This window comes from Phytoactinopolyspora limicola, assembly GCF_011320225.1.
Classification (GTDB): domain Bacteria; phylum Actinomycetota; class Actinomycetes; order Jiangellales; family Jiangellaceae; genus Phytoactinopolyspora; species Phytoactinopolyspora limicola.
This window is the reverse complement of sequence record NZ_JAAOEN010000003.1, coordinates 57,672-173,014: the sequence shown is the minus strand read 5'-3', so window position 1 is coordinate 173,014 and position 115,343 is coordinate 57,672. Positions and strand designations below refer to the sequence as shown.

Here is a 115,343-nt window from a genome sequence, read left to right as displayed (position 1 = left end):
ACGACGGCACCCCCGGTGACAGGGCCCGTCGCTCCCCCGCCCACGCCGGACCCCAGTTTGTCTTTCAGCTCGATCACGATGCGTTGCGCGCCCTTCTTGCCGATGCCTGGCACCTTGGTGAGCGCGGCGAGGTCTTCGGTGGCTACGGCACGGCGGAGATCGTCCGGGCTGTGCACCGACAACATGGCTTGGGCCAACCTAGGGCCCACCCCACTGGCGGTCTGCAACAACTCGAAGACCACCCGCTCGTCGTCGCTGGCAAAGCCATACAGCGTGAGCGAGTCTTCCCGGACCACCAGGCTGGCGGCCAACTGGGCCTGTTGGCCCGTACGCAGCTCCGCGGTAGTGGCCGGCGTGCAATGTAGTTGCAGGCCGATACCGCCGACGTCGAGCACCGCTTCGGTGGGCCGCACCGTCGACACCTGGCCGCGGACGAACGAGATCATCGGCTGGCTCCTTCGGTGGTCATCGACGGACTCCATTCGTTCGGTTGGCGCTGTTCAAGGCCGTGCGCAGCCGGAGATCGGCGCCACCGCGCCAGACCTGGCAGATAGCCAGGGCCAGGGCGTCAGAGGCGTCGGCCGGGGATGGTTTGCCGTCCAGCCGGAGTAGCCGCATGACCATAAACGCGACCTGGTTCTTGTCGGCTCGGCCATTGCCGCTGACGGCGGCTTTGACCTCACTAGGGGTGTGAGTGGCCACCGGCAGGCCACGCCGGGCCGCCACGAGTGTAGCGACGCCGCTGGCCTGGGCGGTGCCCATCACCGTGCGGACGTTGTGCTGGCTGAACACCCGTTCGACGGCGACGGCGTCCGGCCGGTACTCGGTGATCCACTGCTCGATCCGGGTTTCGATGGCCAGCAGCCGCTCACCGAGCTCGTCGCTGGCGGGAGTGCGCACGACGTCGACGTCGACCAACCGCAACGGCTTACCCGGTGCGCCATCGACCACACCCAGCCCACACCGGGTTAATCCCGGGTCGACCCCCAGCACACGCATGCCGTTCTCCTCACCCGAGCCCGCTGCCGAACACCAGTTCGGGACTCACTGTAGTCGCCGCCACGGCGGGCCAGGGTCCGACGCGCCGCGCGATCCGTCGAAGCGGGGCGAGTTGCGTTTCTCACGCCGGACACCGGGGGCTGAGGTTTGGCAGACGCCCGCCATCACCGTTATGGTGAGGCTCACCTAATTTAGCCTACGCTTGCCTTCCATGTCGCCGGGTGCGACAAGAGGCTGCCCACCATAGAGGGAGGTCCCGGCTCAATGAAGCTGCGTGTCGCACTCGGCGTGATCGCCGTTCCGATGCTCATCGTCGCCGGATGTGGCTCGGACGACGACACCGACGCCACCAACGACGACACTACCGCGGCCGCCGACGAGGATACCGACGCCGACGAGAATGCCGACGGTGACGAGTCCGGCGACGACGACACCGGCGACGCTCCCGAGCCGGGCAGCCTGACGGTGTACTCGGGGCGCAGTGAAGAACTCGTCGGCCCGATCATCGATCAGTTCGAGGCCGACACCGGCATCGAGGTCGTGGCCAGCTACGGCGACACCGCCGAGAAGGCCGCGCAAATCCTCGACGAGGGCGCCAACTCCCCCGCCGACGTGTTCTTCGGCCAGGATGCCGGTGCGCTTGGTGCGCTGTCCGCCGCCGGCGTGTTGGCCCCGCTCCCCCAGGACCAGCTGGACCTCGTCGACCCCGCGTACCGATCCGATGCCGGCGACTGGGTCGGGGTGTCCGGCCGGGCCCGCGTCGTCGTGTACAACACCGACCGGCTCGACGAAGCCGATCTGCCGGACACCATCGCCGGCCTCACCGACCCCGAGTGGGAGGGCCGGATCGGCTGGGCGCCAACCAACGGCAGCTTCCAGGCCTTCGTCACCGCGATGCGGGTGATCGACGGTGACGACGCCACCGCGGCCTGGCTGGAAGCGATGCGCGACAACAACACCCAGGTGTACGAGCGCAACGGGCCGATCGTCGACGCGGTCGCCGCCGGAGAGGTCGACGCCGGCCTGGTGAATCACTACTACCTCTACCCGCGGCTGGTCGACGAACCCGACCTCGCCGCCGCCAACAAGTTCTACGGCGACGGCGACCCCGGCGCCCTGGTGAACGTCGCCGGAGCCGGGATCCTGCAGACGTCGGAGGAGCAAGCGGCAGCCGCGGAGTTCGTCGAATACCTTCTGAGCGAGACCGGCCAGACCTACTTCGTCGAGGAAACCTGGGAGTTTCCCCTGGTGAAGGAGATGGATGGACCGGAAGGGCTGCCGTCGATCGACGAACTCACCCCACCTGCCATCGACCTCGGCCAGCTTGAAGATCTCGAAGGCACCCTCGACATGCTGACTCAAACCGGAGTCTTGTAGGAGCCAACGCTCGTGCCAGCGACGCGCCGCCTATCCAGCCGGGCCCTGACCATCGCCGCCGCGGTGGTCGCGGCCTTGGCCTTGCTGCCCGTGGTCTACCTGCTGATCCGGGCCGGAGAAGGCGGCGCGTCGCACGCCTGGGACGTGTTGTCCCAGCCTCGCACTCTCGAGGTGATCGTCAACACGGTTGGCCTCACCGCAGCCGTGACCGTCGGCTCGATGGTGCTTGGCGCCCCGCTGGCATGGCTGACCATCCGAACCGACATCCCGGGCCGGCGGCTCCTGACGGTGCTGCTGGCCCTACCGCTGGCGCTGCCTTCATACGTCGCCGCCTACGCGTACGTCTCGTTCCTCGGCCCCCGCGGGCTGCTCCAAAGCTGGCTGGAGCCGCTGGGTGTCGAGCGGCTGCCGTCGATCTACGGCTTCTGGGGTGCCTGGTTCGTCCTCACGATCATTTCGTACCCGTACGTGTTCCTCACCGTGCGGGCCGCGCTACGGCGCATGGACCCCAGCGCCGAAGAAGCCAGCCGGACCCTGGGACAGTCCGCCCTCGGCACCTTCCGCCGAGTTCTTATCCCAGCGTTGCGCCCAGCCCTGGCCTCCGGTGCGCTGCTAGTGGCTTTGTACACACTCAGCGACTTCGGCGCGGTGTCCATGCTCCGCTTCGATGCCTTCACCAGGGTCATCTACATCCGATACGGACTGATCGACCGGTCCGGAGCCGCAGTGCTGGCGCTGCTGCTGGTTGCCTTGGCCATCGTCGTCCTCGTGGCTGAACTGCGTTCACGCCGGGCCGGGGCCGCGGCGCTGCACGCCGGCGCCCGGCGGGTGTGCCTGCACTCCCTTGGCCGGTGGCGGTGGCCGGCTTTCACCGCCGCGATGACGGTCTTCACCGTTGGTGCCGCGTTGCCGGTCGGCGTCATCGGCCTGTGGCTCGTCCGGGGTATCAGTGCGGGTGAGCCTCTGAGGCTCACCGGGGAACTCGTCGGCAACAGCCTTCAGGCCGCCACGCTGGCGGCGGTCGCCGTCGTCGTCGCGGCATGGCCGATCGCCCTGCTGGCGGCGCGGCACCAGAGCCGCACCACCAGAATGTTGGAGTCGGCGAGCTGGATCGGCTATGCCTTACCCGGCGTCGTCGTCGCGTTAGGGCTGGTGACCTTCGGCGCCCGGCAGGCACCCGTCGTCTACCAGACGATGACCATGCTGGTGATCGCCTATCTTGTGATGTTCCTCCCGCTGGCCCTCGGACCGATGAAAGCGTCCGTCCAGCAGGTCAACCCGGCCTGGGAGGAAGCCTCCCGGACGTTGGGGCACGGGCCCGTGCGGACCTTCACCGGCGTCGTGCTGCCACTGTCCCGTCCTGGTGTGCTCACCGCCGGTGCGCTGGTGTTCCTGACCGTCATGAAAGAACTGCCGGCCACACTCATGCTGGCACCACCTGGCTTCTCCACCTTGGCCACCCAGGTGTGGAGTGCGACGTCGGAGAACTTCTACGGCCGGGCGGCGGCCCCGGCGCTCGCGCTCGTCGTGCTGGCCAGCCTGCCGACGGCGTTACTCGCCCTACGAGACGAAATCCGTCCGTCGCGCCCCGGCCGTCCGGGCGGGCCGCCGCAGCAGCCGCCCGGTCCGTCTCAACCGGCAGATCGAGAACCGGGCCGAGAACTCGCCGCCGTGGCGTCGCGCTGACCCCTGCCGCCACACTCGACACCGGAAAGCCACAGTATTCTGACCTTAGAGCTTCCGCCGAGGTGAGGGATGGAGACGTGAGCGATACCACCGGAGGCCCGGCAGCGGGTCAGGGCGCGGCTGGGGCACCTGGATCCGGACCGGACGCGGGCGGCACCGCCCCGCCGATCTCCGACGAAGACACCCGTCAGTACCTGGCACAGCTGCGCTCGGCGCCGGCTGAGCAGGTGCTCGGCGATGTCCTGTCCAGCCTGCTGATGGCCGCCCAGGCCAAACTCGGCCGCAAAGACGCCCGCCTGCTCATCGACACCAGCGGGGTCATCGTCGACCACACCCGGCCATTCGTGTCCGATCAACTTGCCGCACAGGTCGCGCAGATCCTCGACCAGCTCAGGTTCGCCCAGGTCGAGGCGGAACGCCAGGCCGGCGCGCAGGGCGAGAACGAGGCGAATGATCTCCAGCAAGCGCCGGCGCCGCCCACGGCCGGTCAGGCCGCTGCCAGCCCGGCCCCTCCGCAGCAGCCCCAGCAGCCCTCACCTGCCAGCAAACTCTGGATCCCCGGCCGCCGCTGAGCTCCCAGCCGAGCTGGTGTGCCGCACGGATGCCCACGTTGTCATCGTGGGTAGGCGACGGCGCCGTCGCCGGCGAACGTCAGCTCCACACGTTCATCCCGGGCCGCGACGGGTGCTCCCGGTGTCCGTACCCTCAGCAACGTCCCCTCGGCCAATCGAACCAGGCTGACGGTGTCGTGACCGTAGAACTCCACAAGCTCCACCTGGGCGCCGCCGGCCACATCGGCGACGATGCGCAACTCCTCGGGCCGCACCAACACGTCCACCGGACCATGGTGCTCCGCCTCCAAGGTTATGGGGCCGATGACGGTGCTCGCCGAGCCACCCTGGGCCTGACCGGGTAGCAGGTTGGCGTCACCGACGAATTCCGCCACCCACCGGTCGGCCGGGCGGGCGTAGACCGCCGTCGGCGCTGCCTGCTGCACGATGCGTCCACCACGCACCACGGCGACATCGTCGCCGAGCACGAATGCCTCTTCTTGGTCGTGGGTGACGAAGATGGTGGTGATACCCAGCGCCGCGAGCAGATGGTGCACCTCGGTGCGTACCTGCCCGCGCAGTGCGGCATCCAGGTTGGAGAACGGCTCGTCGAGCAACAACACCGAAGGGCGCGGCGCGATGGCGCGGGCCAGCGCGATCCGCTGCTGCTGCCCGCCCGAGAGGGTCTCCGGGGAACGGTCAGCAAGTTCGGCTAGGCCGACCATCGCCAGGGCGTCCGCCACCCGTTCCTTGGTCTCGGCGGCCGGGAGTTTGCGTAGTCCGTAAGCCACGTTGGCCGCCACGCTCAGGTGCGGGAAGAGCGCCCAGTCCTGAAACACCATGCCGACGTGGCGGCGCTCCGGCGGAACCACCTGCCTGCCGTCGGTCAGGACGTGTTCACCGACGACGACGGTACCGGCGTCAGGGCGCTCCAGACCAGCGATGATGCGTAACAGGGTGGTTTTGCCACATCCACTGGGACCGAGCAGGGCAAGCATCCGGCCCGCCTGAACGGACAGGGAAACGCCGTGCAGCACTTCGACATCACCGAAGGACTTGGTCACGCCGGCGACGTGTACGCCGGCGGTTGTCAGCCTGCCCATGGCCACCTGTTCATCACCCGCACCGCCGAGGGGATCACGCGCCCGTCAGCCGACCGCTTCCATCACCTCGTCGGAGACGTCGAAGTTGGCGAAGACGTTCTGGACGTCGTCGCTGTCTTCGAGGGTTTCGATCAGCCGGAAGATCTTCTTCGCGCCGTCTTCGTCGAGCGGCACGGTGACCGACGGGACAAACGACGACTCCGCGGACTCGTAGTCGAGTCCGGCGGTCTGGATGGCGCTACGCACCTGGACCAGCTCGCTGGCCTCGCTGCGGATCTCATAGGACTCGCCGAGGTCTTCGACCTCCTCGGCGCCGGCGTCCAGGACCACCTCTAGCAGCTCGTCTTCGCTGAGCTGGCGCTCACCTTGCTGCCGAGGGACGACGACCACTCCCTTGCGGTCGAACAGATACGACACCGACCCCGGGTCGGCCATGGAGCCGCCGTTGCGGGTCATCGCGATGCGCACCTCGGAGGCGGCCCGGTTGCGGTTGTCCGTCAGGCATTCCACGAGCACCGCCACGCCATTGGGGCCGTAACCCTCGTACATGATGGTCTGGTAGTCGGCGCCGCCGTCTTCGGCACCGGAGCCTCGTTTGACGGCACGGTCGATGTTGTCATTGGGCACCGACGACTTCTTCGCCTTCTGAATGGCGTCGTACAGCGTCGGGTTGGCCGCCGGGTCTCCCCCACCGACACGAGCCGCCACCTCGACGTTCTTGATCAGTTTGGCGAACAGCTTGCCGCGCCGCGCATCGACGACGGCTTTCTTGTGTTTGGTGGTGGCCCACTTGGAGTGGCCGGACATGCGGCTATGCCTCCTTGACGATCTCGAGGAAGTACCCGTGGACGCGGGTGTCCGCGGTGAGCTCGGGGTGAAACGCCGTGGCGAGTAACCGGCCGGCTCGTACCCCGACGATTCTACCGGCAGTTGGCCCGGCGGCCACCCGGGCGAGGACCTCGACGTCCGGGCCGACCCGCTCGACCCACGGTGCGCGGATGAACACCGCGTGCAGCGCCGGCTGACCGATGGCGGGGAACTCGAGGGCAGCCTCGAACGAGTCGAGCTGGCGGCCGAAAGCGTTGCGGCGCACCGTCACGTCCATGCCGCCGATGGTCTCCTGACCGTCGACACCATCCTCGACGTGGTCGGCGAGCATGATCATGCCGGCACATGAACCGTAGGCCGGCAGGCCGGCGCGGATCTTCTTTCGCAGCGGATCGAGGAGGTCGAAGGCGCGGGCCAAGCGCCACATGGTGGTGGACTCCCCGCCGGGAATGACCAAACCGTCGATCCGTTCTAACTCATCCGCGGTGCGGACAGCGACCGTGTGGGCGCCCAACGCCGCCAAGATGCGCCGGTGCTCGCGTACGTCGCCCTGCAGGGCGAGGACGCCGACCGTGGGCCGGTGAGACATATGTGTTCCTACTCTGACGAGGCTGGCCGATGCCGTCCCGGCTGGCCAGGTCCGTTGTGTCTGACGCGTCAACCGTACCCGGTGCCCGTACCGGCGGGCCGCGGCGCGGCCACGGACCGTTGAGATGTTTTTGTCTATGAACTAGACTCTCCACTAATCGAAAAGAGTTCTTTCATTAACGTCATTATTCCTCATTACACCGTCGCCATTCCTCACTGCACCGTCGCCATTCCTCAGAACACCGTCACCGGACGTGGGCGCCACCGCAGGCAGCCAGCGCACCGGCCCGTCGGACACCCCGCCGTCGCCCACCGCACGGGAGGCCGAACGATGGACTTGATCGGGCAACGCAACGTTCGCGATCTGTGGCGCGAGCGGGCCTATCTTTACCGCGAACGGACGTTTCTTACCGTCGACGACGGCGTGCGGCCGATCAGCCACTACACCTACGGCCAGAGCCTGGACGAGATCCGGCGCGTGGCGGCCGGATTCACCGACCTCGAAGTGGTAGCTGGCGACCCCGTCCTGCTCCACCTCGGCGACGGCCCCGAACTCACCTTCTCCTGGTTCGCTCTCATGTGGCTCGGCGCCGTCGCCGTACCCGTCGCCACCACCATCACCCGCGACGACCTCGACGACGTCGTCCAGGGCACCGAGCCCGTCGCGGCCGTCACCAACACCGAAACGGATGACCCGTCCGTCGAGCCGGGCGACCCGTGGACGCTGATCCGCGCCGTCACCTACGAGCAGGTGCGCGCCGCCCAGCCCGTCAGCCACTCGCGGGTGCCGAAGCCGGAGGATCCCGCACAAGTCGTCGTCAGCCCAGGGGCACGGCCCACCCGGCGCGTCATCACCCTCACCCATGCCAACTGCCTACATGCCGGTGAGCACACCGCCCGCGCACTGGCCCTCGACCACTCGGACACGTTGCTCACCACCTTCCCTCTGCACCACGTCAACGCCCAGGCCGCCACCGTGCTGCCCGCACTCACCATCGGGGCCCACGCTGTGCTCGTCGCCGGCTTCCACCCGGCCCGCTACCTCGAACAGGTCCGCCGGCACGAGGCCACCGTCGTCAATCTCAGTGGGTCACACCTGCGTGCGCTGCTCGCCCAGCCCCCGGACCCGTCCGACCGCGACCATCACGTCCGGCGCTGCCTCCTGTCGACCGTCAACGTGTCCGACGGCGAGCGCCTGGCCTTCGAGCGCCGTTTCGGCATCGACCTCGTGCCCGCCTATGGTGTGGCCGAAGCAATGATGTTGATCACCGCCGCACCCGTGTTCGGAGAACGCCGCTGGCCGTCGGTGGGCCTACCAGTGGCTGGGCGCGAGGTACGCATCGTCGACGACTCCGGTGTCGACGTCGCGCCCGGACAGATGGGCGAGCTGATCTGCTCCGGCGAAGCTGGGCGGACGCTGATGCAGGGATATCACGGTCGCCCACGGGTCACCGAACAAGCCATCCGGGATGGTTGGCTGCACACCGACCACTACGCGTACACCGACGAGTACGGATACGTGTACGTCGTCGACCGGAAGACGGACATGATCCGCCGGTCGGGAACGCTGATTTCGCCCACCGAGGTCGAGCGGGTGCTGATCGGCCACGACCTCGTCGCCGACGTCGCCGTCGTCGGTATCCCCGATCCGGTGATCGACGAGGCCGTCCACGCGTGGATCGTGCCGGCCCCCGGCGCTCAGCTGACCAAGACAGCCGTCATCGACTATTGCCACGGACGACTCACCCCGGTGCAGACACCCACATCGGTGAAGTTCTTGGACCACATCCCCCGATCCACCTGCGGCGAAGCCAACACATCCCAGCTTCGGCACCGCGCAGCGCGCTCCGCCTAGTGCCCATAAGCGTGGGTGGGCCGGGAGGGTTCGTTAATCGATGGTGCGGGTGGTGCCGTCCCAACCATCCGCCACAAGAGTGCGAACCAGCGCCGGCAGTTCCGGCGGGTAGACCGTCTGCTGTGTCGCGGCCAGTTCGTCGAGCGGCCACCAGGCCAGCTCGGTGACAGACACCTGCTCTACCGCCGTCCATCCCGTTGTGGTGACCGACTCCGCGGCACCGACGCAGGCGTAGTACAGCAGCTCCTCCTGGCGGCACGGCCGACCGAAATACGGGAACGACGCGCACCGCCGCGCCACCGGGCCAACCAGGTCGGCGGGATCGAGCCGGAGGCCGCTCTCCTCGAACACTTCTCTGGCCGCCGCGGCCCGGGGAGACTCGTCGGCATCGATCCCACCACCAGGAGTGAACCACCAGCTCCGACCTGGGTTGCTCACATCGAAGCCACGCAACAGCAGCACATGCTGGTGAGCGACGACGATCACCCGGGCCGCTCGGCGAGTCCACACACCATCGGCATCCTGCTCCCACTCCAGGAAAACGTCGTCGGCGTCGACATCATTGCTGACAGGTTCGGCCATGATGAAATACTCTAACCCGACGATCTCGGCCAGCCGATCGGCCTGCACGTCGACCGCTTTGAGGGCCACCCCTGCCGAAGGCATGAACGTGCTGGCTCAGAATTGCGAATAGACACCTTCAGAGGCGGTCCATCCGCAATTCTGAGCCAGCAGGTCCCACACTCGCCTCGTTTGCGGGCCGTTACCAGCCGCGCTCGGCCAGACGATGCGGCTCGGGAACGTCCTCGACGTTGATACCAACCATGGGCTCACCCAGGCCACGCGATACCTTCGCGATGACGTCGGGGTCGTCGTAGAACGTGGTGGCCTTGACGATGGCCTCGGCGCGTTTCGCCGGGTCTCCAGACTTGAAGATGCCGGATCCGACGAACACACCCTCGGCACCCAGCTGCATCATCATCGCGGCATCGGCGGGAGTGGCGATACCACCGGCGGTGAACAGCACCACCGGCAGTTTCCCGGCCTCGGCGACCTCACGGACGAGCTCGTACGGCGCCTGCAACTCCTTGGCCGCCACGAACAGCTCGTCCTTCGGCAGCGATTGCAGCCGCCGCAGCTCGTCGCGGATCTGGCGCATGTGGGTGGTGGCGTTGGAGACGTCACCGGTGCCCGCCTCACCCTTGGAGCGGATCATGGCCGCCCCCTCGGTGATCCGCCGCAACGCCTCGCCAAGGTTGGTGGCCCCACAGACGAAAGGCACCGTGAACTGCCACTTGTCGACGTGGTTCGTGTAGTCGGCCGGGGTGAGCACCTCGGACTCGTCGACATAGTCGACCCCCAGGCTCTGCAACACCTGGGCCTCCACGAAGTGCCCGATGCGGGCCTTGGCCATCACCGGGACGGAGACGGAGTTGATGATGCCGTCGATGAGATCGGGGTCGCTCATCCGAGCCACGCCGCCTTGCGCACGGATATCGGCGGGGACACGCTCAAGGGCCATCACGGCCACCGCGCCGGCGTCTTCGGCGATCTTCGCCTGCTCGGGCGTGACCACGTCCATGATCACGCCGCCCTTAAGCATCTCGGCCATGCCGCGCTTAACTCGGGCGGTTCCGGTCTCGGGGACCTGCGCGGCCGAGCTGGACGGTGCCGAGTGCGTCGACGGAGTGTGGTCGGACACGGGCTATCGAACCTCTTTAGGTCAAGGGAACGGTATTCTTCCGGTCCAATCCTACGCCTCGCCCCACCCGCTGCCCTGGGCCAGGCGCCGGTCGTTGCAGTAGGCCAGACGTCACTGCCGTAGGCCGATGCCGAGCAAGGTGTCGACCACGTCGGCCATCAGCGCCGGAGCCGCGGGGTCGGGCCCGCCGTCGGCGAGCGTACGCCGCATCCATGTGTCGACGGCGGCGACCGCACCTGGCACGTCGAGATCATTAGCCAGGCAGCGGCGCACCTCGTCGAGCACGGGGGCGGCGTCGGGACCGGCCGGGGCGGCCACCGCCGCACGCCACCGGTCCAGCGTGGCCGAGGCCTCGTCCAGCATGGTGTCCGTCCACTCCCAGCACGAACGGTAGTGGTGTCCGTACAGCGCCAACCGCACCACACCCGGGTCGTGACCGGCGGTGCGCAACGTGGCCGCGAAAACCAGGTTGCCCAGCGACTTCGACATCTTGGCGCCCTGATAGGCCACCATGCCGGCATGGGTGTAGGTGTGAGCGAACGGCCAGCGGCCGGTGGCGACGTGTGCCTCCGACGCGCACATCTCGTGGTGCGGGAAGATGAGATCGTTGCCGCCGCCCTGAACGTCGATACCGCCGCCGGTGTCGAGATGGTCGAGCACGATCGCCGTGCACTCGATGTGCCACCCTGGGCGCCCCGCACCGTACGGGCTCGGCCACGACGGCTCCCCCGGCCGTTCCAGCCGCCACACCAAGCAGTCCAGCGGATCCTGTTTGCCAGGCCGGTCCGGATCGCCGCCGCGTTCGGCGAACAACGTGCGCATGGTGGCCGCGTCGAGGTGCGAGATCTCACCGAAACGCGGATCGGACCGCACCGAGAAGTAGAGGTCGCCATCCACGTCGTACACCGCCGAGCGGTCCTTGAGCCGGCCGATCAGTTCGGTGATCCGCGGGATGGTATCGACGGCCGACACGTACTTATCCGGCGGGATCACGCCAAGCCACGCCATATCGTCCCGGAACAGCTGGACCTGAGTGGCCGCTAGCTCCGCCCAGTCGATGCCGACACTGGCGGCCCGCTCCAGGAGGGGGTCGTCGATGTCGGTGACGTTTTGTACGTAGCGCACCTCCTGGCCGGCATCCCGCCAGGCCCGCACCAACACGTCGAAGGCGACGTAGGTAGCGGCATGGCCCAGGTGCGTGGCGTCGTACGGGGTGATCCCGCACACGTACAGCGAGGCCGTAGGTCCCTTGGCCGCCAGCCGGACCGAGTCCGATGCGGTGTCGTGGAGCCGGACGGGGAGACCGCGCCCCGGCAGGGGCCGGTGGAAAGGAGCTGCCCAGGCACGCATACCTGTGACTCTAAAGGCCGGCGGCGTCGACTAGAACACCGGCCACGGCACCGGCATCCGCCCCTCAGGCTCCGGAAATCGGTTGACCTGCAGCAATGTCGCGATTCGGGCATCGATCGCGGCCAACTCCGGTTCGGCCAGCAACTCGGCGAGCTGCTCCCCCGTCTCCCCTGCCAGCCGGGTACCCAGCCGCTGCAGGTCGTCGCGCTCGTCGGCGCGGAGAGGTTGGCCGGCCCACCCCCACAACACTGTGCGCAGCTTCGGCTCGAGGTGAAACGTGACACCGTGATCGACCCCCACGATGTCCGCCATCTCGGGATGGAGATCGGCGTCGCCGGCGAGCACGTGGCCACCCTTGCGGTCGGCGTTGTTCACCACCACGTCGAATAGGGCCAACCGTCGTAAACCGGCGTCGGCGGCGTGCACCAAAACCACGGGTTCGCCGTCACCGTCGACCGCCTCGAGGATCGGCAGGGCGGCCGTCGGGACCTCGTCGGGGGCCACCACGTCCACCCACGCAGGAGGTTGCTGCGGCTGCTCCACCCACAGCTGGCACATACCCGGCCCCAGAGGTCCGTCGGTGCGCATCGCCGTCGGCGGCACCACGTGCCATCCCGTAGCCTCGGACACCAGGTACGCGGCTACCTCCCGGGCCGCCAGCGTGCCGTCGGGAAAATCCCACAACGGCCGCTCCCCCGCCACCGGCTTGTACACGCAGCGGACCCGCTGATCTCCATGAGTCACCTCACCGAGCAGCGTGACATTCGAGGCCACCACCAGCCGGCCTTCCACACTGAGCTCACCGCGGGCCAACAGGCCGAGCACGTCCACGTGATCAGTCCCGACGCCGGTAGCCGTTCTGCCGCGGGCAGATATGCCCGTCGGGGTCCAACGCCAAACCACACAGCGGACACGGTGGACGCCCAGCCGCCACCAGCGCCTGCGCCCGCTTGGCGAACGAACGTGCCTCGGCCCCGGTGAGCTTGACCATGAACACGTCGCGGGCGGACTCGTCCGGATTCTCCGGAGGTTCCTCCTCGTCGTCCTCGGAGCCCTCGCCGACGGCATACGCGGTGATGACCACCCGCTCGCTCTCGCCCTCCCACGCCAGCGTGAGAGTGCCCACCCGGAACTCTTCGACGATCGGCTGCTCCAGCGGCTCCAAGTCCTCGTCGTCGACCGACGCCGTGACCGGCACCGACGCCTGCCCATCGGTGCGGCGCAAGATCTCGTCCAGCATCGCGTCCACCCGCTCGGCCAGGATCGAAACCTGTTCCTTCTCCAACACCACACTCGTGAGCTGACGTTCGTCCCGCGCTTGCAGGAAAAACGTGCGATCGCCCGGTTGGCCGACAGTGCCGGCGACGAACCGGTCCGGGGCGTCGAAACGGAACACCTGAGCAGCCACGTCACACACCTTAACCCGCGCCGCCACCAACGATTCCATCACTCGACGGCGCACGCCGAGAACGCCGGGGCCACAACCCCCGCAGATCGTCACCGGTGTCGTTGAGCCTGAGCAGAAACGGGCGTCGTTCGGTATACGACACGGCGGTGATCGACGCCGGATTGATCACTAGGCGTTGGAACTGATCCAGGTGTAGGCCCAACGCATCGGCGACGATCGACTTGATGACGTCACCATGGGAAACCGCCACCCACACCGCGTTCGGTCCAGCGCCGGTGGCCACCTGTGCGTCATGATCCCGGATCGCCTCGACCGCACGCCCCTGCATCGACCGCATCGACTCACCACCCGGGAAGGTAGCCCCCGACGGATGCTCCTGCACCACCTTCCACAAGGCCATCCGGCGCAGCTCACCCAGGCGCCGACCGGTCCACGCGCCGTAGTCGCACTCCAGTAGGCGCTCGTCGGTGTGGACGTCGTCGGCGATGGCCTTCGCGGTGCCGACGCAGCGCTCAAGCGGGCTGCTCACCACTCGAGCCGGCGTGAGGCCCGCGAACCGCTCACCGAGCCGGCGCACCTGGGCCTCGCCCGTCTCGTCCAACTCCACCCCCGGCGCGCGGCCGGCGAGCGTGGCCGAGGCGTTCGCGGCAGTACGGCCGTGACGGATCAACAACACAACAGGCACGCCCTGAGCCTAGACCGTGCCCCACCCTCCCGCGTTGTGCACCTGATCTCCGTTTTGACGCCTGATCGTTTCTATGGCGACGATCAGATGCGTCGGTGGTGACGACAGCCAGTGCCGACGGGCGGTAGCGGCGTCTGATCGTCTCCACGATGTGGGACGCTGGGCGATCAGATGCGCCAACCGTCGTATGGCGTCCGGTAGCACATCTGATCCTTTCGAGGCGGCACCGTGCTACGCGGATGCGGCGTTCGCCCACGGGGCGGATGTGGCGGTGGCGTGCGAGGCGGATGCGGCGGTGGCGTGCGGAGCGCCGGTGCCGCCGACTTCCCCAGGGGATTTGTCCGGGGCTCACCGGGGTAGCCCGGTGTGCCAGGACCTGGGTTGGTGCGTTGACCGCCTCCACAACTGCGACATTTCACCCACACCAACAAGCGGTCAGCGCATCAAGCGTCATCCGACGGCACTACCCTCGTCCGTTGACGGGCACCCGCGCGCCCAGCACGTCCACCTTGCGCCCATCGCAACACGATCAGATGCACTACCCGGCGCCAGGCGACGGTTCATGCACCTGATCGCCGAGGGTCCCCTTCCGGCGCCGACACTCGGCGCCGCCAACTGAACGTCGAATGATCAAATGTGCGAATACGTCAATGTTTACTGTCGTGCGCTGGCGCATATCTGATCATTTCGATGTTGGCGCCTTAACGATCAGATGCGGTGTTGGCGCGGCCGCGCCCAGTTGTGGCGCCTGATCGTTCCAACCCCGCATGGGTCGGCTGCGATCAGATGCAGCTCACGGTGCCGTGGCCCGCGCGGTAGGCCTCACCGCCGCATCTGATCGTCGCCATAAAGATGATCAGATGACAAAACGGAGATCAGGTGCACAACCGGGGTTGGGTGGCGGAAATGAACAAAGGGGTGCACGTTTTGTACTATTACGTCGGCTTGTGTCGGAGGAATCCGTGAGGTCCCGCTCGCGAATTCCGCCGGAATGAGCTATGCAAGATAAGGACAACTTAACGTCCGCCACCGGCGCCGGCGGCCCACAAGGCTTGAGGCACGGGGATGGAAGGAGTAGTACCACGCTGATGCGGCGCCCTCGACGTGACGTCTTCGCGGCCGTGACCGCCTGTGCCGGTCTCACCCTCGCTGCCCTTGGCCTGCCTGCCTACGCCGGGCCCGAAACACCCGGGCCACTCGCCACTGCCACGGCGACAGCAACGGATGAACCGACGGCCGAGCCTACCGACGAGCCCACCAACGAGCCCACTGACCCGCCGGACGACGACCCGGAGGACTCGGACGATCCGGCGGACTCCGACGATCCGGCGGACTCCGACGACGAAGACAACGGCGACGAGAACAACGGCGACGAAGAGGACGAATTCGCAGGTGAGCCCACGGCGCCGCCCACCGACACCCCGCACGACCCCACGGATCGGGACCGTCAGGACCCGGCCGAGGTGTACGAGGCCGCACTGCGTGATGCTCAGACGGTCGCCGTCGCCGAGGCCCATCAGCTGCTCCAGCAGGCACTGGCCGGCATCGACGAGGCTGAACTCGACCTCGCCGCGGCCCAAGCCGACGTCGAGTCCGCCCAGGAGGCCGAAGAGGCCGCGCAGCGTGACGCGAAGGTTGCCGCCGAGGTTGTCGAGCGCACCCAACGCGAGATCGACGCCATTCAGGACAGCACCACCGGAGCTAGGGCCGCGCTGGGCACCGTGATCCAGGAGGCTTACCAGAACAACGGCCTGTCCACGGTGGGTGTGTTGCTCGGCGCCGACACCCCGGAAGAGCTGAGCGACCGTTACCTCGGGATGCGCACCCTCCTCCGGGCCAGCGACTCCGCCCTCGGCCAGTTGGCCACTGACGAGGCCAATCTCCGCAACGCTCTGGCCACCCTGCAGGGCCAACGTCGAGAGAAGGAGCGGCTGGCCGAGGAGGCCGCCCGCACCCTGAACGAGCTGGAGGAGGCCGAAGCCGTCGCCGTGGCAGCCCAAGCCGCGCAGGAGGAGAGGCTCGAGGAATACGAGCATGCCCTCGCACTGGCGGAGGAGGCCGCTCTCGAGGACTACCAGCTCTACATGGAGCAGCTCGACGAGGCCACCGCCGTCGGCGACTACCTCGACGGGCTCAGTGACGACGATTTCGGCCCCGGGCACGGCAGCGGCACCTTCGTCCGGCCTGCCACCGGCCGAGTGACCTCACAGTACGGGCAGCGGCTGCACCCCATCCTCGGCTACGTCAAGATGCACACCGGCATCGACTTCGGCCGGGGCAACGGAAACATCTATGCCGCCGACGCCGGCACCGTCGTAGAGGCAACGTTCAACCGCGCGTACGGCAATATGGTGATCGTTGATCATGGCGTGTTCGACGGTCGACGGGTCAGCACTCTCTACGCCCACCAGTCGGGCCTGAGCGTGCGGGTGGGCCAGCAGGTCGACAAGGGCCAGGTGATCGGCCGGATCGGCTCCACGGGTTACTCCACTGGGCCGCACCTGCACTTCGAGGTGCGGCTGGACGGCCAGCACACCGACCCCGGCCCGTGGCTTCAGGGCGCGCCCAACCCGTCGTAAGGCCGCTCCGTCCCTGAAACGCGGCCCCTCCCCTGGGGCCCGCCCGCTCCCGTTCGAATGCTCTAAGCGAAGGGGCTCAACGTGCCGGTGCCGAGCAGAATCAGGGTGAGCGCGCCCAAGACGATCCGGTAGGCGACGAACGGCGCGAATGACCGCCGCTCGAGCCACCGGAAGAGCCAGGCGATGACGGCGTATCCGACGACGAACGCGATGGCGGTGGCCAGCAAGGTCGGGCCGATGCCGAACACTGAACCCTCGGCGATCGCCGACGGCCACTCGTAGATCCCGGCGCCGAGCACCGCGGGAATGGCCAGCAGGAACGCGAACCGGGCCGCGGTGGCGCGGTCGAGACCCAGCAGCAGCCCCATACTGATGGACGCACCCGACCTGGACACACCTGGGATCAGGGCCAGGGCCTGGGCCGCACCGACCAGGCACGCGTCGCGCAGCCCGATTCCACGGACGTCTCGTTCGCGCCGGCCCAGCCGGTCGGCTACGCCCAGGATCACCCCGAAGACGACGAGGGTGGTGCCGACGATCCACAACGACCGGAAGTCGTGTTCGATGACGTTCTTGAACGTGATCCCGGCCACCACGATCGGGATCGTGCCGATGATGACGTACCAGCCGAGCCGGACGTCGGCTGGGTCGTAAGGGAGTTGCCGGGGCAACGTTCCGGGTCCGTCGGAGCCGTTACGCATCCCCGCGGTGCCGGCGCGCGAGCGCACCCATGCACTGATGATGCGCGCGATGTCTTTGATGAAGTAGAGGATCACCGCTGTTTCGGTGCCGATCTGGGTGACCGCGGTGAACGCCGCACCCGGGTCCGGCCAGCCGAACAGTTGCGGATAGATGCGCAGGTGTGCGCTCGACGAGATCGGCAGGAATTCGGTTAACCCTTGCAGGACGCCGAGTACAGCTGCCTGGAACCACTCCACCCCGTTGCCTCAACCTTCCGTACGGCCGGCCGTTCCGGGCTCGGAAGGGTCGGCGATTCAACCAGCCAGTCCCGCCGCGTCGACGGCGTGGACCACCGATCGCAGGATATGCCTGCGATCGTCGAGCGTGCCGGTCAGGGCCAGCACCGACACGGTGGTGACCCCGCCGGCGGCGTAGGCGTGCAAGCGTTCGGCGATGCGTTCTACCGGTCCGATGAGCGACGTGCGGTCGATGAACTCCATCGGTACGGCTGCCGCGGCGGCCCGGTACTGGCGGTCCAGGAACAGGGCCTGGACCTCGGCGGCGGCCGCCTCGAAGCCCATACGTACGGCTAGCTGGTTGTAGAAATTCGTGGTCCGGCTGCCCATCCCCCCGAGGTACAACGCGGCGTAGGAGCGGATCGGGTCCGCGCAGGCCGCGACGTCGGCGCCCACGACCACCGGCACGGTGGGCATGACGTCGAACCCGTCGAGGGTGGCTTCGGCGCGGCGGCGGCCGGTGGTGAGGTGTCCGAGCGCGACGGGGTCTTCGGGGTCGTGGAACACACCCAGCCAGCCGTCGGCGATCTCACCGGTCAGCTGGAGGTTCTTCGGACCGATCGACGCCAGGTACACCGGGATGTGTTCGCGGTGCGGCCGCACGGTGAGCTGGAGGGCCTTGCCCGGCCCGTCGGGCAACGGCAACTGCCAGTGCCGGCCGTTGTACGTCAGTTTCTGCCGCGCCAGTGCCGCGCGGACGACGTCGACGTACTCGCGGGTGCGGCCGAGCGGGTCGGCGAACCGTACACCGTGCCACCCTTCGGACACCTGCGGCCCGGACACGCCGAGGCCGAGCCGGAACCGTCCCTGCGACAACGTGTCCAGCGTCGCGGCGGTCATGGCGGTCGCGGCCGGTGTCCGGGCGGGGATCTGCATCACGGCGCTGCCGACGTCGATGCTGGTGGTCTGGGCCGCGATCCAGGTGAGCACCGTGGGCGCGTCGGAGCCGTACGCCTCGGCGGCCCACACTGAGGAATATCCGAGCTGCTCGGCCTCCCGTGCCAGCTCGACGTGGTCGCGAGTGTCGTCGCTCCCCCAGTACCCGAGGTTCAATGCCAGCCGCATCCGCCGACTCTATCGGTCCTCCGCGGTCTTGGCTGGTCCGTACCCGTCACCCGCCGAGTGGTACGGTCCAGGGCGCGTCGGCCCCGCCTGATCGTTGACCACCGGTAATGTCGCTGATGTGGAACAACGACGACTCGGACGAAGCGGGCTCCTCGTCTCCCGCATGGCCCTCGGCACGCTCAGTTGGGGCCGCGACACCGACGAACACGAGGCCCGCGTCCAGCTAGAGGAATTCGTCGAGCACGGCGGCACCCTCGTCGACACCGCCGCATCGTACGGCGAGGGCGCCAGCGAACGTGTCCTCGGGGCATTGATCGGCACCACCATTCCGCGAACCGAGCTCGTCATCGCCACCAAAGCCGGCCGGCGCGGACCGTTCGGCCAGGACGTCACGGACGTATCCCGTAAGGCCCTGCTGGACCAGCTCGACGAGTCGCTCGACCGGCTCGACGTCGACTACGTCGATCTCTGGCAGGTGCACACGTGGGACGACGGCACCCCACTCGACGAGACCCTCGGTGCACTCGACTACGCCGTGGCGTCCGGACGCGCGCGCTACGCAGGGGTCTCCAACTACGCCGGGTGGCAGACCGCCTGGGCCGCGGTGCACCAGACCCGGGCGGGTGAACACACCCGGCTGGTGTCTACTCAGATGGAGTACTCCCTGGTGCAGCGGGACATCGAGGACGAAGTGGTGCCGGCGGCGCGGCAGTTCGGCTTGGGTATCCTTCCGTGGTCGCCGCTCGGCCGGGGTGTGCTCACCGGCAAGTACCGCGGCGGCACCCCGGCCGACTCTCGGGCTGCCACCCCCCATTTGGCCGGATTCGTCGATCGTTATCTCGACGTCCGTTCCCGCCAGATCGTCGAGGCTGTGTGTACCGCCGCCGACGGCCTCGGCGTGCAGCCGCTGCAGGTGGCGCTGGCGTGGGTGCGCGACCGCCCGGGGGTGGCCGCGCCTATCCTCGGCGCCCGCACCGCCCGGCAGCTGACCACTCAGCTCGCGGCGGAAGACCTGGAGCTGCCGGACGAGATCCGCGCCGCCCTCGACGACGTCTCCGCACCCGACGCTCCGCCCCCCAGCTGACCGACGCCGGGGCGTCCGGTCAGCTGGTCAGCTGGTGCGGACGACGCCCGTCAGGTGCTCCGGACGACCCCGTCAGCGCCTACCTCGACCACGATCTCGTCGCCGTACTCCCGGCGTTCGGTACGCACCAGTTCGTAGTCCGCGTCGAAGATCGGGAACACGTACACCGGGGTGAACGTCACGCGGGCGCCGTCGCGCAGCCGCTGCACGTTGACCTCGAGGTGCCCGTAGTGTTTGCCGCCGTCGACGAGGGTCAGGGTGCCGTCGACGTACTCCCACCGCTCCGGGGCGTCCTGATCGGCCGTCCACTGCCGGTATGGGTTGTACCTCAACAGGGGGTCGGTCAGCGACGGTCCGGCTCGCCGTTCCCCCCGTAGGCCGTCGCCGGCCACTCCGACGTCGTAGTAGTGCACCCCGGAGCCGGCTCCGTCGTCGACGAAACTCCGCTCGAACATTTCGCTGTGCCCGGATAGCACCGCCACCACCCCGTACTCGGCGAACATGTCGTGGTACTGGCGCATCGGAGTGCCACCTTGACCGCTGGTGAGTTCGTGATACATCGGCAGCCCGTGCTCTCCGCTGCTGAACGGCGCATGGTGGAACTGCACGAAGACGATCTGCCCTTCGTCGCGGGCGGCGGCGAGCTGTTCCTCGGCCCAGTTCCACTGCACGCTGCCGGGGTTGAGGTCGGCGAGGTCGGTCCCGCCGGCGGCCTCGTACTCCGCACGGGTGTAGTTGTTCTGGGTGTCGGTTCCCGGGCCGCGGTACTCCTGGCCGGTGGCCTTCTCCCCCGCCGGGTAGTTGCTCGGATGATCGTCCGGTTCACCGTTGGAGCTGTCCAGGGTGATGACGGTGACCGGGCCGTAGTCGACGCGATAGTAGTTGTCCCGGTGTGCCTCGGTGCCGTTGTCCGGCGAGTCGAAGTAGGCGTGGTACTTGGCGCGGGAGCGCACCACCGGGCTGCGATCGGCCGCGGTCCCGTACCCGCCGTTGAGCGCGCCGAAGTTCTCCCAGTTGCCGATGGCCGGGAGGATCGGCCGATAGGACAGGCCGCTGGCGTGCTCGCCGGCGTTGTGCCGGAAGAACTCGTCCCAGCCCGGCTGATACCCACCGCCTTGCACCAGGTCGCCGGGCATGACGACGAAGTCCGGCCGGCGCTCGTCGATGACGCGCAGGTTCTCCCGGTATCCCGCGTCTTCGGTCAGCATGTACCGCAGAGTGCGCACCTGCGACAGGATGGTGGTGCCGAACGTCTGGTCCCAGGTGCCGCCGGCGTCGGCACTGGGCCGCGGCTGCCCGTCGTCGGCAAGAGAGCCGGGCGCCCACTCTCGGCGCTGGACGCGACCCAGAGGTTCGGTCTCGGAGTCGGCGAGCGCCACGAACCGGATCCGGCTCCACCGGTCGGGCGACGGCGCTGTGGTGAAGTGGGCATGGAAACGGTCCGCACCGGAGCGGACCGTGTACACGTAGTGTCGGCCGGGTTGCAGCCCGGTGACGTCGACGGAGTGTTTGTAATTGCCGCCTTGATGCAGCCACGAACCGGGCTCCAGGCCCTCGATGTGCTGCTCCAGCTCGGCCGGCGTGTAGTCGAGGGCCGGCAGATGTTCGGGCTCGGTGACGTAGCGGGCCGCACCCCGTAGGCCGGGGCCACGCACGACGAGGTCACCGGGTTCGCCGGTACTGGTGAACCAGGTGATGGTCATGCTGGTGGTGGACGGGTTCTGGAGGTACGGGTTGACGCGGAACTCGGTATCCGCGGCTGGTCGCGCCTGGGCCGGCACCGTGGTGGCCAGCACGGCCAGGACGGCGCCGGCGGCGAGCAGCCGCCATTTGCGGGATCTGGGCATGGACTCGGGTACTCCCCAACACTCGGCGGCACGACGTCGCGCCGTGCCTGCGGTGGCCGGCTGTGGCCACGGTCGCAGGGTTGTCCCAGCGGCGGGGCAACGGTCGACGACGTACCGGTGAATGCCAGACGTTCTACCGGCGACATGGCGTGCCGTCAATGCTGTTCATGACCAGTGGTCACGTCAGCCCTGGGCATCGTCCTCGTCCGGCCCGATGACCTCGTCGAGCCGGTAGATGAGCATCTCGTCGTCTACCACCGCGAACGGCTCGTCGACCAGGGTGTCGCCGTCGCCGTCGGTCAGCTCCTGAACCCACACCGTACCTCCGCGAGGTAGCAGCCCGGACGGTTCGGCGCGCTGGTCCAGGCCGTCCACTCCGAAGGCATGCAGCAGCTGGTACAACGCCCGCCCAGCGTGGTTGACGTCGGCATCGGCGGCCTGCCGAGGATGGGCCGGGTACAGCTCGCCGTAGGCCTCGCGACCGGCCCGGAGAAGTTCGTCGCCGTCGACGATGTCATAGTCCCGACGGACGAACACCCCCACCGACGCGGGCTCGGCGTCGGGGTCTTCGTATTCGATGTCGACGTGTGGACCCTCGGGGAACTCCCACGGGGTGACCTCCTCACGCAGCTCGAACAGGAGGTCGTCATAACGTTCGGCGGCATGCCGGAGTGCGGTGTACGCGGCCTGGACGGCCATGTCACCTTCACCGGAACGGGCGACGCAGGCCTCGAGGTGGTTCTCGAGAGCGTCGGTGAGATCGTCGAGCGCGGTCTGGAGGCGGGCGCGATCGTCCGGAGCTGTGGTCACAATGTCCGACCGTACCTGTTCCGACACGTCCGCCGCTCATAAATACCCGGCACCACACCCCGTGGTCACCATGGCAAGATAGTTCAATGGAACACGTGGTGGCGTCGAGCATCCGCTCCGCTGCCGCCCGTGCCACCGAGTACGAGTTCCGCCACCTGTTGTTGTCCCGCGACACCTCCCGCAGCGCGGCCCGCAAGCTGCTGACCGAACATGCCGAGTACGGCCGGTGGGAGTTGGCCAGATTGCGTCGGTTTCCGGACGGCACCCGACGGGTGACGCTGCGGCGCAAGATCCTCCGGGTGCGCCGGTCGTTGTCACCCGTCGACACCTAGCGTTGTTGTCCCGGTGCAGTCGAGCCCGTCAGGCGAGGTCGAGGAAGCGATCCAGCACCCGCGCACCGAAGCGCAGGCTCTCGGTGGGCACTCGCTCGTCGACGCCGTGGAACATGCCGGCGAAGTCGAGGTCCGGTGGCAGCCGCAGCGGCGCGAACCCGAAGCATCGCGCGCCCAGCGTGCTGAACGCCTTGGCGTCGGTGCCGCCGGACAACGTGTACGGCACGGTGCGCGCCGCGGGGTCGTGTTCCAGCAGCGCCGCCGTCATCGCGTCTACCAGTGACCCGTCGAACTCCGTCTGCACGGCGATGTCGTGCACCATGTAGTCGCGGCGCACCTTGGGTCCGAGCACCTCGTCGAGGGTGGACTCGAACTCGTCCTCATAGCCCGGCAGGAAACGTCCGTCCACGTACGCTTCGGCCCGGCCCGGGATCACGTTGTGTTTGTACCCGGCCTTGAGCATGGTGGGGTTGGTGGTGTTGCGGACCGTCGCGCCGACGATCCGGCCGATGTTGCCTAACGTCTCCAACAGCTGTTGCGGATCCGCCGGATCCAGCTCGACGCCGAAGGCTTCGCTCGCCGCATCGAGGAACGCCTGCGTAGCCGGGGTGATCCGCACCGGCCATTCGTGCCGGCCCAGCCGGGCGACCGCCTCGGCCAGCTCGGTCACGGCGTTGTCGTCGCTGAGCATCGACCCGTGCCCGGCCCGGCCGTCGACTGTCAACCGCATCCAGGCGATCCCCTTCTGCGCCGTCTCGATCAAGTAGAGCCGGAGGTCGTCGCGGACGGTCAGGCTGAAGCCGCCGACCTCGCCGATCGCCTCGGTGACGCCGTCGAACAGCTCCCTGTGGTGCTGCACGGCCCAGTGCGCTCCTAGGGCTCCCCCGGCCTCCTCGTCAGCCAGGAACGCCAGCACTACCGGGCGAGCCGGGCGACGTCCGGTGCGCAGCCGGTCACGGACCACCGACAGGATCATCGCGTCCATGTCCTTCATGTCCACCGCGCCACGGCCCCAGACGCAGCCGTCGGCGATTTCACCGGAGAACGGGTGGTGGGTCCAGTCCGGCGCATGGGCCGGGACGACGTCGAGGTGTCCGTGGATGAGCAATGCGTCGGTGCGGGCCGGGTCGGCGCCGTCGATGCGGGCGACCACACTGGTGCGGCCGGGTTCGGAGTCGAAGACCGTGGTGGCCAACCCGGCGTCGTCGAGTTGAGCCGCCACGTATTCCGCGGCTTTACGTTCACCCGGCCCCGTACTGTCACCGAAGTTCGACGTATCGATGCGGATCAGGTCGCGGCAGAGGTCGACGACCTCGGCGTCGGGTGCGGGCGAAACGGTCATGCCCTCAGCCTAATGGGCGTCGTCCTCCGGCCCGGAGGCCCGTCCTCGGTCCTTCTTCCAGGCCCAATACAGCAGGAACGCCACGATCACCACGGTGCCGCCGAAGAATACGATCGTCCAGATCCAGGTTTCCGTGTCCATATGTCACCTCCACCCCGTCGTCACGGCTCAGCTTCCCGCTGAACCGTTCGGGCCGGGATCGTCGCTGGTAGCCACGGTGGTCATCGGGCCGGGCCGGATCCGCCGCGCCAGCACGTTGTTGAGCAGCAGCAGAATCGCCGCCACCGCCGCCCACTGCACCACCATCGTGGCCAGGCTGAACGTGTCCAGCGGGTTCCACCAGTCTTTGCCCGGGCTGTCGACCGACTGATAGATGAACCAGCCGAACAGCACCGCGAACATCACCGGGAACAGCCGGATCAGCACCGTCCACCAGGCCCGCACCCCGAAGTCGCTGTCCACATCCATGTCGCGGCGGGCCTGCTCGAGGCCGTACTTCATCATCGCGATGGCCGCGAACAGCCCGCTGATCAGCAGCGCGATACCCCACACGTTGTCCTGGTTGCTGAGGTAGTCGAGGTTGAGCGCCGCCGGTAGCCCGACCAGGAAGGTGACGACGACGATCCCGGGCACCGCGACCCGGCGCCGCACACCGAGATCGACGACGTTGCGGGTGGCCAACTCGACCATGGCGATCAGGCTGGAGATCCCGGCCAGGGCAAGAACCAGGAAGAACAGCGGTGCGAACACCCACGTGCCGCCAGGCATCTCACCGAAGAGTGCGGCCAGGTAGACGAAGGTGAGGCCTTCGTTGCCGGCGCCCGTCGCCTGCTCACCCAAGGCCGTGCCGCCCAACGCGAAGACGGTGCAGATCACCGCGATGCCCGCCAGCAGAGACGCCAGGTGGTTGCCGGCCACGATGGTGGTGGCGTTGAGCGCGAAGTCTTCCCGGCGGCGCATGTACACGCAGTAGGTGAGGTACAGGCCCCAGCCGGCCCCGGTGGAGAACGCCATCTGCGCGAACGCCTGCAACCACAGCTCCGCGTCCCGGAGCTGACCCCACTCCGGCACGAACAGATATCGCAGCCCCTCGGCCGACCCGGACAACATCATGGCGCGTACCGCAAGGATGGCCAGCAGGACGAACAGCGCCGGAACGACGATCTTCAGCACAGCTTCCAGGCCGCCCTTGAGCCCCCGGATCACCACCAGCCCCACCAGCACGATGGCGATGGCGTGGAAGGTGATGGTCTGGGCCGGACTGTCGACGAAACCCTCCCAGATGGTGCGGGTCTCGTCGACGGTGATGCCGGACTCGAACTTGCCGGTGATGCCGTACACGAAGTAGCGGATGGCCCAGCCACACACGACCGAGTAGTAGAACATGATCGCGATGGTCGCGAACCCCATGAATCCACCCATCCAGGTGAATCTGCGGCCCATGACGTCGCGGAAGGCGCCCACCGTGCCGAGGCGGCTCTTGGAGCCCATGTACGACTCCGCCATCAGCAACGGGATGGCCCACACGAGGTTGGCGACCACCACGGCGAGCAGGAATGCACCACCGCCCCAGTCGTGGACGTCGCGCGGGAATCGCCAGATGTTGCCCGTGCCGACGGCCATGCCGATGGCGGCGGCCACGAAGGCGAACCGGCTGGTGAACATCTCCCGAGCCGGGCTGCGGGTGTCTTCGGATGCCATAGCGAACCTCGCTTCGTCGCGCTGTCCGGTGACCAAGATCATGCACCCGAAACCCACCGTTGGCAATCACCTTGTCCCCATGATCATGAACACTTTGCCGTGCGATCGCACGGCAAAGTGTTCATGATCATGGGGACAAGGGCTAGTCTGAGCGGCGTGAGCGATGGGCCGATCTTGCACACCGCGTCGTTCGCCGATCTGGACACCCACACGCTCTACGCGCTCTTGCGGTTGCGGGTGGACGTGTTCGTCGTCGAGCAGCAGTGTGTGTACCCGGAGCTGGACGGCCGCGACCTGGAACCCGATACCCTGCACATCTGGTACGAGCAGGCCGGCGCTCCCGTGGCATACCTGCGGGTGCTCGCCGAACCCGGCGGTGTCGCCCGGATCGGCCGGGTAGCGGTGGCCACCGAAGCCCGAGGTGCCGGTCTGGCGCGACGGTTGATGCGGGTCGCCCTCGACCGGATCGGGGACCGGCCGTGTGAACTACACGCCCAGGCCTACCTGGCTGACTTCTACCAACAGCTCGGCTTCAGCCCGACCGGGCCGGAGTTCCTCGACGACGGCATCCCGCACGTGCCTATGGTGCGGCCCGCGCCGTAGCCTCGCCCGTGGATCGGTTGCTCGGCCGAACCCCGTCGGGCTCAACCCGCCGTCACGGCAGCGAAGTGATCAGCTCTTCGACCGGGACCCGCCGCCCGGTGTAGAAAGGCACCTCCTCGCGGACGTGCCGGCGGGCCGTCGACCCCCTCAAGTGACGCATGAGGTCGACGATCCGGTGCAGCTCGTCCGCCTCGAAGGCGAGGATCCACTCGTAGTCGCCGAGCGCGAACGACGGCACCGTGTTGGCCCGCACATCCGGGTAGCCGCGGGCCATCTGACCGTGTTCGGCGAGCATCGCCCGTCGTTCCTCGTCCGGCAGCAGATACCACTCGTATGAACGGACGAACGGATACACACACACGTAAGCACGTGCGTCCTCGCCGGCCAGGAACGCCGGGATGTGGCTCTTGTTGAACTCCGCGGGCCGGTGCAGGGCTGCCTGCGACCACACCGGCTCCAGGTAGCCGCCGAACGCCGTGCCACGCAGCCGCCGGTAGGCCGCCTGGAGGTCCTCGATGGCCGGAGCATGCCACCAGACCATGATGTCGGCGTCAGCGCGCAACCCGCCGACGTCATAGGTGCCGCGGACCACGACGTCCTTCCCCGCCAGCTCGTCGATCAGCCCGGTGACCCCGGCCACCAGCGGCCCCCGATCGGTGTCGGCCAGCGCCGCCCGAACCCGGAACACCGACCACATGGTGTAACGGATGACCTGGTTGAGTTCACGCGCTTTGGGCCGTGGCGGCTGCTCGCTCATGCCTCGATCCTGACATAGCCGGACCGTAGGTCCGCAGCCACCCTCTCAGCTGCCTCCTCCGCCGTCGCGACACACGCGGCAACGCCTACACCTGCGTAGACGGCGCCGCAGACGGCCAGCCCGGGGACCTGCTTCACCGCATCCAGCACCCGCGCCACCCGGTCGAGGTGACCAACCGCATATTGCGGCAGCGCGCCGCCCCAGCGGGTGACCCGGGTGTCGACGGGTGCTCCGTTGACGCCGACGGCGGCCCGTAACTCGTGCCGGACCACCTCGACGAGGTCGGCGTCGTCGCGCTGGAGGACCTGCGATTCTCCCTGGCGCCCCAACGACGCGCGTACCAGCACCAGGTCTGCCGCCTCGGCAGCCAGCCACGGCCATTTCACCGACGAGAACGTGACCGCCTTGATCCGATGGCCATCAACCGGTGGCACCAGGAATCCCGACGACGCTGGTGGTCGAGGAAAGGCCGACGCCGGCAACGCCATGGTCACGATGGCCATGCTGGCGGTCTCCACCGCACCGAGGTCGGCAGCCGCACCGGCCGCCACCTCCTTCAACAGCCGCGCGGCGGGTGCGGTCGGTACCGCCAGCACCACTGCGTCGGCCGAGATCATCTCGGGTGCGGGCACCGGGCCGGTGTCGAGCTCCCAGCCGCTGGCCACCCGCCGCAACCCACGCACGGTGACGCCGGTGCGCACCGTCGCCCCGGCTGCCCGGGCCACAGCGGCCGGGAGCCGGCCGACGCCGCCGCGGAGTCCGGCGAACACTGCCCCGGCCGCGGCGGCTGGCACCGGAGTGGCCGGGGCCGGAGCGCCACCAGCCGGCGCCGGCCCACCGGTGGCTGGCGTCGCCTCGCGGACGTCGCGGACCGCGGCGGCCAGGCTGGTGTGCCGACGCGCCGCGGCACCCAGCGCCGGAATGGTGGCGTCCAACGACAGTTGATCGGCTCGGCCAGCGTAAACACCACCGAGCAGAGGTTCCACCAGCCGGTCGGCTACCGCGCGGCCCATCCGTGCGCCGACCAGCCGGCCAATGGCGACGTCGGCGTCGAGCGGCAGCCGAATGGCATCGGTGCCGCCCGCGAACGCCTCCGATGCAGGCACGCCATCCCGGCGGACGGCCGCGGCGATCTCGTCCGCGGTGAGCAGCGCGCTCAACGTGGCTGGGTCAGCCGGCACACCCATCACGGTGCCCGCCGGCAGTGCGTGTAATGCACCCCGGCTCCACAACCCGGCACCCACCGCGGCCGGGTACACGATGTCGGCGTCCAGGCCGGCGGCGCGCGCCAGCTCCACCGCTTCCGGCCGGCGGGCCAGCAAAGACTCGGCTCCCTCGTCGACGGGTACGCCGGCCACCTCGGACACCCGCAGGTGACCGCCGATCACGTCCCGCTGCTCCAGGACGGTGATCTCGGCGTGTTCACCCAGCTCACGACGGAGGAACCAGGCCGCGGCCAGGCCGCTGATCCCGCCGCCGACGACGGCGACCCGCACCGGCCCGCGCGCGGGTGCACTTCCGCTTGCCATCGGTCTATTTCACCTCCGTATGTCCGCCCACTCCGGATGTCCGCCCTCGGCGCTCACGCGCCGTCCAGCTACCCCGGGCACCTGCCGTAGCCGGATCGTGACCTGCCATTCCGAAACCAGACCGGCTGACTCGCCGTCCGATCGAACGACCGCGCACCGGGCCCGGCGGCGTACGTCACACCGTGATCTCACCGCTGGAGGAGAACGATGAAACGACGAACGGTAGTAGCTTACGTCGCCGCCGGAGCCGCCCTTGCGCTGGTCGGCTGCTCCGGGGGCAACGACGATCGCGACGCCGGCGCGGGTGCGACGTCGCAGGCCGCCAACGGATCGGAGGACGTTGCTTCCGACGCCGCAGCGATGGACGACGACGCCGACGATACAGACGGCGACACCGAGGCTGCCGAGGACGACACCGACGCGGCGCGGCGGGGTGCCGCCGCCGGCTCCTCGGGCGGCGTGATCACCCGGACCACCACCGATGCGGTCGGCCGCGACATCATCTACCAGGTGGAGCTGGAGATCGTCACCGACGACATTCCCGACGCCACCTGGCGGGCCGGGACCATCGCGAGTCAAGCCGGTGGGTTCGTCGCCAACGAGACGACCTCCGACGACGCCGCCACGATCACCCTGCGCATCCCGGCCGAGGCCCATGCCGACGCCATCGGTGAGCTGAGCGCGCTCGGCACCGTCACCGATCGCAGCCGATCCACCCAGGACGCGACGCAGGACATGGTGGACACGAAGTCCCGGATCTCCTCGCAACGGCAGAGCATCGCCCGCATCCGGGAGCTCCTGGATGACGCCTCCGACCTCAGCGACGTCATCGCGCTCGAAGCCGAGCTGGCCAGCCGGGAGTCCGACCTGGACGCACTGCTCAGCCGCCAGGAGCGGCTGGCGGACCTGACCTCGTTGGCCACCGTCACGGTGCACTTCTCCCTGCCGGACGAGGAAGTGATCGACGACGAGCCCGACGACGAGGACGATGCCGGTTTCCTCGCCGGCCTGGCCAACGGCTGGGGTGCGTTCACCGACGTGTTCGGCGCGGCGTCGACCGGCCTCGGGGCGGCGTTGCCGTTCTTGCTGTTCGGTGCGGCGTTGGGTGCCCCGGTGGTTGTCTGGCTCCGGCGCCGGCAGGTACCGACACATTGAGAGGCGACTAGCCCTGAATGTGCTCGACCACCCGGGCGAGAACGTCGGGGTTGGTGGTGGGAAGCACCCCGTGGCCGAGGTTGAACACGTGTCCCGGTGCGGCCCGTCCTTCCGCGACGATCCGGTCGACCTCGGCCTCGACCACCGACCAATCGGCCAGCAGCAGGGCGGGGTCGAGGTTGCCCTGCACCGCTCGGCCCGGCACCCGGCGGGCGGCTTCGTCGAGTGGGAGGCGCCAGTCGACGCCGACGACGTCCGCACCGGCTTCGGCCAGCAGTGGCAGGAACTCCGACGTTCCGACGCCGAAGTGGATCTTTGGCACCGTGGTGACACCGGCGAGGGTGGCCGCGCTATGTGGGAGGACGAACCGCTGATATTCCGCCTTGGACAACGCACCGGCCCAGGAGTCGAACAACTGCACGGCGCTAGCCCCGGCGGCCACTTGCACCTGGAGGAACGTGCCGGAGATCTGCGCCACCCGGGCCAGGAGGTCGTGCCACAAATCGGGGTCGCTGTGCATCAGGGCCTTGGTGCGTTCGTGGTGCCGGGATGGCCCGCCCTCGACCAGGTACGAGGCTACGGTGAATGGGGCTCCGGCGAACCCGATCAGCGGTGTGTCGCCGAGTTCGCGGGTGAGGGTCTGGACCGATTCGGTGATGAAGCCGACGTCGTCCGGTTCCAGCGGCCGGATCCGTTCGAGGTCGGCCCGGGTTCGTACCGGTTCGGCGACGACGGGTCCGACGCCGGGCTGGATCTCCACGTCGACACCGGTGGCTTTGATCGGTACCACGATGTCGGAGAAGAAGATCGCGGCGTCGACGCCGTAGCGCCGGACGGGCTGGAGAGTGATCTCGACGACCATGTCGGGGCGGCGGCACGACTCCAGCATCGGCACGCCCTCGCGTAGTTTGCGGTACTCGGGCAGGGACCGGCCGGCCTGCCGCATGAACCACACGGGTGGACGCTCGGTCGGTTCGCCACGGCACGCACGGACCAGGAGGCTGCTGTTCACGCATCAATCGTGTCATGTTGGGCGTGGCTGACTGACAGCGGCCGTAATCCGGCCTAACCTGCGTTGTGTGGCCAGGAGCAGCGAACATCTCCAGCCGGAGGCACCGGCCGCCTTCGTGCGGGCGGTAGAGACGCTGCGCGCCGCGCAGTACCGGTCCGAAGTCCAGCTCGATGAGCCGTCGCCACCCAAGCGGTTGGCCACGTATACGTTCGCGCTGAGCGCCGAGGTCATGGTCGACGCCGACGAGCCCGATCCCGACCCGATCGCCACCGGCCGCCTGGTCCTGTTGCACGAACCCGGCGGGCACGAGGCATGGCACGGAGACTTCCGCCTGGTCACCTACATTCGGGCCAGTCTGGAGCCGGACATCGGCAGCGACCCGCTCTTGCTGGCGGTGGCTTGGACGTGGCTGACCGACGCGTTGGCTGCTCGGTCGGCCCCTTATACCGCCGCCAGCGGCACCGTGACCCGGGTGACCTCCGAAGGGTTCGGTGGTATGGCCGGCCAACCCGCCACCGCCGATGTCGAGATTCGGGCGTCGTGGACACCACTCGAACCAGATCTCCAGCCACACGCACTGGCCTGGGGTGACGGCCTGACCTCCGCCGCTGGCCTGTTGCCGCTACCGGCCGGCGTCGTGGCGATGCCCAGTCTTCGACCAAGGCAGCAGCGCAGGTGACTCCCCAGCAACCAGTCCCTCTCACCGAACCGCGTGATGGACTCCCAGACGTCGTCAACAGCCCCGAGGGCCTGGATCTGGCCGTCGCGGCGGTCGCCGCGGGCCACGGGCCGGTGGCCATCGACGCTGAGCGCGCCTCCGGCTACCGATACGGGCACCGCGCTTACCTGGTCCAGCTGCGGCGGGCTGGCACCGGCACCATCCTCATCGATCCGCTGGGTAGCCCCGATCTTTCCGCATTGGGTACCGTCCTGACCGACGTCGAGTGGGTTCTGCACGCGGCCAGCCAGGATCTGCCGTGCCTGGCTGAGGTGGGTATGCGTCCGTCGCGGCTATTCGACACCGAGTTGGCGGCGCGGCTGCTGAGCCTGCCCCGGGTGGGGCTGGCGCCGCTGGTGGAAAACATTCTCGGCTTCCAGCTGGAGAAGGGCCATTCGGCGGCGGACTGGTCCAGCCGGCCGCTGCCGGAGTCGTGGATCCGTTACGCCGCACTCGACGTGGAGCTGTTGCTGGAACTACGCGAAATACTCGAACGGCAGCTGCGCGACACCGGCAAGCTCGAGTGGGCACACGAAGAGTTCGCCGCGCTCGCCGCGATGCCGCCTCCCGAGCCGCGGTCGGATCCGTGGCGGCGCACGTCGGGTCTGCATCGTATCCGGGACCGCCGCAGCCTGGCCGCGGTGCGCCAGTTGTGGTTGGCCCGTGACGACCTTGCCCAACGTCGCGACCTGTCCCCCGGCCGGGTGTTGCCCGACGCGGCCATCATCGACGCCGCGATCACCCTGCCGTCCAGTGCCGAGGAACTGGCCGGCATGCCGGTCTTCCGGGGCCGCGCACAGCGGCGTGAGGTCAAACGCTGGTTCGGGGCTATCGACGTGGCCCGGCAGCTACCCGACGACCAACTGCCGCCGCAGACGGCTCGCTACGACGGTCCACCACCGGCGCGTACCTGGGTGTCGCGGGAGCCGGAGGCGGCCGCCCGGTTGGCCGCCGCCCGGACCGCGGTCGCCGAGGTCGCCGAGGCGCACACGTTGCCGGTGGAGAACTTGCTCGCGCCGGAGACGTTGCGCCGAGTCACCTGGGATCCACCCGAGCCGATCAGCGAAGACGGGATCGCCGAGGCGTTCCGCGCCCGCGGCGCACGCGACTGGCAGGTCCGGCTGACCGCGGGCCCGGTCGCCAAGGCGCTGACCGCCCCCTGATCCGCTGGGTGCCGGGTTACGGGTGGGTGGCGCTCTTCGCGAAACGTTCCCGGGCGACGGTCCAGGCGTAGCGGTCGAAGCGTCCGTCGTCGCGAACCGCCCCCACGGCGTCGTAGGCCATGAGCAACGCCTGGTGGATGTTGTCGAAGATGAACAAACCCTGCCGGCCCAACGTGACCACCCGGCGGATCATCCGCGCCCACGCGTCGACCTCGGTGAAGTCGTCTTCATAACCCAACCGGTAGATCGGGTACACCTGGCCCAGCCGGCGGGTTTCCACGTGGACGCGGTTGACGGCCGGCAGGCCGGTCAACCCCAGCGTCTCGTCGACCAAGTCCGCCAGCGACTCGTCGTCGAGCCCCCATACCTCGTCGGTCATGCTGCACGGGATCTCCGCACACAACACGGAGTGATCGGCGGGGTCGGCGGGATTGTCGCGGTAGTTGGTGGGTTCGGAGATCCGCAGCACAGGGGTGCGTGGGTCGGGGATGTCGTGGGAATCGAACGAGCTCCAGCGCCCACCTTCGTGCACGACGTAGACCAGAAGCATCGCCCGGTAACGCAGCCGCGCGGCCGACTCGATGGAGGTCAGCGACGGTGCGGGGCGGGAGATGCGGGCCAGCACTGGTAGTGGGAGGGTGGAGAACACCAGCCCCCCGGTGACGACGTCGCCGTCCTGGGTGCCGACCTCGACCTCGTCTTCGTAGACCCGGACGCGGTCGACTTCGGCTTCGAGTTTGATGTCGACGCCCGAGGTGGCCGCGGCGTCGGCGAGGGTGTCGACCAGTTGGCCGAAGCCGGCCCTCGGGTAGTAGTAGCCGCCGGCCGTGGCCTGCTTCTTGCGTCGTACCTGGCTCACCGCACGTCCGGCTACCCGCCAGGCGCTCAGCCGAGCGGCCTGCCGGTGGGCTTGCATGGCGCTGAGCGCGTCACCGGACACCCCCCACTGCTTACCCGCCAGTGGTCCGTACACGGTGTCATAGAGGGCGGGGCCGACTCGGCCCCGGACCACCGCACCGTAGCTGTCGTCGGCGCCCCGCCGAAACGACATCGCCGCGGAGTCTTTGGCGATCCGGGCGAGGAGGGACGGCGGGAGTCGGCGAGTAACCTCGTCGGCCCGCAACGGAAGGCTCAACCATTGGTCACCGACGCGGATCCGGCTGGTGCGGCGGCGTAGCTGGAGATCGTCACCGAGTAACCCGTGTAGGTCGGCGAGCAAGGCGTCCGGGGTGGCGCGGTCGAGGCGGTGGGATCCTTGATCGACCCGGATGCCGGCGACGTCGACGGAGGCGGCCATCCCCCCGGTGTGGTCGGCGCGCTCCAACAACGCGACCTTGAACCCCCGCTGGGCGGCGCGCCAGGCTGCCGCCAGACCGGCGGGCCCGGCGCCGATGACGATCAAGTCGTACGAGGTGCTCATCAGGGCTGCCAGCCTATCGTCCACCGACATCGGCTGGAACACAGACACACCAGCGCCGCGGGTTCACCTATCGAACCGACGGCTACACCGACGGACATACCGGCCGTTGGGCCGACATTCCGACCCGGGCCGTTCATGATCGCATCGGGTGTCGCCGGCACGCTCGGGCGATGGTGGCGGCGACGTCGTCGTGATCGTCGGCCACGGCGGCCGCGTTGACGTGCACGTGGGGGTGGCGGTCCAGCTCCGCCTGAAAGAACTGACCCGGGTGGACGACGATGCCGTCCTTGCTCAACCGGGCGCAGGCCGAGTGCTCGTCCGGCACGGGTACCCACAGGCTTGGTCCGGCCACCGAGTCGAGGGTGAAGCCGTGCCTGGCCAGCGATTGACTCAGCAACGTGTGCCGCCGCCACGCCTCGGCCACGAACCGCTGCATCCGCCCGATCGCCGGCTCGGCCGTGAGGAGGTAGGCCAGTGCCGACTGGAGGATGCGGCTGACGAAGCGCGACGAGTAGGTCAGCCGCATCCACAACGTATTGATGAGTTCGGGGTCGCCGCCGACGACGGCTTGCCGCATGTCGGTGCCGAAGAAGAAGTTGTAGCTGCGGGCATGGATGACCTGGGCCGGCAGGTGTGCGCCGATGGAGTGCTGCACGTCGTACATGTGGGAGACCTGTGACATCTCGATCACGGGGACCGTGCCAGCGACGATCTCGGCGGCACCGGCGGCCCACTCGGCGGTGACCGAGCGGCCGCGGGGCACGTTGCCAACGGGTTGGTAGACGAAGGCGGCCGGCTTGCTGATCATCGCTCGGCGCAACTCGTCGAGATCCGGCCCGTCGGGACCGATCCGGACCGGTAGCGGGGTGGCCCCGATCGCGTCCAGGATGTCGAGGACCCGCCCCATCGTCGGCGAATCGACCACCACCTTGTCACCTGGGCTGACGATCGCCGACAGGGTCATCTCTAGACAGTCCACGAGGCCGTGGGTGGCGAGGAACTGGGTGGTCGGGAACGGCCAGGTCGGCTGCACCGCGGCGGCCAACTCGTCGTCGATCGGCTGCGCGAACGGCCGGTTGAGCGACGGTTGGCTCAGGGCGTGCTCGAAGGCGGGGCCGAGGTGTGGTGCCGGCAGGGAGTCGCCGCGGAGGTTGGCGAGGTCTCGGGGCATGTCCATCGAGCTGCGGATCATGCTCTCGTAGCGTTTCGCGTGTGGTGGTGCGGCTTTGCCCAGCACGAACGTCCCGCCTCGCCGGCGGCTCTCGATGAGTCCGCGGGCAGCCAGCGCCCGCCATGCCTGCCCGACGGCCGAGCGGCTCATCCCGACCGCTGCGGACAGATCTCGGATGGTGGGCAGTTGGGTTCCGGGCGGCAGCTCGCCGGCGGAGATCAACTCCAGCACGGTCCGCGTGAGTGCGGAGGTGGTGCGCAGCGTCAGACGCTTTTTGATCACGGACAGGCTGTCGGGGTGCGGGGTATCGAGCGCGGTCATCTCAGCCATCACAAGTCGTCGAGACATATGTCTATGGACATATAGTTATTGTGTTACACATATTGCCATCCTATGGTCAGGGCGTCCAGGGCTACCGCCAACCGGCGAACAAGCCGTCAACACATGGGGAACAACGGGGAACCGGAAACGGAGGACTTGTGTCCACGAGATCTGGGTTGATCGTCGCGTCGCTCGGCCTGCTGGCCGTCGTCGGCGTCAGCGCCTGTAGCGCGATGGCCGACGACGACGACGCCAACGGCTCCACCGGCACCACTGACTCCACCGGCGACGAAGCCGGCACCACCAACCCGGCCGAGGTGGCCGAGGTCGTCGACGGCGGCACCCTCACCATCGCCGCCACCAGCCCCATCGTCGACTGGAACCCGCTGTCGGCCGCCGGTGACACCACCGGCCAGCGCCAGCAGCAGTGGCCCCTGTACCCGCATCCGTTCCTCACCAACCCCGACACCACGGTGGTCGTCAACGAAGCGCTCCTAGTGTCGGCGGAAGTCATCGCCGACGACCCAATGACGGTTGAGTATCGGATCCAGCCCGACGCCGTATGGTCCGACGGCACCCCGATCACCGTCGACGACTTCGCCTACACCCAGGCGGTCCAGGACCCGGCACAGTGCCCGGAGTGCAGCGCCGCGTTCACCGAGGGCTACTCGCTGATCAACACCGTCGACGGCAGCGACGACGGCAGAACCGTGACCATGGTGTTCGACGAGCCGTTCGCGCCGTGGCAGAGCCTGTTCAACTACATCCTGCCGGCCCACGTCGCCGACTCCTACGGTGATCTGGCCACGTCGTTCAACGAAGGTTTCAGCACCAACGTGCCCGCCGTGTCGGGTGGGCCGTATGTCGTCGAGGACTACACCGACGGGGTCTCGATGACGATGGTGAAGAACCCCGAGTGGTACGGCGAGCCGGCCCATCTGGACACCATCATCACCCGATACATCACCGGCCAGGGCGAACAAGTGACAGCGCTACAGAACGGCGAGGTCCAGCTGGTGTACCAGACACCAACGCTGGACACCCTCGAACAGGTCCGGACCATGTCGGGGATGACGGTGACCATGGGCTCCACGCTCACCTACTACCACCTGGGCATGAAGACCACCGGGGACGTCATGAGCGACCCCGCCCTGCGTACGGCCATCGCTACCGCACTCGACTTCGAGGACATGCGTACCCGGACCATCGGCCAGTTCGCTCCGGACCAGCCGTTGATGAAGAGCAGCGTCCATATCCCCGGACAGGTGGTTGGCGACATCGACGCCTACCGGGAGAACACCGACGTGGTCGGGATGGGCATCGGCGACATCGAAGCCGCCATCAGCGTCCTCGAAGACGCCGGGTACACCCTCGACGGCGACCAGCTCGTCCTCCCCGACGGAAGCCCGCTGCGTGAGCTCACCTTCCTCACCCTGGCCACGGACGACCTACGGATGGAACTGGCGCAGATCGCCCAGCAGCAGCTACGGCCGCTGGGGATCACCATCGTCATCGACCCCGCCGACGGCAGCCGCTACTCCCCCGCCCTGCGCGACGGCAGCTTCGACATCATGGCTACCGGCACCGCGTTGGACCTCGGTCCGCTGTCGATGCAGCAGTGGTACGGGACCGACGCACCACGCTCCTTCGGCTATTCCTCGGCCGAGGCCGACCGGCTGCTCGCCGAGGCCAGCTCCGAGCTCGACCCGGCCCGGCAGGTGGAGCTCATGAACGAGCTCGACCTCACCCTGCTCGGCGACGGTGTGGTGATGCCGCTGTTCGCCTCGCCATGGATGGCGGTGCACCCGGACGAGTACCGCAACATCTTCGTTAATCCCAGCAAGTACGGCACGACGATGAACGTCGAGCAGTGGGGCCGAGTCGAGTAGGACCCCGCTTTTATCCCCTCGGTCTCCCCCGCACTCGTGTGCTCTCCGAAAGGACCTCACCTCCGTGACTGTCGACTTCATCGTCGCGACCCCGCATGACGCCCTCGAGTTCAACGACGTCTACCGCAACACCACCGGCAGCGCCGGCTACCTGGCCTGCAACAACATCTACAACCGCGTCATCCTCAACGAGTGGAACGAGATCAACGCCTTCCCCGACCTCGCCACCCACTGGGAGCGCCTGGACGGCGCCCGCCGCTGGCGCTTCCACCTCAACCACGCCGCCCGCTGGCACGATGGCGAACCCCTCACCGCACACGATGTCGTGTACACCCACCTGCACGCGAAGGAGATGGGTTACACCGGCGGCCGGTTCCTCCGCGACGTAGTAGATATCGTCGCGGTGGACGACCACACCGTCGACTATCACCTGAGCTCGCCGAACTCCGGCTTCCTGGTCCTGCTCGGCAACTTCATCTTCACCCACATCCTGCCGCGACACCTCTACGAAGGCACCAACTGGGCGACCAATCCGCACAACCTCGCCCCGGTCGGCTCCGGCCCGTTCCGGCTGGCCGAGTGGGTGCCGGGCGAACACGTCATCATGGAAGCGGTCAAAAACCACTGGGGGCCTCAACCACAGATCGACCGGCTCATCCTCAAAATCGTCCCCGACCGCGACGAATGTGTCCGGATGGTCACCCGCGGCGAGGCACACTACTTCCCGCAAGACACTCTCACCCGGGATCGCCTGCACCTCCTCGACGGTGCGACGGCGAACATCGAGCTGATGCAGGACCCTGGCCCGGGTATGGCCCTGCTCGACTTCAACCACACCCAACCCCGGTGGCAGGACGGACGGGCCCGGCGGGCCATCGCCCACGCCATCAACCGCGCCGACATCGCCGCTTTGGGCGACCCCGGTGTCTCCCAGGCGTGGGACCACTACCTGCTCGCCACCTCCGAGTGGGCGTTCAACCCCGACGCCATCGCACCCGCCCACGATCTCGACCAGGCGCGTGCGTTGCTGGCCGAGGCCGGGATCACCGGCGGGTCGAGCACCGCCCCGCTGCGCCTGTACTACATGGATCTTTTCCACGGCCACCGCCCGCTCGCCGAGATCATCACCAGCCAGCTCGCCGCGGCCGGGCTCGACGTCGAGTTCCGGGGGCTCACCTCCGTGGAGTGGGCCGACCAGGTGACGGCCCGCCGTGACTTCGACCTGATCATCGTCGGCGGGTCCATGACCCCGGACCCGGAGATCATGTCGCCCAAATACACCAGTGATGGCCAAGGCAACATGGCCGGGCACCACAACCCCGACGTCGACGCCGCCTTCGTCGCCGCCCGGGAGGCCACCACCCTGGCCGAACGAGGCGATCACTACCGACGGTTGCAGGCGATCTGGGCCCGCGACACCGAATGGGTCCCGCTCTTCTGGTACGGCACCTACTTCGCCCGCAGCACCAACTTCTTCGGGTGGTCTGACCAGGTGGGATATTCCGTGCCATGGTGGCACTGGGGTCGCATCCGGCCGGTCGGGACCAGCCCGGCCTGACGTCACTCACCACCAAAGAGAGCAGCGTCCATGGGCAGACTCATAGTGCGGAGGCTGGCCAGCGCCGTCGGCGTACTTGTCTTGTCGTCGATGGTCATCTTCCTCGTGATCTCCGTGTCCGGGGACCCGCTGGCCGAACTGCGCGACCGCCAACCACCAGTGCCGGACTCGGTGATCGAGGCCGAGGAACACCGGCTCGGACTCGACCAGCCCCTGGTCCAGCGATACATCACCTGGATCACCGGGCTGTTCCAGGGCGACTTCGGACCGTCCACCACCGCCACCCGCGACATCGGCGCCGAGTTGACCAGCCGGCTCGGTGTCACCCTCCGGCTGGTCGTGGTCGCCATCGTCCTGGCACTCGTACTCGCCATGCTGGCCGGCACCGTGTCCGCGCTGCGGCAGCGGCGCTGGCCCGACGTGGTGCTCACCCCGGCGGCGTTCGTGCTGCTCGCACTGCCGTCGTTCTGGCTGGCGGTCCTGCTCAAACAGTGGGGTATCGGGTTCAACAACCTGTTCGGCTACCAGGTCTTCGCCACCGTGGGAGCGTCGTCGGTGCCGCCGCCCGACGGAGTGATCGCGGCCGTTCTCGACGCCATGGCCCACCTGATGCTGCCGACGATCGTGCTCGCCCTCGTCCATTTCGCGACGTGGAGCAGGTATCAGCGCACCGCCGTCGTGGAGAGCCTGGCCAGCGACCACGTCCGCTTCGCCGTGCTCAAAGGATTGTCCCGCCGACGCATCGTCCGCTCCTACGTCGTGCGGCCCGCGCTGATCCCGATCATCACCATCGTCGCGCTGGATCTGCCGGTGTTGTTCTCCGGGGCCATCATCACCGAGACCGTCTTCCAGTGGCGCGGCATGGGTGGGTTCCTCCTGGAGTCGATCACCTTACGCGACACCAACGCCGTCCTGGCGTGGCTACTGGTAGCCGCCACTGCCGTCGTCCTGTTCAACCTGATCGCGGACCTGCTGTACGCGGTCGCCGACCCGAGGGTGCGCTATGGCGACTAACGACCTCGGACCTGGAATGGTGTCCGCCCCGACGGCTCCGGGTCCGCCACGGACCCGCCGCGCCGCTTATGTCCTTCGCCGATTCCGCCGCCACCGGTTAGGGGTCGCCGGGCTGACCGTCCTCCTGCTGCTGGTGCTCGTCGCCGTCGTCGCCCCCAGGTTCTGGCCCTACGACTACGGCGAGATCACCCCGGATCTGTCCCAGCCGCCGTCGCCGGCCCACCCGATGGGCACCGACACACTCGGCCGCGACCTGTTGGCGCAGATCCTGCGCGGGTTGCAGCAATCACTGCTGATCGCGTTCTCGGTGACGGTGGTCGCCTGTTTCATCGGCGTGGTCCTCGGGGTGGTGGCCGGCTACTTCGGCCGGTATGTCGACGCCACGGTCATGCGCCTGGTCGACCTCACCCTCACGCTGCCGACCATCGCGATCGCGGCTTTCCTCGGCTCCGTGGTATCGGCGGGCGGGGTGTCGTGGAGCGCGCTGGCGCTGGTGCTCGGTGCACTGATGTGGACGTCGGTCTCGCGGTTGGTCCGCGGGGTAGTGCTCAGCCTGCGCGAGTTGCCGTACATCGACGCCGCCCGGGTGATGGGCGCCGGGCATCTGCGGATCATGTTCCGCCATCTGGTGCCGAACGTCGCCGATCACATCATCGTCGCGGCAACGCTGATGTTCGGAACCGCGATCCTCGCCGAAAGCGGACTGTCGTTCCTCGGCTTCGGTGTGCAACCCCCGGACACGTCGCTGGGGTTGCTCGTGGCCGACGCACAATCGGCGGTGTTGACCCGGCCCTGGCTGTTCTACTTCCCCGGTCTGCTGATCATCCTGATCGTGTTGTCGGTCAACTACGCCGGCGAGGGTCTGCGCGACGCGTTCAACCCCAAGTCGTCGCCGGTGAACCCGTTGACCACACCCAGCCGCGCGGTACGGCGAGCGCGGGCGGCCGCCACCGCGTCGGCTGCCCGGACCCGCCCCGCCGGCTCGAGCGGTCCGCAGCGTCCCGACACCCTCGTCGACATCGCCGGGTTGACGGTCGATTTCGCCGGGCAGCCCGCGGTACACGATCTCGACCTCTCCATTCGCCGCGGGGAAGTCGTCGCGCTGGTCGGCGAGTCCGGCTCAGGGAAAAGTATGACGGCCCTGTCATTGGTGGGTCTGGTCCCGCCAGCCGCGCTCTGCACCGGTTCCATCCGGTTCGACGGCGACGAGATGACCGATCTGAGCTTCGAGCGGTGGCGGCGGTACCGGGGCCGGCGGATCGCGATGATCCTGCAAGATCCGTCCACCTCGCTCAATCCGGCGCTCACCATCGGTGCCCAGTTCGCGGATTCGATGCGGCTGGCCGGGCTGAGCGGCCGGTCGGCCACCGACCGGGCCGTCGAGCTGCTCGACAGCGTCGCCATCAAGGATCCGCGAAGTGTGTTGACCCACTATCCGCACCAGTTGTCCGGAGGGATGCGGCAGCGGATGGCGATCGCGCTGGCCATGATCCACGACCCCGACCTGATCATCGCCGACGAGCCCACCACCGCACTCGACGTCACCGTCCAGGCGCAGGTGATGGCGACGCTGGCGATCGCCCGCGAACGCACCGGCGCCGCGATGTTGTTCATCACCCATGACCTCGCCCTCGTGGCCGGGATCGCCGACCGGGTCGCGGTCATGCGGGCGGGCGTCGTCGTCGAAGAAGCCGACGTGTTCAGCATGTTCGACGCACCACAACACGAATACACCCGGAAGCTGCTCGCGCTCGCCCCCCACCTCGGATCCGACGGGAGGCGCCCGTGACCACCACATCCACCGAGGCCGTACTGGCCGTGTCCGGGCTGGCCACCCACTTCAAGCCGAGCCGGCGGGCCCGGCGACGCGGGGCCGGCGTGGTGCACGCGTTGTGTGGGGTGTCCTTCGAGCTCGCCGAGCGGGAGACCCTGGGCGTGGTCGGCGAATCTGGTTCGGGCAAGACGACGCTGCTCCGTTCCATCCTCGGACTGGAACGGCCCACGGCCGGTCACGTGCGGTTCTCCGGCACCGACCTGAGCCAGCTCCGTGGCGCGGACGCCCGCCGGTTCCGGACCCACATGTCGGTGGTCTTCCAGGATCCGTACACCTCACTCGACCCGCGGATGACCGTCGCCGACGTCATCAGCGAACCGGCCCGCATCCAACGAGTACCGATGCCGACCAGCCGACTCGTCGAGCTGTTGGACCAGGTCCGGCTCCCCGCGGCGAGTATGGACCGATTCCCGCACGAGTTCTCCGGCGGGCAGCGGCAGCGGATCGCCATCGCCCGGGCGCTGGCTCTGGACCCCCGGCTCATCGTGCTCGACGAACCGGTGTCGGCGCTGGACGTGTCCGTTCAGGCGGAGATTCTGGGTCTGCTTCGCGACCTCCAGGAGCAGCGGTCGGTGTCGTACCTGTTCGTGGCGCACGACCTCGCCGTCGTCGCCGACCTGTCGCATCGGGTGGGTGTCATGTTCGGCGGCCAGATGGTCGAGCTTGGCACCACCAGTCAGGTCATCGGCTCCCCGCACCACCCGTACACCCAGGAACTGCTGTCCGCGGTTCCGATTCCCGATCCGCGGGCCGAGCGGGCCAAACCACGCACACTCACCCGCGCCTGGCCGACCGACGATAGCCGGCCTGCCCCGTGCCCGGTCGGCGAGATCCTCTGACCGGCGCTAGTCACTCAAGGAGAGAACCACGTTGACTGTCGACTTCATCGTCGCGACCCCGCATGACGCCGTCGAGTTCAACGACGTCTACCGCAACACCACCGGCAGCGCCGGCTACCTGGCCTGCAACAACATCTACAACCGCGTCATCCTCAACGAGTGGTACGACATCAATGCACACCCGGACCTGGCGACCCACTGGGAATGCCTGGACGGCGCCCGCCGCTGGCGTTTCCACCTGAACAAGGCCGCCCGCTGGCAGGACGGCGAACCCCTCACCGCACACGACGTCGTCTACACCCACAGCCATGCCAAAGAGATGGGTTATCAGGGGGCCATGTTCCTGACCGACGTCGAGCGGATCGTCGCGGTGGACGACCACACGGTGGACTACCACCTGAGCTCGCCGAACTCCGGCTTCCTGGTCCTGCTCGGCAACTTCATCTTCGCGCACATTCTGCCGCGGCATCTGTACGAAGGAACGGACTGGGCGACCAATCCGCACAACCTCGCCCCGGTGGGTTCCGGCCCGTTCCGGCTGGCCGAGTGGGTGCCGGGCGAACACGTCATCATGGAAGCGGTCAAGAACCACTGGGGGCCACGGCCACAGATCGACCGGCTCATCCTCAAAATCGTCCCCGACCGCGACGAATGTGTCCGGATGGTCACCCGCGGCGAGGCACACATCGTTCCACAAGACACGCTCACCAGAGACCGGCTGCACCTGCTGGACGGCACCGACGTCGAGCTCTTCACCCGCGAGGGGCCCGGGATGGCCCTGCTCGACTTCAACCACACCCAACCCCGGTGGCAGGACGGACGGGCCCGGCGGGCCATCGCCCACGCCATCAACCGCGCCGACATCGCCGCTTTGGGCGACCCCGGGGTCTCCCAGGCGTGGGACCACTACCTGCTCGCCACCTCCGAGTGGGCGTTCAATCCCGAGGCGAGGGCGCCGGGGCACGACGTCGAGCAGGCGATGCGGCTCTTCGACGAGGCGGGGCTGACCGCCGACGCCGCCGGCCGGCGCGGCCCGCTCCGGATGTACTACATGGACATGTTCCACGGCCACCGCCCGTTGGCTGAGATCGTCGCCCGGCAGCTCGGTGCTGTGGGCTTCCAGGTCACCTTCGACGGTCTGCCGTCGGTGGATTGGGCCGAGCGGGTCCGCCGCGACCGCAAGTTCGACCTGATCATCGTCGGCGGCTCGATGGCGCCGGACCCCGAGATCACGGCGACGAAGTACTCGTCGACCGGGCGGAACAACATGGGTGGGCACCGCAACCCCGACGTCGACGCCGCCTACCAGGCCGCCCGGGAGGCCACCACGCTGACCGAACGAGGCGAACACTACCGACGGTTGCAGGCGGTCTGGGCCCGCGACACCGAGTGGGTCCCCCTCTTCTGGTACGGCATGTACTACCCGCGCAGCAAAGACTTCTTCGGCTGGGCCGACCAACTCGACTACACCGTGCCGTGGTGGCACTGGGGCCGGATGCGGCCAGTGGCCGGCTGACGCCTTCCGACGCCTGGGGCCGAGCCCGGGGTTGGTGCGGGGTGTCCACGTCGTGGCCACCCCGGCGCCGACTCCGGGGACCAGGCTCTAAGGTGGTCGCCGTGAGCCGTGACGACGGTCGGCTGGTCGCCGAGATCCGAGCTGCGCTCCGGGCTGCCGCTGACCCGGACAAAGCAGAGCCGATGCGGGCCTACATGAAGTCGCAGATGCCGTTCCTCGGGGTGCAGAAGCCGACCCGGGCTCGCGCGTTGCGGCCGGTACTGCGGGCGCACACCCTGCCCGACCACCGCTCCTGGGAGGCGGCCGTCCGCGATCTGTGGGACGGCGCGAAGTACCGCGAGGAGCGTTATGCCGCTACTGATGTTGCCCAGGCGCGCGCCTACACCGAATGGGCCAGCGACCCCACGTCACTCCCCCTTTACGATCATCTGATCGTCACCGGCGCGTGGTGGGATCACGTGGACGACGTCGCCATCCACCTGGTGGGCCGGGTGCTGCGGGCTCATCCGCAGGCGACCGCGCCGGTCATCCGGGCCTGGTCGCGTGATCCCGACCGCTGGCGCCGCCGCACGGCGGTGATCTGTCAGGTGGGTTCGGGCGAGGAGATCGACATCGAGCTCCTACGGGAATGTGTGCTAGCCAACCTCGACGATCAGGACTTCTTTCTCCGCAAGGGCATCGGCTGGGCGCTACGCCAGCACGCCAAGCTCGACCCCGCGTGGGTGCGGACGTTCGTCTCCATCCACCATGATCAACTCTCCCCGTTGTCCCGCCGGGAGGCGCTCAAGAACGTGTTGTCCTGTACCTGACCGGCGCGTCGAGCTCGACACGCGGGGCGGGATGGCGAGTATTGTTACTCGTGAGTAATATGGCGTCAGAGCAGGTGCCAATCCGGCCGCGGGGTAATGTCCACGAGACACATCGTTCCCGTGCCGATGGCGCCCGCGGCCATCGCCGTCCGCCCATGCAGGAGGGTTTCGTGTCCCCGTCTACCAGGCAACTTCGAGATGTCGCGTTCATCGACGGCGTGCGTACGCCGTTCGGCAAGGCGGGCGGTATGTACGCCGAGACACGCGCGGACGACCTCGTCGTCAACTGCATTCGCGAGTTGTTGCGGCGCAACCCGTCGCTGCCTCCGGAACGTATCGGCGAGGTCGGCATCGCCGCCACCACCCAGACCGGCGACCAAGGGCTCACCATCGGCCGCACCGCGGCACTGCTGGCCGGACTGCCGCGTTCCGTCCCGGGTTTCGCCATCGACCGCATGTGCGCCGGCGCGATGACCGCCGTCACCACCGCTGCCAGCGGGATCGCCTTCGGCGCCTACGACGCGGTGATCGCCGGCGGAGTCGAGCACATGGGCCGGCACCCGATGGGTGAAGGCATCGACCCCAACCCCCGGTTCTTGTCCGAACGGCTCGTCGACCCGTCCGCCCTCGTCATGGGCAACACCGCGGAGAACCTGCACGACCGGTTCCCGCACCTCACCCGGGAGCGCGCCGACACCTACGCCGCGGCCAGTCAGGCGAAGCTCGCCAAGGCTTACGCCGACGGCAAGATCCAACCCGACCTCGTACCGGTCGCCACCCGCAGCACCGAGTCCGGATGGGGGCTGGCCACCGCTGACGAACCACCCCGGCCGGACACCACCGTCGAAGGTCTCGCCGGGCTGCGCACGCCGTTCCGCCCCCACGGCCGGGTCACCGCGGGCAACGCCGCCGGCCTCAACGACGGCGCCACCGCAGCCCTACTCACCGACACCACCACGGCCGCCGAACTCGGACTGACCCCCAAGATGCTCCTGCGGGCGTACGCGTTCACCGGAGTCGAGCCGGAAATGATGGGCGTCGGCCCCATCTCCGCCACCGAGCGGGCGCTCCAACAGGCCGGCCTGACCATCGACGACATCGGCCTCATCGAGATCAACGAGGCGTTCGCCGTCCAGGTGCTGGCGTTCCTCGACCACTTCGGCATCGCCGACGACGACCCCCGCGTCAACGGTTACGGCGGCGCCATCGCCGTGGGCCACCCACTGGCGTCGTCGGGTGTACGTCTCATGAACCACCTCGCCCGGCAGTTCGAGGACCACCCCGACGTCCAGTACGGCATCACCACACTGTGCATCGGGCTCGGCATGGGCGGCACCGTCGTCTGGGAGAACCCGCACTACTCCCCCGCCGCCCAGCAGGACACCGACCGCCCCGCTGACGATCAGGAGGCCGCAGCCTGATGACCACCGCCGACACCTTCCCGACCTTTCCCGACGAGGTCGTCAGCCACGCCCACGTCACCTTCGTCGACCTGCCGCTCGGGGCCGGCAAGGCGGCACTGATCACCGTCGACAACGGATTCGACCACAAGAAACCCAACACCCTCGGACCCACCACTCTGCGCGGCCTGGAGCGGGCCATCGACACGGCCTACGCCGAACCCGGCGTCGTCGCCGTCGCCATCACCGGCAAACCGTTCATCCTGGCCGCCGGCGCCGACCTCAAAGGTATGGCGATGATCGCCGACCACGGCCAGGCGGTCGAGGTCGCCCGGCTAGGCCACCAGGTCTTCGGCAAACTCGCCGACGGCCCAGTGCCCACCTTCGGCCTGATCAACGGCCTCGCCCTCGGTGGCGGGCTGGAGATCGCCCTCAACTGTACCTACCGCACGGTCAGCAAGGCGGCCAACGGGCTCGGCCTGCCCGAGGTGTTCCTCGGCCTGATCCCCGGCTGGGGTGGGGCCTGGCAGGTGCCCAACATCGCCGGTCCCGACACCGCGGTCACCGTCATGGTCGAGAACCCCCTGAACCAGAACCGGATGCTCAACGGGCCGAAGCTGGCCGAACTGGGCCTCGCCGACGTTGCCCTCGACGCGGCCGACTTCATCGAGCAGTCTCTGGCCTGGGTCGCGAAGGTGGTCCGTGGAGACATTACGGTCGAGCGGGCGCCGATCGACCGGAGCGAATCCGCCTGGGAGGCCGCGGTAGCCCGTGGCCGGGCCATCGCCGACGCCAGGGTGCACGGCGCCGCGCCGGCTCCATACCGGGCGCTGGAGCTGATCTCCGCTGCGCGCACGTCGTCGCGGGAGGAAGGGTACGCCGCCGAAGACCAAGCGTTGGCCGACCTCGTCATGAGTGAAGAACTGCGGGCCGGGCTCTACGCGTTCGACCTCGTCCAGCGTCGTGCCAAGCGACCGGCCGGCGCACCCGACAAGGACCTCGCCCGGCCGGTCGCCAAGGTGGGAATCGTCGGCGCCGGGCTGATGGCCAGCCAGCTGGCGCTGCTGTTCGCGCGGCGGCTCGAGGTCCCCGTCGTCATGACCGACCTCGACGACGAACGCGTGAACCGCGGCGTCGGCTACGTCCATGCCGAGGTCGACAAACTCCTCAGCAAACGCCGGATCGGCCCCGACCAAGCCAACCGCATAAAGGCCCTGGTCACCGGCTCCACCGACAAGTCGGTCTTCGCCGACGCCGACTTCGTCATCGAAGCCGTCTTCGAGCAGATGGACATCAAGAAGCAGGTCCTCGGTGAGCTCGAGTCGATCGTCTCTTCCGAGTGCATACTGGCCACCAACACCTCGTCGCTGTCCGTGACCGAGATGGCATCGGTCCTCAAGGTGCCCGGCCGTCTCGTCGGGTTCCACTTCTTCAACCCGGTCGCGGTGCTGCCTCTGCTGGAGATCATCCGCGGCGAACAGACCGACGACGCCACATTGGCCACGGCGTTCGCCGCCGCGAAGTCGCTCAAGAAGTCGGCCGTCCTGGTGAAGGACGCACCCGCGTTTGTGGTCAACCGGCTACTGCTACGGCTCACCGCGGAGATCCTGTCCGCGGTCGACCAAGGTACACCGCTAGACGTAGCCGATCGGGCGCTGCTGAAACTCGGCCTGCCAATGTCGCCGTTCGCGCTGCTCCAGCTGGTCGGGCCCGCCGTCGTGCTCCACGTCTTGGAATCGCTCAACGCCGCCTTCCCCGACCGGTTCCCCGTGTCGGACAACCTGCGCCGGCTAGTCGAGGCTGGTAAACCAGGTGTCTGGTCATGGGATGAGGAGGGCCAGCCATATCTCGACGACGACACCGCGGCGCTGCTTGAGCATGGCGACGACCCCCTGACCGACGACGGCGTACGCGAACGCGTGTTGACCGCACTGGCCGAGGAGATCCGGCTCATGTTGGACGAGTCGGTCGTCGCCGAGGCACAAGACATCGACCTGTGTATGATCCTCGGCGCCGGTTACCCGTTCCACCTGGGTGGTATCACTCCGTACCTCGACCGGTCCGGCGTCGCCGAGAAGACCACCGGCCGCCGCTTCCTCCCGCCCGGAGTCGCCAGCCTCCCCTCCCCCTAACCCCTTGCGCACCTGATCTCCGTTTTGTCACCTGATCGTTTCTGCCGGGGCGATCAGGTGTCGGAACGACGGGGCGCGGCGCGGTGTGCTGCACCTGATCGCCTCCACCATGCGGACGCTCTAAGGATCAGATGCCGAAAAGTCGTTGTGGTGGCTAGTCGTGCATCTGATCGTCATAGTGCCCACCGCGCCGTTCTGCTCACCATTTGTGGACGTGTATGACCGTCACCGCGGGGCCGGCCGTCGTCATGGTGGCGGGGCTGTAACAAGCGTCCTTATGGCGAGGCGCCGTGTGCAGTAAGCCTCCTTGTTGTTGCCCTGGCGACAGTAAGCCTCCTTGTGCCCGGAGCGAATGCCGCAGCAAGGCTCCTTGTTGTTGCCGGGAGATCAGCACGTTTCCTTTTGCGGTAGGGGGCCGGGCTGCCCTGTCTCGGACTTCGCTACCGCCAGATGGTGTTAGGGGCCGGATTCGGGCTTGAACACCATCTGGCGGTAGCGAAGTGCGCGAGGTCGCACCGGGATCGGCGGCGTGTCCCGTCGCCCGCGCTCAGCACACCTGATCGCCCCGCCAGGAACGATCAGGTGACAAAACGGAGATCAGGTGCACAACGGGGGTGGGTGAAGCGGGAGAGGGCGGGGCCGCCCGGTCACGAGCAGCCCCGCCCTCTGGGGATGGTTACTCCATTCTAGATACCTGAGCCAATATCACGTTCACTGCAGTAGTGTCCACAACTCCGGTGAGACGTCCGGCGTCGAGCCCGGCACGGAGATGTGCGGCTGCCGCGCGTTGAACAGCTCTCCCTGGTGATTCACCACCGACCACGCGTGGTACGGCGTGCCCGGCTCCCAGTGCTCGACGTCCACCGGCGCGATGCGGCTGGTCCGACCGTCGGGTGCAACGGTGCGCACCAGGGCCGACGAACCGACCGGCGTGGTACCCGGGTAGGTCTGCCAGTGCCGTCCACCCGTGCTGGAGTACTGGATCGTGAACCCGGGGTACCGCACGTTGGCCGTCAGCAGGCCGTCGTCGTCGATCTCGGCTCCCGGCAGCGGGATGCGGTAGTTGACGCCGACGTCGGGCAGGCCCACAACCTGGTAGTACGACAGCAGCGGCAGGGTTACCTGGCTGAGTGTGTTCAACCACACGTCCCAGTGCTGTGGCATCTCCTCGGGACTCGGGATGTCGCGCACCCAGGCCCGCTCCGCCACGCCCAGCAGCCGTGGGAACGCCTGATATTCGCGGATCTCAGGCGCCTTGGCGTTCTCTCCCCACATTTGGGCTTCGATGCCGAGGATGTTTCCCTTGCCTTCTTCGGTCAACTGCTCCCAGTCGGGGTTCGGGGTGAACGGGTTGCCCCAGCGGTCGACGGTGGCCGTGGAATAGACGTCGAACGGCTGGTAGGTGAAGGTGTTCTCCTCGTCGATGTAGTTGGCCCAGTAGTAGCCGGGCTCATCTGGATCCTTGTTGTACGCCAGGTCCAGGTACAACGCGGTGGCGTGGGCCAGGATGACCTCGCGGCCTTCGTTGGCGTACCGGTAGGCGAGCTCTTCCAGCCCCCAGCCCCACACGTTCTGCCACGCCATCGGGGCGAAGTTGTCGAGCATCGGAGCGTCGCCGACGGTCAGGACTTCTTCCCATCCCGTGGTTGCCGTCGCGGCGCTGAGCGCGATGTCGTTCCACTTCGTGACGAACATGTCCCACAGCTCGTCGTCGTCCTTGCCGGCCGTCTCCGGGTTCTCCTGGCAGATCGGCGAGAACGCGGCCCACATGTTGCGGTCCGGGTCTCTCGGCGGTTCGTCGGCACCGAGGTGGATCCTGGTGAGCTCCAACCCCGCTTCGTCGTACATCTCCGCCACTTCGTCGACGACCTTCTGCAGGAACGTGTATGTGCTGTCCCGGCAGGGGTTGATCAGGTTGTCGTTGTAGAGCTGCACGCTGCGGGTTTCGGTGGTGTCGTCCGGGTCGATCAGCCGGAACTCTTCGGCCGCCTCCGGGTCTTCGTCCTTGAGCCGCTCGTAGCGCCGCTCCATGGCCTGCACCGAGGAGCGGGCGTGGGCCGGGAAGTTCAGCTCCGGGTAGACGTCGATGTGTCGTTCGGCGGCATACTCGAGGATCTCGACGAAGTCGTCGGCGGTGTAATGACCGCTGCCTTTGCCGACGAGGTTGGCCGTGGCCTGCTCCATACCCTGGAACGTCGGGACCCGGCCGAGGTTGGCCTCCTGGCGGTCGGCGGGTTTGCCTTCGATGTTGTCGCCGGGTAGGAGATCGTTGCCCGATCCCATACCCAGGTGCAGCATTTCCACCTCGTCGAGGTCGAATCCGCGGCGCGCTCCGAAGTCGGTCAGCTCGGGCAGGCCCGGGATCTCCAGCCGCCAGCCTTCGTCGTTCGTGATGCCGAAGTGGAGCTGGTTCAGCTTGGTGAAGGACATCAGGTCCAGGAACTTCAAGATCGTTTCTTTGCTCTCGAAGTGCCGGCCGACGTCGATGTGTAGACCCCGGAATCCGAACAGGGGCGCATCGGCGATGCTGGCCCGCGGGATCTCGGCCCGCTTGGCTTTGGTGCCCGACGCCGCCTGCTCGTAGACGTCGACCGGGATCAACTGGCGTAGCGTTTGGATGCCGTAGAGGACACCCGCCGCGTCGGCGCCGACGATGTGGATGTCGTGTGTGCCGATGTCGAGGGTGTAACCCTCCGGGTCCGGGTCTCCGTCCCCGTCGACGTCGAGATATGGGTCGATCGACAGGTCGATGATCCGCTTCTTCTTGCCTTCGTGGCGGGGGAAGTCTCCGTCGAGGACATCGGTCAAGGCCGAACGGAGATAGTCGGCTTCACCGCTGAGCTGTCCCGGGTGCCGGATGTCGTACCGGTCGTCCAGCTTCAGCGTGCCCTGACCCTCGGTGGCGGAGAGCGGACGCGGCTGGATCCGGTCGGCCAGCTCCAGGTCGATGAGCTCGGTGGTGTTCTCCTCGAACCGGCTCGCCGCCGACTCGACCGGGCGTACGTCGCCGGAGAAGGCGGTGGTCTGTGCCGGGTCGGTTGGATCGAGCAACGCCTTGCCAGGCACCCAATGGGGCGGTCCGCCGTCGTAGGAGATGTGATACCCCTGCGGGGCGTCGGTCTTGTGAATGGTCCAGAGCTGGACCAGGAAATCTACCTCGCGCCGCTCACCCGGGTCGACGGCGTCGAAGGTGTCGGTGGGCCGGATGACGTAGTAGTCGCCGCTGTCCGCGGCGTCGGCCCGGCTCACCTCGAGGCCCTGATCGGCGAGTTCCTGCCGGGCGTCGTCGTTGACGATCGCCGTTGGTGGACGGACGAAGTTGAAGAACAACTCCCAATTGTCGTCCAGGGCGCAACTGGTGTCGTTGTTGTGGATCGTCAATGCGGTACGCACCGACGTCGCACCGCTGGAATGCTCGACCGGCTGGAAGGTGATCAGCAGGTCGGTTGGTGTGGGGTAACAGCTTCCCTGCTGGTCGTCGCCGGCGCTGGTGGCGACGCTGGCGACTACCAACGCACCAGCCAAGCCGGTCGCAGCCAGCAGGCGTGGAATGGATGATCTGACCGGGGATTTCATCGCTTGGCCCTCTCGATGGGGAGACCGGGTAGACACGTGCGACGAGGGAAGGAGAGATCGACGGACATCAGGACCAACAGACCACGCACGCACACGCCGGCTCAGTGCTTGCGGGCCATATCGGCAGGCACGCTGCCCCGTCGGCTACTCATGCTTCCGATCGGCGCGTCCGGCCGTCGACGGTGACGGGCGAAGGCTCCGCGGACATGGCAACCGATCAATTAGGAAAGGTCCCTGCCAAATTGCTGGTTTAGTGTCTACCGGGCCACCATAGGCTTGTCAAGACCCTCGAGCGACACCTGGAACCACAACGCTGCCGAGCTAGTCCCCGCCCTGCTCAGGCGGCGACGACCTCGTGTTATGTCCGGTGTCACCAGCCTCGTCGCGCCGCTCCGTGACCGGCTGGGAGCCCACGAGATCGTCGTCGTCGACCTCGGGCACGCGCGCACCGGGCATCCCCACCTCGCTGGCCTCTCGTTCGGCGGCCTCTATATCCATGGCCTCCTTGTGTGCGGCCTCCTGCTCCCGCATCTTTCGCCGCCAACCGATGATCGCCGCGGTGATCGCTCCAGCCACCGGAATCGCCAGGAACAGCCCCACCAGACCGAACGCGAATCCCGCTCCGGTGGTGAGCACCAGCGTGATCAACGGGTGGAACCGGACCGCCCGCGACATCAGCAGCGGCGACAGGACGTTGCCTTCGATCTGCTGCACCGCCAACACGATCAACAGCGCCCAGATAGCGGTGCTCAGGCCGCCGGAGAAGAACGCCACCATCACCGCGAACGCACCGGCCAGGGTGGCGCCGACGAGTGGCACGTATCCCATCACGAACGTCAGGGCACCGATCGGGACGGCCAGCGGAACGTCGAGAATCAACAGGCCGAGCCCGATGAAGAACCCGTCGACCAGACCCGTCACCGTGGAGGCGTAGAACCAGTTGCCGGTGGTCTTCATCGACGCCTTGAACGCCACGTGTGCCGGCGCCTGGTGCTCTGGCCGTAGAGTCCGAACGAACTGTTCCCACAGCTTGTCACCGCTGGTCAACGCGAAGATCGTGAAGAAGATCGCGATCAGGAGGACGGCGGCGAAGTTGCCGACCAGGGTGATACCGGTGGCCGCGGCCTGCCCGACCCCGCTGAGGACGTCACCCAGTTGGTCTTGGACGTCGTCCAGCAGATCCTGAATGTTGCCCGTATCAAGGCCGAACGGCCCCTCCTCGAACCACTCCGTGAACTCCTGCACGGCGCCGGTGACCGACCGGACCATGTCGTCCCACGATTCGATGACTTCGTAGACGACGAAAAAGACGATCCCCGAGAAGAAACCCAGAAAGAGCAGAACCGAGATCAACGACGCGAACACCGCGGGGATCTTGTACGAACGCAGCCATCGCGCCAGCGGCCACAGCAGCGAGACCATGGCGAAACCCAGGACGACCGCCATGGCAATGAACTTGATCTGCATGACCAGGTACACCGAGGCGGCGATCACCAACCCGATACCCAGCAGCCGCCAGGCCACCGCACCCTCGCGCTGGAGCCAGTCGGCACCTTCGTGGTGCGGCCCGTTGGTGTCGTGTTTGTTGTGCCGTCGGCCGATGAGTTTGGGCACGCCTACACCGTTCCGCTGGGTGACGGCATCGACTCGTTGGACTCCAGCGCGGCAACCAGCCCGGAAATCTCCCGCGCCAAACCTTGCCCGGTGAGGCCCAACTCATCGAGGACGCCGGCTCGTTTGCCATGATCGAGGAACTGCGCTGGGATGCCGAAATTGTGGACCGGGACGTCGACGCCGTGGTCGCGGATCAGTTGCGCCAACGACGCACCGACACCGCCGACCCTGGTGTTGTCCTCCGCGGTGACGACGAGCCGATGCTCGCCGGCCCACCGCACGAGCACCTCGTCGAGGGGTTTGACCCACCGGGGGTCGACGACGGTGACCCCCACCCCCTGGGCCCGCAACCGCTCGGCCGCCTCGACGCCCGCCGCCGCCATCGCGCCGACCGCCACCAACAGCACATCCGCCGCTTCGCCTCGGGCCAAGACGTCACATGTGCCTGCCCGTTCGAGGGCCGGGACCTCGATCTCGGCCGACTCCTTACCCGGGAACCGGACCACGGTCGGTGCGTCGGCGACCTCCAGCGCCTCGTCGAACTGCTCCACGAGCTGCGTGGCATCACGCGGCGCCGCCAGGCGCAGGCCGGGTACCACCTGGAGGATGGACATGTCCCACATCCCGTGGTGTGATGCGCCGTCCGGGCCGGTGATGCCGGCCCGATCGAGGACGAACGTCACCCCGGTCTGGTGCAGCGCACAGTCCATCAAGACTTGGTCGAATGCCCGGTTGAGGAAGGTCGAGTAGATAGCCACCACCGGATGCAGGCCGGCCAGGGCCATGCCGGTGGCCGACGTGACCGCATGCTGCTCGGCGATCCCGACGTCGAACGTGCGGTCCGGGAAGGCCCGCGCGAACGCCTCCAAGCCGGTGGGGCACAACATGGCCGCCGTGATGGCGACGACGTCGGGCCGTCGGCGCCCGGCGGCTACGAGCGCCTCGCTGAACGTGTGGGTGAGCGCGCGACCGGAGCGGCCGGTGGGTTCGCCGGTGAGGGGATCGAACGCCGACGGGCTGTGCATGTGGTCGACCTCGTCTCGCACCGCGACGTCGTACCCGTGGCCCTTCTGCGTCAAGCAGTGCACGATGACCGGGCCACCGAACCGTTTGGCCTGGGTGAGCGCGTGCTCGACGGCATCGCGGTCATGGCCGTCGACCGGCCCGATGTACTTGAGCCCGAGGTCCTCGAACATTCCCTGCGGCGCCAGCAGGTCCTTCAACCCCTTCTTCAGCCCGTGCAGGGCTTCGTACGTCGCATGGCCTACCAGCGGGGTGCGGTTCAAGGACCGTTTGACGAGATCGAGTGCCTGCTCGTACCGCGGGTCCGTGCGCAATCCGAACAGGTGCCGGGCCAAGCCGCCCACCGTCGGCGAGTACGAACGGCCGTTGTCGTTCACCACGATGACCAGCGGACGTTTGTTCGGGTCGGTGGGGGCGTCGCCCGCGATGTTGTTGAGCGCCTCCCAGGACATGCCGCCGGTGAGCGCGCCGTCGCCGACGAGAGCCACCACGGTGCGGTCCCGCTCGCCGCGCACCGCGAATGCCTTCGCCATGCCGTCGGCATGCGACAGCGCGGTGGACGCGTGTGAGTTCTCTACCCAGTCATGGGCGCTCTCCGCCCGGCTCGGGTAGCCCGACAGCCCACCCTTGGACCGGAGGGTGTCGAACCGGTCCACGCGGCCGGTCAGCAGCTTGTGCACATACGACTGGTGCCCGACGTCGAAGATGATGGGGTCGCGCGGCGAGTCGAAGACCCGGTGCATGGCGATGGTGAGCTCGACGACCCCCAGGTTGGGGCCCAAATGCCCGGCGGTACGCGACACCGTGCGCACGATCAGGTCGCGGATCTCCGCGGCCAGTGTGTCGAGTTCGGCCGCCGACAGACTCCGCAAGTCTCGGGGCTCATTCACCCGTTCGAGCACGCCCAACGCGCCTCGCCTCCTCTACCGGACTACGGCGCCATCCTATGTGCTGAACCGGTCAGGTCATCGGCGGCCTACGCACCCTGCCCTGGGCCATTCAAGATGCCGCCGTGCCCACAAATGTGCAACGGTAGTGCATGTGAACCAATGGATCACTTCGCCCCGGCGGTGGATCGGTGCGGGCATCGCTCTGCTGGGCGCTCTCACCGTCTCCATCAGCGTCTATCCCGCCTGGTACGGGGATGAGGGGCCTCAGGACTGGCCGCTACAGCAACTGTTCCAGGCCAGCCCCGCGGGTACGGCCACGGCGTACTGGGGCTCGGTGGCCGCCCCATTGGCCGTGGTCGGCGCCTTGGGCCTGCTCGGCGCGGTGTTGCGGTTCCGGTTCATCCTCGGCTTGGCCTGGCTGATCGGCGCGGTGACCTTCGTGCTGTGGACGGTGATGCGGATGATCGACGGCAACTGGCAGACAAGTGAGCTGTCCGGTGGTGTGTGGCTGTGCATCATCGGGCTGGTTGTGCTGCTCGGTGGCATCCTCGGGATGGGCCCGCGCGAGGAGGGCGTCGAGGCACCGCTGTCGGTGTTCGACGGCGACCCGCCGCAATAGGCGCGCCGCAGCCTGCGCCGCAGCCCTCGTCTCCTCGCCGCGAGCGTCTACCCGTCAGCGCAGGCTGCGCAGTGCCGACCCACTTGTTGGACTTCCGAACACGATCGGAATACTATAAAAACCATGACACTCGCAGCTGACTTCCCCGCGGCCATCCGGCGCTCCTCGGACCTGAGCAAGCACTCCGCCGAGGTCTTCGCCGAGGCAGAGGACCACCCTGTCACGGTGACCCGCCGCGACGGCGAGTCCCTGGTGCTCATGTCCAAACGCGAAGCCGACGCCCGGGCCGAACTCCTGCACATCGCGGCCACGCTCATCACGGTGACGCTCGATGACGGCCCCCTGACCGAACGCATGGCTAGCCGGTACCCATGGATGTACGCGCTGAGCGCTGAAGACCGGCAAGAATGCGCTCGAGACCTCATCGACGCCGCGCGCGCATCCTTCTCGACGCATCAGCCGCACTTGGCGATCGCCAAGCTCACCAGCTGGCGCGAGACGGCCACGGCAATCGCCGCGGGTCTGGGCTCGCAGCCGGTCGAGTGGCTCGACGAGGACGACGAAGCTGGCAGTGACACGGTCGTCGAGCGTCCCTGATCATGCCCAAGGAGTCCCTGGTCCCGCGACCGGCGAAAAGGTCAGAGTACGTGTTGAAGTACGCCACCAAGCAGTCCGAGAAGGGCTGGCGCGACCTCGTGGCGACGATCAGGAATCCCATGAGCGACACCTGGGACTTCCTGACCCACACACCCCTGACGAAGACACCGACCAACTACCCGCTCGAGGGATCCCTGGGCACGATCACACGGGGCGGGCGGACTTACGAGCGATGGCAGCACAAGCCCACGCTGAAAGGCACTGCACGGGTGTGGTTCTACGTCGACGGCAGCACCGTCTACCTGGAGCAGGTCCACACCTCGCATCCCAACGAGACGAAGTAGCCGGGCATGGGGTCCTTTACTCCTCGGCGTGAGTGGGTGCACCGGTATCTTGACCGGCTGGGGCAACAACGACGGCCACGGGACAAGTGGTCCCGGATTCTGCGTGATGGCGGATTTGACGTCGACGAGGCACGGTGCGAATTGGCCGGATCGCAGTCGGGGAACAACTGGACCGAGCACGCGCTCAAATGTTCTCCCGATCCGCAGTCCATCCGGGGGACCACCTGCGCAGGCTCGCCGACAGCGTCGACACGGATCCTCGGCTCGCTGTGAGCACCGCCAAGTGCATGCTCACCGCCCGCAGGCAGAGCTACGCCAGTGGGGCGAAGGTACCTGCCCTGGTCGACGCCGCCCAGTAATCGCTCGGCCTCGCGGCCAAGTCGTTCAGCGACGAGGACCGCGCGTTTCGCCCGGGCCCTTGCAGTCGCTGGTCACCCTCACCCCGAGTGTGACCCAGTTCAGGAACAGCGTCGGCATCGACCCACGGAGCCCGAGGAGGTGCCGAGGTGGGTCCGTCCGCCACGCGCCGAGGGCCCTGCAGGTCTGGTCGCCGACCGTGGCCGCGCTTGGGTGTCGATGATGTGTACCAACATATGTGGATGGCCAGCGCTTCCAGGGCCATGCTGGCGGCACCCGCAGAGGCGACTATCAGAGGTTCCATGCTCCAGCAGCACACGACGGACCACGGAACAGCACAATACAAGCTCCCCGCCAGGCCGATGCCTGACGGGGCACGTTCTGTGGGACTCTAGGACCGCGATCGAAGTATGTCTCTCGTGCAGCTGAACAGTCTCATATTCGAGCAGGTCACTTACTACCGACAAGTTCACGCAGCACGTACTGCATGATGCCGCCGTGCCGGTAGTAGTCGGCCTCACCCGGTGTGTCGATCCGGACCACCGCGTCGAACTCGATCTCACCCTGGCTACCGCGGGCCTTGACCTTCACGGTGGCCGGAGTGTCACCCGCGTTCAGGGCCTCGACCCCGGTGATGTCGAAGGTCTCCTCGCCAGTCAGGCCCAGCGACTCCGCGCTCTCGCCGTCGGGGAACTGCAGCGGCAGCACACCCATGCCGATCAGATTGGACCGGTGGATCCGCTCGAAGGATTCCGCGATGACCGCCCGGACCCCCAACAACGCGGTGCCTTTGGCCGCCCAGTCGCGCGACGAACCCGAACCGTACTCCTTGCCCGCCAGGACCACGAGTGGGATGCCGGCTTCGGCGTAGGCGACGGAGGCGTCGTAGATGGTGCTGACCGGGGCGTCCGCTGGGTCGGAGGCCTGGGTGAAGTCGCGGGTGAAACCACCTTCGGTACCCGGGGCGAGCTGGTTGCGTAGCCGGATGTTGGCGAAGGTGCCGCGGATCATCACCTCGTGGTTGCCCCGACGGGAACCGTAGGAGTTGAAGTCGCGCCGCGCCACGCCGTGCGATGACAGATACTCCCCCGCCGGAGAGTCGAGTTTGATGGCGCCGGCCGGGCTGATGTGGTCGGTGGTGACCGAGTCGCCCAGTTTGGCCAGGGCCCGCGCTCCGCTGATGTCGGCGACCGGGCTCGGCTCGGCGCTCATGCCGTCGAAGTACGGTGGCTTGCGCACGTAGGTGGACTGCGGGTCCCACTCGAACGTGTTGCCCGTGGGGGTCGGCAGCGACTGCCACGTCTCGTCACCGGCGAACACGTCGGCGTAGTCGCGGGTGAACATCTCACTCGCGAGAGCGGAGTCGACCACCTCTTCGATCTCTGCCGGGGAGGGCCAGAGGTCGCTCAGGTACACCGGCTGCCCTTGCGCGTCCGTACCGAGCGGATCGGTGGTGAGATCGAGGTCCATGGTGCCCGCCAGCGCGTACGCCACCACGAGCGGTGGCGAGGCGAGGTAGTTCATCTTGACGTCGGGGTTGATCCGGCCCTCGAAGTTGCGGTTGCCGGACAACACCGATACGACGGCGAGGTCGTTCTCGTTCACCGCGGCCGACACCGCCTCCGGGAGTGGCCCGGAGTTCCCGATGCACGTGGTGCAGCCGTAGCCCACGAGGTGGAACCCTAGCTTCTCCAGGTACGGGGTGAGCCCGGCTCGCTCGTAGTAGTCCATGACCACTTTGGAGCCAGGGGCCAGGGTGGTCTTCACCCAGGGTTTGCGGTTTAGGCCACGCTCGACGGCCTTCTTCGCGACGAGGGCGGCGCCGACCATCACCGATGGGTTGGAGGTGTTGGTGCACGACGTGATAGCCGCGATGACGACGGCGCCGTGGTCGATCACGCATTCGGTGCCGTCATCGAGGGTGATGGGCACCGGCTTCGACGCGCGGCCGTTGGACCGGGCGGCGGCGGACACGAGTTCACGCGGTGTCTCGCCGCCGTCGCCGTGGTGTACCGACACCGGGTCGCTGGCCGGGAAGGTCTCCTCCACGGCTTCGTCGACATCGGTGTGTGGGACCGGCTCGTCGGCGACGTAATCACGCAACGACGTACGGAAGGCGACCTTGCCGTCGGACAGCGACACCCGGTCCTGCGGGCGTTTCGGGCCGGCGATCGAGGGGACGACGCTACCGAGGTCGAGTTCCAAGTATTCCGAGTACTCCGGCTCGACCGACGGGTCGTGCCATAGCCCCTGCTCCTTGGCGTACGCCTCGACCAGCGCCACCTCTTGCTCACTGCGGCCAGTGAGCCGCAGGTAGCGCACCGTCTCTTCGTCGATGGGGAAGATGGCGATCGTCGAGCCGTATTCGGGGCTCATGTTGCCGATGGTGGCCCGGTTGGCCAGCGGAACCTCGGGTACACCGGGGCCGTAGAACTCGACGAACTTGCCGACGGCACCGTGCTGGCGCAGCTTCTCGGTGATGGTGAGCACGAGGTCGGTGGCGGTAGCGCCGTCCGGCAACGCGCCGGACAGCTTGAAGCCCACCACCCGCGGGATCAGCATGCTGACCGGCTGGCCAAGCATCGCCGCCTCGGCTTCGATGCCGCCGACGCCCCATCCGACCACACCCAGGCCGTTGACCATGGTGGTGTGGCTGTCGGTGCCGACGCAGGTGTCCGGGTACGCGACACCGTCGCGCACCATGACGGTGCGGGCGAGGTGCTCGATGTTGACCTGGTGCACGATGCCGGTGCCTGGCGGCACCACCTTGAAGTCGTGGAACGCACCCTGGCCCCAGCGGAGGAACTGGTAGCGCTCTTTGTTGCGCTCGTATTCGAGCTCGACGTTGCGGGCGAACGCGTCCGGCGCGCCGAAGACGTCGGCGATGACGGAGTGGTCGATGACCAGTTCGGCCGGCGCCAGCGGGTTGATCCGATCCGGGTCTCCGCCGAGATCGCTCATGGCCTCGCGCATGGTGGCGAGGTCGACGATGCACGGGACCCCGGTGAAGTCCTGCATGACCACCCGGGCGGGCGTGAACTGGATCTCAGTGCTGGGTTTGGCCTTAGCGTCCCAGTCGACCAGCGCACGTACGTGATCGGCGGTGATATTGGCGCCGTCCTCGGTGCGCAGTAGGTTTTCCAGCAGGATCTTCAAGCTGTACGGCAGGCGCTCGACCGGCCCGGCGGCAGCCAGCCGGTAGATCTCGTACGTGTCTCCCCCTACCTGGAGAGTGCCCTGCGCACCGAAGCTGTTCTTGCTCGCCACGTCCAATCCCAACCTTTCGCCTTCGCCGTCGTGCGGCCCAGAAGCGCCAGCTTGGCCCCGGGGTGGACCGCGACAGCCGAACCGCGCATCCCGACGGGGCCTTGACAGGCTCCATGGTCGCGCAGCCGCCTGACACGACACGTATCAGGTTGCCCTTACCCGACCGCGGAGGGCCTATCCACATCTTTATCTTGAGTTCAAGATACACGGCGTGAAGCTTTCTCGCCACCACCGACCCACTCCCCGAGCGCACCGTCCGGCGGGCGATCTGTTTGGATAGCGCACAACCCGTTGATCACCTCGCCCAAGGAGCTTTTGATGCCGCGCGCTCGCCACCTGACCACCATCGCCATCGCCGCCGCGGCGCTCACGATGTCCGGGTGCGGCGGCGGTAGCGACGAGGACCGCGCGGTGTCGGCCGCCGAAGACTTCTTCGCCGCACTCGCCGAGGTCGATGCCGAAAGCGCCTGTGAGTTGAACCTCGGTGGCGACGACCACCCTCTCGACGACGATCACCCGGACTGGGACACCTGCCTGACCGCCGTCGACACCTGGGCCAACTCGGTAGCCATCCCGGTCGACGAGGAACTGCCCGAGGTGACGTTCGACTCGGCCGAGGTGGACACCTCCACCGACACCGCCAGCGTCGACGGCGACGTACCTGCCATGTATGGCTTCCCCTACTCTTTCGACCTACGCAAGGTCGACGGTGACTGGTACATCGACGGCGACTGGTACCGCTGACCGAGCCCGGCTGTTGCCATCACCCATCCCGCCACCAAGCACCCGGTGCTGGGGATAAGCCACGCCGGCACACCGAACAACCACTCACCGGCCGGTCCGAACGGCTCCAAACCCCCGGTGGCGAACCCCACCAGCGCGCCCACCAGCAACACCGCGCCGGCCGCCACCCGCACAGTCGACGCTCGGCCCGCCCCACCCTGACTGAACCGCCCCGGCCACCACCGTTGCACCCGCACCGCCGCCACCACGAGCCCGGCCAGCATCGCGGCGAGCACCACCAGCCACACCGGCCGGGTCGCCCACCACAGTGCGCCGCCGACCTCCGGCAGGGTGCCGCCGCCGACCACCATCACCACCACGAGCACGACGAGCGCCGGCAGATGCCACAGGTACAGGTGGATCGCCCGGACTCCCACGGCGACCACCACCGCCCAGGCCCAAGGCCGCGCCAGCCACCGGTTCAGCCGCGGCCGCAGCGCCATGATCAACGCCGCCTGCCCGGCCGTGAGCACCAGCAGACACACCGACGGCGGGTTCATGTTCGACATCTCCCCCGGCAGGCCGATCATGCTCACCGAGTAGGGCCCCGCCACCGTCAACCCCACCAGGGCCACCAGGGCGGCACCAGCCACCACCCACGCCGCACCGGTCCGCCGGGCCGGCCAGCGCCCATCGGCGTACCAGAACCCGACCTGCTGGGCCACCAGCCAGACCAGCACGAAGTTCACCACCGCCAGCTCGCTCAACAGGTCCGAACCCGTCGCCACGCGTGCGACGTCGATGGTCGCCGCCAGCCCCACCGGCACCAGCAACGTGGTCCACGGCCGCCGGCGGTGGCCGGCGATCATCACCGGCGCCACGGCCGTCACCACCACATACACCACCAAGAACCACAGTGGACGGCCCAGGAGCCGGGCGACGTAGGCCAGGTCTTCGGCCGGTGTCCCCGCCGCCCACGCGGCCACCAGGATTGCCTGGGTGGTGACGACGAACACCACCACCGGCGCCAGCAAGCGCACCAGCCGGCCACGCAGATACTCCACGTAGCCGCCGCCGGAGGCCCGCAGCCGCACCCACACCCGCATGTTGGCCAATCCCCCGGCGACGAAGAACAGCGGCATGACCTGCAACACCCACGTGAGCGGGCGTAGTTCCGGCACAACGGTGAGCGTGTTGACCACCTGCACCTGGCCGTCCGCGGTCACGGCGAGCCCGGCCATCAGCCAGTGCCCGGCCACCACCACGACCAAGCTCAAGCTCCGTACGGCGTCGATCACCCGGTCGCGCCCCGGCGGGGTCGACGCGGCCACACCGGCCACGACCCGCGTCATGCCGGCCACCACACGCGTCATGCCGGCTGCTCCATCGTGCGCACCGGCCGCTCCGTCGTGCCCACCGGCCGCTCCCGGCGCGCCGCCGCGACCACCCGGTGGGCCTGGCGCAAGCGCTCCACCACCAGGGGCGTGACCAGCGCCAACAGGATCACCATCGCCGAGGCAAGGTAAGGCACGGGGTCTTCGCGGCCCGGGTTGCCGTACCCCTGCCGCCATGAGTTGATGCCGACGGCCCGCTCGCTGACCGCGGCCACGGCGCGGCACCCGACGTCGCCGCCGATCTTCTCGCAACGGGCCCGCAGGTCGGAACCGAACTGCTCGTCGATCGCTTGCCTGGCCCAGGGGCCCAGTGCGCCGCCGTGTGCAGTGGCGTATCTCAGCAGGTCGTAGCCGTAATCGTGAGCCTTGCAGGCAAACTCGAAGTCGTAGTGGGTCGGGCCGAACGGCGATGAACAGTCGCCATGTGGCTGCACGACGCGTGGTGTCCCGTCCGGTCCGGTGACGACGTCCGGCTCGTACCCCATGACATCGGCGAAGTCCGGTGGAACGGCCCGCACGGCTGAGTCCTGCCGCCGTTCTCCGTCCGGAGTCGAGCCGGATGTGGCATGGCCGGCACCCAACCCGGTGGCCGCCACCACGGCTCGGGCCGCCCCCGCGTCCTCCGGCCCGGTCCCGGTCTGCCGCACCTGGCCCGCTCCGGTCAGAATGAACGACACCAGCACCGCGGCCAGCATCAGGCTGATCCGCACACCCATTCGGCTTCTCCTCCGTCTCACCCTCGAGGGCCGAACACGTGGCCCACGACGATGGACGGTACGAAGCCACACCCGCCGGATCATCGGCCTCCGGCGCCAACCTTGCCGTGGCCCCGTAGTCCTCGGGGCCGCCTCCCCTCACCCCGTGGAGTGACGCCGGACCTACCTCCATAGAGCGACGCGCCGAGGTCGTGTGGTGACTACGCTGAGCAGGTGGCCGATGCTCAGGACGCCGCACCGCGCGGCCGGCTCGCGACGGTGCCCATCCCCACAGGTCCCCGGGGGTGGTGGCCGTGGATGACCGCATTGATCGCGTTCGTCATCGCACTCGCGGATGTCCGCGACACCTTCGACGTCGATGGGCCTCTCATCGTGGTGGCCGCGTTCGCCGCCGCCGCACCCTTGGGGCTCGTCGTCGCCGCCCCCGCGTTGGGTTGGCTGGTGTCCGCGGCAGGAGCGCTCGTCGTGTCCAGGGCCATGCCAGTGGTGGACGGCGACCCCTGGCCATGGCCGGTGATACATGGCCTGGTCCTGCTCGCCCTGGTCTTCGCCACTGGCCTGTCCGTCCCAGCCGGGCGGGGCAGATTGAGGCGGGCCGGAGTATCTCTGATCGCCACCACCGCTACCGCAGTCCTGTTCGGTGTCTCCGTGCCGGACGAGCTGCGTGCCGGGTGGTCGGTCGGGGCCGCGCTCATCGGACTAGCCGGTGTGGTCATGGGGCTCACCGGCCTGGTCCGGACCCGCCGGCCACCTCCCCCGGACGTGGTCATCTCGGCCAGGGACGTCCCCGCAGCGTTGCTCGCCGGGTTTCGCGAGGCCTTCGTGGACTGGGTACCGTCACCCCCAACCGGGCGCCCGTTCGCCGAACGCCTCCTGAGTTCGCGGCCCTGGGCCGGCCGGGTTCGTACGGCATCGCCGTGGATCCTGGCACTCGGCGTGTTCTGGCTCGGCGTGGGCTCCTTCCACGAGACGATCATCGTCCATGACCTCGTCCTCCCGATCCTGGCCGCGGCGATCGCCCTGCCCATCGGCCTGGCCCGGCAGTACGCGCTGATCGGCTGGCGGCTGATCACCCTGGTGGCCATCGTCGTCGCCGTGATCGGCACCCCCAGCGGCGGCCAAGACCCCGGCACCTGGCCGGTCGCCATGCAGTTCGTCTGGCTCGCCATGACGTTCCTGGTGGCCGTGCGCCACCAGCGGGCGACCGTCGCCTGGGTGTGGGCGGTGACGGTCGCGAGCCAGTCCGCCGGTACCGCCGACAATGCCGGTGTAGCCATCACCCTCATGGTCACGACGTCGGCCCTGGCGCTGATCGGCGACCTGATGCGGACCCGGCGCCTGGCCAGCCACGAGGTGGAACGGCAGACTGAACTCAGCCAGCTGGAACGGGCCCGCCGGACGGTCCTGGAGGAACGGACCCGGATCGCCCGCGATCTTCACGACGTCGTCGCCCATCACATGTCGATGGTTGTTGTCCAGGCAGAAACCGCCCCCTACCGGATTCCGGATCTCTCCCCCGCCGCCGCCGACGAACTGGCCTCCATCAGCGCGTCGGCCCGGCAGGCACTCAACGAGGTCCGATCCATGCTTGGTGTGTTGCGCGCCACCGACCAGGTCGCGCCGACCACTCCCCAACCGGGCCTCGAGCAGATCGAGGATCTCGTCGACAACGTCCGCCGATCCGGCGTGCACGTTCGCCTGCATATGAGACCGCCGCTGCCGGACGTCGGCGCGGCGGCCGGCCTGTCCATCTACCGGATCATGCAGGAGTCACTGGCCAACGCGGCCCGGCACGCACCCGGTTCCGACGTCCACGTGTACGTCGGTGTTCTCGACGACGCCGTGGATCTACGCGTGCTCAACTCGGCGCCCCCGGCCGGCGCCGAGCCAGCGCCGGCGCGGCCCGCCCGATCGGATCCTGACCAGGTCACCACCGGACACGGGCTGATCGGGATGCGCGAACGGGCGAGCGTGGTGGGCGGTACCTTCGAGGCCGGAGCCAACGCCGACGGCGGGTTCGAGGTGCATGCCCGGATCCCCGTCCACGATTCACCTCGCCACCACCCCGCAGAGGAGCGATCCGGTGACCACTAGGGCACCCACCCGCGTGTTGATCGTCGACGACCAAGCGATGGTCCGGCAGGGTTTCGGCGCGTTGCTCGCCGCACAGCCGGACATCGACGTGGTGGGTGACGCCGCCGATGGTTCGGCCGCCGTCGACGCCGTCCGCCGGCTGGGGCCCGACGTCGTCCTCATGGACGTGCGGATGCCAGTGCTCGACGGGCTGGAGGCCACCCGCCGGATCCTGCGCGGGCCCGGCGAGCCGAAACCCCGCGTGGTGATGTTGACCACCTTCGATCTGGACGACTACGTCTACGACGCGCTCCGGGCCGGCGCCAGCGGGTTCCTCCTGAAGGACGCCCCCGCCGACGATCTCGTTCACGCGGTGCGGGTGGTCGCGGCCGGCGACGCGTTGTTAGCACCGTCGATCACCCGTACGCTGATCGCCGATTTCGCCCGCCGGCCGGACGCGAAGCGGCCACGGCCTCAACTGCTGCACGTGTTGACCCCTCGGGAGACGGAGGTCTTGAAGCTCATCGCCACCGGGATGTCCAACTCCGAGATCGCCGCGGCGCTGGTGCTGGCCGAACAGACCGTGAAGACCCACGTCGGCCGGATCCTCACCAAACTCGATCTCCGCGACCGCGCCCAAGCCGTCGTCGTCGCCTACGAGACCGGTTTGGTCGAGCCGGGATCGGCCTGAGCGGGGTGGCCGGGTTCCCGGTCAGGCGACGTGCGGCGCGACGTCGGCCGCCACGAGCTCCAGGTGGTCCAGGTCGGACAGATCCAGCATCTGCAGATACACCCGGCTGGCGCCGAGTTCACGCACCGCGTTGATGCCGTCGACCACCTCCTGCGGGGTGCCGGCCAGGCCGTTTGCTCGTACCTCGGCTGGGTCGCGGCCGATCGCGGCCGCCCGCCGGGTGAACTCGGCCTCGTCCTTGCCGCAGGCTAAGACGAAGGCGACGGAGTACACGAGATCGTCTGGGTCGCGGCCGGCGTCTTCACATGCCTTGCGCACGGCGGCGAACCGGCTGGCGACCTCGCTCTTCGGTGGGAAGGCGGTGTTGAACTCGGTAGCGAACCGCGCCGCCAGGGCCGGCGTGCGGCGTGGGCCGTGGCCCCCGATGATCACCGGCATCCGGTCCTGTGTCGGCTTGGGCAGCGCCGGGGAGTCCGTCACGGTGTAGTGCGTTCCGGTGTGCGAGAAGCGCTCTCCGACCGGGGTGGACCACAATCCGGTGACCACCTCGAGCTGCTCCTCCAGGAGGCCGAAGCGTCGATCCGGGAACGGGATGCCGTAAGCGGCATGCTCCGCGTCGAACCATCCGGTGCCCAGCCCGAACTCGACCCGGCCGCCGGACATCTGGTCGACCTGCGCGACCTGGATGGCCAACGGACCCGGATACCGGAACGTCGCCGACGACACCAGAGTGCCAAGCCGGATGCTGGACGTCTCACGTGCCAAGCCGGCCAGGGTGACCCACGCGTCGGTGGGACCCGGGAGGCCATCCGAGCTTCCCATCGCCAGGTAGTGGTCGGAGCGGAAGAAGGCGTCGAACCCGAGCCGTTCGCTGGCCTGGGCTACGCGCAGCTGGTCGTCATAGCTGGCGCCCTGCTGCGGTTCGGTGAAAATTCGCAACTGCATGGACCTAGCCTTTCAGTACCCGATGATCATTGGCCTTTAACCCCCGAATCCGGTGGTCAATCGTCAATGATCATGGAACGTTGCGACACACTCGACGTGGTGCGTCATCGGGAACAGGTCGAACGCACGCAGGTCGGTGAGCTCGTATCCATGGGCGGCGAACGTTGCTACGTCACGGGCCAAAGCCGCTGGGTCACACGCTACGTAGGCCACCACCCGCGGCCGGAGCCGGCTGATCTCCGCGACCACCGGGAGTTTGGCGCCGGCCCGAGGCGGGTCGAGCACGACGATGTCCGCGGCGAGATCGCCGGCCCGGCTCAACACCCGGTCCACCGGCCCGGACTCGACCGTCACCTGTGGCAGGTCGGCAAGGTTGTGCCGCGCGTCGGCGACGGCTCGGCGGTCACCTTCCACCGCCACCACGGCCCCACTGGGGCCGACCTGCGCCGCCAGCGCACCGGCGAACAGACCGACGCCGCTGTAGAGGTCGAGCACCCGTTCTCCGGGCCGCGCGGCCACCGCCCGCGCCACCGCGTCCACCAAGGCATCGGCCGCACCTGGGTGGACCTGCCAGAATCCGCCACCGCTGACCCGCCAGCGCCGCCCGGCCGCCACCTCGGTCACCGTGCCGTCGCCCTGGTGTGGCTGCGGGCGGCCCCGCTCGTCGAGAATGGACACGGACACGTCGGTTGGCAATTCGGGGAGTTCGACGTCGCGCTGACCTGGTTCGACGATCAACTGTTGGTCGCCGGTGCCGGACGCGGTCGCGGCGACCGAGGTGACGCCCGGCCAGCCGCGCTCCTCGACGCCGACCGACCGGACACCAGGGTGCGCGATCAGGCAGGTGTCGATGGGCACGATCTCGTGGGAACGATGCCGGCGTAGCCCGGCGCGGTCGTCGTCACCGACGGCGTAGGTGACCCGGGTGCGCCACCCCAGCCCGGCGTCGTCGCCCGGGACCGGCTCGACCACAACCGTCCGTTCGACCCCGGCCAGACGCCGCAGTTGTTCCTCGACCACCGCCGCCTTCAGCCGGCGCTGGGCCTCCGGGGTGGCGTGCTGCCAATCGCATCCGCCGCAGCGGCCGGGGCCCGCGTACCGGCATGGCGCGGTGACCCGGTCTGGCGACGCCCTGAGGATCTCGACGGCGTCGGCTCGCCAATAGCGGGCGTCGTCAGCCCCCTCCGTGATCCGCGCCGACACTCGCTCACCAGGCAGGCCGTGCCGGACGAACACCACCCGGCCCTCGTGCCGGGCCACCACCGATCCGCCGTGGGCGACCGGACCCAACTCAACGATGATCTCCACTCCGGCGGTCACAACCGATAATCTTAATGTCTGCTGTTGATGCCCTGCGCGGGAACGTCTGTCGCCGCCTCTGCTATCCAGGTGGACGCCGCGCGGAGGCGGAGGAGGGGTTCGATGTGCAACTATCGACCGACGACGGCCGCGCCAGCCGGTTCCGGCCGGACACCAGACTCAGGCACGGAGATCTCCCGGGTGGCGAACGAACAGGGCGACCGCTGAGAAAAGCGGGGTGGAGGCACAGATGCACATCGTCATCATGGGCTGCGGCCGAGTCGGGTCCAGCCTGGCGCACAGCCTCGAGGCGCGGGGTCATTCGGTGGCCATCGTCGACCGCAACCCGGACGCCTTCCGACGCCTCCGCCCGGGATTCGAAGGACGGACGGTCACCGGGGTCGGCTTCGAACGCTCCGTCCTGCACGAGGCCGGAATCGCCGACGCTGGTGCGTTCGCCGCGGTCAGCAGCGGCGACAACTCCAACATCATCTCCGCCCGAGTAGCCCGCGAGACGTTCGGCGTCGACAACGTCGTCGCCCGCATCTACGATCCTGGACGCGCGGAGGTCTACGAGCGGCTGGGGATTCCCACCGTGGCCACGGTGCGCTGGGCGGCCAACCAGGTGCTACGCCGAGTGCTGCCGGAAGAAGCGGCCGCCGAATGGGTCGACCCCTCCGGCACGGTGCGGTTGACCGAAGCTCCCGTCGGCGCCAAATGGGTCGGCAGCCCGGTCCGGGTACTCGAACAGGTCACCGGTACCAGAGTGGCACTACTGAGCCGGCTCGGCCAGAGCATCATCCCGGGCGGAGATACGCTGCTGGAGGAGGGCGACCGCGTCCACACGATGATGCCCGACGTCGGGGTGTCCCGCCTCCTCCACCTCATCACCGGCGGAACGGAGAGCTGACACCCATGATGCGCGTCGCCATCGCCGGAGCCGGCAACGTCGGCCGTTCCATCGCTACCGAGTTGCTCGGCAACGGCCACGAAGTCCTGCTGGTCGACCGCGACCCCAGCGCCATCAAGGCCGCCTCGGTACCCGACGCCGAGTGGCTGCTCGCCGACGCCTGCGAGCTGTCCACCCTGGAGGAGGCTGCCCTACAGCGCTGCGACGTCGTCATCGCCGCCACGGGTGACGACAAAGTGAACCTCGTCGTGTCACTGCTGGCCAAGACGGAGTTCTCGGTCAAGCGCGTGGTGGCACGGGTCAACCACCCGGACAACGAATGGCTGTTCACCGAGGGCTGGGGGGTCGACGTCTCGGTCTCCACCCCGCGGATCATGAGTGCGCTGGTGGAAGAGGCCGTCAGCGTCGGTGAGCTGGTGCGGCTGTTCACCTTCCGGCAAGGCGAGGCCAACCTCGTCGAACTCACCCTGCCCAGCGACTCCCCCATCGTCGGCACCGCCGTGGCAGACCTGCACTGGCCGAGCGACACATCACTCGTCTCGATCATCCGGGGACGGCACGTCCACAGCCCGCAGGCCGAGCTGGTGCTCGAATCCGGCGACGAGCTGCTTTTCGTCGCCGCGCCCGAGCGCGAGCAGCAGTTGGAGGACCTACTCTCCCCACGGTGACGGCGGGCACGTCGGGCCTGGGACCGCGGACCCAGGCAACAACAAGCCTCCTTACGGCCACCACCGCACGACCACAAGCCTCCTTATTGCGGCCCAGGCAACAACAAGCCTCCTTATGGCCACCGCCATGGTCGCCCGTGGCGGCTAGTGCACGGAGTGGAGCTGGTGCAGGGAGTGGAGCTGGTGCAGGTATGGAGTGCCGAAACTGTCGCTACCGCCGCACGTCGTTCACTCCGTCGACGCACCGACCTCACTCCGTGCAGCAACATCGCTCCGTGTTGGGCCGGCCCGACGTCAGCGATGCGGATCGGAACCGCTCGTACCGGCGGATGGGTCATGGTCGGGGCTCGCCGCCTCATGGCCGCCGGGCTGCCGCTGACCGGTAGGGATCTCCTCCTGCTGCCCCGCCACCGACGCTCGTTGCTGGTGTGCGCGGAACGCCGGCCGGATGATGAGCCACGACACGTAGGCGACCAGCAGGAACAGCGGTGCACCCATCGCGAGTCGAGCACTGGCCAGCCAGCCAAGCTGTTCTTCTCCCGCAAAGTACAGGGGTGCCTGCACGGCCAGCCGGAAGGCGAACATCCCGACCCACAGCGCCGACGCTTTCATCAACGCCTTCATCAGGACTGGATCACGCCGCCACGACGTACCCATGCCGGTGGCCAGCCCCACCAGGATCCCCACCAGTGGCCAGCGCACCACGATGGAGACCAGGAACGCCAGGCCGTAACCGACGTTGATGAGTAGTCCGGGCAGGAACACGTCCTCCGCCCGGCCGGTGCGGCTGGCCCAGAACACCGCCACCCCAACCCCAAGGAAACCCGCGATCACGCTCTGCATCGGTTCCCGCCGGACCAGCCGGATCACCGCAAGGAGCGCACCCGTGCCCAGCGCTGCCCACAACGACAACGTCAGGTCCCGGCCACCGATGGTGTAGACCGCGGTGAACAGCGCTAGCGGGAGTCCCGCATCGAGCAACGCACCCGGGGTCAGGGCGTTCTTGGCGGCGAACCGGTCGTCGGAGGCGAGGCTGGCCATCCAGCCGCCTCGCGGGCGAGGCGGCAGGTGCTCCGGCGAACCCGACGGGCCCGCTGCACCGGCCTGGTGGCCCAACTCTGCCTCAGTACTCAGGTCTTCCGGGCGGCTGTCGCCCGTGGGGCGGCTACCCTCCGCGGCGCCGCCGGCACGCGGCTGGTCTGGGCTCACCTCTCCGGCTCCGATTGCTCCGGATCAGGCCCTGCCTCGGCATCGGTGATCGTGGGGCCCGCGTCGTCATCTGCCTCGACATCGTCCGCCGCGTCGTCATCTGCCTCGACGTCATCTGCCTCGACGTCCGACTCAGCCTCGACGTCGGTGTCGGCTTCTTTGCGGCCCGGCGGCTGCAAAGCGATGACCTCACCGGGTGGCATCGGGGTGTCGCCACGCACTACGACCACCTGGCGCACGACGTCCACCAGCCGTTGGAAAGCCGCGGCGTCGGTGATCGCCTTACCGAGGAAGGTCGCCCGCACCATCCACCGGGGACCGTCGATGCCGGAGACCCGGGACGGCTGGGCCCCCTTCTTGCCGTCTTTCGTGGTGACCGGAATGACGAGGCGCACCTCGGTGCCGAACGGACCGGTGCCTTCCTGTGCACTGCCGCCGCGGCGCTGGGCGTCGGTGGTGATCTGGAGTCTGGTCTGCTCCCACAGGCCAGAGCTGCGGGGCGCGGCCACCGCCACCAGTTGTACGGCGGCCTCGCCGACCGCCAGGAGCACACTCGTGCCCCGGCCGGAGCGCTTGTCGACCTGTAGCTGGATCTTCATCCCCTCGACGCCGCGGATCAGCAGCCCACCGAGGTCGATGCGTTCGGTCCGGATCGTGTCGAGGTCGACCTCGGTGGAGTCGTACGGGCCGTTGGGACGGTCCGCCGGCCCGGACCCCTCGGATGGGTCCGCGGCCGAGGTTGCCTCCGGCTCGGCCGATTCGGCCGCGGTGTTGTCCGGCCGCGGTTCGCGCGACTGCTCGTCTCGTCGTCGGCGTCGGAACACCTGCACTAACTCCCTACGTCTGCTCGTGGCCGCCACCAGTGTGGCGGGTCGGCGACCTGGGATGACCCAAGCCGTCGACCATCGACACTAGTGTGCGGCACACTAGCGCCCAGTCGAACCGTATCCACCGTCGCCGCGAGCCGATCCGGGTAGCCGCTCCACCTCGTGAAAGGCGGCACGTTCAACGCGCTGCACCACGAGCTGGGCGATGCGGTCTCCCCGCTCGAACACAGCGGGCTCACGGAGGTCATGGTTGACCAGCAAAACTTTGATCTCGCCCCGGTATCCAGCATCCACAGTGCCGGGGGTGTTGACAATGCTGACCCCGAGTCGATGCGCCAGCCCGGAGCGCGGGTGCACGAAAGCAGCGTAGCCCGCGGGCAACGCTATCGCGATGCCTGTACCGACCAGAGCCCGCTCACCCGGCTTGATGGTGACCGCCTCGGTGGTGACGAGGTCGGCACCGGCGTCACCGGGGTGTGCGTACGACGGCATCGGAATGCCGCCGTCGAGCCGGGTGACCAGGACCTCGACGGGAGTTGCTGGAGAGTTCGGTACGTCGCTCACGCCCGTCGACCCTACCCGTGCCGCACTGCTGTGAGCGTGGCACCCTGCTGATTATGACCAGGAGTTCGGATCCGTCCTCCGCGAACGGCGCTACCCGCTACCGCGAGCGGCTGTCCGCTCCGCTGTCCTGGTGGCTGCTCATGCTGGGCCTGTTGGGGTCGGTCTGGCTGATCTACCAGCATGTCTATGGCCCTCGTGTGTCGGTCCCGGTCGCGGCCGGGCTCTTCGTCGTCGGTGGGTCGGTGCTCATCGCCTACGGTCGGCCACGGATCCAGGTGGCCGGCGGAATGTTGACCGCCGGACCGGCGCGGCTGCCTCTGCACGCCGTGGGCACCGTCGAGGTGCTGCACGGCGAGGCGGCCCGTACCGCCCGTGGACGCGACCTGAGTCCAACCGCCTACTACCTGGTTCGTGGCTACATCACCCCCGTGATCCGGATCGAGGTCGTGGACGACGACGACCCGACGCCGTACTGGCTGCTGTCCAGCCGCCGCCCCGAACGGCTGGCAGCCGTGATCGGGGCGGCGCGCGAGGAGGCTGGGAGCGCTTAGGCGGCGCAGTCGCGGCAGATGAACTGTCCGCGTTCCTCCTTGGCCAGCTGGCTGCGGTGGTGGACGAGGAAGCATCGGCTGCACGTGAACTCATCGGCCTGCCGCGGCAGGACCCGCACAGCGAGCTCCTCGTTGGACAAGTCGGCGCCGGGAAGCTCAAGCGACTCGGCTAGCTCGGACTCGTCGACGTCGACGATGCCGGAGGATTTGTCGATCCGCCGGTTCTTCAGCTCTTCGATGGAGTCTTCGGAGATCTCGTCGTCGGTCTTGCGTGGTGCGTCGTAATCGGTTGCCATCGGGCTGTCCCCCTCGCTGGGCACATAGCAGTCAGTTCTCTTGTTGGTGTGGCTTCAGGCCATTCCACGATCCTTCGTGCCTTTCGTAACGCACGAAGGCCCGCGGTTGTGCCCGGTCCAGCGCCGAGATTGTGCCTGATTTCTTACCCGATCTGCACATCGGCTCGCCGATGTGATGCAGATCATCCCCGGTCGGAGCCGTCGTCATGCCGTCGAGGCGGACCCAAATGACCACGATCAGGCAACGGCCCGGCGCCCGTGCCACCTGTCCGGACGTCGAGATGAGATGGTGGGAGCCGGGTCTCCGGGACCCCGCGCATGCGCTGAACGTGGGAGACGAAGAATGACACCAGCCGCCGATCCCGAGCGTGACGTCTACGCCAACCGCACGCTCAACCTGCGGTCGGTCGAGGCGGTCGGCTACGACATGGACTACACGCTCATCCACTACCGCACCGACGAGTGGGAGGGAGCAGCTTTCGAGCATGCCCGCCGGCTGCTCAGCGAGCGGGGATTCCCCGTCCACGACGTTGCTTTCGACGCCGACCGCTACCTCCAAGGGCTGGTGATCGACCTCGATCTCGGCAACCTCGTCAAGGCCACCCGTTTCGGCTACGTCATCCAGGCTCAGCATGGTACCCGGCAGTTGTCGTTCGAGGAGTTGCGACGCACCTACGCGGGGGTGTTCGTGGACCTCGGCGAGCGGCGGTTCCGGTTTCTCAACACCATGTTCTCCATTTCTGAGGCGGCGCTGTACGCACAGCTGGTGGACCGGCTCGACGCCGACCTGATCGACGGCCCGATGGGGTATGACGAGCTGTACCACGCGGTGTCGTCGGCGCTCGACGAGTCGCACGCCATCGGAACGCTGAAGGCGGAGATCGCCGCCGACCCGCAGCGCTTCTGCGTCGTCGACGGCGAGACCGCCCAGACGTTGCTCGACCAGCGGCTGGCGGGCAAGCGGCTGATGCTGATCACCAACAGCGAGTGGTCTTACACCCGCGACATGATGAGCTTCACCTTCGATCAGCATGTCCCCACCGGATCGTGGCGAGATCTGTTCGATCTCGTGGTGGTGTCGGCCGCCAAACCCCGGTTCTTCGCCGAGGACGGCCCGGCCTTTCAGATCGTCGACACCGATCGGGGCCTCATGCAGCCGCATCGGGGCCTGCTGCGGATGGGTGATGTCTACCACGGGGCGTCTGCCCGCCTGGTGGAGCGCAGCCTGGGCCTCGACGGTGCGCAGATCCTCTACGCCGGTGATCACTTGTTCGGCGACGTCCACGTGACCAAGTCGGTGCTGCGGTGGCGCACGGCGCTGATCATGCGCGAGTTGGAGGCCGAGATCGGTGACGCCGCACGCTTCGCGTCGGATGAAGCCGAGCTGGTCCGGTTGATGCACGAGAAGATCGAGCTCGAGGACGTCGTGGCGCAGACCCGCCTGGCGCAGGCCAAACATGCCGCCGATCACGATGGCGACACCTCCGCGCTGGTGAACACTCCGTCGATCGGCTCGCTGCTGGAGCGGCTTCGAGAGCTGGATCTGCGGATCACGCCCTTGGCGAAGGCCGCCGCCGAGTTGGGCAACTCCACGTGGGGCCCGCTGATGCGGGCCGGCAACGACAAAAGTTTGTTCGCTCGGCAAGTGGAGCGCTACGCCGATGTCTACACGTCGCGGGTGGCGAACTTCCGGCTCCGCACCCCGTACGCGTACCTTCGGGCGGCGCGGACCAGTCTGCCGCATGACCAACTCCCGACCGATCGGTGAATTGCCGCGAAATCGACTCTGCCTATTCGCGACATTATGGGTGAAGACAAATGAATGGTCCGCGTGTGGCAGCTTTGATGAGCTGACACACGCGGACCATATCCCCCGTGCGATGGAACTCGTTCTTATCCGGACTGCCGTCGCGTTCCCCCGCGCCGCGCCTGCCGGCCGATGTCCGAATCTCTAGGTGAGGACCTCTAGAGGGAGGCCCGACGGGCATTTACAGCAGGCCGAGGATCAACGCCAGAACGTCGTCGATCAGGCCACCGAGCGTGTCGAGTAGCGAATCCAAAAGTCCCATGAGCCGCCTCCCTCCGAGTGTCTCCGGTTTTCTCGACCCGACGTCTCTGGCTAGCCATTCTGGTTGATCCGGCGGGTCATGGCGATGACTCTAGCGATGACTCGTGGCGAGGTAAAGAGTTTTTGCAAATTTCTTCTTTTCTCGTTCCGACCCTTCTAAGGAACTCACCTAAGTAGTCACGGGTAGAGTCATGACTTGGCATCTGACTTTTGGTTGCCAGCACGTCATGATTCTTCTTGCCCACTCAACCGATCCGGCCGGCGACCTGCGAGACTGTGAGCACCACGCCGTCCCACGCTGTCCCGCGCCGGCGACCGTCCACCCGTCCGCCCGTGAGGAGCGCCACCAATGCACCCCGGTCATCCCCGTCGGCGCCGGCACCGCCGGGCTCAGCTCGCTGTCGGCGTCCTGGCCGGATGCCTACTTGTCGCCTGCGGTTCCGGCGACGACGGAGCTGCCCACCCGCCCGACACCGACGGTGGCCACACGCCGACCGCACCCGCCACCCCGGACGGTACGGACACCCACGTTCCCGCGACGCCGGCCGGTGAACAGGTCACCTGGGTCCTGCGCGAACTGCACTCCGAGACCGGGCCCGACGCCGACACCGCCGAAGAACGGTTCTCCGAGGCGTTCCTCGACGAGGTTCCCGCGCCGCAGGTGGCGCTGACGTTTAATGGTCTGCGGCAGCTCGGCCCGTTTACCGTCGTCGGCTACGAGGGCAGCGACGACGCGGCCCGGGTCCAGCTCTCCGGCGCCGACGACACCGGTTGGCTACTCACCCTGCTGGTCGACGACGACGGCCGGATCGGCACACTCACCGTGGCGCCCCACGACCCCCCTCCGGAGATCGCCACCTGGGCCGAGGTGGACGAGTTGCTGACGGCCACCGGCGCCGACGTCGGCATCTACGCCGCCCGCGACCACGACGGCACCTGGCAAGAGATCCACTCCCTCGACCCCGCTACCGCCCGCCCGCTGGGCTCGACGGCCAAGCTGTACGTCCTGGGGGCAGTCCAACAGGCCGTGCTGGACGGCGAGATCGCCTGGGACGACGAGCTGGTCGTGACCGACGACGTGCGCAGCCTGCCCACCGGCCAGTTGCAGGACGCCGCCGAAGGTACCCTCGTCTCGGTCGCCGACGCCGCCGAGAAGATGATCTCCATCAGCGACAACACGGCCACCGATCTGCTCATCGACCTGGTCGGTCGCGACGCGGTCGAGGCCGCGGCGGCCGCTATGGGTCACCACCAGCCCGACCTGCTGGAGCCGTTCATCACCACCCGGGAGTTGTTCCACCTGGCGTGGTCGGACCCGCGGCTCCGCGATAGCTGGAGTGATGCCGACGCCCAGCGCCGCGGCGACCTACTCGACGCGGTGCCCCCGGGCGCGCTCGGTGTCGCTCCAGCTGACATCACCGACGTGGCCTGGACCGCCGGGGTGGATTGGTTCGCCAGCGCGACAGACGTCGCCGCGGCCCATCTCGGTGTACAGGTCCTCGCCGCCGAGGACAGCTCCGGCATCACCCGCAACCTGCTGGCCCTCAATCCCGGCGTAGCGGTCGACGGCGACGTCTGGCCCTATGCGGCCTACAAGGGTGGCAGCGCACCAGGCGTCTTCGTGTTGTCGTGGTATCTGGAGGACGCCGACGACGTGCCGCACGTGTTGATCATCCAGCTCGCCGCCAACTCCGCCGCGGATCTGGCCGACGAGTTGCGCCTCGTACGCATTGCCGAGCAAGCCTTGGATCTCCTGGCCCAGTGATCACGCCGGGTATCCCATCGTTCCGACATAAGTTCCCCTCGCTGGGCACATGTCGATGTCGATCTTGACATTCGCCAGGTGCGGCGGCCCGATCCTGAGTACGGTCGCGATCTGCCCCACCGTCGCACCCATCGTGGAGTTCCTCGTGCCCCCCTTACGCCTGTTGCGTCTGTTCCCCGCCACCGCCCTCGCCGGAGCGCTGCTCGCCAGCGCCGGATGCGGCGGCAACACCGACACGTCAGCCACCGCCGACGAACTCGAGTCGATCGTCAACGCGGAGTTCAACGAAGATCCCGCCGAGTCCGACGCTGTCACCTATGACCCCTCGGCGGTTCCGGCCGGTGCACCCGTCCAGGTCACCGTGGCGCCCGCGGACCCGGGCGGCACCACCTACACGTTGCACATCGAGGACGTCGAGCCCGCTCGAGACTTCGGCGCACACCTCCACACCGGGGCATGCGGCCCGGACCCGGCCGATGCTGGACCCCATTACCAGAACAGCCTGGATCCCGTGCAGCCGTCGACCGACCCCGCCTACGCCAACCCGGACAACGAGGTATGGCTGGACCTGACCACTGACGACGACGGCGCCGGATCCGCGGAGGCGACGGTGCGGTGGACCCCCCGGGAGGGTGAGGCGAACTCGATCGTCATCCACGAACACCACACCATGACCGACCCCGGCCACGCTGGTCACGCCGGCGACCGGCTGGCCTGCGTCGATCTTCCTTAGCGGGCGAACCCACTAGGAGCGGCGACCGTCCACCAGTGTCAGCGACGACGGGGCTATGGGCAGTGGTGCCGGCAGGCGCAACGGGCCGTGGCCCGGGGTCACGGTGCCCAGCACACTGGCCTTGGCCGCGCCCGTACACGACGCGACGACACCCGGCAGTCCGTGCCACGTGTGCCAGCCCAGCACCGCGAACGCGATCGCCTCCTTGAGGTCGACGGGAGCTCCGAGTTCGGCCGAAGCTCGCAAAGCCACTCCGGGCAGCTCGGTGGCCAGCATCGTGCGCATCGTGGGGTTGAACCACCCGCCCCCGGACACCACCAGGGTGTCGACACCGTGCGCGCGCACCTGGTCGGCCACCGTACGCGCCGTCAGCGCGGTGAGGGTAGCGACGACATCGGCCAGCCCGAGGCCGGGGTGCCGGCTCAGGGCGGCAGCGAGGTACTCGCCGTGGAACAGCTCTTTGCCGGTTGTCTTCGGGGCGGGTGCGGCATAGTACGGCTCGGTCAGCAGGTCCGCCAGCAGTCGCGGCTGCACCGTTCCGGCGGCACCAAGGCGTCCGTCCACGTCGTAGCCGGGGCCGTCCGGCTGAGCGGCCACCATAGCGGCATCGATCAGCGCGTTGGCGGGACCGATGTCGTAGGCCACCGGTGCGCCGCCCCCAGCCGGTTCCGGCACCGTGATGTTCGAGATGCCGCCAAGGTTCAGGGCGGCAACCCGACCCGGCTGGCTGGCCAGCAGAAGAACGTCCAGCAGAGACACCAGCGGTGCGCCCTGTCCCCCGGCGGCGATGTCGCGAATGCGCACGTCGGACACCACCGGCACACCGGCCCGCGCGGCGATCCACGCCGGCTGTCCGAGCTGCAACGTACCGAACGCTCGGGTCCCCTCCACCCAGTGGTAGACGGTCTGGCCATGGGAGCACACCACGTCGACATCGCCGACGGCTTCCACGACGTCGGCCGCGACCTCGGCGAACGCCTGCCCGATCAAGGTGTCCAGCTCACACACGTCGGCGAAGCGGATGTCGGCCGGCGGGAGGGTCGCCCGCAGCAGCGCACGCACCTGCGGACGGTAAGGCGGACTGGCGGTGTACACCACCTCGCCGCGCAGCGCCCCGTCAGCTGCGGGGGTGAACCGCACGGCGGCGACGTCGATCCCGTCGTGACTCGTTCCCGAGATCATGCCGAGTGCCGTACACGATGGAGTCACGGCTGCTCCTGGGCGGTCACGGCTGCCCTTCCGTCGCCACGATTACTCCTCGCCTAGGGCCGCGCGCAACCGGCCGCCCGCCCGGTGCAAGCGGCGACGCGCCTCGTCGATATCGACGCCGGCCCGTAACAGAAGGATCGCCGGCTTGACCTCCATGTCCGCCAGCTCCAGCGCCGACAAGGCAGTCGCTCGATCGCTGCCCGTCACCGTCTGCACCATGCGGGCGGCCCGCTCGCGCAGCTTCGCGTTGGTCGCCCGCATGTCGACCATGAGGTTGCCGTAGGTCTTGCCGAGTTGAACCATCGAGATCGTCGAGATCATGTTCAGCACCATCTTCTGCGCCGTCCCCGCCTTGAGCCGGGTGGACCCGGCCACCACCTCGGGCCCGACGAGCACCTCGATGGGGAAGTCGGCGGCTAGCCCGATGTCGCTGTCGGCGTTGCACGACAGTCCGACGGTTAATGCTCCGAGCTCACGCGCTGCTCGCAACGCACCCAGCACGTAGGGTGTGCGGCCGCTGGAGGCGATGCCCACCACTGTGTCTCCGGCACCGGCGCCGTGTGCACGGATGTCGGCGGCACCTGCGTCCTCGTCGTCCTCGGCACCCTCCTGCGCCTCCACCAGCGCGTCCAGGCCCCCCGCCACTATGCCGTTCACCTGGTCAGGTGCGGTGTTGAACGTGGGAGGACACTCGGAGGCATCGAGCACTCCCATCCGGCCCGCCGTGCCGGCGCCGATGTAGAACAGTCGGCCACCTTCACGCAACCCGGCCACGATCGCCTCGACGGCCGGGACGATCTGGCCCAGGGCAGCTCGCACGGCCGCCGGCACGGTAGTGTCCGCCTCGTTCATCATGGTCGCCAACTCGCCGACCGACGCGGCGTCGATATCCGCGTAGCGTGCGTCGACCTGCTCGGTCAGCAGTTGTTCCAACGGTGTGGTCATCGGTTCCTCTCGTGCTGCGGGTCGATCACGTCCCACAGTCCGTCACGCCCGTCGTGTCAATAATTGCCACTATAGTCGGGCAATAAGTCAATCCCTTACACGGCTCTGATGATCTCGTACCCTTGCCATCATGAGCACACTCCGGCGTCTCCTCCAGGACGGCCTCGCGCCCGGCCCCGAGCCATCGGCACACCCCCGCTTCCCTGGCGCCGTCGCCCTCCTGCTGCGCGACGGCGCCGTCGTCGACCACGTGGCAGTCGGAGACGCGGTCCGCTACGGGCCCGGACCCGACGGACCCACCCTGCTGCCGCCCGACGAGCGCCAGCCGATGGAACCCGACACCGTGTTCGACATCGCCTCCCTCACCAAACTCTTCACCGCCGTGACCACCCTCGTGCTGGCCGACGAGGGCCTACTGACATTAGACACACCAGCGGCGACCCAGTTTCCGGAGTGGGCCGACGACATCCGGGCCGAGATCACCATCGGGCACCTCCTCACCCACACCTCCGGCCTGCCCGCCGTGCGCCGGCTATGGGAACTGCCCACCCAGGCGCGGCGCACCGCGGCCGTGCTGGAAGCCCCGCTCGCCCGCACGCCCGGCAGCGCGTTCGAGTACTCCTGCGTCGGATACATCGCCCTTGGCCTCTTCTTGGAACGCCTCGCCGGCAGCCGCCTGCCGCGCCTCGTCGACCACGCCATCGTCGACCCCCTCGGCCTCTCCGACACCAGCTACCGCCCCGGCCGGTCGCTGGTGTCTCGCTCCGCCGCCACCGAACACCAGCCCTACGTCGATCGTGGGATGGTACGCGGCCAGGTGCACGACGAGAACTGCTGGGCACTAGGCGGCACCGCCGGGAACGCCGGCCTGTTCAGCACCGCCGCCGACCTCGCCCGGTTCGGCGAGATGCTTCGCCGAGGCGGCGAACTCGACGGAGTGCGGATCCTCGCCCCCGAAACCGCTCGTGCGTTCGCCACCGACCACCTCCCCACCCACCTGAACCCCGGCTACCGGCACGGACTCGGACCCCGGATCGCCGATGCCACCTTCATGGGTGAGCTGGCCGCTCGCGGCGGCTTCGGCCACACCGGCTTCACCGGAACGTCGCTCGTGGTCACCCCCACCCTCGGCACCGTCACCGTCCTGCTCACCAACCGGGTTCACCCCTCCCGGGAATGGTCCGACATCTCGTCGGTGCGCCGCCAAGTGGCCGACCTCACCGTCGCGGCGGTGCGACAGCCATGACCCACACCCCAGCCAGCCCGCCCGCCACCCCTCAACCGTCGCCGCCGAACGCACTCGTCCGGATCCGCACCGCCCTCCCCACCCTGCGCCCAGCTGAGCAGCGCGTAGCAGCGGCGGTCCTCGACGACCCCGCCGGAGTGTCCGAACGCTCGATCAGCCGGCTCGCCGAGCAATGCTCAACCTCCGAGGCAACCGTGCTGCGCTTCTGCCGCGCCGTCGGCTTCCGCGGATACCCGGAGATGCGGATCGCCCTCGCCCGCGACGTCACCAGACAGGAAGCCGCCTCCCTACACGGCCCCCTCGACGGCACCATCAACGACACCGACGACCTCCGCACCATCGTCGCCAAGATCACCGCCAACGACGCCCAAGCCATCGACGACACCGTCGCCACCCTTGACCTCGACGCGTTGGAACAGGCGGTCCAGGCCGTCACCACCGCCCGGCGCATCGACATCTACGGTGCCGGCGCCTCCGGCATCGTCGCCGAGGACCTCCACCAGAAGCTGCGCCGGATCGGGCTCGCCGCTTCCGGGGTCGCCGACGTCCACGCCGCCCTGACCTCGGCCGCACTGCTCACCGCCGGCGACGTCGCGGTAGCCATCTCCCATGCCGGCACCACCACCGACACCATCGACGTCCTCCGGGTAGCCAAGCAAACCGGCGCCACCACCATCGCCGTCACCAACGTGCCGCGCTCACCACTCACCGAACAGGCCGACCACGTGCTGCTCACCGCCGCCCGCGAGACCACCTTCCGGTCGGGCGCCATGGCCAGCCGCATCGCCCAGCTGGCGGTGATCGACTGCCTGTTCGTCGGAGTAGCCCACCGCCGCTACCAGGGCACCCTGGCCGCGCTGGACAAGACGCGGGCAGCCCTACAAACCCGCCGGGTCCCCCTGCGACGCCGTGGCTAACCACCCCCGTTGTGCACCTGATCTCCGTTTTGACGCCTGATCGTTTCCGCAGGGGCGATCAGGTGTGTGAACGGCGGTGTGCGGCGCGGTGTGGTGCATCTGATCGCGTCCATGATGTGGACGCGTCGATGATCAGATGCATGGCAAACGTGTGCGGTAGCGAGGCGTGCATCTGATCGTGAGGGCGGCGTCCGTCGTGCCGTGTTTGTTTACCGTCTGTGGCCGGGCGTCTACCGTCAGCACGGGGGCGCCGGTCATCGCTGGTGGTGTGCAGTAAACCTCCTTGTTGTTGCCTTGACGACGACTCGCTTCCCCTGCGGCGAGGACCGCGCTGCCCTGCCCCGGACTCCGCTACCGCCAGGTGGGGTTAAGGGCCGGATTCGGGCATTAACGCCATGTGGCGGTAGCGCAGTGCGCGATGGCCCACTGAACGGGCCAAAGTGGCACGTCATGCAGCCCGACGCCGATGTTCGCCTGGCGGCAGTCCTAGCCAGCACGACCGATCCCACATTCACAGATCGTTTTCATGGCGACGATCAGATGCGTCGGTGGTGACGACGGCCAGCGTCGACGCGCGGTAGCGGCGTGCGGGTGCACCTGATCGTCTCCGCCATGTGGACGCCCGACGATCAGATGCACGAACCGTCAGATGACGTCCGGCAGCGCATCTGATCACAACCCACTGTCAAGGGACAGTTGCCAGCACCCACACCAGACCATCAAGACGATGAGGTGCATACAACATCCCCGGACACCACCCGACCCGCAACACCCGCACCTGATCGTCGCCACACCGACAGGCGTGTCTCAGGAGATCGCTGACACTCCGCCCACTATGTCGACGCCCGACGATCAGATGCACGAACCGTCGCATGACGTCCGGTAGCGCATCTGATCGCGTCGCAATGGGCACTCGGTGGGCAAGCTGGGCCCGCGGGTGCCCGCCACGAACAAGGGCATGGCCCTCGCACGAAGGCTTGGTGCGCTGAACACTTGTTCTAGTGGGCGAAATGTCGGAGATGTGGAGGCCGTCAACGCACCAACCTGGGCCCCGGCTCCGGGCTACCCGGGTAAGGCCCGAAAACACCCGGGAGACGCCGGCGGCACTGGCGCCCGCCTATCAACGCCGTATCCGATCAGCACGGTGCCGCCTCGAAAGGATCAGATGCGCTGCCGGACGTCATGCGACGGTTCGTGCATCTGATCGTCGGGCGTCCACATGGCGGAGACGATCAGGTGCACCCGCACGCCGCTACCGCGCGTCGACGCTGGCCGTCGTCACCACCGACGCATCTGATCGTCGCCACAAAAACGATCAGGCGTCAAAACGGAGATCAGGTGCACACGGGGGTGGGGGGTGGTTAGAAGCTCGGGGGTGTGACGGCGAGCAGGAACCGCACGGGCGCATCGGACCCGTTCACGTAGCGGTGCGGCAGCCGCGAGTCGAAGTAGCAGCTGTCGCCCTGATCCAGGTCGCGGATCTCGCCCCCGGCCTCAACCGTCAACTGCCCCTCCAGGACCACGACACATTCCTCCGACGGATGTGACCACGGCTCGTCCGAGGAGACGCCGCCGGGCTCCAGGCGTCCTTCGAGCAGCTCCAGCCGGCCCGAGCCGGGTGAGACGCGGGCGTAGGTGGCCTGGCTGTGCGGAGAGCCGACGAGCATCCGTCGCTCGGCCCGCACCACCGCGACCGCCGCCTGTTCTTCCTCGCGGAACAGGTCGAACAACGGGACGTTCAGCGCTTGCGCGATCTTGCGCAACGTCTCCAGGCTCGGATCGGTGATGTTGCGCTCGACCTGGCTGATCAGGCCGGTAGACAAACCGGTCACCTCCGCCAGCCGGGTCAGAGTCAGACCGCGGCTGGTTCGAAATTCGCGAATCCGGTTTCCTACCATCGCCCCTCCCACTCGCGCGTGCCGATCACGCTAGCGCTGGCGACGATCGTAGCCGCCCATCCGGAACCGGCGGCAGCACACCAGAGGTCCTGGCTGAACGGAACCCCCAGCAACGATGAACTGGATCGTCAACGTAGCGCTGGAAGGGCCTTGGCGATCCGCTCCAACTCGGGTTCGTGTTCGCTGTCCGGCCAGGTGAAGAAGAACTCGTCGAACCCGACGGCGGCGAACCGCTCGACCTGCTCCTCGAACGGCTCCGGCGCGGTGAACGGGTCGATCGCCACCGACCTGCGCAATGACGCGGGCTCGCGGCCGGCCTCGGCGGTGAGGTCGTCTAGACGTCGGTTCTGCTCCCTGGTCAGTTCGATGTTCTCCGACACACTCGCTTCCATGTCACCAATGGTGTTCCACACGTCGGCTCGTTCCGCCGCGACCCGCAGGATGGTGGGCGCCTGCCCACCGACGATGATCGGTGGTCGCGGCCGTTGCACCGTTCCGGGGTTGGTCGGCAGGTCGGCGACCTGCCACCAGCGGCCGTCGAACCCATAGGTGTCCCCCGTCGCCCGCAGCAACTCGTCGACGATGCGGGCGTATTCGACGAACCGGCCGACCCGCTCTTTCACCGACCACGGTGCGGTGCCCATGGCGCGGTGGTCTCGTTCGATGATGCCGGCGCCGATACCCAGCTCCAGCCGCCCGCCGGACAGATGGTCGATGGTGACCGCTTCCCGCGCCAGCAGCGCGGGTGGGCGAAGGATCGGATTGCTCACCATGGTGCCCACCGTTACCCGCTCGGTGGCCACCGCCGCGGCAGCGAGCAAGCTCCCACCGTCGAACCAGGTGGCGCCGGGTGTGAACGGGTGGGCGAGATGGTCGGCCACGAACAGCTGGTCGTAACCGAGTTCCTCGACCCGCCGGATCCGGTCCAGCAAGACGTTCATCGGCGCGTCGGCCATAACCATCACGCCGACCCGGAGCCCGCGGTGTGCGCCGCTCGGTGTATTGGTGACGTTGTTGTTCATCAGGGTGTCTCCCTAGAGAAGAGCGATGTGAGGGTGCGGTTGGTCACGTCGTGCTCCGGGGATACATCGACTCGATGATCTGGCCGAGGCCGGCCTCGCCGTGGCCCGCGCGGATCGCGCTGTCGGCCAGGCCCACCGCCGCCCGTAGGACACTCGCGTCGATCCCCCGCGCCTGTGCGGCATGGATGACGTGGGTCATGCCCGCCGCCGCGGATACCAAGGTGGCTTCGTCGCCCGGGTGTTCGCCGTCGTCGGCCGCTTTGGCCAGTTCCACGGCGACCTCGCCCATGAGTTCGACGATCCCTTGCGCGTACGGGAGCAGTTCGGCGCCGGTGATGCCTTCGGCCCGGGCCAAGGCGAGCCCGTGCGCCACCCCCGCCACTCCGGTCCAGAAGATGTCCAGCAGGGCGGCGTCGAAGGAGGCCGCTCGGCCGGGATCGGTGCCCAGGTACGACGCGGTGCCGCCCAGGCTGGCCAGCGCCGGGTGATGCCTCTGGTACAGCTCGTCCGGCCCGCTGTAGAGATACACCGCCTCTGGACGGCCGATCGACGTGACCGGGGTCATGATGGCGCCGTCCAGGTAGCCGATGCCGTGTTCGGCGGCCCATGCGGCCAGCTGACGGGCGCGGTCCGGGCTGTCGGAGGTGAGATTCACCACGGTTGTGCCCGACAGCTCGGTTGTGGCCTGCCCAAGGATCGACGCCGCGACCTCGTTGTCGATCACGCAGACGATCACCAGCGGGCTGGCTGCTACCGCCTCCGCGACGGTCTCAGCCGGCTCGGCGCCGGCCGCCACGAGCGGTACCTGTTTCGACGGCGTGCGATTCCACACCGTCGTGCGGTGTCCCGCAGCTACAAAAGCCCTGGCGAGCGAGCTACCCATCGGGCCGAGCCCGAGGATCGTCACCGGTACGTTCGATCCTGTCATCGTCGTGTCCTCTCTCGGCGTCTGGTCGACCGGACGCACGTGTGCCGTCCAGCGCGTCGGACCAGGCCGGCATCGCGGTTCGGTGCGGTCAGGTCGAGTCTCGGGGCGAGCGCTCACGGGCGGCTGGTGGTTCGCTGGGGGTCCGGCTCACGCTCGACCCCGCCGGGGCGGCGAGCCCTGACTGTCAGTCGGCTGGACTACGTTGAGGGGGTGCGGTTCCGGATCCTTGGACCACTGGCGGTGTGGTCGGCGGCTGGCCAGCCGGTCACCGTGCCGGAGGCCAAAGTCCGCGTGCTGTTAGCCAGCCTGTTGATCGAGCTCGGCCGTCCGGTCTCGGTGGACCGGCTGATCGAGCACCTGTGGGGCTCCGCTCCCCCGGTGCGGGTGCTGAACACGATGCAGACCAAGGTGTCTCAGCTACGCCGGGTGCTCGATCAGGCCGCGCCGAACGGCCGCGCACTCCTCACCCACCAGCCGGCCGGATACATCCTGCAGGCGCAGGCGGAAACCCTGGACGCCGCCCGCTTCACCGCGCTGGTCTCGCAGGCGCGCACACTCGACGACGCCGGTGAACGCGCTGATCGGCTCCACCATGCGCTCGCCCTCTGGGAGGGTCCCGCGCTGGCCGAGTTCCGCGATGAACCGTTTGCCCAGGCCACCATCGCCAAGCTGGAAGAGGACAGGCTCGTCGCACACGAAGAGCTCGCCGAGGTCCGCCTCGAGCTGGGCCAACACGCCAGCCTGGCCGGTGAGCTGGCCGACCTCGTGGGTCAGCACCCCCTCCGAGAACGCCTTCGGGCGGCGCACATGCGGGCACTTTACGGTGGGGGCCGGCCGGCCGAGGCGCTGGCCAGCTTCCAGGAGCTACGTTCGCGCCTCGCCGACGAACTCGGGCTCGACCCCGGCCGGGAGCTGGTCGCCTTGCACCAGTCCATGCTCGAACAGGACCCGACGCTGCTGTCCAACGTCCAGCCGCGCCACCTCACCCGCGCCACCGAACCACCCCACCAGCCCTCTCCGCCGGCCAACCTCCCCACCCCGGCCAACCTCCCCACCCCGGCCAACCTGCCCACCCCGGTCACCGAGTTGGTGGGCCGGAACCTAGCCATGGTGGAGGTACGGGCGCTCATGCAGGCCCACCGGCTGGTGACGCTGATCGGACCGGGCGGCGTCGGCAAGACCCGGCTGGCGCTCGCCGTCGCGGGCGAAGACAACGACGACGAAGACAACGACGGCGACGTGGGCAGCGACGGCGTCAGCGCAGCTCCAGCCGACGGCGTCTGGTTCGTCGAACTGGGCGCCCTACCCGCCGGTCCCCAGGTCACCGCCGACGACGTTGCCGACGCCATCACCGACGCCCTCGGAGTCCGAGACTCCCCCAGCTCGATGACCACCAACGGCGACGCCGCGGACCATGACACCAACACCTTGGACCAGTTGGAGTGGTCGCTGCGCTCTCGCCACGTCCTGATCGTGCTGGACAACTGCGAACACGTCGTCGACGCGGCCACCGATGTCATCGCCCGGCTGCTCAGGGCCGCTCCAGGGCTACGTGTTCTGGCCACCAGCCGCGAAACCCTCGGCGTGCCCGGTGAGGTGGTGTGGCGGGTCCCGCCGCTCGACCTCCCGCCGCCGGCGGCCGGAGAGCCCCACGTTCTCGATACGTTCAGCGCCGTCCAGCTGTTCGTGGCCCGCGCCGCGGCCGCCCAACCCGGCTTCCGCCTCACCGCCGGCAACGCCGCCGCCGTGGCTGCCGTGTGCCGGCGGCTCGACGGCATCCCGCTCGCGCTCGAGCTGGCCGCTAGCCGGGTCCCGGCGTTCGGGGTCCACGAGGTCGCTCGCCGCCTCGACGACCGCTTCCATCTGCTCTCGGCTGGCCGTCGTGGTGTCCCGGCCCGTCAGCGCACGTTACGTGCGGTGCTCGATTGGAGTTGGCAGCTGCTGGAACCGCGTGAGCAGGCGGTCCTGCGCCGGCTGGCCGTCCATTCCGGCGGTGCCACGCTGGCCGCGGCCGAAGCCGTGTGCTCAGGACCAGACGTAGCCCCGTCCGATGTGGCCGCCGCGTTGGCCCGGCTGGCTGACCAGTCGCTCGTCGTCGCCACGGTCAACGACGACGAACCACGGTACGGTCTCCTCGAGTCGGTAGCCGCTTATGGGACGCACCGGCTGCACGAGGCGGGTGAGGCGGCGTCGGTCGCCGCCCGGCATCGCCACCATTATCTGCGGCTGGCCGAGCAGGCGGCGGAACAGTTGCACGGCTCGGGTCAGTGCCGGTGGCTGGCCACGCTCGCCGCCGAGGCGGCCAATCTCCGGCAGGCGCTCGACTCAGCGGTCGCCGATGCCGATGCCGACGACGCCCTGCGGCTGGTCGACGCGCTCGCCTGGTACTGGTACCTACGTGGCCGCCGCACCGAAGCTACCCGGATGCTGGCCCGCGCTCTCGCCGTCGACGGCCCGGCACCGGCGGCCGTCCAGGCCCGTGTTCGCAGCTGGCATGCCGGTCTGGCCGGACTGGAAGGTGGCCGGCCACATGAGCCGGCCGACGTCGTGTTGTCATCGTTCGACGGCACAGGTGACACCCAGGGGTGGGCCCGGGCCAGCTGGATCCTCGGCTATGCCGCGTTCACCGCGGGCGATCACGATCTCAGCACCCGGCTGATCGAGCAAGCCTTGGCCGCGTGTGCCGAGGTGGACGACGTGTGGGGTGCCGCCGCGGCCCGGACCACCAAGGCCACCCTCACTCTGTTCCGCGGCGACCTCGCGGCGGCACTCGATCTGGCTGAACGGGCCTCGGCGGCGTTCACCGAACTCGGCGACGGTTGGGGCCAGCTCCAAGCCATCGACGCACGAGGCACACATTATGAGATCACCGGCGCCTACCACGCGGCTGAAGAGTTGTATCAGCAGGGCTTGGAGATCGCTGAATATCTGCAGATGTGGTCCGAACAGTCGGCTATGCTCTCGCGCCTGGGCCGGGTGGCCCTGCTGCGTGGCGACTACGATCGCGCCGACCAACTACACGGTGCGGCGGCCCGGCTCGCCGCCCGGCAGCTCGACACCCCAGCGGAGGAGATGGCCGGGATCGGGTTGGCGCTCAGCGCCCGGCGCCAAGGACACCTCGACGCCGCCGAACGACACCTGATGAGGTGGCTGGAGTGGAACCGCCCGGCGGGTGCGAACGTCGGGCTGGCACTCATCTGGGCGGAGCTCGGGTTCGTCGCCGAACTGCGCGGCGACCCTCAACAGGCGCTGGCATGGCACCTCGACGGCCTCGCCGCGGCCCGCGCGGTGGGCGATCCGCGGGCTCAGGCGTTGTCGCTCGAGGGGTTGGCCGGTGCGGCGTCGCTGCTCGGCCAGCACGATCACGCCGCGCACCTGCTCGGGGCGGCCGCTGCCGCCCGGCGTCGGTCAGGTGCCCCGCTTCCGGCCGGTGAGCGGGTGGACGTGGATCGTATCTCCGGCCGGATCCACCATCACCTAGGCCGAGCGTCGTTCGATGCCCATCACGACGCCGGTGCCGCGCATGGGCTCGCTGCCGTCGTCGACGCCGAGTTGGCCGGCACCGCCGACCGACCAGCCGGCCGGTAGATCAACTGCCATGACTGGGCCGCCGTGCACGGCTGTGGCGGCAATGGCGACGATTGCGCTCCCACCCGTTGCCGCGCGATAGTCACCCGGACGATGTAATCTGTCGACAAGGACAATATTGGAAAGACTATTTCCAATAAGGAGATGATGTGTCTCAGCGACCCGCCACACCCAGCCTGCTCCGGTCCCTCAACAACCGCAGCGCGCTGGAGCTGCTGCTCCGGGATGGCCCCCTCACTCGGGTTGGCCTGGGGCAGCGGATCGGCCTATCCAAGGTGACGGCGTCGCAGCTCCTCGCCCGCCTGCAGGAGCGCAACCTCGTCGAGGTCGTCGGCACCCAGTCCGCCGGCCGCGGCCCCAACGCCGAGCTCTATGCCATCCGGCCCGGATGTGCCCACAGCATCGGCATCGAGCTCAATCCCGATCTCGTCAAAGCCGCCCTGGCCGACGTCACCGGTACCGTCATCGGCCGCATCGAACGTCCGGTCTCCGACACCACCGACCCCAAACAGCTGATCCACGACATGGCGGTCGACGTCGCCACCAGTGGCGGAGTCGCCCCCGGCGCCGTCGACGACATCGTCATCGGCATGCCCGGTGTGGTCGACCCGGTCAGCGGCGACATAGAGCTCTCGTTCGACCTTCCGGGCTGGCACCGAGGGCTACGCTCCACCCTCGCCGCCGACCTGGACTGCCACGTCACCTTCGAGAACGACGTCAACCTGGCGGCGGCAGCCGAACGCGCCGAAGGCGCCGGCCGCGACGTCAACGACATGGTGCTGCTGTGGGTCGACCGAGGCGTCGGCCTCGCCGTGGTCCTCAGCGGACACCTCCACCGGGGCGCTACGGGAGCCGCCGGCGAGATCGGCTACCTCCCGGTCCCCGGCGTCTCCTCGCCGGCCCGGATCGACAGCCCGGCCCAGGGCGCCTTCCAGGGACTGGTCGGCGCGGGGGCCCTCGCGGAGCTCGCTCGCGAGTACGGGATCGTCGCCGACGGCGCGGCAGAGGCCGTCCGGGCCGCCTTGGCCGGCGGCACCGCTGCGGAGGGTTTTCTCCAGGCGTTCGCCGACCGTCTGGCGCTGGGAATGGCGGCGGTCTGCTCGGTGGTCGACCCCGCCCTGGTGGTCGTCGCCGGAGAGGTCGGCGCCGCCGGCGGCGAGATCCTGTGCCAGATGGTCGCGCAGGCGGTGCGCAACATCGCCCCGGTCCATCCAGCCGTAGTGCCGACCCTCATCGAGACTGAGCCGGTACTCCGGGGCGCCGTCCTCACTGCTGTACACCTGGCGCGCCAAACGTTGTTCGAGTCGACGAGCTGACCTACCAGCGGCGCCGATACCACCCGGCTCCCAACCTGTTACGGAACCGTGACGACCATAACTGGCAATAAACCTTACAGTAGAGTCCGTAATTGTTAATACTCTTTCCAATGCCTGCACACCCTCGCCAAGGGGAGGAATCATGAGAACAACACGCGTCTTGGGTGCCGGTCTTGCCGCCGTTGCACTAGTGCTGGCTGCATGCGGCAGCGACGACGGCAATGGCGACGACGACGCCAATGCCGAAGCTCCGGCCGCCTCGGCCGACGACGACGGAGGAGACGGGGACGACGACGGTAACGGCGACGCGCCGGAACCGGCCGAGATCCGGCTCTGGCTCAATGGTCCGGACACACCTGACTCGATGCGGGACTGGCTCGTCGACGCCTTCGAGGAGCAGAACCCAGGCTCCACGCTGGTCATCGAAGAGCAGCAGTGGGAGGGCCTGATGGACCGGCTCACCACCTCGCTCGGCAGCACCAGCGAGACACCGGACGTCGTCGAGGTAGGCAACACCCAAGCTCCCACCTTCACCACCGTGGGAGCCTTCAGCGACATCACCGACCTGCTGCCCGAACTCGGCGGCGACGACCTCCTCGAAGGTTTCGTGGAGGCCGGCAGCGCCGAGGGCCGCACCTACGCCGTTCCGCTGTACGCGGGGTCGGCCTACGTGTTCTACCGCACCGACCTGTTCGACGCGTCCGGGCTCGACGTGCCGACCACGATGGAGGAGTTCGTCGACGCCGCCATCACCTTGAAGGAAGACAACGCCGACGTCGCCAACTTCTCCGGATTCTGGCTGCCCGGTCAGGACTGGCGCGACGGTGCGGCGTTCCTCTGGGATGCCGGCGGCGATTTCGCGGTCGAAGAGAACGGCGAGTGGGTCGGCGCGCTGTCCACCCCGGAGTCCCAAGCTGGCCTGGAACTGGTCCAGCGGCTGTTCGAGGAGGCGTCCGGGGCACCTCGTGACGGCAACGAGGCCGAGCCCGAGGTGCCGTTCTGCGCCGACGAGATCGGCATGATGCTGCGGCCCGGCTGGGTGCGCTGGAGCATCGACAACGAGGAGATCGGCTGCCCGGACATGATGGAGAACGTGGGTGTGTTCGCACTACCCGGCTCCGACGGCCAGCCGGCGCCGGTGCTGCTCGGCGGCTCCAACATCGCCGTCTCGGCCAACTCCCAGAACCAGGAACTGGCCACCAACCTGGTCCGGCTGATCCTCAGCGACGACTTCCAGCGGCAATACCCGGAGAACGGGCTCACCCCGGCCAAGGTGTCGCTCGCCGACGGGCTCGGCGACGACGAGTTCGCGCAGGCCACCATCGAAGCGGTGTCCAACGCCAAGCTCACCCCGGCGGCTGCTGCCTGGGCGTCGGTGGAAGGCTCCCGGATCCTCGAAGACCTGTTCGTGGCCATCGCCAACGGCGGTGACATCGAGCAGCTCGCCAGCGACGCCGACGCGGCCATCAGCGCCCAGCTCAACTGACACCGCACATGGCATCGACGCCGCACGTGCGGGGCCGTGGGGCGGCGGCCGACTCCGGATTCAGCACGAACCCTCCGGAGTCGGCCGCCGGGCCACCACCGGCCGGCGCCCCGGCTCACCGTCCCCGCCGCGGGCGCCGGCCACGCGCACCTTATGTCCTCCTGATCCCTGCTATCGCCGTCCTGGTCGCCGCTCTCGGATACCCGTTGCTGCGCCAGGCCGTGATGTCGTTCCAAGAGTTCGGCCTGGCCCAGCAGTTCGGGGCGGACCCCGAGTGGGTTGGCTTCGACAACTACGCCACGTTGCTCACGGACTCCTACCTCTGGTCCGTCGTGGCGAAGTCCATCGCGTTCTGCCTCATCGTGGCGGCCACGACCATGGTGGTTGGCACCGCGCTGGCATCGCTGATGATGGCGGTCAGCACTGGTCCGCGGCTGATCCTGCAGATCACCCTGCTGCTGGCCTGGGCGATGCCCCACCTGGCCTCGCTCACCGTCTGGCAGTGGTTGTTCGACTCTCAGTACGGCGTCATCAACTGGTTGCTCACGAGACTCGGACTGGAACAGTTCAGCGGACACTCCTGGCTGATCAATCCGTTGTCGTTCTTCATCGTCGCCGGCATCGTCGTGGTCTGGATGAGTGTGCCGTTCGTCGCGTTCGCCGTCTACGCCGGGCTCACCCAGGTGCCCGATGAACTCCGCGAGGCCGCGGGGCTCGACGGTGCCAGCGGGTGGCAGCGTTTCCGGTTGATCACCGTGCCGCTCATCCGGCCCGTCCTGCTGATCGTCGGTCTGCTCCAGATCATCTGGGATCTCAAGGTCTTCACCCAGATCTTCGTCCTCCAGGACGCCGGAGGCATCACCCGCGAGACCAACCTGATCGGTACCTATATCTACCGGCTCGGCATCGGTGAAGGGCAGTTCGGGATGGCCGCCGCGGCGGCGTGGTTCATGCTGCTGCTCACCGTCACGCTCAGCCTCTATTACGTCCGGATCCTGCTCCGGGAGGAGAACACGTGACCGCGACCCCCGCCATCACGTCCGCCCGGAAGAGTCCGGCGCGCCCGGGCACACCCAAGCCGGCCCGCGCATCCGGTTCGCTCTGGCGCCGAGGGCGCCGCCGGCTGCTCGGTGCTCTGGCCGTCGGCATCGCCCTGATCTGGGCGTTCCCCATCTACTGGATGGTGAACAGCTCGTTCCTGCCGCACAACCGGATCCGCAGCACCGAGCCGACGTTCCTGCCGATCGACGGTTCGGTCGCCGCCTACCAGCGGGTGCTCGACAGCGGATTCTTCAGCGCGCTGCGCACCAGCCTGACTATCACCCTCATCACGCTGGTCGCCGCGCTGCTGTTCGCCTTTCTGGCGGCGCTTGCGCTGTCTCGCTTCCGGTTCCGGGGCCGCACCAGCTTCATCGTCACCGTCCTCGTCATCCAGATGATCCCGGCCGAGGCGTTGTTCATCTCCCAGTTCAAGATGCTGGAAGGCTGGCAACTGCTGAACAGCGTGCTCGGGTTGTCGTTGCTCTACGTCGCCACCGTGGTGCCGTTCACCATCTGGATGCTGCGGGGGTTCGTCGCCGGCGTACCGCGTGAACTCGAAGAAGCCGCGCTCGTCGACGGGTGTAGCCGGACTCAGGCGTTCTTCCGCGTCACGTTGCCGTTGCTCGCCCCGGGTCTGGTCGCCAGCGGTGTCTACGCCTTCCTCCAGGCATGGAACGAGTTCACCCTCGCCTTGGTGATCATGAATCGGCCGGACAGCATGACCCTCCCCCTCTGGCTGCGGACCTTCACCGACGCCAACCGGGTGAGCGACTGGGCCGGCATCATGGCCGGATCAGCACTGATCGCGATCCCAGTCATCATCTTCTTCCTCCTCGTGCAACGCCGCATGGCCGCCGGTCTGGTGTCCGGTGCGGTGAAGGGCTGACCTCATGCCAACAACCACCACCCCAGCTCCCCGGGTGGGCCCGGCCTACTTGCGCCGGCTCGCCCTGACCACCCTCTTCCCCGGATTCGACGGAACCACCACACCACCGCCCTGGTTACCCCGGATGGCCGCCGAGGGCCTGGGCGGGGTGGTCCTCTTCGGCCGCAACGTTGATCCGGAACGGGGAGACGCCGGCGTCGCGCAGCTGACGGCCGCGCTGCGCGACGCCGGACCCAATCTTCTCGTCGGTATCGACGAGGAAGGCGGCGACCTCACCCGGTTGGACGCCTCTCGCGGTTCCGCCCTACCGGGCAACGGGGCTTTGGGGGCGCTTGACGATCCGGCGCTCACCGAACGGGTCGCCGCCGAGCTAGCCACCCGGCTGCGCCAGTGCGGCATCGACATCAACTTCGCACCCGTCGCCGACGTCGACAGCGAAGTGACCAACCCGGTCATCGGCATGCGTGCCTTCGGTGCCACCCCCGACCTGGTAGCCCGCCAGGTAGCCGCGTTCGTCACCGGTCAGCAAGGGGCGGGCGTCGCCGGCGCGGCCAAACACTTCCCCGGCCACGGCGGCACCCGCGACGACAGCCATTACACCGTCCCGGTCCTGGAACGGTCACTGGACAACATCCAGCGCACCGACCTGCCGCCGTTCCGCGCCGCGATCAAGTCCGACGTGCAGATCGTCATGACGGCACACGTCGTCGTCCCCGCCATCGACGGATCCACCCCGGCCACCCTCTCTCCTGACACGATCACCGGGCTGCTGCGCGACGAGCTGGGATACGACGGCCTGGTGATGACCGACGGACTCGACATGCATGCCATCAGCCGCGGTGTGGGGCACGCGGAGGCCGGCGTCCTGGCCTTGCTCGCCGGGGTCGACGCGTTGTGCATCGGCGGTGACAGCACTGATCCGGAGCTGCCGGAAGCCATGGCCGCCGCGCTGGTCGAGGCGGTACTCGAGGGACGGCTACCCGAAGAACGACTGGCCGAGGCCGCGGCGCGGGTCGAGCGGCTACGTCTCTGGGTGCACGAACGCCGTGACGAGACGGCGATCACCAACCGGGCGGCGACCGGGAGCGCCGCGGTCGAGGCTGCCAGCCAGGTCATCTCCGTCCGCGGAGCTGTGGTCCTCGACGCCGCACCCGTCGTCCTCGAGTTGCACGACGAGCCGTCCCCCGCCACCGGAGACGTCCCCTGGGGGATCGGCGCTCCGATAGCCGCCCGGCTCCCGGGCACCGTTGTGGTCCGGTTGCGGGAGGGCGGCCAGGATCCCGATCAGGTGTTGCGGTCGGTGCCCGACCGACCGGTGATCGTGTGTGTCCGGGGTACGCAGCGCCGACCGTGGCAGGTCGAGGTGGTGAACACGGTTCGCCGGCGCCGGCCCGAGGTGATCGTCGTCGACCACGGTCCCGATTCCACCGCCGACGTGCTGGGCGACCATCACGTGTTGACGCGGGGGGCTGCCCGAGTCACCGCCGAACTCGTCGCCGACCTCCTCACGACGCCACAAGGAAGCTTGTTGTCGCCATAGGCACCACAAGGAGGCTTACCGCACCGCGGCGGCGGGCACAAGGGCGCTCACCGCAGGCCCGCGGAGCGACCCGCCGTCACCCGGCCGATGACCGGTGTGAGCAGCACCAACGCGACAGCTGCCAGTACGTGCCAGATCGCGTGGCCTTGAAGCAGGCTGTCCGGCTGGCACAGCGGGCCGCCGCTGCGGGACAACGTGCCGATCAGCGCACCAGCCCCGACCACCACACCTGCGGTCAGGATGGTGCGCCGGGCCGACGGACGGGCGTAGGCGCGGATCACCGTCGCCGACACCGCTCCAACACCCGCCAATCCCTGGACCGCCGTGCTAGCGGACCCAACCGCGCCGGCAACGATGATCAACACCGCCGCTGGCGCGACCCACCAGACATCCGATAGCCGGCGTCCAAGCAGATCGGAGACCGCATCCGCGGCCACGAAGGCAAGCAACGCCACCAGCGGAGCGTCGTGCACGATGGGCGACCACGAGGGCGCCGGGCCGTGGAAGACGAACGACCCAATCCCGGTCGCAGCCACCAGGAACGCGTACATGAGCCGTCGTGGCTGGGCCGGCCCGCGGGTGGCGACCGCGATGACAACACCGGCCACGACGAACGCCAGGCTGGTGACGGAGTTGGCCGGCTGGCCCCAGAACGCGCTGCTGAACACCTCGCAGTCGTTCTCCGCAGGCCGTGCCACGGCGCTCGACACCAGCGACGTCAACGCGGCCGTACCCATCTGCCGACCCTACCCGTGCCCCTAACCGCCGCCCCACCCTGAATTCCGCGCCCCAGCTCACCACGCCGCATGATCATGAGCGAGTTACACCCCACCCGCGGGGTGTAACTCGCTCATGATCATGCGTCCTCTTCCGGGTTCAGCTGGCTCGAGCGGCGCGCGCACTCATCGTCCGCAACACCTCCACCAAAGCTTCCGGGCCGTGGACCTCGAACTCGCAGCCCAGCATCAGCATCCGGGCGGCGAGCCAGTCGATGGAGTCGCTGCGCTCGGCCCGCATGCGGCATCGGTGTTCCCCGAGGGCTTCGATCTCGCCCGGTTCATCGCCGAGCCGGCCCGCGACCGACGCCGCCGGAGCGTGGAAGGTGACCACGATCCGATGGACCGGAGTACCCCAGTCGGTGCGGCGGCCGGCGACGTAGTCGGCCGCGCTCTCCGCGGGCAGATCCCGCTGCACGACCCTGCTCCCCACCGCCCGCGGGGAGTGGATCCGGTCGAGCCGGAAGGTGCGCCAGTCGTCGCGGGTGGTGTCGAAGGCGACGAGGTACCAGCGACGCCCGGCGGTCACCAACCGCAACGGCTCAACCAGGCGTGAGGTGTCGCTCGAGTCCCCCGACCGGTATCCGAAGCGCACCTTCTCCCGGTTGGCGACGGCGCCCGCCAGCACCGTCAGCACCTCGGCGTCGACGACGGGGCTGTCGCCCGAGATGGGCACGGTAGCCTCCCCGAGAGTACGGACGCGGTAGCGCAACCGCGATGGAAGCACCTGTTCCAGCTTCGTCAACGCCCGCGCCGACGATTCCTCGATGCCATCCACCGCGTTGCCCGCGGCCGCCCGCAGCCCGACGGCGATGGCCACCGCTTCGTCGTCGTCGAGGAGCAGTGGTGGCATAGCCGCCCCCGCCACCAGCCGATACCCGCCGGCCGCCCCCATCGTCGCCTCGACCGGGTAGCCGAGCTCGCGCAGCCGGTCGATGTCGCGACGCACCGTGCGACGGCTGACTCCGAGCCGCCCGGCGAGTTCACTACCCGGCCACTCCCGCGGCGTCTGCAAGAGCGAGAGCAAACTCAGGAGTCTGGCGGGTGTGTCGGTCATGGGAAAAGTCTCCCACTCAACTAGGTCATGATCTGACCTAGTTGGCATCTAGTGTCGCCATCGTCCTGGTCAGAGTTCGACGAAAGGCACCGCTATGACCCCCGCCATCCGCCCGTTCCGCATCGACATCGCCCAAGCGGACATCGACGACCTTCACGAGCGCCTCGCGCGTATCCGCTGGACTGCCCAGCTTCCGGGCGACGGCTGGGACCGCGGCGTACCCACCGGCTACCTCCGTGACTGGGCAGAGCATTGGCGGACCGGATACGACTGGCGGACTCACGAGGCCGAGCTGAACACGTTCCCGCAGTTCATCACCGAGATCGACGGCTACGACATCCACTTCCTGCACGTCCGCTCCCCCGAGCCGGATGCGTTGCCGCTGATCCTCACCCACGGGTGGCCGGCGTCGATCGTCGAGTTCACCAAGATCATCGGCCGGTTGACCGACCCGCGTGCCCACGGTGCCGATCCCGCGCAGGCGTTCCACGTCGTCATCCCGTCCGTGCCCGGGTTCGGGTTCTCCTCGGCACCCAGAGAGACCGGCTGGAAGGTCCAGCGGGTCGCTCGTATGTGGGTGGAGCTGATGGACCGGCTCGGGTACGAACACTTCGGCGCTCAGGGCGGCGACCTGGGCGCCTACGTCACACCTGAGGTGGCGCTGTCCGCTCCGGATCGCGTGGTCGGGGTCCACATCGACGGCGGACTGGGATTCCCGACGGAGGCCGACGTGCCGGATATGAACGACGAGGAACGCGCCGTCTACGCCGAGATACAGCAGTGGGCGCAAGGCGGCGTCGACCACCACACGCTGCTCCGGGTGGCGCCACAGACCTTCGCGCACGGCTGGCACGACTCCCCCGTGGCCCTGCTGGCCTGGATGTTGGAGAAGTTCCACGAGTTCACCCCGATGGCCGAGGTGCCCGAAGACGTCATCGACCGCGATCACATCCTCACCAACGTCAGCCTGTACTGGTTCACCGGCACGTCTGGGACGTCGTCGTGGCCGATGTACAACGGGCTGAGCGACGACGGGTTCGTCTGGCCGACCGGACAGGCGAAGGTGCCCACCGGCGTCTACAGCGGTGGCCCCGCACTGTTCCGGCGGCTCGCCGAGCGGCACAACACCATCGTCCACTGGCCCGAAGGCAACCCGGGCAACCATTTCGTGGCCATGGAGGAACCCGACGCCCACGCCGCCGATATCCGGAGGTTCTTCGCGAACCTACCCACACCCGCCTGACCTGCACCGGGCTGTCGGTGGGCGGACACCACCTCTGACCGGGCGGGCCGGAGCGATTTCGCCGAAACGGCCGCGCCGCGGATCGATTCTTGCTTAATGTCGTCGCATGCACGCGCCCGGGGCACCCGGGCCGGGCGCGTGCCTCAAACGTGACGGGAGCAGTGCGTGGCCATCGTTCTCTACCGGCTCGGCCGGCTCGCCTACCGGCGTCGATGGATCGTCGCCGGCACATGGGTGCTGCTGCTCGTGCTCACCGGCTTCGGCGCAGCAACGTCGTCCGGTGACCACGTCGAATCGTTCGAGATCCCCGGCACCGAGGCACAAGAGGCCATGGACCTGCTCGACGAGCGGTTCCCGGGTATGGCGGCTGACGGTGCCAGCGGCCGGGTCGTGTTCGCCGCGCCGGAAGGCGAGACCCTCACCGACCCGGCCAACCGGGCCATCGTCGACCAGGTGGTGGATGCCGTCGCCGCCACACCAGGGCTGGTCAGCATCGACGATCCGTTCGACACCGATGCCGTCTCCCCCGATGGCACCGTCGCCTACGCCGAACTCGCCTACACCGACCCGTTGCTCGACGAAGAGGCACAAGACGCGCTGTTCGCCGCCGCCCAGGAAGGCCGCGACGCCGGTCTCGTCGTCGAGATCGGCGGCCAGGTGGCCAGCGCCGAGGAGTTCGAGGGCAGCAGCGAACTCGTCGGGCTCGCCATCGCGTTCGTTGTCTTGATCATCACGTTCGGTTCGTTCGTGGCGGCGGGGATGCCCCTGCTCAACGCCATCATCGGGGTCGGCGTGACCATCTCCAGCATTACCCTGGCCAGCCGGTTCATCGACATGTCCGAGGATTCGTCGATCCTGGCGATGATGCTTGGCATCGCCCTGGCCATCGACTACTCGCTGTTCATCGCATCTCGGTATCGGCACGAGCTCGCCACCGGGCGCCCCGGCGAGGAGGCCGCCGGGCGGGCTATCGGCACCGCCGGCAACGCCGTCGTGTTCGCCGGCTTAACCGTGATCGTCGCGCTGGTCGGGCTGACGGTTGTTGGTATCCCACTACTCACCGAGATGGGCCTGTCCGCTGCCTTCGCCGTCGCCATGTCCGTGCTGATCGCGCTGACCATGTTGCCCGCGCTGTTCGGGTTCGCCAAACGACGGATTCTCGGCGGACGTATCCCCGGCCTGCGCCCCCGCGACCCCGAGGCCGAACAGCCGAGCCTGGGCCGCACCTGGATCCGGATCGTCACCAACCACCCGGTGCGTGTGCTCGTAGTGGCCTTGCTCGCGGTCGGGGCATTGGCGTTGCCGGCCACCAGCCTCCAGCTCGGCCTGCCCGACGAAGGCAGCTATGGCACCGACACCACCCAGCGGCAGGCCTACGACCTCCTCGCCGCTGGATTCGGTCCGGGCTTCAACGGCCCGCTGACCGTGGTCGTCGACGCCGAGACCAACACCAACGCCGACGCCGTCGTGGACGCGGTGGCCGCCGAGGTGGCCGAGCTGGACGGTGTCGTAACCGCCGTGCCCGCCAGAACCAACGACGCCGGCGATACCGCCATCGTGATCGCCGTACCCAGCACCGGCCCCAGTGCACCGGAGACCGAAGACGTCGTCCGCGACATCCGGGCGTTGTCCGGCGCCATCGAGGAACGCACCGGCGCCACCCTGGCGGTGACCGGTCCCACGGCGGTCGTCATCGACTTCAACGAGACCATGGCGGACGCGTTGGTTCCGTATCTCGCCGTTGTGGTCGGCCTGTCCTTCCTCATCCTCATCCTGGTGTTCCGGTCCCTCCTCGTGCCGTTGAAGGCCGCACTCGGCTTCCTCGTCACGATGGCGGCCACCTTCGGTGCGACGGTGGCGGTGTTCCAATGGGGGTGGCTGGCCGACGCGATCGGGCTGCAACAGACCGGCCCGATCATGAGCATGTTGCCGATCATCCTCATCGGGCTCGTCTTCGGATTGGCCATGGACTACCAGGTCTTCCTCGTCACCCGGATGCACGAAGAACACGTCCATGGCGCGCCCGCCACCCGCGCCATCATCACCGGCTTCCAGCATGGCGCCAGAGTGGTGGCCGCGGCCGCAGTCATCATGATCAGCGTGTTCGGCGCCTTCGTGCTCGGCGACGACTTCATCAAGCAGGTCGGGTTCGCGCTGGCGTTCGCCGTGTTCATCGACGCGTTCGTGGTGCGCATGACCATCGTGCCGGCCGTGCTGCGGCTGATGGGTGAACGCGCATGGTGGTTACCTCGATGGCTGGACCGGGTGCTGCCCGACGTCGACGTCGAAGGTGAGCGGTTGCGTCGGTTCCTCGGCGACCAGCCGGATCACGTCGCGCCGGAGGACGGCGCGCCGCAGCGGACCCACGCGACGCCCTGACCCACGCGCCCCGACCCCGGCAATACCCCTCACCCGGCTCGGGACCAGCTTGGGACCACCCCGGGACCACCCCGAGATCAGCCCGGTTGCTCGCGGTCGCGGCATGCACCGCACGCACCTTTGCGCTGACGGCACAGTGGTCTTCGCTCTGCTCATAGCCCGGCCGTCCGGCTGTCACTAGGTTTACTTTCCACTAGTGAACAGATGTTCGTATCACGCACATCAATTGCTGTATGGGGCGTCGAGCGGTCCGGAGGCCGGATGTCGATTCTGCTGAGTTCGGTTCTCAACGGCTTGTCGTTCGCGGCACTGCTGTTCCTGATCGCCGGCGGGTTCACCCTCCTCTATGGAATCATGCGGCTGCTGAACCTAGCCCACGGCGCTCTCTACCTCTGGGGTGCCTACCTGGCCGCGGCGGTGATCTCCGGCACGGGCAATTACCTCCTGGCCGTGCTGGTAGCCGGCGGTGTGGTAGGCATCGCCACCGTGATCGGCGGCGTCGGCCTCTTCGCCCGCGTCCAGGGGAACGAACTTCGTGAGGTTCTGCTCACGATCGCCGTGTCTCTGGTTCTGGCCGACGCCGCTCTCGCGGTCTGGGGTGGGCACCCGGTGGGGGTTCAAGCCCCGGAGTTCCTCCGCGGCGCGGCTGATTTCATGCCCGTCGCCTTCCCCATCTATCGGCTGTTCCTGATGGGCCTGGCGCTCGCCGTCGGATTCGGATTGTGGTACCTGATCGAACGCACGTCGGTCGGGGCGCTGCTGCGAGCGTGTGTCGACAATCGCGCCATGCTCGCGTCGCTGGGGGTCAACGTGCGGCGGCTGTACTGGTTCGTCTGGATGGCCGGCGGGTTCCTCGCCGGCGTCGCCGGGCTCCTCGGCAGCATCGTGTTCGGAATCGCACCCGGCGTGGACGTCCAGATCCTGTTGCTAGCCCTCGTGGTGGTGGTGCTGGGCGGGTTGGGCAGCCTCTCCGGGGCCGCGCTCGGCAGCCTCGTCGTCGGATTGTCCTACAGCTTCGCCACCGTCTACGCGCCGGAGTTGCTCTACTTCATCATCTTCGGGCCGATGCTGATCCTGCTGGTCATCCGCCCGCAGGGATTGCGAGGGGCCAACGCATGACCACCTTGATGCCGCAGCTGACCAGCCGGTGGACCGATCAGACCAATCAGAACCGGCGTTTCCTCGCGGTAGTGATCACGCTCGTCATCGTGGCTGTCGCGCCCATGTTCCTGCAACAGTTCCACGTCGGCCTGCTGACCCGGATCTTCTTTATGGGTTTGCTGGCGATGAGCCTGAACGTACTCGTCAGCCTGACCCGGGTGCTCTCTCTTGGGCATGCCGGACTGTTCGGCGTCGCCGCCTACGTCGTCGCCATCGGTGTCACTCGCTGGGAGTTGCCGTTCCTCACCGCCGCGGCGGTGGCGTTGGTGGTCACCGGTCTGGTTTCGATGCTGTTCGCGGTCATGATCGTCCGTGCTCAAGGGGTCACGTTCGTCATGATCACGGTCGCCCAGGGCATGCTGCTGTGGGGTGCCGCCGAACGTTGGGTCAGCGTCACCAACGGAAACAACGGCATTCGTGGTGTACGCCCCCCGGAGTTCATCCAGACCGCGAACGACTTCTACTGGGCTGCCTTCGCCGTGGTCGCCGTCTCCGTCTTCGCACTATGGCGGTTGCACACGTCGTTTCTCGGCACCCGGCTGCGCGGCACCGGCGACAGCCCTACCCGCATGACCAGTCTCGGCTACTCCAATGCGTGGCACCGCTTCATCGCCTTCACCATCGCAGGATTGTTCGCGGGTGTCGCAGGCATCCTCTACGTCGGGTACTTCGGATTCGTCAGCCCGACCACCCTGCACGTCGGCAACTCGGTCCAGGTCGCACTGGCCGTCATCCTCGGCGGCAGCGCGTTGTTCCTCGGACCGCTGCTCGGCACGGCCGTCTTGTTGACCGCCCGAACCTGGGTGGTGCCCGTGACCGACCGATGGAACTTGATCGTCGGCGCGCTGATGATCGTCACCGTGTTGTTCCTGCCCAACGGGCTGGCGGGGGCGTTCGCCAGTGCGTGGGCCAAACTCACCCGCCGAATCCCCCGGCTGGCCGGGCGGCGATCGCCGGACCAGAACGCACCGTCGGCACCAGCCGAGCCGCCCGGCTCAAGCCAGCCGTCGGGAACACCTGAACGCCCACAGCACTGACGTCACCGTCCGCACCCGGCAGGTGCGAAAACGATCGAAAGGACAGGACATGCGCACCAGGAGATGGTTACCCGCCGTGGTCGGCGTCGTCATGCTGGCCGCTTGCGCCGGCGAAGGCAGTGAGGACGGCGGCGGTCAGTTCGAGGACGACGACGGCACGTCGCAGGACGATCAGGCCGACCCGGGCGACGCCGGCGAGGGCGGCGAACCGGTGCGGGTAGGTGTACTCATGCCCTTCTCCGGTCCGGTCGCCGTGTCCGGTGAACTGTTCGTCAAAGGCTGGGAGCTGTACTGGGAGACACACGGCACCAGTGCCGGTGGCCGCACCGTCGAGTGGGTGACCGGCGACACCCAGGCCGACCCGAGTGTGGCCGTCGAGGAGGCCCGCCGCCTGGTGGAGCAGGAGAACATCGACATCCTCGTCGGTCCCCTGCTGGGCAGCGAAGGACTGGCGGTCGGCGAGTACACGGAGAGCATCGGGCTCCCCCAGGTGTACGGCATCCCGGCCAGCGAGGAGTTCCTGCGCGACATCCCGGACACGATCTTCCGGTACGGCATCACCCACGGCCAGGTCTCGATGCCGTTCGGCGAGTGGGCGGCCGAGCAGGGTTATGAACGCGTCTCCACCATCTGTTCGGACTACGTCACCGGATGGGAGATATGCGGTGGCTTCATCAACACCTTCACCGACAACGGCGGCGAGATCGTCACCCAGCTGTGGCCACCGTTCGGCGATACCGCCGACCTGGGGCCGTTCATGGCACAACTGGCCGAACAGGACCACGACGCGGTCTACCTCGGGATGCCGGTGGGCGACGCGGTGGCGTTCTTCCGGGCATGGACCGACTTCGGCCTGCTGGACACCGTTCCCGTCCTCGGACACCACGTCACCTCCAGCCCGTCGATTCTCAAAGCGATGGGGTTGGAAGCCGAGGGGATGATCTCGGCGGGTGTCTTCACCGGCACGCTGGATGACCCGGTGGTGGAAGACTTCGCCACCCGGTTCGAGGAGGCCTACGGCGAGCCGTCCGACCCCGACCCGGCCCTGGCCTGGCACGCCGGTGCGCTCGTCCGGCACGGCTTGGAAGAGCTCGACGGCGACGTCAGCGACGCCGACGAGTTCATCGCGGTCCTCAAGCAGGCCGAGTTCCCGGAGAGCGTGCTGGGCCCGCTCAGTGTCGACGAACACGGCAACGTCCTGTACGACGTGCACATCCGCGAGGCCCGCGACCGAGGCGACGGCGTGATGGAGAACTTCGTCATCGACACGTACGAGCAGTCCGGGCCGAACTTCCGGTACGACTACGACATGTACGTGGAGCAGCCGGCATACAACCGCGACTATCAGGGCTTCGACTGGCCGGAGAACTGCGACGCGTACATCAGCGACTGCCCGTTGGACTAGAACCGCCACCACTTCGCGGCGCCCACCCTACGTCCGGGGATGGCAGGTTTCTTCCCGTACCTGCCGTCCCCGGCCCCGCCGGCCGCGTCACCACCAGACCCCTCACGAGAGGACCACCGCCGTGATCGTCAACGGCACTACCAGCACCGACCGCCCACACCACAGCACCGCGGCCGGTGTCCGCTCCCCCGTGCTGGAGGTTCAAGGCGGCTCGAAACACTATGGCGGGGTGTGGACGTTGCGGGACGTCTCGTTCGGGGTGGGCGAGTCCGAACGGTTGGGCATCATCGGTCCGAATGGCGCCGGCAAGAGCACCTTGTTCCGGGTGATCGCCGGCGAGGAGCCGATCGACGACGGACGGGTGACCCTGTACGGCGACGACGTGACCCGCGCCAGCGCCGAGTCGCGCGCCCGGCGCGGGCTCGGGCGGACGTTTCAGATCACAAACGTCTTCTCCACCCTGCTGGTGCGGGACAACCTCGCGTTGGCCGCCCGGGCCCCCACCCGCCAACGCCGCGCCGTCGAGGAGGACCAGATCATCGCCGATCTAGGCCTCGACCGGCTGCTCGACACGCGCCCCGAAGAACTCAGCTACGGCGACCAACGGCTGGTGGAGTTGGCGATCACTCTGTTCAGTGGTGCCAGTCTGCTCCTGCTGGACGAACCGGCCGCCGGGCTGGGCCACGGAGAACGGGACCGCCTGCGTGGCGTGCTCAAAGGCCTGCCCGAGGACCTGACCGTCGTACTGATCGAACACGACCTCCCGCTGGTGCTCGACGTCGCCGAGCGGGTGATCTGCCTGGCCGCCGGCCAGGTCATCGCGGACGGGCCACCCGCCGATGTGCGGGCGGACCCGGAGGTCGCCCGGGTCTACCTGGGCTCCACGTCCGGAACGGAGGACACATGAGGCTGTCGGTCACGTCCCTGGCCGCCCAGTACGGCCAGGGTGCGGCGCTGCACGACGTGTCGCTCGAGGTCGCCGAGGGTGAGGTGATCGGGCTCATCGGACGGAACGGGATGGGTAAGACATCGACGCTGCGCGCGGTGATGCGCTGGCCGGAACCCACTGTCACGGCGGGCCGGATCACCGTCGACGGTACGGATCTGACCCGGGGCGCCGCCCACCGGCCGGCGCGGATCGGACTGGGCTATGTCCCTCAAGGTCGGATGATCTTCGGGTCGCTTACCGTCGAGGAGAACCTGTCGGTACTGACCCGCGCGTTCGGCCGGGCCACGGTGCGTGCCGGGCTGACCCGGGTCTGGGACCTGTTCCCCAAACTGGCCGACATCCGCAACCGTCGCGCCAGTGTGCTCTCCGGGGGTGAGCAGCAGATGTTGGCGATCGGGCGGGCGCTGGTCGGACAGCCGCGGATTCTGCTCCTCGACGAGCCCTCCGAAGGATTGGCTCCGAGCATCGTCGACGAGCTCACCGGCGCTATCCGCAACCTCGCCAACGACGGTGTCGGCATCCTCTTGGCCGAGCAGAACCTGACTCTGGCGGTGAGCCTCACCGACCGGCTGCTAGTGCTCGAGCAGGGCCGAGTGGTGCTGGCCCGAGACAGTTCCGGGGTAGACATCAACGACCCCACCCTGCGTAGTCACCTGGGGGTCTGACATGTCTGACCCGGCTCCGACCGATACGCCGGTCGGCCGACGTCATCGGCTCCGCGCTACGGCCGGCCGGCCCCTGGCCGAACAGCCCGGGGTGGGCCACAACCGCTGGCATCCCGACATCGCCCCCGTCGTCGAGATCGATCCCGGCGACGTCGTCGTCGTCGACACTCTCGACGCCTTGGACGCACAGATCACCCCGAAGTCGACCGCGGCCGACGTGGCCGCCCTGGATGCGTCGAGAGTGCACCCGCTGACCGGGCCGATACTCGTGTGCGGGGCCCGGCCCGGCGACATGCTCGCCATCGACATTCTCGACGTCGATCCCGGCCCGTGGGGCTACACGGCGGTCCCGCCTGGGCTGGGGTTCCTCGGTACCGAATTCACCGAACCGTTTCTCGCGCATTGGGACATCGCCGACGGCTGGGCGTCGTCTCCTCAGGTGCCCGGAGTGCGGGTGCCCGTCGCTCCCTTCCCGGGCACCGTGGGGGTCGCCCCGTCGCCTGACCAGCTCCTGGCATGGACCGCACGTGAACTCGGCGGCGGCACCCCGGGCCCGCTGACCACCGGCGCCATCCCACCGGGCGGGGCCGCGGCGCGGGCCGGACTGCGTACGCTGCCGCCGCGGGAAAACGGCGGCAACCTCGACATCCGGCAACTGACCACGGGCGCCACCCTGTTGTTACCCGTGGCCGTCGACGGGGCGCTGCTCTCCATCGGCGACGCACACGCCGCACAAGGCGACGGCGAAGTGTGCCTCACCGCTGTGGAGACCACCGCCACCTGCACCGTGCGGATCACCGTGCGCCCAGGTGCCGCGGAGCGGCTCGGAGCGTGGTGGCCCATGGTGGAACGCCGCGGTGTCGCCCCGCCTAGCCCGGCGCCCGGTGACGGCCGGTTCATCGCCACGACCGGCATGCCGGTCGACGCCACGGGGACCGCCCGGCCCGGTGATCTCAACCTCGCCGCGGCGAACGCATTGCGGCATCTGATCGCGCTCCTGGGCGAACGTGGGTACCGCCGCGAGCAGGCGTACGTCATCAGCAGTGTCGCCGCCGACCTGAGGATCAGCAGCGTCGTCAACCTGCCCAACGTCGTCGTCTCCGCGATGCTGCCGGAGCTGCTGTTCGATCCTCCCCCGCCGTCCGGCCCATAACTTTCTCGTGGTCGGCACGGTGGACAGCCGTACCATCGGCTAATGCCACACCTCGCGCTGGTCACCATCGTGGTCGAGGATTACGACCCCGCCATCAACTTCTACGTCGACACCCTGGGTTTCGACCTCGTCGAAGACTCCCCCGCCCACACCAACGACGGCCGGCCGAAACGCTGGGTGGTGGTCCGTCCACCGGGTGCCGAAACCGGCCTGCTCCTGGCCCGGGCGGACGGCGAACGTCAACACCGGGCCGTCGGCGATCAGACCGGCGGCCGCGTCGCCTTTTTCCTGCGGGTGGACGACTTCGACACCACCTACCAACGCCTCGCCGCGGCTGACGTCACCTTCGTCACCACCCCGCGGACCGAGCCGTACGGCCAGGTGGTGGTATTCCTGGACATCGCGGGCAACCGCTGGGACCTGCTCGGCCCCCACCCCGACCGCACCTGATCTCCGTTTCCGCACCTGATCTTTTGCGTGGCGACGATCAGGTGCGGAAGCACGGCACACGCCGCCGATCCCGGTGTGGCATCGCCCACTTCGCTACCGCCAGATGGCGATAAGAGCCGGATTCGGGCCTGAACGCCATCTGGCGGTAGCGAAGTCCGGGGCAGGGCGGCAGCGCGCCGTGAGGAAGCTTGTTGCAGCCGGCCGAGGATGGTGTCCCCAGAATGTACGGCGAGACCGGCGGGCACGATGAACGCAATGAACGCGGTCACGTCGGACCGTCTACTTTCGACCAATCTTCGACTACCCGTCGGCACTCCGCATCACGGACCTGCCTCAAGGGCTGCCGGAGCAATCGTGGTCGGCGAAACGCTGCGTGGCACGGTGAGGTGTAGTCCCTGGCACGCTGAAGCGTCGTCCCTGAGGCCCATTTGCACCAGTTTGTGGAACACCTCAGCGTGCCAGGCCAATGACGACGCAGCGGCCCACCGCTCGCCCCGACGCGGCAACCCCGCGGTGATCCAGCACGACGCCCCCGCCGCCCTGGCTCACACCTCCAGCATCGGCGCCACCCGCCGCAGGCTCTCGCGTAGGTTCGCCTCACTCGTTGCCTCAACCGCTTCCGGCAACAACAACCACCGCAGCGGCGCGTCGGGTGACTCCGGCTGGGCCCGCTCGGGGGTCGACGTCGCCAACACGAACCGCAGATCGGCGTGGTGATGTGCCGGTTCATCACCACGGGCCGCCACGGGCACGATCACGACGTGGATCAACTCGGCCGTCGGCCAGGGGGCAAGGTCGGTCAACCCCGTTTCTTCCCGCCCTTCCCGACACGTCACCTGCAGAGGGTCGGTCTCCCCTGGGTCGGCGTGCCCACCGATCTGCAACCAGGCTTGTTGCCGCTGATGCCAACGCAGCAGCACCCGGCCGCTCTCCGGATGCACGATCAACGCCGATGCGGTGACGTGCAGGGGAATCGACCGCGCCCACGGGTTGACCGTGGATTCAACGAGGTTGCGGGTGCGAGCCACGTCGGCCGTTTCGGTGGGGCCATCGGGCTGATACGTCGAGAGCATGTCGATGAGTCGACTGTTGGCGGCATTCATCACGTGGATCGTAACGGGCGGCAAGCTGGCACCTGTCAACGCCGCCCGACCGGGTTTTGGTGGGCGGCCCGGGGGTAATGCTGTGACCGTGAACGACGAGGGCGAGGATGACGGTGACAACTGGCTGCACCGGCCGCAGCCGTCGGGCGCCGAGCCGCGCCAAGCACGGTCGATGTACCGCACGCGGCTCGGGCTCGCAGCGTTCGGACTCGTGGTCGCCGGCGCCGCCGCCACCGTGTTCGGCATCCAAGCCGCCACCGACGGCGACGCCGCGGCCATCGCAGCGACGATCCTCTTCGGTGTCGTCGCGCTCACCGCGCTGATCAACGGGATCGTCGTCGCGATCCGCTGGCGATCGGTCCGAGCGTCGTCCTCCGACGAATGAACCACCACCCACCAGCCAGGCTCGAGCCCAGCCTTCGCCGCTTACGGCTCTTCGACCTGAGGCTCCTCGACCTGAGGCTCCTCGACCTGGAACTCGGCGGTCTCCAGCCGGTCGACCTCGGTCTCACCATGTTCGGCACGTCGAGTAGGCGCCGCCGAACCCGGCGCGGCCTCGTCGGGTACGTCCGGCCGCACCTGGGTGCGTCTAGTCAACGACATAGCCAATCCCGGCTCGTTGAAACGCCGGATGTCACCACCCGGTGGGCCGTCGCGGCCATCCACCCCCAGGTCCAGGTCGCGACGTTGGTGCCCTCTTCCGCCCACCCAGAATCCAACCGTCAGTCCAGGGCCTCCCGGGAGCGACGCGGTGTTTTCGCCGCAGCGGTTGGGGTATCACGCCGGATGGAGGTGAGCCGCATGCCGCAGGAACAGTGGCGCAAGAAGGACGAACGCCAATACGAACACATCAAGTCCGGCTTGAAAGACCGCGACTACGACGAGGAGACCGCCAAGGAGATCGCTGCTCGTACGGTCAACAAGGAGCGGGCCCGCTCGGGCACGTCGCAGCAGAAGAGCCGCTCGTCGACCCAAGACATCTCATCGGGGCGGCGTGGTGGGTTGCGCTCGGGCAGCGGGCCCGGCGGCCGCACGAAGAAGCAGCTCTACGAAGAGGCCAAACGCAAGAACGTCAAAGGCCGGTCGACCATGACCAAGAAAGAGTTGGAGAAGGCCGTCGGTCGTTGAGCCGCGGGCTGCCCATCAAGGCGCCAGCAGCCTGTTGACGCGGCCGGATCCGCATCACGCGGCCTCCAGTTGTCCCTTTCCGCCGTCCGGAGGACCATCATGCTCACCATCGCCCTACTCGTGCTGTTGCTTGCCCTGCTGCTTGGCGGCGTGGGCCTGGCTGTGGAAGCACTTCGCTGGATGCTCATCATCGCCGTAGTGCTCCTGCTCGTCAGCGCCGTCACCGGCTGGTGGGGCCGGGTCAAGCGGCGCCCCGCCGACACACCCGACGAACCATTACCTTGAGGGCACGGGGCTACCTCGAGGCACCGGGCGTCCGACCCGCCATGGTGACCGGCGCGAGGTGGCCGCCAGTCTCGGCGGCCACCTGGCCTGGTCGGTCATCCCTCGCGGGGGATATCCCCCCGCCACGCACCCGACTCGACCCCGCGTCCTTCGATGAACTCCTTGAAGTTCTTCATGTCGCGCTCCACCATGCGCGAGATCAGCCCGGTCTTCTCTCCGACCGTCTCGGCTACCCCCGTGGGTTCCATCTCGAGCTGGAGAGTCACCCGGGTCGTCGCGTCGTCCAGCTTGTGAAAGGTGACGACGCCGGCTTGTTCCGTCCCGCTGGTCGAGCGCCAGGCGACTCGCTCCTCGGGGTGCTGCTCGGTGATCTCGGCGTCGAACTCACGACGTACACCACCGATCTCCACCTCCCAATGGAGTCGACGGTCATCCAACTGCGTCACCGACTCGACGTCGGCCATAAAGGCTGGGAAGTCCTCGAACTGGGTCCATTGGTTGTACGCGGTGCTGATCGCGACGTTCACATCGATACTCTTCTCAGCCGTGGTCATCGTGTCCTCCTTCTACGTCGGCGCCTACTACAGACGCCTCTCCCCCACCGGTACCCGTGATGCCGCGGCCATAACGGCGCCTCCGGACTCCGTGGTCACGACGCCTTCGACCGGCGCCGAGGATCCTTTCGCCTGCTCGATGCTCTGTTCCAGCGCGGCGACCAGATCGATCACGTTGTCGACGGGCTCTTCCGGCTCCTCCACCTCGATCTTCTTGCCGCGAGCCTTCTGCTCCACCAACCGCAGCACCTGCTCACGATGGGTGTCGTGGTACTTCTCCGGCTTCCACTCGGTGCTCAACTGCTCGATGAGCTGCACCGCGGTGTCTAGCTCCCGGCTGGGCAGATCCTGGTCGCCGGGCAGCCCGTCGACGACGTCGTGTGGTGCGCGGATCTCGTCGGCGTAGAACATGGTGGAGAGCACGAGGACGTCGTCGCGCGGGCGGATGGCCACCAGATGCTCCTTGTTCCGCATCACCAGCCCAGCTACCCCGGCTAGTCCGGCCTCCTTCATCGCCTCCCGCAACAACGCGTACGCGTGCTCCTGGTCTTCCGACCGCGGTGCGACGTAGTAGCTGCGCTGGAAGTAGATCGGATCGACCTCGTCGATGCGGACGAAGTCGTCCACGCTGATGCTGCGCGACTTGTCCGGGCGGACGCTGTCTAACTCGTCCTGAGTGACGACGACGTAGTCGCCGCTGTTGGTCTCGTAGCCCTTGGTGATGTCCTCGTACTCGACCTCGCGGTTGGTCCCCTCGGCTACCCGTTTGTTGCGGACCCGCCGGCCGGTGCCCTGCTCGAGCTGGCGGAACGATACGTCGCGGCTCTGCGTGGCGCTGTACAGGGCCACGCCGATGTTCACCAGCCCGAAGCTGATGCTTCCCGTCCATACCGGTCGCGCCATGGTGGTCTCAGGTGTCTATGAGACGACCCACAACAGGATCATCATGAACGCGACGAATAGCACCAGGCCGAGCGCCGCAGTGACGAAGAACCGTGGCCGCCACGACAGCTGCGAACGGCGGCCACGGTCCGGCCGCTCTGAATGGCGTGGTGCATCGTCATGCCGGTCTGGACTGCTGTGCTCGGACATGTCGTCCCGGTTACCCCGCGTCGTGCCGGCCAAACAGCCCAGGCAACACAACGACGCCGGCCCACGGAGTGGAGTTGGTGCACGGAGTGGAGTTGGTGCACGGAGTGGAGTTGGTGCGTGATCGGAGTGGCGTCGGTGTCGCCAGAGCAACACCTGCGCCGCTCCGCTGTTGCACTATCTCCACTCCCTCCACTAACTCCACTCCGTGCACGAACTTCGCTCCGTGCACGAACTTCGCTCCGTGCACCAACTCCAACTCCCCGAGGCAGCAGCCATGAGGCTGCTTGGGCGTAGTGGGCCGAGTCAACACACGCTGAGCAGTCCCGTGCCGCGTCGCAGACCGCGCTGAGGCGGTGTGTCAGTCCTGCGCATGCGGCTGGACCGCATGCGGATGGACCCGGGGGTCGATACGGACCTCGCCCGGCGCACCGCTGCGGCAAACACTCCGAGTCCCGGGGGCCTGCGAGTCGCGTTCCGTGCTACTTCTGGGGCTCCACACTCACGGTTCAGAGCCGAGTCCGCCTCAAGGGATCCCCCCAAAGCGTCCTCATGCCGACGCTCCCGCTGCCGCGAGCACCCACCGGGCCTTCCTAAACGGTGCTGCTGCCCACTGCCGATGGCGGTACTGGTGTGGCGCCCACACCGGTGACCGCGGTGGTCAGGAGGTCTCGCACCCGCCGAGCCGCGGGGTGGGTGGTGATGGCCTTCTTGATCGCGACGCTGATCTGACGCACTGGTGTCGGATCGACCACCGGGACGACGCTGAGACCGGGCGGCAGATGGTGGAGTCCTAACGAGGGCAGCACCGTGATGCCGACCCCGGTGGCCACGAAACGCACCGCCGTCGGGTAGTCGTGTGTTTCCACGGCGAACTGTGGTGCGAATCCGGCCTCGGCGCAGGCATCCAGCAAGACGCGGCGGCAGGCGCCGTCGTGGACGTCGTTGTCGACCCACCGCTCGGCTGCAAGGTCGGCCAGCGCAACCTCGTCGGCGCCGTCGAGCCGGTGCCCGGCCGGGATGACGGCCAAGTATGGGTCGGCGGTCAGCCTGATGATCTCCGCGTCGTCCGGATCGGCAGTACCCGGCCCTTGGACGAACACGTCGATGTCCGGGGCGGTGTAGCCGGGGCGCATCCGTTCCACCTCCGTCATCCGCAACTCGAGGCGGAGCTCGGGAAACTCGTGCTGAAGAGCCGCCACGATGGGGGGCAGCCAGGCGGCACCGGCCGAGGCGAAGTAGCCGATGGACAGGCTGCCCATCCGGCCGGCTCGCAGATCCTTCACGACGCTCTCGATCCGGCCCAGCGCCGCGAACAACACCTCGGACTCGGCGGCCAGGACCTGCCCGGCCGCCGTTGGTTCGATCCCGCGGCCGACCCGTTCCAGCAGCGTAAGACCGGTTTCGCGCTGCAACAGCGCAAGTTGCTGGCTGACCGCCGACGGGGTGTATCCGAGTGCGGCCGCTCCGGCCCGGATGGACCCGGCGGCGACGACCGCGCGGAGCAACCGCAACCGTGGCACATCTAACATACCGGAAATTGTATAGCGTTCCTTAACGATCGTCCATCAATAGTCGCTTGTTCTTTTGTTTTATTGGGACGACGATGAGGTCGTGTCCAGTCGCCACGAGCCACCACGCCAGTTACACATCACCGCGCCCCCACCGGTCGCGGTTCGGCGTGACATCCGCCGCCCTGGCCCGGCCGCCGTCGCCGCCGCGGTCACCGTGGTGGTGTGGGCATCGGCCTTCGTTGTCATCCGCGACGTCGGACATACCTTCTCCCCCGCCCCGATGGCACTCATCCGGCTCGCCGTCGCCACCCTCGCCCTCACCGTGATCGCCCTGGCCACCCGGACCCGCGCCGGCGCCACCGGGGTCGGCCGGGTTCCCCGGCGCGCTATTCCGCTGGTCGTCGGCTACGGCATCATGTGGCTGGCGGGTTACACCGTCGCCTTGAACGCCGCGGAGCAGCATGTTGACGCCGGCACGGCCGCGTTCCTGGTCAACGTGGCCCCTCTCCTGGTGGCCTTCGGGGCCGGCTGGCTGCTCGGTGAAGGTTTCCCGCGGGCCTTGGTGATCGGCTCACTCGTGGCATTCGGCGGGGTCGGGATCATCGCGATGGGTTCGTCCGGCCAACGCAATGGCGTCGGCGTGGCCCTGTGCCTTCTGGCCGCCGGCCTGTTCGCCAGTGGCGTCCTGCTCCAGAAGGTCGCACTGCGCTACGTGGACGGTTTGACCGCGATCTGGATCGGGTGCGCCGTCGGCACCACCGTGCTTCTACCGTGGCTGCCACAACTGCTGGACGAACTCCGCGACGCCTCCGCGGCCGCGGTTGTCGGTGCGGTCTACCTCGGCTTGGTGCCCACCGCCCTTGGCTTCACCCTGTGGGCCTACGCGCTGCGCCGGATGACCGCCGGCCGCCTGAGCACGGCCACCTACGCTGTGCCGGCCGTGTC

The 115,343-nt window shown here is 68.2% G+C and carries 101 protein-coding genes (2 of these 101 cut by a window edge); 53 read left to right on the top strand and 48 right to left on the bottom strand.

The window, feature by feature from the left end; genetic code table 11:
• Positions 1-446, bottom strand: the 5' portion of a protein-coding gene (ruvA, locus tag G8760_RS09760) for a Holliday junction branch migration protein RuvA (protein ID WP_166350371.1). 172 nt of this gene lie to the left of the window's left edge; only the first 446 of its 618 coding nucleotides appear in the window; its start codon is at positions 444-446; its stop codon lies beyond the left edge, outside the window.
• 19 nt (positions 447-465) lie between these two features.
• Complete coding sequence (gene ruvC, locus G8760_RS09755) at positions 466-999, bottom strand: crossover junction endodeoxyribonuclease RuvC (protein WP_166350369.1); 534 nt, start codon at positions 997-999, stop codon at positions 466-468.
• A 264-nt stretch (positions 1,000-1,263) separates the two neighbouring features.
• Here ruvC and G8760_RS09750 point away from each other — a divergent pair, with 264 nt between their 5' ends.
• From G8760_RS09750 to G8760_RS09740, 3 genes are all read left to right on the top strand, one after another.
• Positions 1,264-2,376: an iron ABC transporter substrate-binding protein gene (locus G8760_RS09750; RefSeq protein ID WP_166350367.1), complete on the top strand. Its 1,113-nt coding sequence runs from the start codon at positions 1,264-1,266 to the stop codon at positions 2,374-2,376.
• Between the two features lie 12 nt (positions 2,377-2,388).
• A complete protein-coding gene (locus G8760_RS09745; RefSeq protein WP_207782199.1) occupies positions 2,389-4,062 on the top strand; it encodes an ABC transporter permease in 1,674 nt (557 codons plus the stop codon).
• A gap of 77 nt (positions 4,063-4,139) precedes the next feature.
• On the top strand, positions 4,140-4,634 hold the full coding sequence (locus G8760_RS09740) for a hypothetical protein (protein ID WP_166350365.1): 495 nt from the start codon (positions 4,140-4,142) through the stop codon (positions 4,632-4,634).
• Between the two features lie 41 nt (positions 4,635-4,675).
• Here the strand turns inward: G8760_RS09740 and G8760_RS09735 are convergent, their stop codons facing one another.
• From G8760_RS09735 to pdxT, 3 genes are read right to left on the bottom strand one after another with little or no spacing between them, the layout of a single operon-like run.
• Positions 4,676-5,716 (bottom strand): ABC transporter ATP-binding protein, encoded by a 1,041-nt coding sequence (locus G8760_RS09735; RefSeq protein ID WP_166350363.1) that lies wholly within the window; start codon positions 5,714-5,716, stop codon positions 4,676-4,678.
• Positions 5,717-5,761: 45 nt separating this feature from the next.
• Positions 5,762-6,523: a YebC/PmpR family DNA-binding transcriptional regulator gene (locus G8760_RS09730; protein ID WP_166350361.1), complete on the bottom strand. Its 762-nt coding sequence runs from the start codon at positions 6,521-6,523 to the stop codon at positions 5,762-5,764.
• A gap of 4 nt (positions 6,524-6,527) precedes the next feature.
• Positions 6,528-7,133 carry a pyridoxal 5'-phosphate synthase glutaminase subunit PdxT gene (pdxT, locus tag G8760_RS09725; protein ID WP_166350359.1) on the bottom strand — a complete coding sequence of 202 codons (606 nt, stop codon included), beginning with the start codon at positions 7,131-7,133 and terminating at the stop codon, positions 6,528-6,530.
• A 330-nt stretch (positions 7,134-7,463) separates the two neighbouring features.
• Between pdxT and G8760_RS09720 the strand changes: the two genes are divergently transcribed.
• The gene (locus G8760_RS09720) at positions 7,464-8,987 is read left to right on the top strand and encodes an AMP-binding protein (protein WP_166350357.1); all 1,524 of its coding nucleotides are present in this window, start codon (positions 7,464-7,466) and stop codon (positions 8,985-8,987) included.
• 33 nt (positions 8,988-9,020) lie between these two features.
• Here the strand turns inward: G8760_RS09720 and G8760_RS09715 are convergent, their stop codons facing one another.
• From G8760_RS09715 to G8760_RS09690, 6 genes are all read right to left on the bottom strand, one after another.
• Entirely contained in the window at positions 9,021-9,653 is a 633-nt protein-coding gene (locus G8760_RS09715) for an NUDIX hydrolase (protein ID WP_207782198.1), read from the bottom strand.
• 97 nt (positions 9,654-9,750) lie between these two features.
• On the bottom strand, positions 9,751-10,689 hold the full coding sequence (gene pdxS / locus G8760_RS09710; protein ID WP_166350355.1) for a pyridoxal 5'-phosphate synthase lyase subunit PdxS: 939 nt from the start codon (positions 10,687-10,689) through the stop codon (positions 9,751-9,753).
• 111 nt (positions 10,690-10,800) lie between these two features.
• Positions 10,801-12,039 carry a cysteine--1-D-myo-inosityl 2-amino-2-deoxy-alpha-D-glucopyranoside ligase gene (gene mshC, locus G8760_RS09705; RefSeq protein ID WP_166350353.1) on the bottom strand — a complete coding sequence of 413 codons (1,239 nt, stop codon included), beginning with the start codon at positions 12,037-12,039 and terminating at the stop codon, positions 10,801-10,803.
• Positions 12,040-12,069: 30 nt separating this feature from the next.
• A complete protein-coding gene (locus tag G8760_RS09700) occupies positions 12,070-12,870 on the bottom strand; it encodes an SCO1664 family protein (RefSeq protein ID WP_166350351.1) in 801 nt (266 codons plus the stop codon).
• Positions 12,871-12,874: 4 nt separating this feature from the next.
• On the bottom strand, positions 12,875-13,447 hold the full coding sequence (locus G8760_RS09695) for a DUF3090 domain-containing protein (RefSeq protein ID WP_166350349.1): 573 nt from the start codon (positions 13,445-13,447) through the stop codon (positions 12,875-12,877).
• A gap of 10 nt (positions 13,448-13,457) precedes the next feature.
• Positions 13,458-14,132: an MSMEG_4193 family putative phosphomutase gene (locus tag G8760_RS09690; RefSeq protein ID WP_166350347.1), complete on the bottom strand. Its 675-nt coding sequence runs from the start codon at positions 14,130-14,132 to the stop codon at positions 13,458-13,460.
• 1,088 nt (positions 14,133-15,220) lie between these two features.
• Here G8760_RS09690 and G8760_RS30535 point away from each other — a divergent pair.
• The gene (locus G8760_RS30535) at positions 15,221-16,711 is read left to right on the top strand and encodes a peptidoglycan DD-metalloendopeptidase family protein (RefSeq protein WP_166350345.1); all 1,491 of its coding nucleotides are present in this window, start codon (positions 15,221-15,223) and stop codon (positions 16,709-16,711) included.
• 62 nt (positions 16,712-16,773) lie between these two features.
• Here G8760_RS30535 and G8760_RS09680 read toward each other — a convergent pair whose 3' ends face one another.
• Together G8760_RS09680 and G8760_RS09675 are read right to left on the bottom strand one after the other, a co-directional pair.
• Positions 16,774-17,649, bottom strand: a complete 876-nt coding sequence (locus G8760_RS09680) for an undecaprenyl-diphosphate phosphatase (RefSeq protein WP_166350343.1) — start codon at positions 17,647-17,649, stop codon at positions 16,774-16,776.
• Between the two features lie 57 nt (positions 17,650-17,706).
• Complete coding sequence (locus tag G8760_RS09675) at positions 17,707-18,753, bottom strand: LLM class F420-dependent oxidoreductase (RefSeq protein WP_166350341.1); 1,047 nt, start codon at positions 18,751-18,753, stop codon at positions 17,707-17,709.
• A gap of 118 nt (positions 18,754-18,871) precedes the next feature.
• On the opposite strand from G8760_RS09675, the gene G8760_RS09670 reads away from it, so the two are divergent.
• Complete coding sequence (locus G8760_RS09670) at positions 18,872-19,837, top strand: aldo/keto reductase (RefSeq protein ID WP_166350339.1); 966 nt, start codon at positions 18,872-18,874, stop codon at positions 19,835-19,837.
• A gap of 50 nt (positions 19,838-19,887) precedes the next feature.
• Here the strand turns inward: G8760_RS09670 and G8760_RS09665 are convergent, their stop codons facing one another.
• Together G8760_RS09665 and G8760_RS09660 are read right to left on the bottom strand one after the other, a co-directional pair.
• Positions 19,888-21,684, bottom strand: a complete 1,797-nt coding sequence (locus G8760_RS09665; protein ID WP_166350337.1) for a purple acid phosphatase family protein — start codon at positions 21,682-21,684, stop codon at positions 19,888-19,890.
• 183 nt (positions 21,685-21,867) lie between these two features.
• Positions 21,868-22,494 carry a hypothetical protein gene (locus G8760_RS09660; protein ID WP_166350335.1) on the bottom strand — a complete coding sequence of 209 codons (627 nt, stop codon included), beginning with the start codon at positions 22,492-22,494 and terminating at the stop codon, positions 21,868-21,870.
• Positions 22,495-22,580: 86 nt separating this feature from the next.
• Here G8760_RS09660 and G8760_RS09655 point away from each other — a divergent pair, with 86 nt between their 5' ends.
• On the top strand, positions 22,581-22,826 hold the full coding sequence (locus G8760_RS09655) for a DUF5703 family protein (protein ID WP_166350333.1): 246 nt from the start codon (positions 22,581-22,583) through the stop codon (positions 22,824-22,826).
• 28 nt (positions 22,827-22,854) lie between these two features.
• On the opposite strand, the gene G8760_RS09650 is transcribed toward G8760_RS09655, so the two are convergent.
• From G8760_RS09650 to G8760_RS09645, 3 genes are read right to left on the bottom strand one after another with little or no spacing between them, the layout of a single operon-like run.
• Positions 22,855-24,168 carry a M20/M25/M40 family metallo-hydrolase gene (locus G8760_RS09650; RefSeq protein WP_166350331.1) on the bottom strand — a complete coding sequence of 438 codons (1,314 nt, stop codon included), beginning with the start codon at positions 24,166-24,168 and terminating at the stop codon, positions 22,855-22,857.
• Between the two features lie 9 nt (positions 24,169-24,177).
• Complete coding sequence (locus G8760_RS30230) at positions 24,178-24,309, bottom strand: DUF2681 domain-containing protein (RefSeq protein WP_246222496.1); 132 nt, start codon at positions 24,307-24,309, stop codon at positions 24,178-24,180.
• A 27-nt stretch (positions 24,310-24,336) separates the two neighbouring features.
• Positions 24,337-25,911 carry a sodium-dependent transporter gene (locus G8760_RS09645; protein WP_166350329.1) on the bottom strand — a complete coding sequence of 525 codons (1,575 nt, stop codon included), beginning with the start codon at positions 25,909-25,911 and terminating at the stop codon, positions 24,337-24,339.
• A 114-nt stretch (positions 25,912-26,025) separates the two neighbouring features.
• On the opposite strand from G8760_RS09645, the gene G8760_RS09640 reads away from it, so the two are divergent.
• Positions 26,026-26,472, top strand: a complete 447-nt coding sequence (locus G8760_RS09640; protein WP_246222495.1) for a GNAT family N-acetyltransferase — start codon at positions 26,026-26,028, stop codon at positions 26,470-26,472.
• Between the two features lie 52 nt (positions 26,473-26,524).
• Here G8760_RS09640 and hemQ read toward each other — a convergent pair whose 3' ends face one another.
• Positions 26,525-27,229: a hydrogen peroxide-dependent heme synthase gene (hemQ, locus tag G8760_RS09635; protein ID WP_166350324.1), complete on the bottom strand. Its 705-nt coding sequence runs from the start codon at positions 27,227-27,229 to the stop codon at positions 26,525-26,527.
• A complete protein-coding gene (gene hemG, locus G8760_RS09630) occupies positions 27,226-28,758 on the bottom strand; it encodes a protoporphyrinogen oxidase (RefSeq protein WP_166350322.1) in 1,533 nt (510 codons plus the stop codon). The genes hemQ and hemG overlap by 4 nt, the downstream gene beginning before the upstream one ends.
• Before the next feature lie 207 nt (positions 28,759-28,965).
• On the opposite strand from hemG, the gene G8760_RS09625 reads away from it, so the two are divergent.
• On the top strand, positions 28,966-29,913 hold the full coding sequence (locus tag G8760_RS09625; RefSeq protein ID WP_166350320.1) for a DUF4349 domain-containing protein: 948 nt from the start codon (positions 28,966-28,968) through the stop codon (positions 29,911-29,913).
• A 7-nt stretch (positions 29,914-29,920) separates the two neighbouring features.
• On the opposite strand, the gene hemE is transcribed toward G8760_RS09625, so the two are convergent.
• Positions 29,921-30,925, bottom strand: a complete 1,005-nt coding sequence (gene hemE / locus G8760_RS09620) for a uroporphyrinogen decarboxylase (RefSeq protein ID WP_166350318.1) — start codon at positions 30,923-30,925, stop codon at positions 29,921-29,923.
• Between the two features lie 67 nt (positions 30,926-30,992).
• On the opposite strand from hemE, the gene G8760_RS09615 reads away from it, so the two are divergent.
• Together G8760_RS09615 and G8760_RS09610 are read left to right on the top strand one after the other, a co-directional pair.
• Positions 30,993-31,604 (top strand): DUF3000 domain-containing protein, encoded by a 612-nt coding sequence (locus G8760_RS09615; RefSeq protein WP_166350316.1) that lies wholly within the window; start codon positions 30,993-30,995, stop codon positions 31,602-31,604.
• Positions 31,601-32,806 (top strand): HRDC domain-containing protein, encoded by a 1,206-nt coding sequence (locus tag G8760_RS09610; RefSeq protein ID WP_166350314.1) that lies wholly within the window; start codon positions 31,601-31,603, stop codon positions 32,804-32,806. Before G8760_RS09615 ends, G8760_RS09610 begins: the two co-directional genes overlap by 4 nt.
• Before the next feature lie 16 nt (positions 32,807-32,822).
• Here G8760_RS09610 and G8760_RS09605 read toward each other — a convergent pair whose 3' ends face one another.
• Both G8760_RS09605 and G8760_RS09600 read right to left on the bottom strand, forming a co-directional pair.
• Positions 32,823-34,226 (bottom strand): protoporphyrinogen/coproporphyrinogen oxidase, encoded by a 1,404-nt coding sequence (locus tag G8760_RS09605; RefSeq protein ID WP_166350312.1) that lies wholly within the window; start codon positions 34,224-34,226, stop codon positions 32,823-32,825.
• 133 nt (positions 34,227-34,359) lie between these two features.
• Positions 34,360-35,727, bottom strand: a complete 1,368-nt coding sequence (locus G8760_RS09600) for a GntR family transcriptional regulator (RefSeq protein WP_166350310.1) — start codon at positions 35,725-35,727, stop codon at positions 34,360-34,362.
• Between the two features lie 149 nt (positions 35,728-35,876).
• Between G8760_RS09600 and G8760_RS09595 the strand changes: the two genes are divergently transcribed.
• From G8760_RS09595 to G8760_RS09555, 9 genes are all read left to right on the top strand, one after another.
• Positions 35,877-37,607 (top strand): ABC transporter family substrate-binding protein, encoded by a 1,731-nt coding sequence (locus G8760_RS09595; RefSeq protein ID WP_166350308.1) that lies wholly within the window; start codon positions 35,877-35,879, stop codon positions 37,605-37,607.
• A 64-nt stretch (positions 37,608-37,671) separates the two neighbouring features.
• Positions 37,672-39,165, top strand: coding sequence for an ABC transporter substrate-binding protein (locus tag G8760_RS09590; protein WP_166350306.1), 1,494 nt, complete (start codon positions 37,672-37,674; stop codon positions 39,163-39,165).
• A 30-nt stretch (positions 39,166-39,195) separates the two neighbouring features.
• Positions 39,196-40,179: an ABC transporter permease gene (locus G8760_RS09585; RefSeq protein WP_166350304.1), complete on the top strand. Its 984-nt coding sequence runs from the start codon at positions 39,196-39,198 to the stop codon at positions 40,177-40,179.
• Positions 40,169-41,968 carry a dipeptide/oligopeptide/nickel ABC transporter permease/ATP-binding protein gene (locus G8760_RS09580; protein ID WP_166350302.1) on the top strand — a complete coding sequence of 600 codons (1,800 nt, stop codon included), beginning with the start codon at positions 40,169-40,171 and terminating at the stop codon, positions 41,966-41,968. Before G8760_RS09585 ends, G8760_RS09580 begins: the two co-directional genes overlap by 11 nt.
• Positions 41,965-42,852, top strand: coding sequence for an ATP-binding cassette domain-containing protein (locus G8760_RS09575; protein ID WP_166350300.1), 888 nt, complete (start codon positions 41,965-41,967; stop codon positions 42,850-42,852). Before G8760_RS09580 ends, G8760_RS09575 begins: the two co-directional genes overlap by 4 nt.
• 31 nt (positions 42,853-42,883) lie before the next feature.
• The gene (locus tag G8760_RS09570) at positions 42,884-44,368 is read left to right on the top strand and encodes an ABC transporter substrate-binding protein (RefSeq protein ID WP_166350298.1); all 1,485 of its coding nucleotides are present in this window, start codon (positions 42,884-42,886) and stop codon (positions 44,366-44,368) included.
• 101 nt (positions 44,369-44,469) lie between these two features.
• Complete coding sequence (locus G8760_RS09565) at positions 44,470-45,177, top strand: DNA alkylation repair protein (RefSeq protein ID WP_166350296.1); 708 nt, start codon at positions 44,470-44,472, stop codon at positions 45,175-45,177.
• A gap of 155 nt (positions 45,178-45,332) precedes the next feature.
• Positions 45,333-46,598 carry a thiolase family protein gene (locus tag G8760_RS09560; RefSeq protein WP_166350294.1) on the top strand — a complete coding sequence of 422 codons (1,266 nt, stop codon included), beginning with the start codon at positions 45,333-45,335 and terminating at the stop codon, positions 46,596-46,598.
• On the top strand, positions 46,598-48,709 hold the full coding sequence (locus G8760_RS09555) for a 3-hydroxyacyl-CoA dehydrogenase NAD-binding domain-containing protein (protein ID WP_166350292.1): 2,112 nt from the start codon (positions 46,598-46,600) through the stop codon (positions 48,707-48,709). Before G8760_RS09560 ends, G8760_RS09555 begins: the two co-directional genes overlap by 1 nt.
• A 711-nt stretch (positions 48,710-49,420) precedes the next feature.
• On the opposite strand, the gene G8760_RS09550 is transcribed toward G8760_RS09555, so the two are convergent.
• From G8760_RS09550 to dxs, 3 genes are all read right to left on the bottom strand, one after another.
• Complete coding sequence (locus G8760_RS09550; RefSeq protein ID WP_166350290.1) at positions 49,421-52,285, bottom strand: family 20 glycosylhydrolase; 2,865 nt, start codon at positions 52,283-52,285, stop codon at positions 49,421-49,423.
• Positions 52,286-52,606: 321 nt separating this feature from the next.
• Positions 52,607-53,899, bottom strand: coding sequence for an AI-2E family transporter (locus G8760_RS09545; RefSeq protein ID WP_166350288.1), 1,293 nt, complete (start codon positions 53,897-53,899; stop codon positions 52,607-52,609).
• A gap of 2 nt (positions 53,900-53,901) precedes the next feature.
• Positions 53,902-55,830, bottom strand: a complete 1,929-nt coding sequence (dxs, locus tag G8760_RS09540; RefSeq protein ID WP_166350286.1) for a 1-deoxy-D-xylulose-5-phosphate synthase — start codon at positions 55,828-55,830, stop codon at positions 53,902-53,904.
• Positions 55,831-55,963: 133 nt separating this feature from the next.
• Here dxs and G8760_RS09535 point away from each other — a divergent pair, with 133 nt between their 5' ends.
• The 3 genes from G8760_RS09535 (at position 55,964) to G8760_RS09525 (ending at position 57,372) form a co-directional block, all read left to right on the top strand.
• A complete protein-coding gene (locus tag G8760_RS09535) occupies positions 55,964-56,431 on the top strand; it encodes a hypothetical protein (RefSeq protein WP_166350284.1) in 468 nt (155 codons plus the stop codon).
• 123 nt (positions 56,432-56,554) lie between these two features.
• Positions 56,555-57,028: a prevent-host-death protein gene (locus G8760_RS09530; RefSeq protein ID WP_166350282.1), complete on the top strand. Its 474-nt coding sequence runs from the start codon at positions 56,555-56,557 to the stop codon at positions 57,026-57,028.
• Positions 57,029-57,030: 2 nt separating this feature from the next.
• Complete coding sequence (locus G8760_RS09525; protein ID WP_166350280.1) at positions 57,031-57,372, top strand: hypothetical protein; 342 nt, start codon at positions 57,031-57,033, stop codon at positions 57,370-57,372.
• Positions 57,373-58,179: 807 nt separating this feature from the next.
• Here G8760_RS09525 and G8760_RS09520 read toward each other — a convergent pair.
• The gene (locus tag G8760_RS09520; protein WP_281355139.1) at positions 58,180-60,996 is read right to left on the bottom strand and encodes an aconitate hydratase; all 2,817 of its coding nucleotides are present in this window, start codon (positions 60,994-60,996) and stop codon (positions 58,180-58,182) included.
• A 318-nt stretch (positions 60,997-61,314) separates the two neighbouring features.
• Here G8760_RS09520 and G8760_RS09515 point away from each other — a divergent pair, with 318 nt between their 5' ends.
• Complete coding sequence (locus G8760_RS09515) at positions 61,315-61,740, top strand: hypothetical protein (RefSeq protein WP_166350278.1); 426 nt, start codon at positions 61,315-61,317, stop codon at positions 61,738-61,740.
• Here the strand turns inward: G8760_RS09515 and G8760_RS09510 are convergent.
• Positions 61,677-63,092, bottom strand: a complete 1,416-nt coding sequence (locus G8760_RS09510) for an acyltransferase family protein (RefSeq protein WP_166350276.1) — start codon at positions 63,090-63,092, stop codon at positions 61,677-61,679. The genes G8760_RS09515 and G8760_RS09510 overlap by 64 nt on opposite strands.
• Complete coding sequence (locus G8760_RS09505) at positions 63,089-63,829, bottom strand: phospholipase A2 (RefSeq protein WP_166350274.1); 741 nt, start codon at positions 63,827-63,829, stop codon at positions 63,089-63,091. The genes G8760_RS09510 and G8760_RS09505 overlap by 4 nt, the downstream gene beginning before the upstream one ends.
• 297 nt (positions 63,830-64,126) lie before the next feature.
• Here G8760_RS09505 and G8760_RS09500 point away from each other — a divergent pair, with 297 nt between their 5' ends.
• Positions 64,127-65,923, top strand: a complete 1,797-nt coding sequence (locus tag G8760_RS09500; protein ID WP_166350272.1) for a sensor histidine kinase — start codon at positions 64,127-64,129, stop codon at positions 65,921-65,923.
• Positions 65,913-66,593 carry a response regulator gene (locus G8760_RS09495; RefSeq protein WP_246222493.1) on the top strand — a complete coding sequence of 227 codons (681 nt, stop codon included), beginning with the start codon at positions 65,913-65,915 and terminating at the stop codon, positions 66,591-66,593. Before G8760_RS09500 ends, G8760_RS09495 begins: the two co-directional genes overlap by 11 nt.
• 21 nt (positions 66,594-66,614) lie before the next feature.
• Here the strand turns inward: G8760_RS09495 and G8760_RS09490 are convergent, their stop codons facing one another.
• Both G8760_RS09490 and G8760_RS09485 read right to left on the bottom strand, forming a co-directional pair.
• Positions 66,615-67,538: an LLM class F420-dependent oxidoreductase gene (locus G8760_RS09490; protein ID WP_166350268.1), complete on the bottom strand. Its 924-nt coding sequence runs from the start codon at positions 67,536-67,538 to the stop codon at positions 66,615-66,617.
• Positions 67,539-67,601: 63 nt separating this feature from the next.
• Complete coding sequence (locus tag G8760_RS09485; protein ID WP_166350266.1) at positions 67,602-68,858, bottom strand: class I SAM-dependent RNA methyltransferase; 1,257 nt, start codon at positions 68,856-68,858, stop codon at positions 67,602-67,604.
• A 229-nt stretch (positions 68,859-69,087) separates the two neighbouring features.
• Here G8760_RS09485 and G8760_RS09480 point away from each other — a divergent pair, with 229 nt between their 5' ends.
• Both G8760_RS09480 and G8760_RS09475 read left to right on the top strand, forming a co-directional pair.
• Entirely contained in the window at positions 69,088-69,747 is a 660-nt protein-coding gene (locus G8760_RS09480; protein ID WP_166350264.1) for a potassium channel family protein, read from the top strand.
• Positions 69,748-69,755: 8 nt separating this feature from the next.
• The gene (locus G8760_RS09475) at positions 69,756-70,415 is read left to right on the top strand and encodes an NAD-binding protein (protein ID WP_166351081.1); all 660 of its coding nucleotides are present in this window, start codon (positions 69,756-69,758) and stop codon (positions 70,413-70,415) included.
• 294 nt (positions 70,416-70,709) lie between these two features.
• On the opposite strand, the gene G8760_RS09470 is transcribed toward G8760_RS09475, so the two are convergent.
• The 3 genes from G8760_RS09470 to dut all read right to left on the bottom strand — a co-directional run bounded on the left by G8760_RS09470 (position 70,710) and on the right by dut (position 73,015).
• On the bottom strand, positions 70,710-71,624 hold the full coding sequence (locus G8760_RS09470) for a DUF3159 domain-containing protein (RefSeq protein ID WP_166350262.1): 915 nt from the start codon (positions 71,622-71,624) through the stop codon (positions 70,710-70,712).
• Entirely contained in the window at positions 71,621-72,448 is an 828-nt protein-coding gene (locus G8760_RS09465; protein ID WP_166350260.1) for a DUF3710 domain-containing protein, read from the bottom strand. Before G8760_RS09465 ends, G8760_RS09470 begins: the two co-directional genes overlap by 4 nt.
• 102 nt (positions 72,449-72,550) lie before the next feature.
• A complete protein-coding gene (gene dut, locus G8760_RS09460) occupies positions 72,551-73,015 on the bottom strand; it encodes a dUTP diphosphatase (protein ID WP_246222491.1) in 465 nt (154 codons plus the stop codon).
• Between the two features lie 53 nt (positions 73,016-73,068).
• Here dut and G8760_RS09455 point away from each other — a divergent pair, with 53 nt between their 5' ends.
• Positions 73,069-73,566 (top strand): DUF3093 domain-containing protein, encoded by a 498-nt coding sequence (locus G8760_RS09455; RefSeq protein WP_166350258.1) that lies wholly within the window; start codon positions 73,069-73,071, stop codon positions 73,564-73,566.
• On the opposite strand, the gene G8760_RS09450 is transcribed toward G8760_RS09455, so the two are convergent.
• Positions 73,563-73,862: a DUF4193 domain-containing protein gene (locus G8760_RS09450; RefSeq protein ID WP_166350256.1), complete on the bottom strand. Its 300-nt coding sequence runs from the start codon at positions 73,860-73,862 to the stop codon at positions 73,563-73,565. The genes G8760_RS09455 and G8760_RS09450 overlap by 4 nt on opposite strands.
• A gap of 343 nt (positions 73,863-74,205) precedes the next feature.
• Between G8760_RS09450 and G8760_RS09445 the strand changes: the two genes are divergently transcribed.
• The 3 genes from G8760_RS09445 to G8760_RS09435 all read left to right on the top strand — a co-directional run bounded on the left by G8760_RS09445 (position 74,206) and on the right by G8760_RS09435 (position 78,428).
• Entirely contained in the window at positions 74,206-75,630 is a 1,425-nt protein-coding gene (locus G8760_RS09445) for an HAD-IG family 5'-nucleotidase (protein WP_166350254.1), read from the top strand.
• Between the two features lie 649 nt (positions 75,631-76,279).
• Complete coding sequence (locus G8760_RS09440; protein WP_166350252.1) at positions 76,280-77,695, top strand: serine hydrolase; 1,416 nt, start codon at positions 76,280-76,282, stop codon at positions 77,693-77,695.
• A gap of 55 nt (positions 77,696-77,750) precedes the next feature.
• Positions 77,751-78,428 (top strand): superoxide dismutase family protein, encoded by a 678-nt coding sequence (locus G8760_RS09435; RefSeq protein ID WP_166350250.1) that lies wholly within the window; start codon positions 77,751-77,753, stop codon positions 78,426-78,428.
• Positions 78,429-78,440: 12 nt separating this feature from the next.
• On the opposite strand, the gene G8760_RS09430 is transcribed toward G8760_RS09435, so the two are convergent.
• Positions 78,441-79,610 (bottom strand): anhydro-N-acetylmuramic acid kinase, encoded by a 1,170-nt coding sequence (locus G8760_RS09430; RefSeq protein ID WP_166351076.1) that lies wholly within the window; start codon positions 79,608-79,610, stop codon positions 78,441-78,443.
• A gap of 69 nt (positions 79,611-79,679) precedes the next feature.
• Entirely contained in the window at positions 79,680-80,582 is a 903-nt protein-coding gene (murQ, locus tag G8760_RS09425; RefSeq protein ID WP_166350248.1) for an N-acetylmuramic acid 6-phosphate etherase, read from the bottom strand.
• A 130-nt stretch (positions 80,583-80,712) separates the two neighbouring features.
• Here murQ and G8760_RS09420 point away from each other — a divergent pair, with 130 nt between their 5' ends.
• Together G8760_RS09420 and G8760_RS09415 are read left to right on the top strand one after the other, a co-directional pair.
• A complete protein-coding gene (locus tag G8760_RS09420) occupies positions 80,713-81,828 on the top strand; it encodes a serine hydrolase domain-containing protein (protein WP_166350246.1) in 1,116 nt (371 codons plus the stop codon).
• The gene (locus G8760_RS09415) at positions 81,825-82,745 is read left to right on the top strand and encodes a MurR/RpiR family transcriptional regulator (RefSeq protein ID WP_166350244.1); all 921 of its coding nucleotides are present in this window, start codon (positions 81,825-81,827) and stop codon (positions 82,743-82,745) included. The genes G8760_RS09420 and G8760_RS09415 overlap by 4 nt, the downstream gene beginning before the upstream one ends.
• 1,361 nt (positions 82,746-84,106) lie before the next feature.
• Here G8760_RS09415 and G8760_RS09410 read toward each other — a convergent pair.
• From G8760_RS09410 to G8760_RS09400, 3 genes are all read right to left on the bottom strand, one after another.
• Complete coding sequence (locus tag G8760_RS09410) at positions 84,107-84,643, bottom strand: helix-turn-helix domain-containing protein (protein ID WP_166350242.1); 537 nt, start codon at positions 84,641-84,643, stop codon at positions 84,107-84,109.
• Positions 84,644-84,771: 128 nt separating this feature from the next.
• The gene (locus G8760_RS09405; RefSeq protein ID WP_166350240.1) at positions 84,772-85,665 is read right to left on the bottom strand and encodes an LLM class flavin-dependent oxidoreductase; all 894 of its coding nucleotides are present in this window, start codon (positions 85,663-85,665) and stop codon (positions 84,772-84,774) included.
• 43 nt (positions 85,666-85,708) lie between these two features.
• The gene (locus G8760_RS09400) at positions 85,709-86,593 is read right to left on the bottom strand and encodes an NAD(P)-dependent oxidoreductase (RefSeq protein WP_166350238.1); all 885 of its coding nucleotides are present in this window, start codon (positions 86,591-86,593) and stop codon (positions 85,709-85,711) included.
• A 210-nt stretch (positions 86,594-86,803) separates the two neighbouring features.
• Here G8760_RS09400 and G8760_RS09395 point away from each other — a divergent pair, with 210 nt between their 5' ends.
• From G8760_RS09395 to G8760_RS09370, 6 genes are all read left to right on the top strand, one after another.
• Complete coding sequence (locus G8760_RS09395; protein ID WP_166350236.1) at positions 86,804-90,181, top strand: AfsR/SARP family transcriptional regulator; 3,378 nt, start codon at positions 86,804-86,806, stop codon at positions 90,179-90,181.
• 149 nt (positions 90,182-90,330) lie between these two features.
• Complete coding sequence (locus G8760_RS09390; RefSeq protein ID WP_166350234.1) at positions 90,331-91,497, top strand: ROK family transcriptional regulator; 1,167 nt, start codon at positions 90,331-90,333, stop codon at positions 91,495-91,497.
• 142 nt (positions 91,498-91,639) lie between these two features.
• Positions 91,640-92,983 (top strand): extracellular solute-binding protein, encoded by a 1,344-nt coding sequence (locus tag G8760_RS09385; protein ID WP_166350232.1) that lies wholly within the window; start codon positions 91,640-91,642, stop codon positions 92,981-92,983.
• 8 nt (positions 92,984-92,991) lie between these two features.
• Positions 92,992-94,002 (top strand): carbohydrate ABC transporter permease, encoded by a 1,011-nt coding sequence (locus G8760_RS09380; protein ID WP_166350230.1) that lies wholly within the window; start codon positions 92,992-92,994, stop codon positions 94,000-94,002.
• A complete protein-coding gene (locus G8760_RS09375; protein WP_207782197.1) occupies positions 93,999-94,910 on the top strand; it encodes a carbohydrate ABC transporter permease in 912 nt (303 codons plus the stop codon). The genes G8760_RS09380 and G8760_RS09375 overlap by 4 nt, the downstream gene beginning before the upstream one ends.
• A 4-nt stretch (positions 94,911-94,914) precedes the next feature.
• Positions 94,915-96,450, top strand: a complete 1,536-nt coding sequence (locus tag G8760_RS09370; RefSeq protein WP_166350228.1) for a glycoside hydrolase family 3 protein — start codon at positions 94,915-94,917, stop codon at positions 96,448-96,450.
• Between the two features lie 47 nt (positions 96,451-96,497).
• Here G8760_RS09370 and G8760_RS09365 read toward each other — a convergent pair whose 3' ends face one another.
• Both G8760_RS09365 and G8760_RS09360 read right to left on the bottom strand, forming a co-directional pair.
• Entirely contained in the window at positions 96,498-97,187 is a 690-nt protein-coding gene (locus G8760_RS09365) for a hypothetical protein (protein WP_207782196.1), read from the bottom strand.
• Positions 97,188-97,326: 139 nt separating this feature from the next.
• Complete coding sequence (locus tag G8760_RS09360) at positions 97,327-98,283, bottom strand: helix-turn-helix transcriptional regulator (protein ID WP_166350226.1); 957 nt, start codon at positions 98,281-98,283, stop codon at positions 97,327-97,329.
• Between the two features lie 94 nt (positions 98,284-98,377).
• On the opposite strand from G8760_RS09360, the gene G8760_RS09355 reads away from it, so the two are divergent.
• The 9 genes from G8760_RS09355 to G8760_RS09315 all read left to right on the top strand — a co-directional run bounded on the left by G8760_RS09355 (position 98,378) and on the right by G8760_RS09315 (position 108,725).
• Positions 98,378-99,526, top strand: a complete 1,149-nt coding sequence (locus G8760_RS09355) for an epoxide hydrolase family protein (protein ID WP_166350224.1) — start codon at positions 98,378-98,380, stop codon at positions 99,524-99,526.
• Positions 99,527-99,691: 165 nt separating this feature from the next.
• Complete coding sequence (locus G8760_RS09350; RefSeq protein WP_166350222.1) at positions 99,692-101,905, top strand: MMPL family transporter; 2,214 nt, start codon at positions 99,692-99,694, stop codon at positions 101,903-101,905.
• A 261-nt stretch (positions 101,906-102,166) separates the two neighbouring features.
• A complete protein-coding gene (locus G8760_RS09345; RefSeq protein WP_166350220.1) occupies positions 102,167-103,024 on the top strand; it encodes a branched-chain amino acid ABC transporter permease in 858 nt (285 codons plus the stop codon).
• Positions 103,021-104,103, top strand: a complete 1,083-nt coding sequence (locus G8760_RS09340) for a branched-chain amino acid ABC transporter permease (RefSeq protein ID WP_166350218.1) — start codon at positions 103,021-103,023, stop codon at positions 104,101-104,103. Before G8760_RS09345 ends, G8760_RS09340 begins: the two co-directional genes overlap by 4 nt.
• Positions 104,104-104,152: 49 nt before the next feature.
• Positions 104,153-105,508 carry an ABC transporter substrate-binding protein gene (locus G8760_RS09335; RefSeq protein WP_166350216.1) on the top strand — a complete coding sequence of 452 codons (1,356 nt, stop codon included), beginning with the start codon at positions 104,153-104,155 and terminating at the stop codon, positions 105,506-105,508.
• A gap of 121 nt (positions 105,509-105,629) precedes the next feature.
• Positions 105,630-106,415, top strand: a complete 786-nt coding sequence (locus G8760_RS09330) for an ABC transporter ATP-binding protein (RefSeq protein ID WP_166350214.1) — start codon at positions 105,630-105,632, stop codon at positions 106,413-106,415.
• Positions 106,412-107,122 (top strand): ABC transporter ATP-binding protein, encoded by a 711-nt coding sequence (locus tag G8760_RS09325; RefSeq protein ID WP_166350211.1) that lies wholly within the window; start codon positions 106,412-106,414, stop codon positions 107,120-107,122. Before G8760_RS09330 ends, G8760_RS09325 begins: the two co-directional genes overlap by 4 nt.
• Position 107,123: 1 nt before the next feature.
• Positions 107,124-108,275, top strand: a complete 1,152-nt coding sequence (locus tag G8760_RS09320; protein ID WP_166350209.1) for an acetamidase/formamidase family protein — start codon at positions 107,124-107,126, stop codon at positions 108,273-108,275.
• A 42-nt stretch (positions 108,276-108,317) separates the two neighbouring features.
• Positions 108,318-108,725 carry a VOC family protein gene (locus tag G8760_RS09315; RefSeq protein ID WP_166350206.1) on the top strand — a complete coding sequence of 136 codons (408 nt, stop codon included), beginning with the start codon at positions 108,318-108,320 and terminating at the stop codon, positions 108,723-108,725.
• Between the two features lie 545 nt (positions 108,726-109,270).
• On the opposite strand, the gene G8760_RS09310 is transcribed toward G8760_RS09315, so the two are convergent.
• On the bottom strand, positions 109,271-109,831 hold the full coding sequence (locus G8760_RS09310; protein WP_425502309.1) for an NUDIX hydrolase: 561 nt from the start codon (positions 109,829-109,831) through the stop codon (positions 109,271-109,273).
• Positions 109,832-109,916: 85 nt separating this feature from the next.
• Between G8760_RS09310 and G8760_RS09305 the strand changes: the two genes are divergently transcribed.
• Entirely contained in the window at positions 109,917-110,213 is a 297-nt protein-coding gene (locus tag G8760_RS09305) for a DUF6343 family protein (RefSeq protein ID WP_166350202.1), read from the top strand.
• Positions 110,214-110,254: 41 nt separating this feature from the next.
• Here G8760_RS09305 and G8760_RS09300 read toward each other — a convergent pair whose 3' ends face one another.
• Positions 110,255-110,431: a hypothetical protein gene (locus G8760_RS09300; protein ID WP_166350200.1), complete on the bottom strand. Its 177-nt coding sequence runs from the start codon at positions 110,429-110,431 to the stop codon at positions 110,255-110,257.
• A 198-nt stretch (positions 110,432-110,629) separates the two neighbouring features.
• Here G8760_RS09300 and G8760_RS09295 point away from each other — a divergent pair, with 198 nt between their 5' ends.
• Both G8760_RS09295 and G8760_RS09290 read left to right on the top strand, forming a co-directional pair.
• On the top strand, positions 110,630-110,956 hold the full coding sequence (locus G8760_RS09295; protein ID WP_166350198.1) for a plasmid stabilization protein: 327 nt from the start codon (positions 110,630-110,632) through the stop codon (positions 110,954-110,956).
• Positions 110,957-111,055: 99 nt separating this feature from the next.
• Positions 111,056-111,241, top strand: a complete 186-nt coding sequence (locus G8760_RS09290) for a hypothetical protein (RefSeq protein ID WP_166350196.1) — start codon at positions 111,056-111,058, stop codon at positions 111,239-111,241.
• Between the two features lie 95 nt (positions 111,242-111,336).
• Here G8760_RS09290 and G8760_RS09285 read toward each other — a convergent pair whose 3' ends face one another.
• The 4 genes from G8760_RS09285 to G8760_RS09270 all read right to left on the bottom strand — a co-directional run bounded on the left by G8760_RS09285 (position 111,337) and on the right by G8760_RS09270 (position 114,416).
• Positions 111,337-111,795 carry an SRPBCC family protein gene (locus G8760_RS09285; RefSeq protein WP_166350193.1) on the bottom strand — a complete coding sequence of 153 codons (459 nt, stop codon included), beginning with the start codon at positions 111,793-111,795 and terminating at the stop codon, positions 111,337-111,339.
• A gap of 27 nt (positions 111,796-111,822) precedes the next feature.
• Positions 111,823-112,698 carry a non-homologous end joining protein Ku gene (gene ku / locus G8760_RS09280; RefSeq protein WP_166350191.1) on the bottom strand — a complete coding sequence of 292 codons (876 nt, stop codon included), beginning with the start codon at positions 112,696-112,698 and terminating at the stop codon, positions 111,823-111,825.
• A gap of 15 nt (positions 112,699-112,713) precedes the next feature.
• Positions 112,714-112,887 (bottom strand): hypothetical protein, encoded by a 174-nt coding sequence (locus tag G8760_RS09275; protein ID WP_166350188.1) that lies wholly within the window; start codon positions 112,885-112,887, stop codon positions 112,714-112,716.
• Between the two features lie 590 nt (positions 112,888-113,477).
• Entirely contained in the window at positions 113,478-114,416 is a 939-nt protein-coding gene (locus tag G8760_RS09270; RefSeq protein WP_166350185.1) for a LysR family transcriptional regulator, read from the bottom strand.
• Positions 114,417-114,498: 82 nt separating this feature from the next.
• On the opposite strand from G8760_RS09270, the gene G8760_RS09265 reads away from it, so the two are divergent.
• Positions 114,499-115,343, top strand: partial view of a DMT family transporter gene (locus tag G8760_RS09265; RefSeq protein ID WP_207782195.1) — the 5' portion only. It continues 112 nt past the right edge of the window; only the first 845 of its 957 coding nucleotides appear in the window; the start codon lies at positions 114,499-114,501; its stop codon lies off the right edge, out of view.

Bases quoted from the DNA above. Each gene is read 5' to 3' on its own strand.
- ruvC (WP_166350369.1), bottom strand. From the start codon at position 999: ATGCGTGTGCTGGGGGTCGACCCGGGATTAACCCGGTGTGGGCTGGGT.
- G8760_RS09750 (WP_166350367.1), top strand. From the start codon at position 1,264: ATGAAGCTGCGTGTCGCACTCGGCGTGATCGCCGTTCCGATGCTCATC.
- G8760_RS09735 (WP_166350363.1), bottom strand. From the start codon at position 5,716: ATGGGCAGGCTGACAACCGCCGGCGTACACGTCGCCGGCGTGACCAAG.
- G8760_RS09730 (WP_166350361.1), bottom strand. From the start codon at position 6,523: ATGTCCGGCCACTCCAAGTGGGCCACCACCAAACACAAGAAAGCCGTC.
- pdxT (WP_166350359.1), bottom strand. From the start codon at position 7,133: ATGTCTCACCGGCCCACGGTCGGCGTCCTCGCCCTGCAGGGCGACGTA.
- G8760_RS09720 (WP_166350357.1), top strand. From the start codon at position 7,464: ATGGACTTGATCGGGCAACGCAACGTTCGCGATCTGTGGCGCGAGCGG.
- G8760_RS09715 (WP_207782198.1), bottom strand. From the start codon at position 9,653: ATGCCTTCGGCAGGGGTGGCCCTCAAAGCGGTCGACGTGCAGGCCGAT.
- mshC (WP_166350353.1), bottom strand. From the start codon at position 12,039: ATGCGTGCCTGGGCAGCTCCTTTCCACCGGCCCCTGCCGGGGCGCGGT.
- G8760_RS30535 (WP_166350345.1), top strand. From the start codon at position 15,221: ATGCGGCGCCCTCGACGTGACGTCTTCGCGGCCGTGACCGCCTGTGCC.
- G8760_RS09675 (WP_166350341.1), bottom strand. From the start codon at position 18,753: ATGCGGCTGGCATTGAACCTCGGGTACTGGGGGAGCGACGACACTCGC.
- G8760_RS09665 (WP_166350337.1), bottom strand. From the start codon at position 21,684: ATGCCCAGATCCCGCAAATGGCGGCTGCTCGCCGCCGGCGCCGTCCTG.
- G8760_RS09655 (WP_166350333.1), top strand. From the start codon at position 22,581: ATGGAACACGTGGTGGCGTCGAGCATCCGCTCCGCTGCCGCCCGTGCC.
- G8760_RS09650 (WP_166350331.1), bottom strand. From the start codon at position 24,168: ATGACCGTTTCGCCCGCACCCGACGCCGAGGTCGTCGACCTCTGCCGC.
- G8760_RS30230 (WP_246222496.1), bottom strand. From the start codon at position 24,309: ATGGACACGGAAACCTGGATCTGGACGATCGTATTCTTCGGCGGCACC.
- G8760_RS09645 (WP_166350329.1), bottom strand. From the start codon at position 25,911: ATGATCTTGGTCACCGGACAGCGCGACGAAGCGAGGTTCGCTATGGCA.
- hemQ (WP_166350324.1), bottom strand. From the start codon at position 27,229: ATGAGCGAGCAGCCGCCACGGCCCAAAGCGCGTGAACTCAACCAGGTC.
- hemG (WP_166350322.1), bottom strand. From the start codon at position 28,758: ATGGCAAGCGGAAGTGCACCCGCGCGCGGGCCGGTGCGGGTCGCCGTC.
- G8760_RS09625 (WP_166350320.1), top strand. From the start codon at position 28,966: ATGAAACGACGAACGGTAGTAGCTTACGTCGCCGCCGGAGCCGCCCTT.
- G8760_RS09605 (WP_166350312.1), bottom strand. From the start codon at position 34,226: ATGAGCACCTCGTACGACTTGATCGTCATCGGCGCCGGGCCCGCCGGT.
- G8760_RS09600 (WP_166350310.1), bottom strand. From the start codon at position 35,727: ATGGCTGAGATGACCGCGCTCGATACCCCGCACCCCGACAGCCTGTCC.
- G8760_RS09585 (WP_166350304.1), top strand. From the start codon at position 39,196: ATGGGCAGACTCATAGTGCGGAGGCTGGCCAGCGCCGTCGGCGTACTT.
- G8760_RS09580 (WP_166350302.1), top strand. From the start codon at position 40,169: ATGGCGACTAACGACCTCGGACCTGGAATGGTGTCCGCCCCGACGGCT.
- G8760_RS09560 (WP_166350294.1), top strand. From the start codon at position 45,333: ATGCAGGAGGGTTTCGTGTCCCCGTCTACCAGGCAACTTCGAGATGTC.
- G8760_RS09555 (WP_166350292.1), top strand. From the start codon at position 46,598: ATGACCACCGCCGACACCTTCCCGACCTTTCCCGACGAGGTCGTCAGC.
- G8760_RS09550 (WP_166350290.1), bottom strand. From the start codon at position 52,285: ATGAAATCCCCGGTCAGATCATCCATTCCACGCCTGCTGGCTGCGACC.
- G8760_RS09530 (WP_166350282.1), top strand. From the start codon at position 56,555: ATGACACTCGCAGCTGACTTCCCCGCGGCCATCCGGCGCTCCTCGGAC.
- G8760_RS09525 (WP_166350280.1), top strand. From the start codon at position 57,031: ATGCCCAAGGAGTCCCTGGTCCCGCGACCGGCGAAAAGGTCAGAGTAC.
- G8760_RS09515 (WP_166350278.1), top strand. From the start codon at position 61,315: ATGCCGCGCGCTCGCCACCTGACCACCATCGCCATCGCCGCCGCGGCG.
- G8760_RS09510 (WP_166350276.1), bottom strand. From the start codon at position 63,092: ATGACGCGTGTGGTGGCCGGCATGACGCGGGTCGTGGCCGGTGTGGCC.
- G8760_RS09505 (WP_166350274.1), bottom strand. From the start codon at position 63,829: ATGGGTGTGCGGATCAGCCTGATGCTGGCCGCGGTGCTGGTGTCGTTC.
- G8760_RS09500 (WP_166350272.1), top strand. From the start codon at position 64,127: ATGACCGCATTGATCGCGTTCGTCATCGCACTCGCGGATGTCCGCGAC.
- G8760_RS09490 (WP_166350268.1), bottom strand. From the start codon at position 67,538: ATGCAGTTGCGAATTTTCACCGAACCGCAGCAGGGCGCCAGCTATGAC.
- G8760_RS09480 (WP_166350264.1), top strand. From the start codon at position 69,088: ATGCACATCGTCATCATGGGCTGCGGCCGAGTCGGGTCCAGCCTGGCG.
- G8760_RS09475 (WP_166351081.1), top strand. From the start codon at position 69,756: ATGCGCGTCGCCATCGCCGGAGCCGGCAACGTCGGCCGTTCCATCGCT.
- G8760_RS09455 (WP_166350258.1), top strand. From the start codon at position 73,069: ATGACCAGGAGTTCGGATCCGTCCTCCGCGAACGGCGCTACCCGCTAC.
- G8760_RS09450 (WP_166350256.1), bottom strand. From the start codon at position 73,862: ATGGCAACCGATTACGACGCACCACGCAAGACCGACGACGAGATCTCC.
- G8760_RS09445 (WP_166350254.1), top strand. From the start codon at position 74,206: ATGACACCAGCCGCCGATCCCGAGCGTGACGTCTACGCCAACCGCACG.
- G8760_RS09440 (WP_166350252.1), top strand. From the start codon at position 76,280: ATGCACCCCGGTCATCCCCGTCGGCGCCGGCACCGCCGGGCTCAGCTC.
- G8760_RS09435 (WP_166350250.1), top strand. From the start codon at position 77,751: ATGTCGATCTTGACATTCGCCAGGTGCGGCGGCCCGATCCTGAGTACG.
- G8760_RS09430 (WP_166351076.1), bottom strand. From the start codon at position 79,610: ATGATCTCGGGAACGAGTCACGACGGGATCGACGTCGCCGCCGTGCGG.
- murQ (WP_166350248.1), bottom strand. From the start codon at position 80,582: ATGACCACACCGTTGGAACAACTGCTGACCGAGCAGGTCGACGCACGC.
- G8760_RS09420 (WP_166350246.1), top strand. From the start codon at position 80,713: ATGAGCACACTCCGGCGTCTCCTCCAGGACGGCCTCGCGCCCGGCCCC.
- G8760_RS09415 (WP_166350244.1), top strand. From the start codon at position 81,825: ATGACCCACACCCCAGCCAGCCCGCCCGCCACCCCTCAACCGTCGCCG.
- G8760_RS09410 (WP_166350242.1), bottom strand. From the start codon at position 84,643: ATGGTAGGAAACCGGATTCGCGAATTTCGAACCAGCCGCGGTCTGACT.
- G8760_RS09405 (WP_166350240.1), bottom strand. From the start codon at position 85,665: ATGAACAACAACGTCACCAATACACCGAGCGGCGCACACCGCGGGCTC.
- G8760_RS09400 (WP_166350238.1), bottom strand. From the start codon at position 86,593: ATGACAGGATCGAACGTACCGGTGACGATCCTCGGGCTCGGCCCGATG.
- G8760_RS09385 (WP_166350232.1), top strand. From the start codon at position 91,640: ATGAGAACAACACGCGTCTTGGGTGCCGGTCTTGCCGCCGTTGCACTA.
- G8760_RS09380 (WP_166350230.1), top strand. From the start codon at position 92,992: ATGGCATCGACGCCGCACGTGCGGGGCCGTGGGGCGGCGGCCGACTCC.
- G8760_RS09370 (WP_166350228.1), top strand. From the start codon at position 94,915: ATGCCAACAACCACCACCCCAGCTCCCCGGGTGGGCCCGGCCTACTTG.
- G8760_RS09365 (WP_207782196.1), bottom strand. From the start codon at position 97,187: ATGGGTACGGCCGCGTTGACGTCGCTGGTGTCGAGCGCCGTGGCACGG.
- G8760_RS09360 (WP_166350226.1), bottom strand. From the start codon at position 98,283: ATGACCGACACACCCGCCAGACTCCTGAGTTTGCTCTCGCTCTTGCAG.
- G8760_RS09355 (WP_166350224.1), top strand. From the start codon at position 98,378: ATGACCCCCGCCATCCGCCCGTTCCGCATCGACATCGCCCAAGCGGAC.
- G8760_RS09345 (WP_166350220.1), top strand. From the start codon at position 102,167: ATGTCGATTCTGCTGAGTTCGGTTCTCAACGGCTTGTCGTTCGCGGCA.
- G8760_RS09340 (WP_166350218.1), top strand. From the start codon at position 103,021: ATGACCACCTTGATGCCGCAGCTGACCAGCCGGTGGACCGATCAGACC.
- G8760_RS09335 (WP_166350216.1), top strand. From the start codon at position 104,153: ATGCGCACCAGGAGATGGTTACCCGCCGTGGTCGGCGTCGTCATGCTG.
- G8760_RS09325 (WP_166350211.1), top strand. From the start codon at position 106,412: ATGAGGCTGTCGGTCACGTCCCTGGCCGCCCAGTACGGCCAGGGTGCG.
- G8760_RS09320 (WP_166350209.1), top strand. From the start codon at position 107,124: ATGTCTGACCCGGCTCCGACCGATACGCCGGTCGGCCGACGTCATCGG.
- G8760_RS09315 (WP_166350206.1), top strand. From the start codon at position 108,318: ATGCCACACCTCGCGCTGGTCACCATCGTGGTCGAGGATTACGACCCC.
- G8760_RS09300 (WP_166350200.1), bottom strand. From the start codon at position 110,431: ATGTCGTTGACTAGACGCACCCAGGTGCGGCCGGACGTACCCGACGAG.
- G8760_RS09295 (WP_166350198.1), top strand. From the start codon at position 110,630: ATGCCGCAGGAACAGTGGCGCAAGAAGGACGAACGCCAATACGAACAC.
- G8760_RS09290 (WP_166350196.1), top strand. From the start codon at position 111,056: ATGCTCACCATCGCCCTACTCGTGCTGTTGCTTGCCCTGCTGCTTGGC.
- G8760_RS09285 (WP_166350193.1), bottom strand. From the start codon at position 111,795: ATGACCACGGCTGAGAAGAGTATCGATGTGAACGTCGCGATCAGCACC.
- ku (WP_166350191.1), bottom strand. From the start codon at position 112,698: ATGGCGCGACCGGTATGGACGGGAAGCATCAGCTTCGGGCTGGTGAAC.
- G8760_RS09275 (WP_166350188.1), bottom strand. From the start codon at position 112,887: ATGTCCGAGCACAGCAGTCCAGACCGGCATGACGATGCACCACGCCAT.
- G8760_RS09270 (WP_166350185.1), bottom strand. From the start codon at position 114,416: ATGTTAGATGTGCCACGGTTGCGGTTGCTCCGCGCGGTCGTCGCCGCC.